This window comes from Rhodothalassium salexigens DSM 2132, from assembly GCF_004341375.1.
GTDB classification, from domain to species: domain Bacteria; phylum Pseudomonadota; class Alphaproteobacteria; order Sphingomonadales; family Rhodothalassiaceae; genus Rhodothalassium; species Rhodothalassium salexigens.
Window position 1 is genome coordinate 1 of sequence record NZ_SLXO01000001.1, and the last position, 113,167, is coordinate 113,167.

Annotated in this window: 98 protein-coding genes, 2 tRNA genes, 6 pseudogenes and 2 riboswitches (1 of these 108 cut by a window edge); of the genes and pseudogenes, 48 read left to right on the plus strand and 58 right to left on the minus strand. The window is 68.3% G+C overall.

The window, feature by feature from the left end; translation table 11 throughout:
- Nucleotides 1-801 (minus strand): annotated as a pseudogene (locus tag EV659_RS15175) (IS3 family transposase); the annotation flags it as partial.
- Between the two features lie 75 nt (nt 802-876).
- Nucleotides 877-1,089, minus strand: a pseudogene (locus EV659_RS00010) (transposase); the annotation flags it as partial.
- Between the two features lie 97 nt (nt 1,090-1,186).
- On the opposite strand from EV659_RS00010, the gene EV659_RS00015 reads away from it, so the two are divergent.
- The 5 genes and pseudogenes from EV659_RS00015 to EV659_RS00030 all read left to right on the plus strand — a co-directional run.
- Nucleotides 1,187-1,579 carry an MFS transporter gene (locus EV659_RS00015; protein ID WP_132706324.1) on the plus strand — a complete coding sequence of 131 codons (393 nt, stop codon included), beginning with the start codon at nt 1,187-1,189 and terminating at the stop codon, nt 1,577-1,579.
- 26 nt (nt 1,580-1,605) lie between these two features.
- A pseudogene (locus tag EV659_RS15180) lies at nt 1,606-1,791 on the plus strand (NAD(P)-binding domain-containing protein); the annotation flags it as partial.
- A gap of 193 nt (nt 1,792-1,984) precedes the next feature.
- A complete protein-coding gene (locus EV659_RS14945; protein ID WP_242463694.1) occupies nt 1,985-2,233 on the plus strand; it encodes an NAD(P)-binding domain-containing protein in 249 nt (82 codons plus the stop codon).
- Nucleotides 2,234-2,334: 101 nt separating this feature from the next.
- A protein-coding gene (locus EV659_RS00025) for an IS3 family transposase (RefSeq protein WP_132706336.1) occupies nt 2,335-3,464 on the plus strand; the annotation gives its coding sequence in 2 pieces (ribosomal slippage) (nt 2,335-2,578 and nt 2,578-3,464; 1,131 coding nt in all).
- Between the two features lie 706 nt (nt 3,465-4,170).
- Nucleotides 4,171-4,739 (plus strand): annotated as a pseudogene (locus EV659_RS00030) (transposase); the annotation flags it as partial.
- Nucleotides 4,740-4,856: 117 nt separating this feature from the next.
- On the opposite strand, the pseudogene EV659_RS00035 reads toward EV659_RS00030, so the two are convergent.
- A pseudogene (locus EV659_RS00035) lies at nt 4,857-4,965 on the minus strand (IS630 family transposase); the annotation flags it as partial.
- A gap of 244 nt (nt 4,966-5,209) precedes the next feature.
- On the opposite strand from EV659_RS00035, the pseudogene EV659_RS00040 reads away from it, so the two are divergent.
- Nucleotides 5,210-6,152: pseudogene (locus EV659_RS00040) on the plus strand (IS110 family RNA-guided transposase).
- Between the two features lie 14 nt (nt 6,153-6,166).
- On the opposite strand, the gene EV659_RS00045 reads toward EV659_RS00040, so the two are convergent.
- The 6 genes from EV659_RS00045 to EV659_RS00070 form a co-directional block, all read right to left on the minus strand.
- On the minus strand, nt 6,167-6,943 hold the full coding sequence (locus tag EV659_RS00045) for an SDR family NAD(P)-dependent oxidoreductase (protein ID WP_132706339.1): 777 nt from the start codon (nt 6,941-6,943) through the stop codon (nt 6,167-6,169).
- 156 nt (nt 6,944-7,099) lie between these two features.
- Nucleotides 7,100-7,345, minus strand: coding sequence for a DUF4170 domain-containing protein (locus tag EV659_RS00050; protein ID WP_132706341.1), 246 nt, complete (start codon nt 7,343-7,345; stop codon nt 7,100-7,102).
- A 163-nt stretch (nt 7,346-7,508) separates the two neighbouring features.
- Complete coding sequence (locus EV659_RS00055; RefSeq protein WP_132706343.1) at nt 7,509-8,501, minus strand: enolase C-terminal domain-like protein; 993 nt, start codon at nt 8,499-8,501, stop codon at nt 7,509-7,511.
- Nucleotides 8,502-8,520: 19 nt separating this feature from the next.
- Complete coding sequence (locus tag EV659_RS00060) at nt 8,521-9,180, minus strand: MlaC/ttg2D family ABC transporter substrate-binding protein (RefSeq protein WP_132706345.1); 660 nt, start codon at nt 9,178-9,180, stop codon at nt 8,521-8,523.
- A 53-nt stretch (nt 9,181-9,233) separates the two neighbouring features.
- Nucleotides 9,234-9,692: a c-type cytochrome gene (locus EV659_RS00065; RefSeq protein WP_132706347.1), complete on the minus strand. Its 459-nt coding sequence runs from the start codon at nt 9,690-9,692 to the stop codon at nt 9,234-9,236.
- A 191-nt stretch (nt 9,693-9,883) separates the two neighbouring features.
- A complete protein-coding gene (locus EV659_RS00070; protein WP_200287355.1) occupies nt 9,884-11,857 on the minus strand; it encodes an alanine/glycine:cation symporter family protein in 1,974 nt (657 codons plus the stop codon).
- Nucleotides 11,858-12,083: 226 nt separating this feature from the next.
- Between EV659_RS00070 and spbR the strand changes: the two genes are divergently transcribed.
- Nucleotides 12,084-13,238 (plus strand): SpbR family protein, encoded by a 1,155-nt coding sequence (spbR, locus tag EV659_RS00075; protein WP_132706349.1) that lies wholly within the window; start codon nt 12,084-12,086, stop codon nt 13,236-13,238.
- A 396-nt stretch (nt 13,239-13,634) separates the two neighbouring features.
- On the opposite strand, the gene lexA is transcribed toward spbR, so the two are convergent.
- Genes lexA through EV659_RS00105 form a run of 6 tightly spaced genes read right to left on the minus strand, consistent with a single transcriptional unit; the run spans nt 13,635 to nt 18,778 of the window.
- On the minus strand, nt 13,635-14,339 hold the full coding sequence (gene lexA / locus EV659_RS00080; protein WP_132706351.1) for a transcriptional repressor LexA: 705 nt from the start codon (nt 14,337-14,339) through the stop codon (nt 13,635-13,637).
- Nucleotides 14,340-14,398: 59 nt separating this feature from the next.
- Complete coding sequence (locus EV659_RS00085) at nt 14,399-15,688, minus strand: molybdopterin molybdotransferase MoeA (protein ID WP_132706352.1); 1,290 nt, start codon at nt 15,686-15,688, stop codon at nt 14,399-14,401.
- Entirely contained in the window at nt 15,675-16,301 is a 627-nt protein-coding gene (moaC, locus tag EV659_RS00090; RefSeq protein WP_132706354.1) for a cyclic pyranopterin monophosphate synthase MoaC, read from the minus strand. The genes EV659_RS00085 and moaC overlap by 14 nt, the downstream gene beginning before the upstream one ends.
- Nucleotides 16,302-16,315: 14 nt before the next feature.
- On the minus strand, nt 16,316-17,161 hold the full coding sequence (gene trpC, locus EV659_RS00095) for an indole-3-glycerol phosphate synthase TrpC (RefSeq protein ID WP_132706356.1): 846 nt from the start codon (nt 17,159-17,161) through the stop codon (nt 16,316-16,318).
- Nucleotides 17,158-18,189 (minus strand): anthranilate phosphoribosyltransferase, encoded by a 1,032-nt coding sequence (gene trpD / locus EV659_RS00100; RefSeq protein ID WP_132706358.1) that lies wholly within the window; start codon nt 18,187-18,189, stop codon nt 17,158-17,160. Before trpD ends, trpC begins: the two co-directional genes overlap by 4 nt.
- Before the next feature lie 4 nt (nt 18,190-18,193).
- The gene (locus EV659_RS00105) at nt 18,194-18,778 is read right to left on the minus strand and encodes an anthranilate synthase component II (RefSeq protein ID WP_132706360.1); all 585 of its coding nucleotides are present in this window, start codon (nt 18,776-18,778) and stop codon (nt 18,194-18,196) included.
- Between the two features lie 224 nt (nt 18,779-19,002).
- On the opposite strand from EV659_RS00105, the gene EV659_RS00110 reads away from it, so the two are divergent.
- Nucleotides 19,003-21,246 carry a P-type ATPase actuator domain-containing protein gene (locus EV659_RS00110; protein ID WP_165878621.1) on the plus strand — a complete coding sequence of 748 codons (2,244 nt, stop codon included), beginning with the start codon at nt 19,003-19,005 and terminating at the stop codon, nt 21,244-21,246.
- Between the two features lie 124 nt (nt 21,247-21,370).
- Here EV659_RS00110 and trpE read toward each other — a convergent pair whose 3' ends face one another.
- Both trpE and EV659_RS00120 read right to left on the minus strand, forming a co-directional pair.
- The gene (gene trpE, locus EV659_RS00115) at nt 21,371-22,939 is read right to left on the minus strand and encodes an anthranilate synthase component I (protein ID WP_132706364.1); all 1,569 of its coding nucleotides are present in this window, start codon (nt 22,937-22,939) and stop codon (nt 21,371-21,373) included.
- Between the two features lie 13 nt (nt 22,940-22,952).
- Nucleotides 22,953-24,872, minus strand: coding sequence for a peptidylprolyl isomerase (locus EV659_RS00120; protein WP_165878622.1), 1,920 nt, complete (start codon nt 24,870-24,872; stop codon nt 22,953-22,955).
- Nucleotides 24,873-25,022: 150 nt separating this feature from the next.
- Between EV659_RS00120 and tpiA the strand changes: the two genes are divergently transcribed.
- The 8 genes from tpiA to EV659_RS00160 all read left to right on the plus strand — a co-directional run bounded on the left by tpiA (nt 25,023) and on the right by EV659_RS00160 (nt 33,353).
- A complete protein-coding gene (gene tpiA, locus EV659_RS00125) occupies nt 25,023-25,799 on the plus strand; it encodes a triose-phosphate isomerase (RefSeq protein WP_132706368.1) in 777 nt (258 codons plus the stop codon).
- 119 nt (nt 25,800-25,918) lie between these two features.
- Nucleotides 25,919-26,218: a preprotein translocase subunit SecG gene (gene secG, locus EV659_RS00130; RefSeq protein WP_132706370.1), complete on the plus strand. Its 300-nt coding sequence runs from the start codon at nt 25,919-25,921 to the stop codon at nt 26,216-26,218.
- Nucleotides 26,219-26,304: 86 nt separating this feature from the next.
- The gene (locus EV659_RS00135) at nt 26,305-27,936 is read left to right on the plus strand and encodes a CTP synthase (RefSeq protein ID WP_132706372.1); all 1,632 of its coding nucleotides are present in this window, start codon (nt 26,305-26,307) and stop codon (nt 27,934-27,936) included.
- 448 nt (nt 27,937-28,384) lie between these two features.
- The gene (gene dynA / locus EV659_RS00140; RefSeq protein WP_132706374.1) at nt 28,385-29,536 is read left to right on the plus strand and encodes a dynobactin maturation radical SAM/SPASM protein DynA; all 1,152 of its coding nucleotides are present in this window, start codon (nt 28,385-28,387) and stop codon (nt 29,534-29,536) included.
- 98 nt (nt 29,537-29,634) lie between these two features.
- Nucleotides 29,635-29,946 carry a hypothetical protein gene (locus EV659_RS00145; protein WP_132706375.1) on the plus strand — a complete coding sequence of 104 codons (312 nt, stop codon included), beginning with the start codon at nt 29,635-29,637 and terminating at the stop codon, nt 29,944-29,946.
- A 220-nt stretch (nt 29,947-30,166) separates the two neighbouring features.
- Nucleotides 30,167-31,681, plus strand: a complete 1,515-nt coding sequence (gene gatB / locus EV659_RS00150) for an Asp-tRNA(Asn)/Glu-tRNA(Gln) amidotransferase subunit GatB (protein WP_132706376.1) — start codon at nt 30,167-30,169, stop codon at nt 31,679-31,681.
- 288 nt (nt 31,682-31,969) lie between these two features.
- Nucleotides 31,970-33,148, plus strand: a complete 1,179-nt coding sequence (locus EV659_RS00155; protein ID WP_132706378.1) for a sensor histidine kinase — start codon at nt 31,970-31,972, stop codon at nt 33,146-33,148.
- 114 nt (nt 33,149-33,262) lie between these two features.
- Nucleotides 33,263-33,353, plus strand: a tRNA-Ser gene (locus EV659_RS00160).
- Between the two features lie 983 nt (nt 33,354-34,336).
- Here EV659_RS00160 and EV659_RS00165 read toward each other — a convergent pair.
- The 7 genes from EV659_RS00165 to EV659_RS00195 form a co-directional block, all read right to left on the minus strand.
- Nucleotides 34,337-34,413 (minus strand) — tRNA-Pro (locus EV659_RS00165).
- A 75-nt stretch (nt 34,414-34,488) separates the two neighbouring features.
- Entirely contained in the window at nt 34,489-35,223 is a 735-nt protein-coding gene (locus tag EV659_RS00170; protein ID WP_132706379.1) for a MerR family transcriptional regulator, read from the minus strand.
- Between the two features lie 15 nt (nt 35,224-35,238).
- A complete protein-coding gene (locus EV659_RS00175) occupies nt 35,239-35,586 on the minus strand; it encodes an integration host factor subunit alpha (protein ID WP_132706380.1) in 348 nt (115 codons plus the stop codon).
- Nucleotides 35,587-35,826: 240 nt separating this feature from the next.
- Entirely contained in the window at nt 35,827-36,807 is a 981-nt protein-coding gene (locus tag EV659_RS00180) for a beta-ketoacyl-ACP synthase III (RefSeq protein ID WP_132706381.1), read from the minus strand.
- Nucleotides 36,804-37,853, minus strand: a complete 1,050-nt coding sequence (plsX, locus tag EV659_RS00185) for a phosphate acyltransferase PlsX (protein WP_132706383.1) — start codon at nt 37,851-37,853, stop codon at nt 36,804-36,806. Before plsX ends, EV659_RS00180 begins: the two co-directional genes overlap by 4 nt.
- A gap of 109 nt (nt 37,854-37,962) precedes the next feature.
- A complete protein-coding gene (locus tag EV659_RS00190) occupies nt 37,963-38,556 on the minus strand; it encodes a YceD family protein (protein WP_132706384.1) in 594 nt (197 codons plus the stop codon).
- Nucleotides 38,553-39,101, minus strand: coding sequence for a ubiquinol-cytochrome C chaperone family protein (locus tag EV659_RS00195; RefSeq protein WP_165878623.1), 549 nt, complete (start codon nt 39,099-39,101; stop codon nt 38,553-38,555). The genes EV659_RS00190 and EV659_RS00195 overlap by 4 nt, the downstream gene beginning before the upstream one ends.
- A 163-nt stretch (nt 39,102-39,264) precedes the next feature.
- Here EV659_RS00195 and EV659_RS00200 point away from each other — a divergent pair, with 163 nt between their 5' ends.
- A complete protein-coding gene (locus EV659_RS00200; RefSeq protein WP_165878624.1) occupies nt 39,265-39,738 on the plus strand; it encodes an outer membrane protein assembly factor BamE in 474 nt (157 codons plus the stop codon).
- Nucleotides 39,739-39,887: 149 nt separating this feature from the next.
- Here the strand turns inward: EV659_RS00200 and EV659_RS00205 are convergent, their stop codons facing one another.
- The 11 genes from EV659_RS00205 to rpiB all read right to left on the minus strand — a co-directional run bounded on the left by EV659_RS00205 (nt 39,888) and on the right by rpiB (nt 50,169).
- On the minus strand, nt 39,888-41,981 hold the full coding sequence (locus EV659_RS00205; protein WP_132706389.1) for a sodium-translocating pyrophosphatase: 2,094 nt from the start codon (nt 41,979-41,981) through the stop codon (nt 39,888-39,890).
- A 377-nt stretch (nt 41,982-42,358) separates the two neighbouring features.
- Nucleotides 42,359-42,862, minus strand: a complete 504-nt coding sequence (locus EV659_RS00210; protein WP_132706390.1) for a hypothetical protein — start codon at nt 42,860-42,862, stop codon at nt 42,359-42,361.
- Entirely contained in the window at nt 42,859-43,893 is a 1,035-nt protein-coding gene (thiL, locus tag EV659_RS00215; RefSeq protein ID WP_200287354.1) for a thiamine-phosphate kinase, read from the minus strand. Before thiL ends, EV659_RS00210 begins: the two co-directional genes overlap by 4 nt.
- A complete protein-coding gene (nusB, locus tag EV659_RS00220) occupies nt 43,886-44,377 on the minus strand; it encodes a transcription antitermination factor NusB (RefSeq protein ID WP_132706394.1) in 492 nt (163 codons plus the stop codon). Before nusB ends, thiL begins: the two co-directional genes overlap by 8 nt.
- Nucleotides 44,378-44,381: 4 nt before the next feature.
- Nucleotides 44,382-44,825 carry a 6,7-dimethyl-8-ribityllumazine synthase gene (locus EV659_RS00225; RefSeq protein ID WP_132706395.1) on the minus strand — a complete coding sequence of 148 codons (444 nt, stop codon included), beginning with the start codon at nt 44,823-44,825 and terminating at the stop codon, nt 44,382-44,384.
- A gap of 2 nt (nt 44,826-44,827) precedes the next feature.
- A complete protein-coding gene (gene ribB / locus EV659_RS00230) occupies nt 44,828-45,982 on the minus strand; it encodes a 3,4-dihydroxy-2-butanone-4-phosphate synthase (RefSeq protein WP_132706397.1) in 1,155 nt (384 codons plus the stop codon).
- On the minus strand, nt 45,979-46,581 hold the full coding sequence (locus EV659_RS00235; protein ID WP_132706398.1) for a riboflavin synthase: 603 nt from the start codon (nt 46,579-46,581) through the stop codon (nt 45,979-45,981). The genes ribB and EV659_RS00235 overlap by 4 nt, the downstream gene beginning before the upstream one ends.
- 6 nt (nt 46,582-46,587) lie before the next feature.
- Nucleotides 46,588-47,706, minus strand: a complete 1,119-nt coding sequence (gene ribD / locus EV659_RS00240) for a bifunctional diaminohydroxyphosphoribosylaminopyrimidine deaminase/5-amino-6-(5-phosphoribosylamino)uracil reductase RibD (protein WP_200287352.1) — start codon at nt 47,704-47,706, stop codon at nt 46,588-46,590.
- Nucleotides 47,703-48,176 (minus strand): transcriptional regulator NrdR, encoded by a 474-nt coding sequence (gene nrdR, locus EV659_RS00245; protein ID WP_132706400.1) that lies wholly within the window; start codon nt 48,174-48,176, stop codon nt 47,703-47,705. Before nrdR ends, ribD begins: the two co-directional genes overlap by 4 nt.
- Before the next feature lie 147 nt (nt 48,177-48,323).
- Complete coding sequence (gene glyA, locus EV659_RS00250) at nt 48,324-49,637, minus strand: serine hydroxymethyltransferase (protein ID WP_132706401.1); 1,314 nt, start codon at nt 49,635-49,637, stop codon at nt 48,324-48,326.
- Between the two features lie 88 nt (nt 49,638-49,725).
- Nucleotides 49,726-50,169: a ribose 5-phosphate isomerase B gene (gene rpiB, locus EV659_RS00255; RefSeq protein WP_132706402.1), complete on the minus strand. Its 444-nt coding sequence runs from the start codon at nt 50,167-50,169 to the stop codon at nt 49,726-49,728.
- A 423-nt stretch (nt 50,170-50,592) separates the two neighbouring features.
- Here rpiB and EV659_RS00260 point away from each other — a divergent pair, with 423 nt between their 5' ends.
- Nucleotides 50,593-51,036, plus strand: a complete 444-nt coding sequence (locus EV659_RS00260; protein ID WP_132706404.1) for a Ros/MucR family transcriptional regulator — start codon at nt 50,593-50,595, stop codon at nt 51,034-51,036.
- A 308-nt stretch (nt 51,037-51,344) separates the two neighbouring features.
- Here EV659_RS00260 and EV659_RS00265 read toward each other — a convergent pair whose 3' ends face one another.
- The 5 genes from EV659_RS00265 to EV659_RS00285 form a co-directional block, all read right to left on the minus strand.
- On the minus strand, nt 51,345-51,557 hold the full coding sequence (locus EV659_RS00265) for a DUF6898 family protein (protein WP_132706405.1): 213 nt from the start codon (nt 51,555-51,557) through the stop codon (nt 51,345-51,347).
- Nucleotides 51,558-51,833: 276 nt separating this feature from the next.
- Nucleotides 51,834-53,072 carry a 5-aminolevulinate synthase gene (hemA, locus tag EV659_RS00270; protein ID WP_132707131.1) on the minus strand — a complete coding sequence of 413 codons (1,239 nt, stop codon included), beginning with the start codon at nt 53,070-53,072 and terminating at the stop codon, nt 51,834-51,836.
- A 172-nt stretch (nt 53,073-53,244) separates the two neighbouring features.
- The gene (locus tag EV659_RS00275) at nt 53,245-53,760 is read right to left on the minus strand and encodes a MarR family winged helix-turn-helix transcriptional regulator (protein WP_132706407.1); all 516 of its coding nucleotides are present in this window, start codon (nt 53,758-53,760) and stop codon (nt 53,245-53,247) included.
- Between the two features lie 130 nt (nt 53,761-53,890).
- Nucleotides 53,891-54,790, minus strand: coding sequence for a 3-hydroxyisobutyrate dehydrogenase (gene mmsB, locus EV659_RS00280; RefSeq protein WP_132706409.1), 900 nt, complete (start codon nt 54,788-54,790; stop codon nt 53,891-53,893).
- 69 nt (nt 54,791-54,859) lie between these two features.
- Nucleotides 54,860-55,951 carry an enoyl-CoA hydratase/isomerase family protein gene (locus EV659_RS00285; RefSeq protein WP_132706410.1) on the minus strand — a complete coding sequence of 364 codons (1,092 nt, stop codon included), beginning with the start codon at nt 55,949-55,951 and terminating at the stop codon, nt 54,860-54,862.
- A gap of 509 nt (nt 55,952-56,460) precedes the next feature.
- Here EV659_RS00285 and EV659_RS00290 point away from each other — a divergent pair.
- Both EV659_RS00290 and meaB read left to right on the plus strand, forming a co-directional pair.
- Nucleotides 56,461-56,919 carry a YHS domain-containing (seleno)protein gene (locus EV659_RS00290; RefSeq protein WP_132706412.1) on the plus strand — a complete coding sequence of 153 codons (459 nt, stop codon included), beginning with the start codon at nt 56,461-56,463 and terminating at the stop codon, nt 56,917-56,919.
- 195 nt (nt 56,920-57,114) lie between these two features.
- On the plus strand, nt 57,115-58,116 hold the full coding sequence (meaB, locus tag EV659_RS00295) for a methylmalonyl Co-A mutase-associated GTPase MeaB (protein WP_132706414.1): 1,002 nt from the start codon (nt 57,115-57,117) through the stop codon (nt 58,114-58,116).
- 64 nt (nt 58,117-58,180) lie between these two features.
- Here meaB and EV659_RS00300 read toward each other — a convergent pair whose 3' ends face one another.
- The 3 genes from EV659_RS00300 to EV659_RS00310 all read right to left on the minus strand — a co-directional run bounded on the left by EV659_RS00300 (nt 58,181) and on the right by EV659_RS00310 (nt 63,553).
- Nucleotides 58,181-58,804 carry a class I SAM-dependent methyltransferase gene (locus EV659_RS00300; RefSeq protein WP_132706416.1) on the minus strand — a complete coding sequence of 208 codons (624 nt, stop codon included), beginning with the start codon at nt 58,802-58,804 and terminating at the stop codon, nt 58,181-58,183.
- 103 nt (nt 58,805-58,907) lie between these two features.
- A complete protein-coding gene (locus EV659_RS00305; RefSeq protein ID WP_132706418.1) occupies nt 58,908-60,026 on the minus strand; it encodes a Leu/Phe/Val dehydrogenase in 1,119 nt (372 codons plus the stop codon).
- A 53-nt stretch (nt 60,027-60,079) separates the two neighbouring features.
- A complete protein-coding gene (locus tag EV659_RS00310) occupies nt 60,080-63,553 on the minus strand; it encodes an indolepyruvate ferredoxin oxidoreductase family protein (RefSeq protein ID WP_132706420.1) in 3,474 nt (1,157 codons plus the stop codon).
- 284 nt (nt 63,554-63,837) lie between these two features.
- Between EV659_RS00310 and msrA the strand changes: the two genes are divergently transcribed.
- Nucleotides 63,838-64,377, plus strand: coding sequence for a peptide-methionine (S)-S-oxide reductase MsrA (msrA, locus tag EV659_RS00315; RefSeq protein WP_132706421.1), 540 nt, complete (start codon nt 63,838-63,840; stop codon nt 64,375-64,377).
- Nucleotides 64,378-64,644: 267 nt separating this feature from the next.
- Here the strand turns inward: msrA and EV659_RS00320 are convergent, their stop codons facing one another.
- Nucleotides 64,645-65,064 carry a hypothetical protein gene (locus EV659_RS00320; RefSeq protein ID WP_132706423.1) on the minus strand — a complete coding sequence of 140 codons (420 nt, stop codon included), beginning with the start codon at nt 65,062-65,064 and terminating at the stop codon, nt 64,645-64,647.
- A gap of 765 nt (nt 65,065-65,829) precedes the next feature.
- On the opposite strand from EV659_RS00320, the gene EV659_RS00325 reads away from it, so the two are divergent.
- The gene (locus EV659_RS00325) at nt 65,830-67,152 is read left to right on the plus strand and encodes a Coenzyme F420 hydrogenase/dehydrogenase, beta subunit C-terminal domain (protein ID WP_132706425.1); all 1,323 of its coding nucleotides are present in this window, start codon (nt 65,830-65,832) and stop codon (nt 67,150-67,152) included.
- Nucleotides 67,153-67,308: 156 nt separating this feature from the next.
- On the opposite strand, the gene EV659_RS00330 is transcribed toward EV659_RS00325, so the two are convergent.
- From EV659_RS00330 to EV659_RS00365, 8 genes are all read right to left on the minus strand, one after another.
- Nucleotides 67,309-68,847 carry a methyl-accepting chemotaxis protein gene (locus EV659_RS00330; RefSeq protein WP_132706427.1) on the minus strand — a complete coding sequence of 513 codons (1,539 nt, stop codon included), beginning with the start codon at nt 68,845-68,847 and terminating at the stop codon, nt 67,309-67,311.
- Nucleotides 68,835-69,161 (minus strand): hypothetical protein, encoded by a 327-nt coding sequence (locus tag EV659_RS00335; protein WP_132706429.1) that lies wholly within the window; start codon nt 69,159-69,161, stop codon nt 68,835-68,837. Before EV659_RS00335 ends, EV659_RS00330 begins: the two co-directional genes overlap by 13 nt.
- Nucleotides 69,162-69,389: 228 nt before the next feature.
- Nucleotides 69,390-69,926, minus strand: coding sequence for a PAS domain-containing protein (locus EV659_RS00340; protein ID WP_132706431.1), 537 nt, complete (start codon nt 69,924-69,926; stop codon nt 69,390-69,392).
- A gap of 113 nt (nt 69,927-70,039) precedes the next feature.
- Nucleotides 70,040-71,821, minus strand: coding sequence for an N-acyl-D-amino-acid deacylase family protein (locus tag EV659_RS00345; protein WP_132706433.1), 1,782 nt, complete (start codon nt 71,819-71,821; stop codon nt 70,040-70,042).
- A gap of 183 nt (nt 71,822-72,004) precedes the next feature.
- Nucleotides 72,005-74,656, minus strand: coding sequence for a methionine synthase (gene metH, locus EV659_RS00350; protein ID WP_132706435.1), 2,652 nt, complete (start codon nt 74,654-74,656; stop codon nt 72,005-72,007).
- A 137-nt stretch (nt 74,657-74,793) separates the two neighbouring features.
- Complete coding sequence (locus EV659_RS00355) at nt 74,794-75,849, minus strand: homocysteine S-methyltransferase family protein (RefSeq protein ID WP_132706437.1); 1,056 nt, start codon at nt 75,847-75,849, stop codon at nt 74,794-74,796.
- A gap of 142 nt (nt 75,850-75,991) precedes the next feature.
- Nucleotides 75,992-76,927, minus strand: coding sequence for a methylenetetrahydrofolate reductase (gene metF / locus EV659_RS00360; RefSeq protein ID WP_132706439.1), 936 nt, complete (start codon nt 76,925-76,927; stop codon nt 75,992-75,994).
- Nucleotides 76,924-77,886 (minus strand): ArsR/SmtB family transcription factor, encoded by a 963-nt coding sequence (locus tag EV659_RS00365; RefSeq protein WP_132706440.1) that lies wholly within the window; start codon nt 77,884-77,886, stop codon nt 76,924-76,926. Before EV659_RS00365 ends, metF begins: the two co-directional genes overlap by 4 nt.
- A 470-nt stretch (nt 77,887-78,356) precedes the next feature.
- On the opposite strand from EV659_RS00365, the gene EV659_RS00370 reads away from it, so the two are divergent.
- The 13 genes from EV659_RS00370 to EV659_RS00430 all read left to right on the plus strand — a co-directional run bounded on the left by EV659_RS00370 (nt 78,357) and on the right by EV659_RS00430 (nt 93,216).
- Nucleotides 78,357-79,100, plus strand: coding sequence for a TerB family tellurite resistance protein (locus EV659_RS00370; RefSeq protein WP_132706442.1), 744 nt, complete (start codon nt 78,357-78,359; stop codon nt 79,098-79,100).
- On the plus strand, nt 79,100-80,044 hold the full coding sequence (locus tag EV659_RS00375) for a DMT family transporter (RefSeq protein ID WP_132706444.1): 945 nt from the start codon (nt 79,100-79,102) through the stop codon (nt 80,042-80,044). The genes EV659_RS00370 and EV659_RS00375 overlap by 1 nt, the downstream gene beginning before the upstream one ends.
- 1 nt (nt 80,045) lies before the next feature.
- Nucleotides 80,046-80,852, plus strand: a complete 807-nt coding sequence (locus EV659_RS00380) for an N-acetylmuramoyl-L-alanine amidase (protein WP_132706446.1) — start codon at nt 80,046-80,048, stop codon at nt 80,850-80,852.
- A gap of 157 nt (nt 80,853-81,009) precedes the next feature.
- Complete coding sequence (locus tag EV659_RS00385) at nt 81,010-82,269, plus strand: hypothetical protein (protein ID WP_132706448.1); 1,260 nt, start codon at nt 81,010-81,012, stop codon at nt 82,267-82,269.
- 61 nt (nt 82,270-82,330) lie between these two features.
- Nucleotides 82,331-83,617 carry a PQQ-dependent sugar dehydrogenase gene (locus tag EV659_RS00390; protein ID WP_132706449.1) on the plus strand — a complete coding sequence of 429 codons (1,287 nt, stop codon included), beginning with the start codon at nt 82,331-82,333 and terminating at the stop codon, nt 83,615-83,617.
- Nucleotides 83,607-84,059 carry a c-type cytochrome gene (locus tag EV659_RS00395; protein WP_132706451.1) on the plus strand — a complete coding sequence of 151 codons (453 nt, stop codon included), beginning with the start codon at nt 83,607-83,609 and terminating at the stop codon, nt 84,057-84,059. The genes EV659_RS00390 and EV659_RS00395 overlap by 11 nt, the downstream gene beginning before the upstream one ends.
- Before the next feature lie 163 nt (nt 84,060-84,222).
- Nucleotides 84,223-86,268 (plus strand): TonB-dependent receptor, encoded by a 2,046-nt coding sequence (locus tag EV659_RS00400; RefSeq protein ID WP_165878625.1) that lies wholly within the window; start codon nt 84,223-84,225, stop codon nt 86,266-86,268.
- Nucleotides 86,269-86,403: 135 nt separating this feature from the next.
- Entirely contained in the window at nt 86,404-86,937 is a 534-nt protein-coding gene (locus EV659_RS00405; protein ID WP_132706455.1) for a hypothetical protein, read from the plus strand.
- Between the two features lie 102 nt (nt 86,938-87,039).
- A riboswitch (glycine riboswitch) is annotated at nt 87,040-87,141 on the plus strand.
- 1 nt (nt 87,142) lies between these two features.
- A riboswitch (glycine riboswitch) is annotated at nt 87,143-87,248 on the plus strand.
- A gap of 53 nt (nt 87,249-87,301) precedes the next feature.
- On the plus strand, nt 87,302-88,417 hold the full coding sequence (gene gcvT / locus EV659_RS00410) for a glycine cleavage system aminomethyltransferase GcvT (protein ID WP_132706457.1): 1,116 nt from the start codon (nt 87,302-87,304) through the stop codon (nt 88,415-88,417).
- Between the two features lie 61 nt (nt 88,418-88,478).
- Nucleotides 88,479-88,850 (plus strand): glycine cleavage system protein GcvH, encoded by a 372-nt coding sequence (gene gcvH / locus EV659_RS00415; protein WP_132706459.1) that lies wholly within the window; start codon nt 88,479-88,481, stop codon nt 88,848-88,850.
- 9 nt (nt 88,851-88,859) lie between these two features.
- On the plus strand, nt 88,860-90,215 hold the full coding sequence (gene gcvPA, locus EV659_RS00420; protein WP_132706461.1) for an aminomethyl-transferring glycine dehydrogenase subunit GcvPA: 1,356 nt from the start codon (nt 88,860-88,862) through the stop codon (nt 90,213-90,215).
- Entirely contained in the window at nt 90,212-91,789 is a 1,578-nt protein-coding gene (gene gcvPB / locus EV659_RS00425) for an aminomethyl-transferring glycine dehydrogenase subunit GcvPB (protein WP_132706463.1), read from the plus strand. The genes gcvPA and gcvPB overlap by 4 nt, the downstream gene beginning before the upstream one ends.
- Nucleotides 91,790-91,962: 173 nt before the next feature.
- On the plus strand, nt 91,963-93,216 hold the full coding sequence (locus tag EV659_RS00430; protein WP_165878626.1) for a DUF2336 domain-containing protein: 1,254 nt from the start codon (nt 91,963-91,965) through the stop codon (nt 93,214-93,216).
- Between the two features lie 121 nt (nt 93,217-93,337).
- On the opposite strand, the gene EV659_RS00435 is transcribed toward EV659_RS00430, so the two are convergent.
- Nucleotides 93,338-95,038 (minus strand): AMP-binding protein, encoded by a 1,701-nt coding sequence (locus tag EV659_RS00435; RefSeq protein WP_132706466.1) that lies wholly within the window; start codon nt 95,036-95,038, stop codon nt 93,338-93,340.
- Between the two features lie 836 nt (nt 95,039-95,874).
- Here EV659_RS00435 and EV659_RS00440 point away from each other — a divergent pair.
- The 3 genes from EV659_RS00440 to EV659_RS00450 all read left to right on the plus strand — a co-directional run bounded on the left by EV659_RS00440 (nt 95,875) and on the right by EV659_RS00450 (nt 99,271).
- Entirely contained in the window at nt 95,875-97,464 is a 1,590-nt protein-coding gene (locus EV659_RS00440; protein ID WP_132706468.1) for a peptide chain release factor 3, read from the plus strand.
- Between the two features lie 25 nt (nt 97,465-97,489).
- Nucleotides 97,490-98,536 carry a glutathione S-transferase N-terminal domain-containing protein gene (locus EV659_RS00445; RefSeq protein ID WP_132706469.1) on the plus strand — a complete coding sequence of 349 codons (1,047 nt, stop codon included), beginning with the start codon at nt 97,490-97,492 and terminating at the stop codon, nt 98,534-98,536.
- A gap of 96 nt (nt 98,537-98,632) precedes the next feature.
- The gene (locus EV659_RS00450) at nt 98,633-99,271 is read left to right on the plus strand and encodes a PAS domain-containing protein (protein ID WP_132706470.1); all 639 of its coding nucleotides are present in this window, start codon (nt 98,633-98,635) and stop codon (nt 99,269-99,271) included.
- Between the two features lie 118 nt (nt 99,272-99,389).
- Here the strand turns inward: EV659_RS00450 and queE are convergent, their stop codons facing one another.
- From queE to EV659_RS00465, 3 genes are all read right to left on the minus strand, one after another.
- Nucleotides 99,390-100,019 (minus strand): 7-carboxy-7-deazaguanine synthase, encoded by a 630-nt coding sequence (gene queE / locus EV659_RS00455; protein ID WP_132706472.1) that lies wholly within the window; start codon nt 100,017-100,019, stop codon nt 99,390-99,392.
- 4 nt (nt 100,020-100,023) lie between these two features.
- Entirely contained in the window at nt 100,024-100,746 is a 723-nt protein-coding gene (queC, locus tag EV659_RS00460) for a 7-cyano-7-deazaguanine synthase QueC (protein ID WP_132707133.1), read from the minus strand.
- Between the two features lie 100 nt (nt 100,747-100,846).
- Complete coding sequence (locus tag EV659_RS00465; protein ID WP_132706474.1) at nt 100,847-102,262, minus strand: dicarboxylate/amino acid:cation symporter; 1,416 nt, start codon at nt 102,260-102,262, stop codon at nt 100,847-100,849.
- 134 nt (nt 102,263-102,396) lie between these two features.
- Between EV659_RS00465 and EV659_RS00470 the strand changes: the two genes are divergently transcribed.
- The 9 genes from EV659_RS00470 to ccoS all read left to right on the plus strand — a co-directional run bounded on the left by EV659_RS00470 (nt 102,397) and on the right by ccoS (nt 111,722).
- Nucleotides 102,397-102,678, plus strand: a complete 282-nt coding sequence (locus EV659_RS00470; RefSeq protein ID WP_132706476.1) for an SEL1-like repeat protein — start codon at nt 102,397-102,399, stop codon at nt 102,676-102,678.
- 412 nt (nt 102,679-103,090) lie between these two features.
- Nucleotides 103,091-104,728 (plus strand): cytochrome-c oxidase, cbb3-type subunit I, encoded by a 1,638-nt coding sequence (ccoN, locus tag EV659_RS00475; protein ID WP_132706478.1) that lies wholly within the window; start codon nt 103,091-103,093, stop codon nt 104,726-104,728.
- A gap of 13 nt (nt 104,729-104,741) precedes the next feature.
- Entirely contained in the window at nt 104,742-105,479 is a 738-nt protein-coding gene (gene ccoO, locus EV659_RS00480; RefSeq protein ID WP_132706480.1) for a cytochrome-c oxidase, cbb3-type subunit II, read from the plus strand.
- 13 nt (nt 105,480-105,492) lie between these two features.
- On the plus strand, nt 105,493-105,711 hold the full coding sequence (locus tag EV659_RS00485) for a cbb3-type cytochrome c oxidase subunit 3 (RefSeq protein ID WP_132706482.1): 219 nt from the start codon (nt 105,493-105,495) through the stop codon (nt 105,709-105,711).
- Nucleotides 105,708-106,676 (plus strand): cytochrome-c oxidase, cbb3-type subunit III, encoded by a 969-nt coding sequence (gene ccoP / locus EV659_RS00490; RefSeq protein ID WP_132706484.1) that lies wholly within the window; start codon nt 105,708-105,710, stop codon nt 106,674-106,676. Before EV659_RS00485 ends, ccoP begins: the two co-directional genes overlap by 4 nt.
- A gap of 180 nt (nt 106,677-106,856) precedes the next feature.
- Entirely contained in the window at nt 106,857-108,401 is a 1,545-nt protein-coding gene (gene ccoG, locus EV659_RS00495) for a cytochrome c oxidase accessory protein CcoG (RefSeq protein ID WP_132706486.1), read from the plus strand.
- A gap of 290 nt (nt 108,402-108,691) precedes the next feature.
- Nucleotides 108,692-109,201, plus strand: a complete 510-nt coding sequence (locus EV659_RS00500; RefSeq protein WP_132706488.1) for a FixH family protein — start codon at nt 108,692-108,694, stop codon at nt 109,199-109,201.
- The gene (locus EV659_RS00505; protein WP_132706489.1) at nt 109,198-111,501 is read left to right on the plus strand and encodes a heavy metal translocating P-type ATPase; all 2,304 of its coding nucleotides are present in this window, start codon (nt 109,198-109,200) and stop codon (nt 111,499-111,501) included. Before EV659_RS00500 ends, EV659_RS00505 begins: the two co-directional genes overlap by 4 nt.
- Complete coding sequence (gene ccoS / locus EV659_RS00510; protein WP_132706491.1) at nt 111,498-111,722, plus strand: cbb3-type cytochrome oxidase assembly protein CcoS; 225 nt, start codon at nt 111,498-111,500, stop codon at nt 111,720-111,722. Before EV659_RS00505 ends, ccoS begins: the two co-directional genes overlap by 4 nt.
- On the opposite strand, the gene EV659_RS00515 is transcribed toward ccoS, so the two are convergent.
- Nucleotides 111,693-111,941: a hypothetical protein gene (locus tag EV659_RS00515; RefSeq protein ID WP_132706493.1), complete on the minus strand. Its 249-nt coding sequence runs from the start codon at nt 111,939-111,941 to the stop codon at nt 111,693-111,695. The genes ccoS and EV659_RS00515 overlap by 30 nt on opposite strands.
- Nucleotides 111,942-111,981: 40 nt before the next feature.
- The gene (locus EV659_RS00520; RefSeq protein WP_132706494.1) at nt 111,982-112,227 is read right to left on the minus strand and encodes a hypothetical protein; all 246 of its coding nucleotides are present in this window, start codon (nt 112,225-112,227) and stop codon (nt 111,982-111,984) included.
- Nucleotides 112,228-112,489: 262 nt separating this feature from the next.
- Here EV659_RS00520 and gcvA point away from each other — a divergent pair, with 262 nt between their 5' ends.
- Nucleotides 112,490-113,167: the 5' portion of a transcriptional regulator GcvA gene (gene gcvA / locus EV659_RS00525; protein ID WP_242463475.1), read on the plus strand. Its footprint extends 183 nt past the window's final position; only the first 678 of its 861 coding nucleotides appear in the window; the start codon lies at nt 112,490-112,492; its stop codon lies off the right edge, out of view.

A 113,167-nucleotide genomic window follows, 5' to 3' on the forward strand; every position in this document is an offset into this window, starting at 1 on the left:
CGATCTCCTCGGGCAGGCCGTGGAACTCGGCCAGCCGGTCGAGGAACCGCGCCATGCGGTCGCCGGAAATCGACACGTCGATGAGTTGGCCGGGGCTCTCGCGGCTGAAGTCATCGACGATGTTGAGGACGCGGAACCGGCGCCCCCAGCACAGGCTGTCGCTGACGAAGTCCAGGGACCAGCGCTGGTTCCGCCGCTCTGGTGCCGCCAGTGGCACACGCTCGCGCCCCGGTAATCGGCGGCGCTTCTTGGTTCGCACGGTCAAGCCTTCCTCCTTGTACAGGCGGTAGGTGCGTTTGGCGTTGATGACGAGATCCTCCCGCCGCAGCAGGACGTGCAGGCGCAGATAGCCATAGCGCTTGTGCTGCCCGGCCAGTTCCCGCAGCCGATGGCGCAGGGCGGTATCAGGCGGGCGGCGGGATGCGTATCGTGCCACGGCGCGGCTCAGACCCACGAGGCGACAGGCGCGGCGCTGGCTGAGGCCCTTCTCTGACATCAGCCACACGCTCGCCGACCGTCGCTGCGCGGGCCTCAGAACTTTTTTGTCAGAAGTGCCTTCAGCGCCGAGTTGTCCAGGGTCAGGTCGGCGACCAGCGTCTTCAGGCGCCGGTTCTCGTCCTCCATCGCCTTCAGCCGCTTGGCGTCGGAAACCTCCATGCCCCCGAACTTGGCTTTCCAGCGGTAGAACGTCTGCTCGCTGATGCCGTGCTTCCGGCAGACCGCGTTGGCAGGCATCTCCCCGGCCTCCGCCTCCTTCAGGATGGCGATGATCTGCTCTTCAGTGAACCTGGTGCGCTTCATGATGAGTTCCCCCTTTTCTGGGATGCTACGGGAAACTCACCTTCCAGATGGAGCGGTTTTCGGGGAGAAGGTCAGTTCGGCCCAGCGCCGGAACCGGACATAGACCGAGTTCCACTTGCCGTATCGCTCGTGCATGTCGCGCCAGGGACAGCCGATCCGCAGCACGTGAAGCATGCCATTGAGAAAGCGTCGGTTATCGTCAGCGGGACGCGCCCAGCGACCCCGCTCAGGCGGCAGCAGCGGCCCGATCAGTTCCCATTCCGCATCCGACAAATCCCCGCACCCCATGACTGCTCATCAAAAAGCAGTCTTGAATCAGAACCAAGCCGGCTTGGGAATCCCTTTTGTCAACACGGCCTAGGTCGGCGACCTGTTCGGCGGCCTGGTGACCTGCGTGCCCGCGCAGGGGCTGTTGCTGAACCTGGCGCCCGAGGGCGCCGTGCCGCGCATCGTTGTGGCCCTGTTCATCGCCGGGACCGCCAACGGACTCCTCAACGCGGCCCTTGGGCGGCAGGCCGGGGCGACCGTGCCGGCGGACTGGGTGGCCGTGGGCAGCGGCGCCAACAACACGGCCCGCTATCTCGGGTCGGCGATTGGGATAACCCTGGGCGCGGTCCTGATCGCGCACGGCGACGACGTCGAAAGCGCGTCAGGCCTTGTCACGGGGTGGAACCAAGCCGTGCTGCTGACCACCGGGTTCTCGGTCCTCGGCGCGGCGGTCGTCGCTCTGGCGCGGGGCTCCCAAGACTTTGCACCGCATGAAAAGGATAGGGCATGAAAATCGGAATCATCGGGTCCGGCTTGATGGGCGGCAAACTGGGTCTGTTGTTTGCCCAGGTGGGCCATGCCGTGATGTTCAGTTATGCCCGCAGCAACAGAAAGCTGGAGGATCTGGCACGCCGCGCCGGGAACGGTGCGGCCCCCGGGACGGTCGCGGACGCCGTGCGCGATGCGGACGCAATCCTGCTCGCGGTGCACTGGTCCCGCATAGACGATGTTCTGTTCCAGGCCGGTGACCTGACCGGCAAAACCATCGTCACCTGCTGCGTGCCGCTGCGCGCCTCGAACAGCGAATTGGTGGTCGGCCTGACGGACTCCGGCGCCGAGCAGATCGCGCGGAAGGCGCCGGGTGCCCGGGTCGCCGCCGCCTTCCAACCCCCCCCCCAGCGAGGTGTTTGCCGATGTGTTCGAGGGACGCGACACGCCGCCCCGGCCAAGCTGCGTGGTATGCGGCGACGATCCGCACGCCAAGAGTGTCGCCGCCCGGCTGATCGCCGACGTTGGGTTCGACCCGGTGGACGCCGGCCCGTTGCGGATCGCTCGCTACACGGAACCCTTCGCCATGCTGACGGCCCAACTGGCCTACGGAACCGACCAGGGACCGAACTGGGCCTACCGGTTCAGGCGAGTCGATCAGCTGTTTGGGACCTGACGGGGGGACGGGGGTCCCGGTCGAGTAGCTCAGCCATTTGGACCTGTCACGGATTTGTGCCGCTCCTTTGACCACGTATCGTGTCGCACAGGAGAACACAGATGGCATCACGACCGACCAAGGAATTCCGCGCCGAAGCAGTACGTGTGGCGTTGACGAGCGGCTTGCCGCGTAAGCAGGTAGCGTCCGACTTCGGGATCGGTTTCTCAACGCTGAACCGCTGGATCCAGCAGGATCGGCGCAGCCCTGAGAAACCGACGATCCAATCCGATCTCGAACGCGAGATCGCGGAGTTGCGGAAGGAGAACCGCATGCTCCGGGAGGAGAGGGATGTGCTAAAAAAGGCCACGGTGTTCTTCGCGGAGAGAAGCAAATGAGGTTTGCCTTCGTCGAAGAACACCGGCCCGACATCCCGGTGAACCGGCTGTGTCAGATCATGGACGTCAGCCCGCGCGGCTATCGGGCCTGGCGAAACCGTCCCGTCGGCGCCAGCCAGCGCAAGGACCTGGTCGTACTGGCCCACATCCGGGATCAGTTCGAGCAGTCGCTTGGCAGTTATGGTCGCCCACGCATGACCGAGGAATTGAAGGAGTTGGGACTGGCCGTGGGCCACCGCCGCGTTGGCCGTCTGATGAAGGAAAATGGCATAAAGTTCAGGCGGAACAAGAAGGTCAAGGCGACCACGGACAGCAACCACAGCTTCAACATCGCGCCGAACCTGCTGGATCGCGACGTCTCGGCCGATCGCCCGAACCAAAAGTGGGCGGGCGACATCAGCTATGTCTGGACCCAAGAGGGTTGGCTGTATTTGGCGGTCATTCTTGACCTGCATTCCCGGCGGGTGATCGGCTGGGCTGTCAGCAATCGGATGAAGCGTGACCTGGCGATCCGGGCGCTGAACATGGCCATGGCGTTGCGCCAACCACCGAAGGGCTGCATCCATCACACGGACCGCGGCAGCCAATACTGCTCTCACGATTACCAGAAGATCCTGCGCGAGCACGGCTTCAAGGTGTCGATGAGCGGGACGGGAAATTGCTACGACAATGCGGCCGTCGAGACCTTCTTCAAGACGATCAAGGCCGAGTTGCTGTGGCAGCAGTCGTGGCCGACGCGCCGAGCGGCAGAGTTGGCGATCTTTGAATACATCAACGGCTTCTACAATCCGTGCCGCAGACACTCAGCCCTGGGCTGGAAAAGCCCCTTGGTCTTCGAGGCTCAGGCCGCGTAAATGAGAACCCGGAGCGGCACCACAGCGTGACAGGTCCAGGGCGTTTCGGCAGAAATTGCAGGCGTCAGGAAAACCGGTGAAAGCCGCTTTGACCGCAACGGCGAGGAAGCTGCTCTGCGTGCTCAACAGCATGGTTGCGGACGGGACCTACTTCCGAGAGATTCAGCCAACCTGAATACAGTTGCCGGCAAACCCGGCGCGGTTCACGCCTCCGTGCACTGGTCCTTTTTTCAGTTTGTGATTAGCGTGGGCTCGAAGACATTGATACGCGTTCCTCGCTCGGTGAGGGCGCCGCGCCTTTTTTCGGTCGATCCTGGGCGCGGCGAGCTTCCGATCGGCGGAGAAAACAGGCCATCGCGGGCATCAGCAGGACGTTGTCCGTGGTGATTGCCCGGTCAGAAAGGTGCCGCATGCTTGATACGCTCCTCTTGTTGATCGCCTGTGTGGGCGTTTGGCTGGTCATTCTCTGGAGCCTGCGAAACGACAATGCCATGAGCATCAGCGACCAGCGCGGTCTGTTTCGAATTCGGGCGGGTGGCACGGATAGTAAGTCGCAAAAGGGGCTGGCTGCGCCGAAACGGGGGCGATTTCCCAGTCAGCGACAGCCACGGGGCCGGCAGGGCAAAGCACTGCGTCGGTGCTGACCTGAGACCCGAAAACTCCTTCAATCTGATCCTGGGGCCCGGCTCAACGAGAGGGCCGGACCATGAAGCGATCGAAGGTCACCGAGGAACAGGTCATTGGCATCCTGCGGGAGCAGGAAGCGGGTGCGAAGACGGTGGAACTCTGCCGCAGGCACGGGATCAGCAAGGCCACGTTCTACGCCTGGAAGGCCAAGTTCGGCGGGGTTGAAGCGGCTGCTGGCGGAGCCGCTTCTGGACCAAGCTGCGCTGAAAGACCTCCTGTCGCGAAAGTGGTGATGCCCGCCGCCAGGCGTGAAGCCGTCGCGATCCCCGTGGAGCGCCACGAGATGAGTGAGCGGCGGGGTCGGAAGAAGGCGTCCGGCACGTGGGCGCCGGCTGCTAACGGTGGCTGCGCCGAACGCGCGCTGCTCGGTCGATTCCGTCCACGACCGGTTCGCCAAAGGCAAGCGATTCCGGATCGTCAATGTGATCGACGATGTCACGAAGGCGTGCCTGGCCGCCGTGCGCCGTGGTCGACACCTCAATCTCGGGCTGCCGTGTCGCACGGGAACTGACGGCGCTCACCGCCCGGTGCGGGAAGCCTGCCCTGATCGTCAGTGACCAATGGGACCGAGCCACCTCGAATGCGATCAGGCGATAGCTTGATATGGAGCGGATTCGACTTGTTCCGGGTCGATTCTGGACGCCTCAAGGTCGTGCTGCCATTCATCGGCGGTGAAAGCGGACAGGCAGTCGGTAACGACGGACCAGAGTTCGTCAACTGTTTTGGCTGCGGCCTTTCTGAGGCGCGCCTTGAGCTTGGAGGAGGCCATCTCGATCGGGTTGATGAGGTCTGGCGAGGATGGCAGCAGGAACAGGCGCGTTGCTCTGACTGAACCGCGCCGGGTTTGCCGGAGGCTAATTTTCGTTAGCTACGTGGCCATGGCTTTAGTTTCGAGAGCGGCATAGAAGTTGGCCACTCCCCGCGTACCGGCAGGGTCGGACCAGGAAAATGCTGGCCGCACAGGGCCGAGCTAGAGTGGGGTCGCCCCGTCTTTTCCAACAGACCTGAACGGATACCTGGGCCGCACGGCCCGTATGGCAAGCACAGGATTGGAAAACATGATCGAGATTAGCATCGGGATCGACATCCCAAAAGACCATCTGGATGCCTATCGCAGCCACGATGGTGCGGAAAAGCGCTTCACCAATGACCGTTCCGGTTGCCGGCGGCCGGCGGCCGGTGGCCTGGATCGGCGCCGAAGCAGAGCGCATCGTTTATGAGCCGACCGGACGCTATCACAGGCTCGTGGAAGACATCCTGAGCAAAGCGGGACTTCCGCTGGCAAAGGTAAACCCGCGGCAAGCCAAGCGTTTCACGGAAGCCATCGGCGTGCTCGCCAAGAGCGACCGCGTCGATGTCAGGGTTCTTGCCCGAATGGGAAGGGTGCTGGATCTGCCTTGCCACCAATCGGCCAGTGCCGAAATGGACGCGCTCAAGGAATTATGCGTCATGCGCCGGGCCCTGCTGAAGGACAGGACTGCCGCCAAGAATCGCGAAAAGGGCGCCCGCCTTCCCTTGATCAAGCGACAGCTCGCCGCCCGTCTCCGCCACATCGACCGTCAGGTCACGGCCATCGATGCGGCCATCCGCGAACGCATCAAGGCCGATGCCGCTCTCACGGAGCGGGTCGATATCCTGGTTTCCATCCCCGGCATATCCGAGATCACGGCCGCCGTCCTGTTGGTCGAAATGCCTGAGCTCGGAACCCTCGATGGAAAGCAGGTCGCCAGCCTCGCCGGCCTGGCGCCCGTCTCCCGCCAATCCGGCAAATGGCAGGGGAAAGCCTTCATTCGGGGCGGACGACGTGGCCCACGCGAAGCCCTCTATATGCCCGCTCTCGTCGCCATGCGCTTCAATCCGGACTTGAAGCGCATGTACGAGGCGCTGCGAGCACGCGGTAAACCGCCAAAGGTCGCCATCACCGCCGTCATGCGCAAGCGGGTGATCATCGCCAATGCCTTGCTGCGGGATCACCGACCTTGGGCACCTCATCTGGCTTGACCATCACGGATACTCTAGAACGGGTCGCCGATGGTCATGCCGCCGTCGACCGTGATGGTCTGGCCGCTGATGTAGCGCGCCGCCGGCGAGGCCAGGAATACCGCCACGCCCGCGATGTCGTCGGGCTCGCCCATGCGGCCCAGCGGCGTCAGATGCTCCACATAAGACAGCGCTTTGGGGTTTTCCCACAGCGCGCGGGCGAAGTCGGTCTTGATCAGCCCGGGGGCGATGCAGTTGGCGCGGATACCCTTGGGCGACCATTCCACCGCCAGGTTGCGCGCGATCTGGAAATCCGCCGCCTTGGAAATCGCATAGACGCCCAGCGACTTGGAGCCCGAATAGCCGGCGATCGACGACACGATGATCACCGCGCCGTCGCCCGTCGCCGCCATGTCCGGCAGGCACAGATGGGCCAGCTTGACGTTTTGCTTGACGTTGTTGTGCAAGACCTTGTCGAACGCTGCGTCGTCCACGTCCGTCATCGGCCCATAGACCGGGTTCGCGGCTGCGTTGCAGACCAGAATATCCACCGGGCCGAACACGTCATGGGTCTGGGCCACCAACGCCTCAAGCGCCGCGTCTTCGGCGATGTTGCACGGGATCGCCGCCGCCTCGCCCCCCTGGGCGCGGATCGCGTCGGCGACGGCGGCGCATGCTTCGCCCTTGCGCGACGAGATCACCACCCGGGCGCCGGCCTCGGCCATGCGCTCGGCGACCGCCCGGCCGATGCCCCGGCTCGAGCCCGTGATGATCGCCACCTTGTCCTTGAGCGAAAACAGATCCGCCGTCATGGCCGCCCCTCCCCGAAAAGCCTGGTTTTGCGTTCGCCGCGGCCGGCGCCAATGTGCACCGACCAGGCCGACCAACCATTGCGGGTTAGAGGCGCTCCATCAAGCCCGATTGTCGGGGCCGGAGGCCGACGCGTGGCGCTGCCGGGCGGGGCGGGATCAGGATTGGCCGGATTGCGGCGCCTCGGGTTCCAGCAGACGGTGCAGGTGGACCACCACATATTTGGTCATGGCGTCGTCCACATGTTGCTGGCTTTTGGCGCGCCAAGCCTTCTCGGCTTCGGCATAATTGGGATAGAGCCCGACCAGGTCGACCTGATCGAGGTCTTCGAACTCCAGTCCCTGGGGATCGGTGACCCGTCCGCCGAACACCAGGTGCAAAAGGGTCGGTTTTTGATCGGCCATTACGGGGTCCTTCCAACCGGTCGTTGCTCTGCGCGGACCTATCACACCGCGCTCGCCGGCGGAAGAGGCTAGCCGGTCGGGCGCCCCGCTGCGCCGCTTGGTGTCGGCACCGGCTCGGCCGGGCGATGCAGGGCAGGGGCGCCGGGACCCAGCCGCCCGTCGGTCAGCCGTCGCCCCACAGGCCGGGCGCGGCCGGCGCCACCACCGAGCCGCTGTAGCGCAGGCCGGGGGCGCGGTCGCGGCTGAGCAGCCAGGCGCCGTCCAGGTCGACCCAGCGCGCCCGGTGGGCCAGCAATAGCGCCGGCGCGAGCGCCAACGAGGTGGCCACCATGCAGCCCAAAAACAGGTCGAGCCCGCGCGCCGCGGCGGCGTCGGCCAGCGTCAGCGCGCGGGTCAGACCGCCGGCCTTGTCCAGCTTCAGATTGACCGCGCCATAGCCCGGCGGCAGGGCGTCGAACGGGTCGTGGCCATGGAGGCTTTCATCGGCGCACAACGGCACCGGCGCGGCGATCCTGGCGTCGGCGCCGGCCGGCAGCGGCTGTTCCAGCAATTCCAGCCCCACCTCGGCGCACACCGGGCCCAGCCGCGCCAGATCGGCAGCCTGCCAGCCTTCGTTGACGTCGGCGACCAGACGCGCGCCGGGGGCGGCGGCGCGCACCGCCCGCAGCCGATCGGCATCGTCGGCCGGGCGGCCCAGTTTGAGCTTGACCAGTGGCGCGCCGTCGCGGGCCAGGGCACGCGCCGCTGCCGCCATGGCGTCCGGCGTGTCCAGCGACACCGTGCGCGCGGTCGCCACCGGTTGCGGCTCGGGCACACTGGCCAGAGACCAGACCGGCCGGCCGGTCCGGTGCGCTTCCAGGTCCCAAAGCGCCGCGTCGGCGGCGGCGCGTGCGGCGCCGGCGGGCATCAGGCTCATCAACGCATCGCGGCCGGCACCCTCGGCCAGGGCCGGTGTGACGGCGTCGAGGGCGGCCAGGACGCTGGCAGGGGTCTCGCCATAGCGCCCATAGGGCACCGCCTCGCCGCGGCCGCTATTGCCCGCGGCGTCGCGCAGCGTGACCACCACCGTTTCGGCCACCGCGCGGCGGCCGCGGGCGATGGTGAAGCTGCCGCGGATCGGCCAGCGTTCGACGGCGCGGTGGACCTTCAAGGCCACGGGGTCGGCCGATCGGCGCTTAGTTGCTCGCCTGGCTGGTCTTCTGGGCGCCGTTGCCGTCCGCAGCTTCGGTGACGCCCGCCTGGTCGGACAGATAGTCGATCAGGCCGTCGATACCGTCCTGCGAGATCTTTTGCTGGAAGTCCTCGCGTTGGGTGCGCACCATGGAGATGCCTTCGAGCTTGACGTCGATGATCTTGAATTCGTCGCCCACCTTGCGCACCCGCCAGTCGGCCAGCACGTCCTCGGCATCGGGGCGCACGATGGTGCTGCGGATGTAGAGATCGCCGCGCGGGCCGGCCGGCGCGGTCTCGTTGATCGTCACCTTCTCGTTGCCGTACTCGCCGAGCCGGTTGGAGATCACCGTTACCGTGTATTGAGGAAACACGTCGAGATAGCGGCGAAACTGTTCGTCGCTGGCTTGGCGGGTGTAGCGGCCGAGCACCAGCCGGGCGATATAGTCGACGTGGAAGCCCTCAAGCAGCAGCGACTGGAACTTCTTTTCGCGCTCGGCCTCGGTCAATGACGGGTCCTGCCAGACCGAAAAGGCATTGTCGGCGAGTGCGCTCAGGAATTGCTTGGCCTTTTCTGGCTCGTCCGCCGCCGATTGGGCGGATGCCGGCGCCAGGCTTGCGGTGATCAGGCTGAGGCCCAGGAGGAAGGTCAGAACGATGCGCATCGATTTGGTCTCGCTGTCTGGGGGCCAGGCGGTGGCATCCGCGGCCCCGGTGGTCACTCGCTTGCCGTCTTCAGAAAAGCGATAAGGTCGGCGCGATCTTCGGCGTCGCGCAGACCGGCGAAATTCATCCGGTTGCCCGGCAAAAAGCTGTTCGGCCGGGTCAGCCAGGCGTCGAGCCTCTCGGCGGTCCAGACGAAATCGGCCCGGGTCAGGGCGTTCGAATAGAGCCCGTAGCCCCTTGCCGTACCGACCCGGCGCCCGAACAGGGCGTGCAGGCTGGGGCCGATGCCGTGATCGCCGGGGCTGAGGCCGTGACAGGCGCGGCAGGTGTTGAACACCGTGCGACCCGCCTCGGCATTGCCGGGGCCGAGGGCCGCCGCCGTCGGGGCGGCGTCGTCCTCAGCGTCCGGCGACCGCCGGTCGGCGGCGGTGGCGGTGCCGGCAATCAGCACCGCCAGCGCCGCCGCGCCGCCCGCCCGGGCGATCGGTCGGCTGTGACGCCGTTCGGTCATCTTACACTCCGCCTCGCTGTATCGCGTCGGCCGGAGGGCGAACCCTCCGCCGGACCTGCGCCCGAGACATAGGCGTTCGACGGCGGTTCGCCAAGACGCCAGATGTCGCCGATGTGGATCAAGCTGCCGGGCGGCGGCTGAACCGCGGGTGAAGCGTCGCTCGCCGCCGCCCGTCGCAACGAGGCCGGCGGTCACTCGGCCGGTTGGCTTTCTGCCGACCGGCGCTGCTTTTCCTCCAACAACTCGCCGGTGCGGACCCGGCGCATATAGTCGTCGAGCATTCGCTTGACCTCTCCCGACATCCAATAAAGCCCGATCAGATTCGGGAATGCCATGGCGAGCAGCGTGGCGTCGGCAAAATCGACCACCGCGGAAAGCTGCATCGACGAGCCGACCACCAGCACCAGCACATAGACCAGCTTGAAGCCCAATTCCGCGGCCCGATTGTCCGATCCCATCAGATAGAGGAACGCCCGCTCGCCGTAATAGAACCAGGTCAGCGACGTGGAGAAGGCGAACAGCAGTACCGCCACCGACAGGATGTAGGGGAACCAGCCGATCACCGTGCCGAAGGCTTCCGAGGTCAGGGTGATGCCGTCAATCTCGCCGGTGGAGACATGCTGGTTGGTGATGATGATCACCAGCGCGGTCAGCGTGCACACCACCACCGTGTCGATAAAGGGCTCGACCAGGGCGACTAGCCCCTCGGCGATCGGCTCGGTGGTCTTGGCCGCCGAGTGGGCGATCGGCGCTGAGCCGACGCCGCCCTCGTTGGAGAAGGTGGCCCGGCGCATGCCCTGGATCAGGACGCCGATGAAGCCGCCGGTCACGCCTTCGGGGCTGAACGCGCCGGCCAGAATGGTGTTGAAGGCGGCCGGTACCTGGTCGAGATTGCCGAAGATGACCACCAGCGCGGCGGTCACATAGATCGCCGCCATCAGCGGCACCAGGCGCGAGGTAACCTTGGCGATCGAGCGGATGCCACCGATCACCACCAGGCCCAACAGGGCGGCATAGATCAGGCCGATCACCCAGTTCATGCCGTTGAGCGCGCTGTCGGGGCCGAACAGGGCGGGCACGACAACGTCCATCATCTGGCTGGTCGCCTGGTTGACCTGGAACATGTTGCCGGCGCCGAACGACGCCGAGACGCACAACACCGCGAAGATCGCCGCCAGCGCCTGGCCGGTGCGGCCGAATCCGCGTCGTTCGAGCCCATAACGCAGATAGTACATCGGCCCGCCCGAAACCACGCCGTCGTCGTCGATCTTGCGGTACTTGATGCCCAGGGTGCACTCGGTGAACTTGGAACTCATGGCCAGCAGGCCGACCAGGATCATCCAGAAGGTGGCGCCCGGCCCACCCACCGAGATCGCCACGGCCACGCCGGCGATGTTGCCGAGCCCGACGGTGCCCGACAGCGCCGCGGTCAGCGCTTGAAAGTGGGTCACCTGACCTGGGTCGTCGGGATTGTCGTACTTGCCCGAGACGATGCGCAGCGATTGCTTGAAGCCGCGGGCGCTGATGAAGTTCATCCGCAAGGTGAAGAACAGGGCGCCGACGAACAGCCAGACGACGATAAACGGCAGGCGCACCGAGCCGTCGTCCAATTGTTCCACCGTGAAGCCGTTGCCCTCGGTGGACAGGGTCGGTCGGTTGGCGGTCGGCGCGCTCAGCGTCAGTTGCCGGGCCTCGCGGCGAACCACGAGATCAGCCGTTGCCGTGCGGTCGCCCAGGGCGGCGGCCAGATTGGCGGCCGTCGCCTCGGCATCGGCGCCCATGGCAATGGCCACGGAGCCGGGGCAGACCGCGCCGTCACGGTCGATCTCGAAGGTCGTCGTCCGGTCATCCCAGGCAAGCGTCAGCGCGTCGCCTTCGCGCAACCGGTCGGGTTCGATCCACAACCGACCGCTGGCGGTGTCGCGGCCTTGGCGAACCGTCGGGCCCCAGAAAACCAGGTTGTAGACCGCATCGGTGAACGGCGAGACATTGGCGTTGATGCGGTCGGAGACGGTCGGGTCGGTCGGGCAGGGCGCCGTGACCGGTTCGGTGCTTGTGGTGCGGGTGGCGGTGTTGGCGGGGGAAGGGGTCGTCGTATCCTGCGCGCTGGCCTGCCACCCCACGGCAAGCGCCAACAGCGCAGCGGAAACGATGCGTAAAACCATTCGAATATTGCCTCTCTTTTTTGGCGGGCGTCACTACATTATATCTTGTTTCATGCCCAGCAGCGTCGCATGCTAGCCCGTGCTTGGGGCGATCACAATGCGATGGTCGCCGCGGTCGGTGGATTTGCTGTCAAACCCTCGCACCGGTGATGCGAATATGGTATGATGCAATGTTGATTTTTTCGTAGCGTGAGCCGTGGTTTTCCGTGGACGAGGGGTGAGAGTGGTGTCGCAGCGTGACGAATCGCATAACGAAAAATTGACCGAACAGGATGTGAGCCGCCTGCTCACCGATCCGTCCGTCGACAATCGGGCGGGCACGGCCGAGAAACTCGGCCGGGTCCTTGAGAACACGCGCTTGAGCGACAGCGAGCGCCGCATCGCCGAGGACATTTTCCGCACCCTGGCCCGGGACATGGAAGTGCGCGTGCGCCAGGCGTTGAGCGAGAGCATCCGCCACAATCCCGACGTGCCGCACGATATCGCCGAGGGGCTGGCGCGCGACGTGGCCGAGGTGGCGGCCCCGGTTCTGGAGAGTTCGGCGGTGCTGACCGATGCCGACTTGATGGACATCGTTCAGTCCAAACCGGTCGAATACAGTGCCGCGATCGCGCGGCGGTCGGCCGTGTCGGAGGCGGTCTCCGACGCCCTGGCCGAAACCGGCGATGTGGACGTGATCGCCACCTTGATGGGCAATGACGGGGCGCAAATCGCCGACGCCACCTTCGACAAGGTGGTCGACCGGCATGGCGACGACCCGCGCGTGAACGACCCCATGATCGACCGCCGTCACCTGCCGCTACGCACCGCCGAGCGGCTGGTCGCCCTGGTCAGCGACCAGTTGCGTCAACGCCTGTTGACCCGTCACGAACTGCCGGCCGACGTGGCCGCCGACATTCTGACCACCGGGCGCGAGCGGGCAACCATGGGGTTGGTGGGGCCGTTGGCGGGCCAGACCGACGTGATGGCGCTGGTCGACGCGCTGCACGCCAATGGGCGCCTGACCGATACGATCGTCATTCGCGCGCTGTGCATGGGCGACACGGTGTTCTTCGAAACCGCCCTCGCCAAGCGCGCCGGTATCCCGGTCAGCAATGCTTTCAAGTTGATCCACGATAAGGGCGATCTGGCCATGGAACGCTTGTTCGAAAGTGCCGAGATTCCTGAAGACCTGCTGCCGGTGGCGCGTGTCGGCGTCGAGGTCGCCGACGAACTGGCCGACACCGCCGGCGACGACCGCGCGCAGATCCGCAAGAAGACCATCGAGCGGGTGTTGACCCAACTGGACGAGACCATCGATCCGGATAACTTCGACTATCTGATCAACCGCCTGGGCCGTCGCAGCCGGACGGCGGTGGACGCCGACAGCCCGCGGCGCTAAGGGGGCGGCGCAGGCCAGCCCGAGTGCGGGGCGGCCGGCCCGACTGTCGCCGTGCTTGCCGCTGTCGATCCCGGCGGGGCGCCCGTCCGGCCTCCATGTCCGACGGTCCGCGCGGTGTTGCACCAGGCGGCCCAACTCGGCGCCCGGTGGTGGCCGTAAGTGAGCCGCTGCCATGGCTCCCGGGCGTGCGAAGCCTGAGCCAATCACAATTGCCCCGACGTCCGTCGGCGGCGCTGGCGCGCGGCAGGCGACGGGGGCGCGCGGCTTCGCCCGATCACCAGGCGCTGTGCGATCCGATCGCCCATGGCTCAGGCTTCCGATCCGTCCAGGTTCCAGCCCCCAAGCCCAGCCACGCTCTCAGCTCCGGACCCACCGGGGCCCGGCGGTCGCGCACGATCAGTAGCGGCGCAGCAGGCCCACCAGGCGACCTTGGACGCGGACCCGGTCCGATTCATAGACCTGGGGTTCATAGTCGCGATTGGCCGGGATCAGCATGATATGCCGGTCGCGGCGCTTGAGCGTCTTGAGCGTCGCCTCGCTCTCGTCCACCAGGGCGACCACCACGGTGCCGTCCTCGGCGGTTTCGCACCGCTCGATCAGCACCGTGTCGCCGTCCATGATGCCCAGATCGACCATGGAATCCCCGTCCACCTCCAGCGCGAAGGTGGGGCCTCGGCCCATCATCGCCGGCGGCACGTCCACATGGACGTCGGCGTGTTCGAGCGCTTCAATCGGCGTGCCGGCGGCGATCCGCCCGTGCAGCGGCACCGACATCGCCTCGGCCAGCGCCGCCGCGGTGTGGGCCGAAGGCGCGTCGGCGCCGACCGACCGGCGACGGGGGGCGTCGACATTGGCCGCGTCGGTCGCGGGGCCTGCCACCGGCGTGCCGTCGGGCCGGCGCAGCACTTCAAGCGCGCGGGCGCGGTTGGGCAGCCGACGGATGAAGCCGCGTTCTTCGAGCGCGGTGATCAGCCGGTGCACGCCCGACTTGGATTTGAGCGCCAGCGCTTCCTTCATCTCGTCGAACGAGGGGCTGACGCCGCCGTCCTGCAGCCGGGTGTGGATGAACTGCAGGAGCTGCATCTGTTTGGCGGTCAGCATCGGCCGTTGCCCTCTCGTTTGTGCTCTGTTCTTCTTTTATTCGGCGCCCTTGGCGACTGTCAAGGAAACAGGGGCAAAACGGGAACGGCGGTGCCGGTGGCGGCCGCCGGGGCGCCGGCCGGGCGCACCAGCAGGGCGTCGGCGGCGGCCAGGGTGGTCAGCATGGCGCTGTCCTGGGGGCTGAGCGGGCGCACCCAGCGCTGGCCCAAGGCGTCGGTCGTCAAGGCGGCGCGCTGATAGTCCTGGCGCGCGCCGCCCGCGGGCAGGTCGTGCGCCGCCAGGGCCTGGACGGGGCGCGGCGGCCGGCCGTCGCCACCGGCCAGACGGTCGACCGCCGGCAACACGAACAACTGCGCGCACACCAGCGCCGACACCGGGTTGCCGGGCAGCCCGATCAGCGGCGTGCCCGAGGCGAAGCGGCCGAACAACAGCGGCTTGCCCGGCCGCATGGCGATGGTCCAGAAATCGAGGGCGAGACCGGCACGCCCGAGTGCCGAGCGGATCAGGTCGCGCGCGCCCACCGACGCGCCGCCGACGGTCAACGCCAGATCGGCGCGCGCCAGCGCACCGGCGTAAGCGGCAAGCTCGGCCTCGCGGTCGCGGGCGATGCCCAACGCCACCACCTCAGCGCCGGCGGCGCGGAGCTGGGCGGCGAGCGCCGGCGTCACCGTGTCGACGATGGCGTGGGCGCCGAGCGGCTCGCCCGCGCGCACCAACTCGTCGCCGGTGGCCAGCAAGGCGACCCGCGGCCGGGCGTGGACCGCCAGCCACGGCACCTGGCCGGCGGCTGCCAGCGCGATATGGCGCGCCCCCAACCGCGTGCCGGGCGCCAGCAGGGGCTGGCCGGCGGCGAAATCCTGGCCCCGGGGCCGCACATGGGCGCCGGGGTCGACGCCCCGGTCGACGCGGATGCGGCCGCCGTCCTGGCCGTCGTCATCGCGCCCCCCATCCCCGAGCCTGTCCCCGAGCCTGTCATCGCCGCCTTCGCCGTCGACATCGTCACGGCCGCCCGCCGGGCTGGCATGTTCCTGGATCAGCACCGCGTCGGCGCCCTTGGGCAGGGCCGCGCCGGTGTAGATGCGCCGGGCGGTCTGGGGCGCCAGCGGGGCGCCGGGGTCGTCGCCTGCGGCGGTTTCGCCGGCGACCCGCAGCACCGCCCCATCGCCCGCCTCGGCGGCGCGCACGGCGTAGCCGTCCATGGCCGACAGGGCGGCCGGCGGCTGGGTGCGCCGGGCCACCACCGGCTCGGCCAGCACCCGGCCGTGGGCCGCGTCGAGCGTCACCCACTCGGCCGGCAAGGGCGCCAGGGTCGCCTGGATCGCGGTGTGGGCGTCGTCAACGCTGCGCATGGTCGCCGCCGGCATCGTCCTGCCCCTGGTTCCCAACCGCGCCGCCCCGGTCGTCACCCCGGTCTGCGCCGGGCGCGCGATAGGGGCCGGATTTGCCGCCGTCCTTGGCGGTCAGGCGGATGTCGGTCAGGGTCAGCGCCCGGTCCACCGACTTGATCATGTCATAGAGGGTCAGCCCGGCCACCGACACGGCGGTCAGCGCCTCCATCTCGACGCCGGTGCGCGCGTCGGTGGTGACGGTGGCGACGATGTCGATCGTGTCGGGTGGCCGGATCGCGAACTCCACCGTCACCGCCGACAGGGCGAGGCCGTGGCACAGCGGGATCAGGTGGTCGGTGCGCTTGGCCGCCTGGATGCCGGCGATGCGCGCGGTGGCGAAGGCGTCGCCCTTGGGCAGCCCGCCGGCCTCGACCCGCGCCAGCGTTGCCGGCGCCATGACCAGCCGACCGCGCGCTTCGGCACGCCGGCGGCTGACCGGCTTATCGCCCACATCGACCATGGCGGCGCGCCCGGCGGCGTCCAGATGGCTGAACCCGACCGCCGGTGCGCCCGGTGTCGGGGCGCCGGGTGTGGGGGCGTTGGACGGCGGGTCCCCTGGCGGCGCGCCGGTCATGGCCCGGGCGCCGCTCAGACCGCCGGCGCCAGGAGCGCGGCGGTGGCGGCGGTCACATCGTCTTGGGCCATCAGCGCTTCGCCGACCAGGAAGCTGGTCACGCCCCCGTCGCGGCAGCGTTGCAGGTCGCCCGGCGTCTTGAGCCCGCTCTCGGCCACCAGATGCGCGGTTGCCGGCGCATGGGGCACCAGGGCGAGGGTGGTCGCCAGGTCGACGGTCAGGCTTTTAAGGTCGCGGTTGTTGATGCCGATCAGGTCGGCACCGAGGCCGGCCGCGCGGTCCAGTTCGGCGCGGTCGTGGACCTCGACCAGCACGTCCATGCCCCAGTGGCGCGCCAGGTCGGCCAGGGTCCGGGCCTCGGCGTCGTCGAGGGCGGCCAGGATCAGCAGGATCGCGTCGGCGCCGATGGCCCGCGCCTCGACCACCTGATACGGGGTCAGCGTGAAATCCTTGCGCAGCACCGGCAAGCGACAGGCGTCGCGCGCGGCGGCCAGATAATGGTCGTGGCCCTGGAAATAGGGTGTGTCGGTCAGCACCGACAGGCAGGTGGCGCCGCCGGCGGCATAGGCGCGGGCAAGGGCGGCGGGGTTGAAATCGTCGCGGATGCGGCCCTTGCTGGGGCTGGCGCGCTTGATCTCGGCGATCAGCCCGGTGCCGCCGGCCGCGCGCGCCGCCACGAGCGCCGCCTTGAAGCCGCGCGGGGGCGCCTGGTCGCGGGCCTGGGCCTCGCGTTCGGCAAGCGGCACCTCGGCCGCCATGGTGCGCACATGGTGGCGCTTGTCGGCGCAGATGCGTGCCAGAACGTCCGGGCGGTCGGCGGGGCGGTCGGCGCCGCCCCTGTCTTCGGGGGTGTCGGTCATGCGGGCTGGGTCTCCTGGGTCAGCGCGGCCCAGCGGGCCAACAGGTCGGCCGCGCGGCCGTCGTCGATGGCGGCGGCGGCTTGGGTCGCGCCCTGGGCCAGATCGGCGGCTTGACCCGCGATCACCAGGGCGGCGGCAGCGTTCAGCAGCGTAATGTCGCGATAGGCGCCGGGCTGACCGGCCAGCACGGCGGCGAGCGCCTGGGCGTTCTCGGCCGGGGTGCCGCCGACCAGCGCCTCGGCGGGATGGGTGGCGAGCCCGGCGTCTTCGGGGTGCACGGTGAACGCGCGCAAGGCGCCGTTTTCCCAGGCCACGGCGTCGCTCGGTCCGGTAACGGTCAACTCGTCCATGCCGTCGCGCCCGTGCACCACCCAGACCCGGTCGGCGCCGAGCCGCGCCAGGGTGCGCGCCACCGGGTCGAGCCATTTGGCGTCATAGACCCCGACCAATTGGCGGCGCGTGCCGGCGGGGTTGGCCAGCGGGCCCAGCAGATTGAAGATGGTGCGCAGGCCGAGCGCCTTGCGCACCGGCGCCACCGCCTTCATCGCCCGGTGGTGGGCCGGCGCCATCAGGAAGGTGATATTGACCTGGTCGAGGCAGCGCGCGCCGAGCTCGGGCGTCACGGTGGGGCGCACGCCGAGCGCGTCGAGCACGTCGGCCGAGCCCGAGCGCGACGACACCGACACATTGCCGTGCTTGGCGATCGGCACGCCGGCAGCCGCCGCCACCAACGCCGCGGCGGTCGACACATTGACCGTGCTGAGCCCGTCGCCGCCGGTGCCGCAGGTATCGACCGCGCCGTCGGGGGCGGTGATCGTGTGGGCCTTGGCGCGCATGGCCTCGGCCGCGCCGGTGATCTCGTCCACCGTCTCGCCCTTGACCCTGAGGCCCATGAGCAGCGCGGCGGTCTCGGCCGGGTCGGCCTGGCCGGCAAGCAGGATATCGAAGGCGCGCGCGGCCTCGTCGCGGCTCAGATCGTGGCCGTCGGCGAGGCGGGCGAGCAGCGGGTGCAGCGCGGACCGGGCCATCGGCTCAGGCCGCCCGGGCCGGCCGGGTGGTGGCCAGGAAGTTGGCGAGCAGGTCGTGGCCGTGGGCCGACGCGATGCTCTCGGGGTGGAACTGCACGCCGTGGAGCGGCAGGCTCCGATGTTCGATGCCCATGACGATACCGTCGGCGGTTTCGGCGGTGATCCGCAGCGTCTCGGGGATGGTCGCCCGGTCGAGCACCAGCGAATGATAGCGCGCCGCCTCGAACGGGTTGGCGAGGCCGTGGAACACCCCCGACCCGTCATGGTGCACCGGGCTGGTCTTGCCGTGCATGGCCTCGGCGCGCACCACCGTCGCCCCCGCCCACTGACCGATCGCCTGGTGGCCGAGGCAGACGCCGAGCAGCGGCAGGCGCGCTTCAGCGGCGGCGGCGACCAGGGCCAGGGTAATGCCGGCGTCGTCGGGCGTGCCCGGCCCCGGCGAGATCACCACGCCGGCGGGCCGCGCGGCCAGCACCGCGTCGGGGGTGATCTGGTCGTTGCGATGCACGGCCACTTCGACCCCCAAATCACGCAGATAGTGATAGAGGTTGTAGGTGAAGCTGTCGTAGTTATCGATGAGGATGTACATCGCGTCCCGGGATCGTTTGCGTCGCCACAAAGCCCCGACCCCTGTCATCAGACGCCGGGCATCTTCAGCAGGCATTAACCGCTTCTGCGCTTCGATGAAAGGGCCTTATAAACACGCCCGATGGGGCGGGCCCAGAAGCAGCGCGGCAAACCGCCGGGCGACCACGCCGCGCCAACCGGGACGCCATGATACAGACGCCACGCAAGACAAGCCAAGGGGTGGGGATGGACAGCGGCAGGCAAAGCCAAGACGCGGCGGGCGCGCACCCGCCGCCGGCCGGGCCGGTGACCGGTGGCGGATCGTACGACGCCGGGGCCGACGGCACCCGCGCGCCGGCTCTCAGCCGCGCCGAGCCGCGCCCCGCCGCCGATGCGGCGCCAGAAACGGTAAGAGACGCGGCGCCAGACGCGGCGACCGACATGCTGTCCGACGACGCCGATTTCGAGCTTGCCGACGCCCCGGAGGCGCCGAGCGTCTGGGCCGAGCCGTCGGGGCCGACGCCCGGCGAACTGGCGGTGGGCGGGTTCGACCTGGGCCGGCGCGGCGCGGCCGACGGCCGCATGCTGACCCTGCCGCTGATCGTCGCGGCGCTGGGCACGGCGGTGTTGCTGGCGATGATCGGCCTGCGCGACGCCGGCGGGGCGCCGGTGTTGCCGCCGGTGTTGCTGCTGGTGATCGCCAGTGCGGTGCAGTGGGGCGCCGGCTGGCCGTTGCACCGCGCGGCGGTGGACGAAGCGCGGCGGCTGCGCGTCGGGCCGTTGGTGGTGTTGACCCTGGCGAGCACGGCGGGCTGGACCCACAGCGCCTGGCGCTGGGTCGCCGAGGGCGAGGCGGCGGGGGTCGGTCTGGCGCCGTTGGCGGCGTTGTTGGTGACGCTGGCGCTGCTCGGCCGGTCGCTCAGGGTCAGCGCCGACCCGCGCCCGGGCGCCCATGTGGACGGACCGCCGCTCGACCCGCCGGCGATGGCGCGGCGGCGCGGCGGCCCGGACGCTGCCGGCGACCTAGTGCCGGTGGCCGATCTGGGCGCCGGTGCGACGATCCTGCTGCGCGCTGGCGAGGTGGTGCCGGTGGACGCGACCGTGATCGCCGGCGTGGTCGAGATCCTGACCCGGCCGGTCACCGGCGACCCGGTGCCGCGTACCTGCCGACAGGGTGCCAAGGTGTTCGCCGGCAGCCCGGTATTGAGCGGCGCGGCCGAAGCGCGGGTCGAGGAGGTCGGCGTGCAGTCATTGCTCGGCGAGGCCGGGGCGCTGGCGCGCGCGGTGCCGGCGCGCCAGGGCCAGGGCGGCCAGGGCGAGGTGCGGTTGGCACGCTGGTCGCTGGCGGTGGCGCTGGTGCTGGCGCCGGTGTTCGGTCTCGCCGCCGGGCTCGGCGAGCCGGCGCGCGGGGTCCAGGCGGCGCTGGCGGTGTTCGCGCTCGCCTACCCCGCCGGGCTGGCGCTCTACCGGCCGATGAGCCACGCCATCGCGGCGCGGCTGGCGCATGCCCAAGGGGTGCGTCTGCACGATCTGGACGCGTCGCTGGGCGCCCGGCGGATCGCCCATCTGTGTTTCGGCTGGCGCGGGCTGATGACGCCCGGGCGCTATGCGGTCGGCCCGGTGAGCACGGAAGACGATGTGACCGAGGCCGAGGCGCTGAGCTTGGCGCGCGCGGTGGTCGGCCGCATCGAGCACCCGCTGGCCGAGGCGCTGGCGGTCGCCGCCGACCGGGCCGGCAGCGACCTGCGCCAGGCCAGCGAACGGCGCGGCGACCCCGACCGGGGCTATGTGGGCGAGGTGGCCGGGCGCACGATCCTGCTCGGCACGCCGGCGCTGTTGTCGGCGCACCGGGTCGGCTATCGGCGGTTTTCCGATCAGGCGGCGGTGTGGGCCAATGAGGGCTATCAGGTGCTGTGGCTGGCCGAGGCCGGTGCGCGGCGTCGGGCGCTGGCGCTGATCGGGCTCGGCGACCGGCCGCGCGCGCCATTTCTCTACAGCCTCGAAGCGCTCAAGGCCGAGGGCATACAGGCCACCGTGCTGATGCCCCAGCCCGAGGCGCTCGAAGCCGATTGGGTCGGCGACAACAGCTCGCTCGGCGCGCTCGGCGGCCGGCCGGGCCGGCGGCTCGAAGAAATGGAAGGGCTGCGCCGTCAATACGGCCCGACGGCGGCGATGGTGTCGTCGGTGTCGGACCTGGCGCTGATGCGCACCGCCGACCTGGCGATCGCGGCGGCGGACGCGCCGGCACCGGTGCGCCGCGCCGCCGACCTGACCGTCGGCCCGGGCACGCCCGAACATCTGCTGGCGACGCTGACCTGGGCCAAGCGGTTCGGCGCGCGCGGCACCCAGGTGTTGTGGGCGCTGCTGGTGATCAACGGTATGGCCATGTTCCTGGTGCCGGCGGGCCTGTTCGCGCCGGCGGTGGGCGTCGCCGCGGCGCTGCTCTCGGTGCTCGCCCCGCTGGCCGGCCTGCTGCTCGCCCGCCCCTGACGCGGGCGCCGGACGCCGGGCGGCGAGCGGGGCGCCGGCCCTCTACGCCCGTCGGTCATCGAGACCCGCCAGGTGTGGCGGCGCCCCAGGGCCGCTCAGCGGCGTCCAGGGGCGATTAGGGCCCTTAGCCGCCGGCGAAGCGGACCGCCTCTTCTGCCGCGCGGAACAGGGCGCGGGCCTTGTTGACGCATTCCTGCTGCTCGGACGCGGGGTCGCTGTCGGCGACGATGCCGGCGCCGGCTTGGACGTGCATCATGCCGTCCTTGACCACCGCGGTGCGCAACACGATGCAACTGTCCATCGACCCGTCGGCGGCGAAATAGCCCACCGCGCCGGCATAGAGCCCACGCGCTTCGGCCTCCAGGGTGTCGATGATCTCCATGGCGCGGATCTTCGGCGCGCCCGACACCGTGCCGGCGGGGAAGGTGGCCTTGAGCGCGTCGATGGCGTCGCGGTCGGGGGCGATGCGGCCTTCCACGTTGGAGACGATGTGCATCACATGGCTGTAGCGCTCGATCACGTTGCGCGCGGTGACCGTGACGCTGCCCGGATCGGCGACCCGGCCCACATCGTTGCGGCCCAGATCCACCAGCATCAGATGTTCGGCCAGTTCCTTGGGGTCGGCCAGCAGGTCCTCGGCCAGGGCCGTATCGGCCTGCGGGTCGGGCCCGCGCGGCCTTGTCCCGGCGATCGGGCGCACGGTCACCGTGCCGTCGCGCAGCCGCACCAGGATCTCCGGGCTCGACCCCACCACCGCGCCGTCGGGCAGGTCGAGAAAGAACATGAACGGCGAGGGGTTGGTGCGCCGCACCGCCCGATAGAGCGCGAACGGCGGCAAGGTGAAGGGCGCCGAAAAGCGCTGCGACAACACGGTCTGGAAGATATCGCCGGCGCGGATATGTTCGCGCGCCGCCTCGACCATGGCGTGGTAGCGCTCGGGCCCGGTGTTCGAGACGATGCGGTCGGTGACGGTCTGTGCGGCGGGGGCGGTCTGCTGCGCGCCGTCTTGGCCGCCGGTGCGCCGGGCGTCGGGCAGGCGGCCGCGCAGCCGGTCGAGGGCGGCGTGCAGGGCGGCGCAGGCGGCGTCATAGGCGTCGTCGGCGGACAGCCCGGGCGTCGGGCGCACCGGCGCGACCAGGGTCAGCCAGTCGGTCACCGTGTCGAACACGGCGGTCAGGCGCGGGCGCATGAAGAAACTGGTGGCGAGCCCCAGCGGGTCGGGCTTGACCGGCCCCAGCCGCTCCATCCAGCGCACCGTGTCATAGCCCAGATAGCCCACCAGCCCGCCGGCCATGGGCGGCAGCCCCTGCGGCAGGTCGAGCCGCGAGCGGTCGACCAGGCGGCGCAGCGAGGCCAGCGGCGCCGCCTCGCGCTCGGTGGCCGGCGTGTCGTCGGCCTCGAAGTGGTCGAGATCGTCGCCCGGCTGGCGGTTGACCTCGGCGCGGTCGCCCCGCACCCGCCACAACAGGTCAGGCGCGGTGCCGATGATCGAATAGCGCCCGCGCACCCGGCCGCCTTCGACCGATTCCAGCAGAAAGCCCGGCTGTCCCGGTACCGCCAGCTTGAGATAGGCCGACACCGGGGTTTCCAGGTCGCCGACCAGGCGCAGGTGCAAGGCGGTCGCCTGGCCGCGCGCGTAGCGGTCGACCACCGTGGCGCGGTCGGGCGCCACGGCCGTGGGGTTGACGGGCATGGGCGGTGCCTTTCTAGCCGCGACCCTGGGTGTCGAGCACGCGCTGGATCACCTCGGGGTAGGTTTCGATCTCGATCCGTTCGCGCACCGCGTCGCGGATCAGGACGATCTGTTCGTTGGTCATTTGCGCGGCCATCTGCTGGCGCAGGGCGGCATAGCTGTCGGCTTGGGCGGCCGGGTCGCCGGGCGTCACGTCGAGCGTGCGCACGATCACATAGCCGTCGCCGTTGGACGCCCGGGCCAGATCGGCCTGGCCGGCGTCGAGCGCGAACAGCAACTCGGCGATTGCCGGCGTCATGGCGTCGCCGCCGCGTTCGGCGCGGGTCACCGGGCGCGGCTCCACCAGGCTGCCGCCGGCTTCCTCGGCGAGGCTCTGCGGGTCGGCGCCGTCGCGCAGCCGGGCCAGCAGGTCGTCGGCCTTGAGCCCGGCGAGGCGCTGGCGCTCCTCGGCCCGCCAGCGGTCTTCCACCTGGCCGCGCACCGCCTCGAACGGCTTGGGTGCGGGCTCGGTGATGCTGTCGGTGCGCACGAAGGCATAGCCGCCGTCGGCATAGTCGATCAATTCGGGGTCGTCCGACGGGAACAGGGCGAAGGCGTTGTCGAGCACCGGCAACAGCGACGGCTGGGTCGACACCAGCTTGCCATCGGCGCCCAGGCCTTGCCCGGAGATCCGCTCGGCCGTCGACAGCGGCAGGTCCAGGTCGGCGGCGATGGTCTCCAGGGTCTCGCCGGCCGCCAGCCGGTCTTCCACGTCCATGGACAGGTCATAGGCCCGCTCGCGCGCCGCATCCATGGCGAGGTCTTGGGCCAGTTCGTCCTGCACCTTCTCGAAGCTGCGGGTGCGGCCGGGCTCGATGGCGGTGACCTGGAACAGGTGCCAGCCGAAGGCGCTTTGCAGCGGTTCGGTCACGCCCTGGTCGTCGAGCGCGAACACGGCCTGGGCGATCGCCGGGCCGTAGGTGTCTTCCAGCTCGGCCTGGCTTTGGCGGCCGATCGCCAGTTCTTCCTCGGAGAAATCGGTCAAGGCGGTGGCCACGGCGGCGAAGTCCTCGCCCGCGCCGATGCGCGCATAGGCGCTTTGGGCGCTACTCTCGGCGGCGCTGTCCAGGGTCAGGATGCGCACGGTCCGGGTTTCGGGCTGGTTATACTCGCGCTCGCGCTGTTGATAGGCGTCGCGCAGTGCCGCCTCGTCGAGCGCTTCGGGGTCGGCGAGCAGGCCGGGGTCGAGGAACAGGGCCGTGACGCCGCGATACTCGGGGGTCATGTAGGCGCCCTGGTTGGCCTTGTAGCGATCCTTGAGCGTCGCGTCGTCGGGCAGGGTGTCGAGCGTGACCGCGCTTGCCGGGACGCTGATCACCTGGCCCGTGCGGGTTTCGTAGCGATAGCGGAACAGGGCGCGGGACAGCGGCTCCGGCACCACGCGCCCGGCGCTCACCGCGTCGATCAACTGGGTGCGGGCGACATCCTCGGCGATCAGGGTCTCGAACTCGGGGATCGTGTAGCCGGCGCGCTGCAACTGCGCTTCGTAGAGCGGCAGGGCGAAGTTGCCGGTGGCGTCCTTGAGACCCTCGAAGCTGCGGATGGTCTCGCGCACCTGGGCGTCGCTGGCGCGCAAGCCCAGATCGTCGGCCTTGTTGTCCAGAATGGCCCGGTCGACCAGTTGCGACAGCACCCGGATGTGCAGCCCGAACTGGATCGCCTGTTCGCGGTCGATGGCCTGGTCGGCCTGGGTCTGGATCTGGCGCAGCGTGCGCTGGAATTCGGCATAGAAATCCTGTGCGCTGATCTCCTTGGTGCCGACGCGGGCCACGGTGCGCCCGGCGCCGCCGCCGAACACGTCGCCGATCCCCCAGACGGCGAAGCTGGCGATCAACACCGCCAACAAAAGCGTCGCGAAGAAGGATTTCAGGTTCTTGCCGATCTTTTCAAACATGAGGCCGTCCCATTCCGCCGCCGGCGGCTTGAGCAGCGCCGCCGGTGTTTGCGTTCGGTTGTTCTGGTAGACCCAACGTCGCTTTCGTGCAAGGTGTGGCCCGGTCTCGGGCATATCGCCATTGGTTCACTGCTTTTGGGAGGTTGAGATATGGTGTCCCCGCGCCGTCGGCTGGTTGCCGGCAACTGGAAGATGAACGGGTCGTTCGCGCATCTGGGCGCGTATATGGATGCCCTGGTGCAGCGTCTGACCGGCGCCGAGGCCGCTTGCGACGTGATGATCTGCCCGCCGCACCCGCTGGTGTCGCTGGCGGTGACCGCGACCGAGGCGTGCGCCGAGCGTTGTCAGCCGATCGCCGTCGCCGGCCAGGATTGCCACGGCCAGGACCAGGGCGCCCATACCGGCGACGTGGCCGCCGGGCTGCTGGCCGAACTGGGGGCCAAGGCGGTGATCGTCGGCCATTCCGAACGCCGCACCGACCATGGCGAGGACGACGCCACCGTCGCCGCCAAGGCCGCCGCCGCCCACCGCGCCGGCCTGACCGCCATCGTTTGCGTGGGCGAGGCGCTGGCGGTGCGCGAGGCCGGCGATCACGAAGCGACCGTGTGCGCGCAACTGGCCGCCTCGCTGCCCGACGGCGCGACGCCGGCCAACACGGTGGTCGCCTATGAGCCGATCTGGGCCATCGGCACCGGCCGGGTCGCCGAGGTCGGCGATATCGCGCCCATGCACCAGGCCCTGCGGCGGACGCTGGAGGCGCGCCTGGGCGCTGGTGCTGCGGCGCTGCGGTTGCTCTATGGCGGCTCGGTCAAGCCGGGCAATGCTGCCGAGATCGCGGCCGTCGACGGTGTCGATGGCTTGCTGGTCGGCGGTGCGAGCTTGAAGGCGGACGATTTCGACGCCATCTTGGATGCATACCGCCGTTAGCGGAAAATTCACGGCCCGCCGGATAGAAAAGGGTTTCGCCGGCGGGGTTTTTGCATTATCGACCCGCCTTTCGGCTGCCCCGGCGATGGTGGCGGGGCAACGGGCGGTGAGGACGCGTCATGGAAACCATTCTTCTGGTCGTTCATTTGATCCTGGCGCTGGCATTGGTCGGCGTGATTTTGATGCAGCGGTCCGAGGGCGGCGCGCTGGGTATTGGCGGTGGCGGCGGCGGGCTGGTCTCGGCCCGGGGCGCTGCGACCCTGTTTACCCGGCTGACGGTCTGGCTCGCGGTCGGCTTTCTGGCCACCAGCATGGGGCTGGCGCTGATTGCCCGTCAGAACACCGGGCCGAGCTCGGTGATGGAGCAGGTCGAAGACCAGCCCGCCGCCGACAAGCCCGAAGTGCCGGTGCGCAACTAACTCCACCCCATGGTTCATCGATATCGCGGCCGGGTCAGGGGCGTTTCTCCTGGCCAACGGCCGGATATGGCGTATAAGAGGCGTCCATGACGCGGTATGTCTTCATCACCGGCGGTGTGGTTTCCTCGCTCGGCAAGGGTCTTCTGTCGGCAGCCTTAGGCGCTCTGTTGCAGGCCCGAGGCTATAGCGTGCGGCTGCGCAAGCTCGACCCCTATCTCAATGTCGACCCGGGCACCATGAGCCCCTATCAGCACGGCGAGGTCTACGTCACCGACGACGGCGCCGAGACCGACCTGGACCTGGGTCACTATGAGCGCTTCACCGGCGTCTCGGCCCGGCGCAGCGACAATGTCACCTCGGGTCAGGTCTATTGGGACATCATCAACAAGGAACGCCGCGGCGACTTCCTCGGCGGCACGGTGCAGGTGATCCCGCATGTCACCGACGCCATCAAGGCGTTCGCGCTGGCCGAATCCGACGGCATCGACTTTATGTTGTGCGAGATCGGCGGCACGGTGGGCGATATCGAGGCGCTGCCGTTCTTCGAGGCGATCCGCCAGATGGATGTGGATCTGGGCCGCGGCCGGGCGATCTTCGTACACCTGACGCTGGTGCCGTATGTGGCCGCGGCGGGCGAGCTCAAGACCAAGCCGACCCAGCATTCGGTCAAGGAACTGCGCAGCATCGGCATCCAGCCCGACGTGCTGGTCTGCCGCTCGGAGCGCGAGATCCCCGAGAGCGAACGGCGCAAAATCGCGCTGTTCTGCAATGTGCCGCAATCGGCGGTGGTGCCGGCGCTCGACGTGTCGAGCATCTATGAGGTGCCGATTTCCTACCACCATCGCGGCCTCGACGCCGAGGTGCTGCGCGCCTTCGAGATCGACGACGCGCCGGCGCCCGATCTGGGCGTCTGGACCGACATTCTCGAACGCCTGCACAATCCCGAAGGCCAGGTGACCATCGCGGTGGTCGGCAAGTATACCGAGCTTCAGGACGCCTACAAGTCGCTCAACGAGGCGCTGGCCCATGGCGGCATCGCCAACCGGGTCAAGCTCAACCTGGTGTGGATCGAGTCGGAGGTGTTCGAGGCCGAGGACGCCGCCCAGCGGCTCGAAGACGTGCACGGCATCCTGATCCCGGGCGGCTTCGGCCAGCGCGGTGCCGAAGGCAAGATCGCCGCCGCCCGCTTCGCCCGCGAACGCAATGTGCCCTATTTCGGCATTTGCTTCGGGATGCAGATGGCGGTGGTCGAGGCGGCGCGCCACCTGGCCGGCATCGACGGCGCCACGTCGAGCGAGTTCGGCGACAGCGACCAGGCGGTGGTCGGCCTGCTCACCGAATGGGCCACCGACGCCGGCGTCGAGCTGCGCTCGGAAGACACCGACAAGGGCGGCACCATGCGCCTCGGCGCCTATCCGTGCGCGCTCAAGGTGGGCAGCCGGGTGCACGCCATCTACGACCAGGCCGACACCATCTGGGAGCGCCACCGCCACCGCTTTGAGGTCAATGTGCGCTACCGCGAGGCGCTGGAACAGGCGGGGCTGGTGTTCTCCGGCATGTCGCCCGACGGCCGGCTGCCCGAGATCGTCGAGATCAGCGACCACCCCTGGTTCATCGGCGTGCAGTTCCACCCTGAACTGAAATCCAAGCCGTTCGACCCGCACCCGCTATTCGCAAGCTTCGTCAAGGCCTGCCTGGAACAAAGCCGGCTGGTCTGACCTCCGGTCGCCCGCTTTCGCGTCCAACCCGCCCGTCATGGCAAGCCACGGCACAGTGGCGCGGCAAGTTGGCGGTGTTGGCGGCCGAGCCGATGCCCGGCTGGCTCCGGGCGCCCATGACCGGCGGCGGCTGGATTGCGTCGCGGCGTTCGGACCATGACGGGCAGGGCGGTTTGGCGGCGCGACCGCGGGCCGAGTCGGGACGGCCCGGGCGTGCCGCGCGCGCTGAGGCTACCGCCGACCGTGAGGCGGCGGCGTCAGCGCTTATAGCCCCTTTCCCTTGTCCCCAAAGGCACTTGGCCGACGCGCCGAGATGCATCTGTGTCGCATTTGCGTGCGGTTGCGGCATCGTTTGACCATACACGCATAACATGCATTACTTGTGTAATGTGGTGATCGAGCGCGTTGTCCGTCCGAGCCGGGTCTCTTCAAGACAGGGGCGAGCGCCATGATCTTCACCGCCGTCATCAAGCCCACCCATATCTGCAATCTGGCCTGCACCTACTGTTACAATGACGATGTGCGCGACCCGGTGATGCGCGACGAGACGCTGGAACGCACCATCGCCGAAACCTTCGCCTATGCGCGCGCCCACGCCCCCGGCCGGCGGGTCAGCTTCATCTGGCACGGCGGCGAGCCGATGGTCGCCGGGCGGGCGTTCTACGAGCAGGCGTGCGACCTGCAACGCCACTATGCCGGCGACCTGACCTACGCCAATTCGATCCAGACCAATGGCGTGTTGATCAATGACGCCTGGCTCGATCTGTTCGCGCGCGAGCGGTTCAGCCTGTCGGTGTCGATCGACGGGCCGAAGCCGGTGCACGACGCCTATCGCCTCGACAAGCGCGGCCGTGGCTCGTTCGACCGGGTGATGGCGGCGGTCGAGAGCGTGCAGGCCGCCGGCCTGCCGCTTGGGGTGTGCGTGGTGATCAGCCGCGCCAATCGCGACCGGGTCGACGAGCTTTACGACCTGCTGGCGGCGCGCGGGCTGCCGTTCAACGTCATCCCGATCAACAAGTCGGGCGGTGCGCGCGAGGCCTATGACGATGTGGGGCTCGGCCGCGAAGACTATGCCGAGCCGTGGATCAGGCTCTACGATCGCTGGTTCGACGCCGACGAGGATTATGTCTATTGCTCGGACTTCGTGTTCAAGACCCGCGCCATCGCCGCCGGCCGGCCGGCCGACTGTGTGGGCCTTGCGCGCTGCGCCGACACCAATATCTCCATCGATCCGGTGGGCGACGTCTATCCCTGCGCGTCGCTGTCGGGGCACGCCGACACCCGCTACGGCAATATTCTGGACGCCGATCTGGCGACGCTGATGGCCGGGCCGGTGGCGCGCGCCTATCGCGACCGCGCGGTCGACCCGCAATGCGCGCGCTGTCGCTGGCAGCATGTGTGCCATGGCGGCTGCCAGGCCCGCTCGTACAAGTTTTTCGGTGATATCGACGCGCGCGACTATTACTGCCCCAGCCTGTTCCGCGTGTATGAGCATATCGCCCGGCGTCTGGACGAGCGCGGCGTGCCCCGCGCCGACCGGCCCCCGGTTCCCGCCGTTTCGTGCGACCGCACCAATGCCGCCCCGGTCTATACCGCTTGACCGCTTGAGCGGCGGTGGCTCGCGTCCGCCGGTGTTCCCGCCGCGCCCCGTGTCCGTTGCGTTCGCGTTCGTCTCACTCCCTAGAAAGGAACGATCCGATGAAGACACCGAAGGCTCCGGGCGAGCCGATCACCCCGTGCACGCAAGCGCCGGCGCTGCGCGCCATCGACCCCGACGCCAAGCCGTTTCGGCCGACCGAAAAATCCGAAGGCTATACCGCGCCCGGCCATGTGAAGCACTTTCTGCCTGACCGCGAGGTCAATCTGGCCCAATTGACCAAGTCCTTGGCCGATGTGTTCGGCGAGCCGGCGCTGCGCATTCGCGACCTGCACCTGGAGATCGACGAGGGGTATTGGACCCAGATCTGCGAGGACCCGTGGAGCGGCAATATCTATCGCTACTCGTTCTGAGCCCGCTCCCGGTCCGGGGCAGGCGGCGCTAAGGGGCAGGGTACCCACCGGGGCACGCATCGGGCCGGGTGCGCTAAGGAGCCGGGCGCCAACACCGGCGGCTGCCCCCTAGCGCCGGGGCGGTTGGCTTGCTACACAGGCGACCGATTGAGGGACCGTCCGCGACCTGGCGTCGGGGCGGTTCCGTCTCCTGTTTTCAGCCCAGTCAGAGAAGCCGCCGATGACCGAGACCAGCACCGCCGAAGCCCCCGTCTACACCCTGGAAGGCGCCACCGGCCCGTGGGAAATCGTCGTGGGCATGGAGGTTCACGCCCAGGTGATCTCGCGCTCCAAGCTGTTCTCGGGCGCGTCGACCGAATATGGCGCCGAGCCCAACAGCCATGTGTCGCTGGTCGACGCGGCGATGCCCGGCATGTTGCCGGTGATCAACGCCGAGGTGGTGGCCCAGGCGGTGCGCACCGGTCTGGCGCTCGACGCCCGGATCAACAAATGGTCGCGCTTCGACCGCAAGAACTATTTCTACGCCGACCTGCCGCAGGGCTATCAGATCAGCCAGTTCCAGTACCCGATCGTCGGCGAGGGTGAGATCCACCTGGACCTGGGCGACGGCCGCACCAAGACCGTCGGCGTCGAGCGCATCCATCTGGAGCAGGACGCCGGCAAGTCCATGCACGACCAGCACCCGCGCTATACCTTCGTCGACCTCAACCGGTCGGGCGTGGCGCTGATGGAAATCGTCTCCAAGCCCGACATCCGCAGCCCCGAAGAGGCCGGCGCCTATCTGAAGAAGCTGCGCACCATCCTGCGCTATATCGGCACCTGCGACGGCAATATGGAGCAGGGGTCGATGCGCGCCGACGTCAATGTCTCGGTGCGCAAGGCGGGCGCGCCCTATGGCACGCGCTGCGAGATCAAGAACGTCAACTCGGTGCGCTTCGTGATGATGGCCATCGAGGTGGAGGCCCGGCGCCAGATCGACATTCTCGAAGCCGGCGGCACCATCGACCAGGAAACCCGCCTGTTCGATCCGACGCGCATGGAAACCCGGTCCATGCGCAACAAGGAAGAGGCGCACGACTATCGCTATTTCCCCGACCCCGACCTGTTGCCGCTGGAATTCGACGACGCGTTCGTCGACCGTTGCCGGGCCGACCTGCCGGAATTGCCGGACCAGAAGAAGCAGCGCCTGATCGCCGAGTTGGGTCTGCCGGACTATAACGCCGGCGTGCTGGTGGCCGAGAAGGAAAGTGCGGCCTATTTCGACACCCTGCTGGCCGCCCTGGTGGCGCGCACCGGCAAGCAGCCCGCCGAGGTGGCGCTCAAGGCGTCCAACTTCGTCATCGGTGAACTGTTCGCCCATCTCAACAAGGCCGGGCTCGACATCGCCCACAGCCCGGTGTCGGCCGACGCCGGCGCTGAGTTGCTGGCGCTGCAGGAGGACGGCACCATCTCGGGCCGCATCGCCAAGGACGTGTTCGAGAAGATGGTCGAGACCGGCAAGCCCGCCGGCCAGATCGTCGAGGAGGAGGGGCTCAAACAGATCGCCGACACCGGCGCGTTGGAGGCCATCTGCGACCAGGTGATCGCCGACAATCCCAAGCAACTCGAACAGTATAAGGCGGGCAAGGAGAAGCTGTTGGGCTTCTTCGTCGGCCAGGCGATGAAAGCCACCGGCGGCAAGGCCAACCCCCAGGCGGTTAACGAGATCCTCAAGGCCAAGCTGGCCCAGGCCTGAAGCGTTTCGCGATCCGACCGCTGAGCCTTGGGCGGTCCATCCGGCCGCTCTGTGCTTTGCACAACCCACGGGCGGTAAAGTCGATTGGATCGAGATCGGCCGGTGTCTCGTGCGCCGGCCGTTTCTTTGAGTTTCAAGCACTTTGTCCGGGCCGGGGCGCCTGCTTCCGTCATCGGTCCGGACATCATGGTTGACGGTCGACTAACGTCATCCGACAATGCGTCACATTGAGTTAACATAATCCCGCTAGCGTCGGGCGGTGTTCGCTCAGGGTGAAGTACAGTGGCCATGATCCAGATCGGCAGTCTTGCCCAGGCGGCCCCCGTTGTGTCGCCGGCGGATACATGCGGGGCCGTCTACGAAATCTTCCGCAGCGAGCGTGACCTTCTCGCCGTGCCGGTGGTGGCCGATGGCGTGCCGCGTGGCTTGGTCAACCGCCAGCATCTGCTGGTCGAGATGGCGGGCCAGTTCGGCCGGCCGTTGTTCGAGCGCAAGCCGATCACGGTGTTGATGGACGCCCAGCCGCTGATCGTCGAGGCTGACATTTCGCTCGACACGCTCAACCAGGTGCTCGCCGCCGACCGTCCCGCGGCGTTGACCGAAGGGTTCATCATCACCCGCCGGGGTCGATATGAGGGGCTCGGCACGGCGCTGTCGGTATTGCAAGCCAACATGGCCGAGGCGCGCAAGACCGCTGACCAACTGGAGACCGCGCGCTTCCAGGCGGAGGCTGCGGTGCGCTCCAAGTCGCTGTTCCTGGCCAACATGAGCCATGAGTTGCGTACGCCCCTGAACGCCATCATCGGCTTTACCGACGTGGTTTGCCAGGAGCAATTGGGGCCGATCCGGCCAGCCAAGTATGGCGAATACATCGAGGACGTGAATGCCAGTGGCAAGCATCTTCTCAACGTCATCAACGCGATTCTGGACATGTCCAAGATCGAGGCCGGACGTCTCGACCTCGACGAGGACTATCACGATCCGCACGAACTGATCGTGATGGTCGTTCGGATCATGCGCGGCATGGCCGAGCGTGCGTCGGTATTGGTGCGCGAGACGGCCGGTGCTGGCCTGCCGCTGGTCCGTATGGATATGCAGTTGTACCGGCAGATGCTGATGAATCTGTTGTCGAATGCCATCAAGTTCTCCGACCCGGGCAGTGAAGTGCGGGTGGAGGCGGAGGTTCTGGCCGACGGCCGGTTCGCGACCCGGGTGGTCGACGAGGGGTGCGGTATTGCGCCGGGCGATCTGGCGCGGGTGATGGAGCCGTTCGGGCAGGGCAGTGTGTCGCGCGTGCGCCGCCAAGCGGGCACCGGGCTGGGTTTGCCGCTGGTCAAGGCTCTGGCCGAAGCCCATGGCGGGGCGCTCGACCTCGATAGCCTGCCGGGTTTGGGCACCACGGTCACCGTGACCTTGCCCGCCGAGCGGGTCGCCAGCGCCGACGCGATGCCCAATCTGATCGCCTGATCCCGACGCCGGCTTTGGTGGGTGGCCGACGGCATGGGATGGGTTCAGGGGTGTGGACAAAAACCCGGTCGCGTTTTGTTGACACCTGGCGGCGCCGCTGATATCCCCGCCCGTGGAGAGGTGGCCGAGTGGCTTAAGGCGCTCGCCTGCTAAGCGAGTTGGGGTTAATCACCCCTCGCGGGTTCGAATCCCGTCCTCTCCGCCACCCCCTCCCGACAGTGTTCCGTAGCGGCCTCTCAGGCGCCGTTTTATGCGCTTCTCCGGCTTGACCGGTCTTCGCATCCACCCGCATTCTTCGCCCAAGACCGCTGCACTTGGGTGGAGCAAAAAGGGCGGGGTGCACAATCGACTGACCGCCAAACAGCTCAAGTCGCTGCCGCTCTGCTCCCGCCCAATGGAAAGACGATCTGGAATATATGTTGCTGCGTCGGTCGGGTGCGCCATCCTCCGGCCTTGATCTGGCCCGAGACGGCGGCGTTCATGGCGCCGCGGCCGCGGGGCGTGGCGGGTATGCCCCCGACATCGACCTGGCGGCCGATATCTGGCCGGGGCCGGGCCGAGCGGCTGAAGGCCGGCAAGGCGCACCGGGTGGCGCCGGCTTCCCCAAGATCGGCCACGATTATCACCAGCGGTCCGATCCGGCTTCCCGGCGATCAGGTCGAGGATGAACTGCGTGTGGGCTGCAATTGGATTCGCGTGGCGGTCGCCGCCCATGGACCAGGTTTCAGCTGCTCTTCAAGACGACACCGGGCCGTCCATTTGACGGCGGTGGGAGGGAGGATGCCGAACCTCCTCGCCGCTGCCCGACGGAGGGACTGGCCGCCTTTTCCCGCCCCTATCCTGCCTCACACACCGACCGACCGGCTGGGAGGGCTCCCGGCGCTTCCGTCAACACGCGGCCTGCTCTCGCCGGCTTTCGCGCGCCGGTGGCCGGTGGCCGGTGGCTGGATCGTGCCCCGTGTCAGCCAAAATCTGGACGGATCGGGCTTTCGAACGACGGCGAGGACCGAAGCAGCATCGAATCGACAGAGAAGGTTTGGCTGGCGGGGGCAACGATCTGTCGTAGGACGGGCAACCGGCAACAGCCTTGGGGGCACCACCCGGCACCCGCCGACCCGGTACAGAAAAGACCGAGGTCCGAGCGTCCCGGCCGTCGCTGTGCGTCTGTTATCGACTTGCTTGATTGAATGGTCGGGGAGAGAGGATTCGAACCTCCGGCCCCTGCGCCCCCAGCACAGTGCTCTACCAGGCTGAGCTACTCCCCGACGATGTGAGCCGCGTTCTAATGGGTTCGTGAGCAAAGGACAAGGAGAAAATACCCGTCCCGCCGCACCGAGCCATCAACCTCGCAACAGGCCGCGGATGGCGCGGAGTTCCGTCAGAAGACCCTGCGCATCGCTGGGCGTTTGAAGGCCCGATAGTGGCGCCGAGCCCGGGCGCGCACGGTCGCGTGTCGGCGCAGATCGCGCCGGATCGGACGATGCCAGATCAGCAGTCGAAGCCGGGGCCGACGATGCCGGCTCGCCTCGTGGCGCCGGTTCCCCCGGCGCCAGTGCAGAGGAGGGCGTGGGCGATGTGGGGCTCGTTTGGCTTGGCGAAGACGTGGCCGCCGGCTGTTGATCGCGGGGCGCACCGATCAAGGACGCCAAGCCCGCGTCCGACGCCAGGCGATCGTGAACTGTGGCGCGCAATCCTTTGTCGCGAAACAGCTTTTGAACGCCCTTGATGGTCACGCCATCGGTGTATAGGAGCGCCTTGATGGCGCGCAGCACCTCCACGTCCTGCGGCCGGTAATAGCGGCGGTTGCCGCCGCGCTTGAGCGGCCGGACCTGGCTGAACTTGGTTTCCCAAAAGCGCAGCACATGGGCCGGCAGGTCCAACTCGGCGGAGACTTCGCTGATCGTGCGATAGGCTCCGGCGGCCTTGTCCGTCGCGCGTGTGGGCGGTTGGCCGGTATCGGTGGCATCGGGCGCGGTCCGACCCGGCCCGTCGGCGGAGCCAAAGGCTTGAGGCGTGTCTTGCGACGCGGCCTCGGCGTCGATGATGGCGGGGGGAAGCGACGACTCGCCGGTCATGGGAGACGCCGCGGCCTATTCCGCCGCCGCCTGATCCGTCTTCAACGCCGACAGGCCGCCGCGCGCCTTGATGCCCTGGTCGATATCGTCCTTCATGATCTGACTCGGACGGAACACCAGCACCCGGCGCGGCTCGATCGGCACCTCTTCGCCGGTCTTGGGATTGCGACCGACCCGGCCGCCCTTGTGGCGCACCACAAAGCTGCCGAACGACGAAATCTTGACGGTCTCACCGTGGACCAACCGGTCGGTCATGGTCTCGAGCACGGACTCGACCAGATCCGCCGTTTCGTTGCGCGACAGCCCGACCTGCTTGTAGACCGCTTCGGCCAGATCGGCTCGCGTCAAGGTTTTGTGCGACATCCGGCTACCCCCTGACCCTCTGACATGTTCTTGACTCGAACAGCTTAAGGCGAAAAGGCGCCCAATTCAATGTAGTTACCAACTTGCGCGGCAATCGGTCGACAGCCCAGAGGCCGGCCTGGCGCGGATCTGACACGGGTCCGAGGCCGGACGGACCGGGCAGCGGCAATTCACAGCCGGGCCGGGCACATGCGGCTTGGTTCGGTTGGCCCCGGGTCTCGCCCAACCGGAAGCCGCGCGCTACCAGCGCAGCAGGCAGGCGCCCCAGGTGAAGCCGCCGCCCATGGCTTCGAGCATCACCAGATCGCCCGACTGGATGCGGCCGTCGCCGACCGCGGTCGCCAGCGCCAGCGGCACCGAGGCGGCCGAGGTGTTGGCGTGGCGGTCGACGGTGCTGACCACCTTGTCGGGCGCGATGCCCAGCTTCTTAGCCGTGCCGTCGAGAATCCGCTTGTTGGCCTGGTGCGGCACCACCCAGTCGATGTCGGCCACACTCAGCCCGGCGCGCTCGGCAGTCTTCTCCACCGCCTCGGTCAGGTTGACCACCGCGTGGCGGAACACCTCGCGCCCCTTCATGCGCAGATGGCCGACGGTCTTGGTCGACGACGGCCCGCCGTCCACATAAAGCAGGTCATGGTGGCGACCGTCGGAGCGCAGATGGCTGGCCAGGATGCCCCGGTCGCGGCCGGTGTCGCCCGGCTGGTCGCGGGCTTCGAGCACCACCGCGCCGGCGCCGTCGCCGAACAGCACGCAGGTGGCGCGGTCCTGCCAGTCGAGGATGCGGCTGAAGGTCTCGGCGCCGATCACCAGCGCGCGCTCGGCCTTGCCGGCCTGGATGAAGGCGTCGGCGGTGGTCAGCGCATAAATAAAGCCCGAGCACACCGCTTGAACGTCGAAGGCCGCGCCGTGGGTCATGCCAAGGGCGGCCTGGATGCGGGTCGCGGTGGCGGGGAAGGTCTCGTCGGGCGTTGCGGTGGCGACGACGATCAGGTCGATGGCGTCGATGGTAAGCCCGGCATGGTCGAGCGCCCGGCGCGCCGCCGCAATCCCCAGGTCGCTGGTCAGTTCGCCTTCGGCCGCGATGTGGCGTTGGCGGATGCCGGTGCGTTCGACGATCCACTCGTCGGAGGTATCCACGGATTGGGCGAGGTCGTGATTGGTCAGGCAGCGCTCAGGCAGATAGGCGCCGCAGCCGACGGCCACGGAACGGCGAAGGGTCACTGGGTTTGCAACGCGGTGTCCGCGCCCTCTTTGGTTTTGAAACGGGCCACGTCGTCGGCGATCAGGCGGCACAGATCAGCGCGCGCCATGTCGACGGCGACGCCGATGGCGGCGGCATAGCCCGCGGCGTTGGCACCGCCGTGGCTTTTGACCACCAGGCCGTTGAGGCCGAGGAACACGGCGCCATTATGGTTGTTGGGGTCGAGATGATCCTTGAGCGCGCCGAGGCTGCGCGCGGCGAGCGCATAGGCGAGCTTGGCCAGCAGCGTGGCCCGGAACGCGTCGGCGAGCAGGCGCGAGATCAGCCGGGCGGTGCCTTCGGCGGTCTTGAGCGCCACATTGCCGGTGAAGCCGTCGGTGACCACCACGTCGCACTGGCCCTGGCCGATGCCGTCGCCTTCCACGAACCCGGCGAAGTCGAACGCCATGTCGTCGCGGCGCAGCCGTTCGGCGGCGCGGCGGATGGTGTCATTGCCCTTGAGCTCTTCCTCGCCGATGTTGAGCAGGCCGACGCTCGGGGTGTTCAGGCCCAACACGGTGCGCGCGAAGGCGGCGCCCATGACCGCGAACTGGACCAGATTTTCGCTGTCGCAGTCCACATTGGCGCCCAGGTCGAGCATGATGCTGTCGCCGCGATAGGTGGGCAGAAACGACGCCAACGCCGGGCGGTCGATGCCCGGCAGGGTCTTGAGCATCACCTTGGCCATGGCCATCAGCGCGCCGGTGTTGCCGGCCGACAGGGCAGCGTGTGCCTCGCCCTGGCGGACCGCTTCGAGCGCCAGGCCCATGCTCGACTTGCGCCCGCGTCGCACCGCCGTACTCGGCCGGTCGTCGGGCGACACCACGTCGTCGGTGTGGCGGATTTCGGCATTGGCGGCGAGCGTCGGGCGCTTCGCCAGCAGCGGTTCCAGCGCCGCCCGACGGCCAAAAAACAAGAAACCCGCGTCGGGGTACACTTCGCGCGCGCGCTCCGCCCCCGCCACCACGATGTCGGGGGCGGCGTCTCCGCCCATGGCGTCCAGCGCGATGGTCAGTCGATCGCTCAACGAAACTCTCTCAATACAGGACGATCCGAAAATGCCGATCGCCGCCCCGGCGGGTCCGCAGGGTCGGGACAGCGCGGAAGCCGGCACAATACTGCAAATGCCGACCCCATCAAGAGCCGTCTTTGAGTTTTTTCAGCACCGCAAAGGGATTGGGCCGTTTGGTTTCGCTCTCGGCGTCACCGTCCGCGTTGCCGCCGAGGCTCGTGGCGGCGGCGGGGATTTCCGCTGCCGGGTCGCGTGGATAGGGGTTGAGCGCCAGTGCCAGCGACTGCGCGACGATCTCGGCCAGGTCGACCCGGTCGCCGTCGAGCACGTCCACTTCGTCGGCGTCGGGGTCCATCACCATCTCTTCTTCGACCTCTTCGACCCGGGCGGCGGGCAGCAATTGCAGCGTGAAGTCGTCAACCACCCGCTCGGTGACCGGCCGGTGGCTGACCACGCAAGGCTGCACCACGGTGGCGTCGATATGGCCCTTGATGCGCACGCCGGGGCCGTCGATGGCGGTCAGCGTCACCTGCGCGGTCATTGCGTCCACCGCCGACAGCTCGAAGCGGTCGGCCAGGGCTTTGCACTGATCCGCGTCGGCAGTCACATGAACGGTGCGCGGCCCGTTTTCCGCCAGGTCGGCGCGGCTGACCGCGTCGGCCAGCGGCTTGGACAGGCGGTCGGTGGGTTGCGGGTTGATGTCCTGGCGGTCGGTCATGCGGCAGTCTCGGCACGGGGGCTGGGGAAGGTGATGCGGTCGGCCTCGAAGCGCTCCACGGGCTCGGCGGCCAGATGGTCGATCGCCTGGCACAGATAGTCGGCCATCGCCTTGGCGTGCGGGGCGTCGTCGATGGTCTCGACGCCGAACAGGTTGCGTGCCACGGCTTCGGCCAGGTCCCGGTCGCCGATCAGCGCGGCGCGATAGCCTTCGAACCGGCCACCGAACGCCTGGGCCATCGACTTGATCTTCTTGCCGACGCTCAAATCGCCCACGCCGGCCTCGCGCAAGGAGCGGTCGAAGTCGACCACCATGCACTCCTGGACGCGCTGCTGCAACTCGGCCGCCGCCGGCTCGTCACGGCCGTCGAGGCTGTGAATGAGGGCGAACACGTGCAAAATCAGCGCGTCGAACCGCCCGTCGACCGTGTCGGGCACGCCGAAGACGTCATAAAAGACCGGCCGGCGCGCCGCGGCGACGGCGCGGTCGTAAAGCCGCTTCGCCTGCTCCCGGCGGGTGCGGTTTTGCCTCCATCGGCTGAACATGGGCTTCCTCATACAAACTGGGCGGCGCCACTCTTGACGCCTCGCTTCAAACTTGGCTCTATCACCCGCGCGCCGCAAGGTTCGGTCCGTCGTTTGCAACCGATCGACGCGCAGCGCGCGGCGTCGTAGCCGGCCCGCCGGCGAGGATATAGAGGATTCGCCCTTGACCCGAAAGATTGTGTCCACCGCCCTTGTCACTGCCGCAGCGCTGAGCCTTGGCGGCTGCCTGGAATTGCAGCGCGCCAGCACCCACGGCTATGTGATCGACCGCGAAGTGGTCGACGAACTGCGCCCCGGCGTCGACAACAAGCAGTCGGTGGCCTCGGCGCTGGGCAATCCCACAGCGGCCAGCACGTTCCGCGACAATGTCTGGTACTACATCCAGCAGCGCCAGGAAAAGATTGCCTTCCTGCCCGAAGAGACCACGCGCCAGCGGGTGCTCCAATTCACCTTCGACAATGAAGGCTATTTCGAGGGCCTGGAGCGCTATACCCTGGCCGATGCCCAAGCCGTCGCCCCGCGTGGCGACAAGACCGCGTCGCGCGGTCGCGAGATGGGCTTTTTCGAACAAATCTTCAGCAATATCGGCCGCTTCGGTGCCGCCGGCCCCGGCGGCATGGCGGGGTCGGGGCGCTAACGCCTCGGGCAGCGGGCACGGCTCATCGGTGCGCCCCGTCGGCCCGGTCCGGCAGCGGGCCGACCGCCACGGCACCGGGCTTGAGACAAAAAGGCCCCGGCGAGGCAGGCTCGCCGGGGCTTTCGCGTCTGTCGGGGCGGGCTGCGGCGTCAGTGGCCGCCGGCGAGGCCCGCGAGCAACAACAGCGCCACGATGTTGGTGATCTTGATCATCGGGTTGACCGCCGGGCCGGCGGTGTCCTTGTAGGGGTCGCCCACCGTGTCGCCGGTGATCGCCGCCTTGTGGGCTTCCGAGCCCTTGCCGCCATGGTTGCCGTCTTCGATATACTTCTTGGCATTGTCCCAGGCGCCGCCGCCGGCGGTCATGGAGATCGCCACATACAGCCCCGACACGATCACGCCGAGCAACAGCGCGCCCAGAGCCGCGAACGCCTGGCCTTGGCCGGCGACGCCATAGATGGCGAAGTACAGCGCCAGGGGGGCGAGCACCGGCAACAGGCTCGGCACCACCATCTCGCGGATCGCGGTGCGGGTCAGCAGGTCCACCGACTTGGCATAGTCGGGCTTTTCGGTTCCCTTCATGATGCCCGGTTTGTCGCGGAACTGTTGGCGCACCTCTTCGACCACCGCACCGCCGGCGCGGCCGACCGCGGTCATGCCCATGGCGCCGAACAGATAGGGCAGCAGCGCGCCGATGAACAGCCCGACCACCACATAGGGGTTGGTCAACTCGAAGCTCACCGCCAGATCGGCGAAATAGAGGTCGAGGTCGGCCTTGTAGGCGCCGAACAGCACCAGAGCGGCAAGCCCGGCCGAGCCGATGGCATAGCCCTTGGTGACCGCCTTGGTGGTGTTGCCGACCGCGTCGAGGGCGTCGGTGCGCTCGCGCACATCGGCTTCAAGCTCGGCCATCTCGGCGATGCCGCCGGCATTGTCGGTCACCGGCCCATAGGCGTCGAGCGCGACCACCATGCCCGCCAGCGCCAGCATGGTGGTGGCGGCGAAGCCGAGCCCGATCACCCCGGCCAGTTCATAGGCGCCGATGATGCCGGCGCAGATCACCAGGGCGGGCAGGGCGGTGGATTCGAGCGAGATCGCCAGGCCCTGGATGATGTTGGTGGCGTGGCCGGTCTCGGACGCCTTGGCGATCGACGACACCGGGCGCTTGCCGGTGCCGGTATAGTATTCGGTGATCCAGATGATCAGCCCGGTGACCACCAGTCCGATCAGGCCGCAGAAGAACAGCGAAAAGCCGGTATAGGTCTCGGTGCCGACGGTGAATTCATAGGCATAGCCGCCGGGCAGGGCGATCCAGATCGCCGCCACCAGCCCGAACACCGACACACAGGCGCTGATCAAGAAGCCGCGATAGAGCGCGCCCATGATGTTGGCGTCGCGGGTCAGTTTGACGAAGAAGGTGCCGATGATCGATGCCACCAGGCACACCCCGCCGATGGCCAGCGGCAGCACCATCAGCGCTTCCGCCTCAGCGCCGACGAACAGCGCCGACAGCACCATGGTGGCGCCCATGGTCACCACATAGGTCTCGAACAGGTCGGCGGCCATGCCGGCGCAGTCGCCCACATTGTCACCCACATTGTCGGCGATCACCGCCGGGTTGCGCGGGTCGTCCTCGGGGATGCCGGCTTCGATCTTGCCGACCAGGTCGGCGCCCACATCGGCACCCTTGGTGAAGATACCACCGCCCAGGCGCGCGAAGATCGAGATCAGCGAGCCGCCGAAGCCCAATGACACCAAGGCGTTGATCACCGTGCGGTCGTTCGCGGCATAGCCCAGCGGGCCGGTCAGCAACCAGTAGTAGACGGCGACCGACAGCAGTGCCAGGCCGGCGACCAGCAAGCCGGTCATGGCGCCGGCGCGAAACGCGATGTCGAGGCCGCGTTGCAGGCTCGACCGCGCGGCCTCGGTGGTGCGCACATTGGCGCGCACCGAGACCAGCATGCCGATATAGCCGGCCAGGCCCGACAACAGAGCACCGATGACGAAGCCGATGGCGGCATAGAGCCCCAGGGTCGGTGCCAGCACCGCAGCGACGATCACGCCGACGATGGCGATGGTTCGGTACTGCCGGTTGAGGTAGGCGGACGCGCCTTCCTGGATGGCGCCGGCGATCTCCTGCATGCGCGGGGTGCCGGGCGAGGCGCCGAGGATCGAACCGCGGGCCCAGGCGCCATAGATTAGCGCCAAGCCACCGCACGCAATGGCAACGTACAAAGCAAGCATGGAAGCGTGTCCCCCTAATTGGCCGCAGGACATGGGGCCGTGAGAAGTGCGCGGCCGCGTCCCCTGAGCCGGGGACGAGCCGCCGGTGGCGCCATTAAGGCAGAAGGCAGACGACGAAGCAAGCCAAGCGCACAGGGCTGTTTCGCGTTCAAAAGGGAGCGGTTAGCCGGTCGGCTGCGGAGCGGGGACCAGCACCTCGGCGCCCCGGCCATCGGCCGGCGCCGCCCCGTCCGGGCGCCGCCGAGCGCAGTGCCAGCGCGCGCCTTGGCGGCCGAAGGCGCGGCGGTCCGGGGGCATGACGCGGTTGCGCGGCGCCGCGATCGGGGCGCGGGCCTTCCGACCGGAGAGGACGCCCGCTCCGGTGCGGTCCGGGCCCGTCAGGTGGGCGCGCGTTGGACGTTGGTGATGTACATCTGGTAGATGACGCCGTCGCCGGCGGCGGCCTTGGCGGCGGCACGCATCCGGGCTTCGACGCCCTTGACGTCGAGCGCGCCGGGGCGTTCGGGCGAGGCGGTGGGGGCGCTGTGCAGCGCCTTGAGCATGGCGTTCTTGACCCGCGGCAGGCGCGCGCTCAACAGCGACTGGTTGGTCGGACCGTCGACGACGAAGTCCACGTCGATCCACACATAGCCCAGCGTGGTGCCGCGCTGGCTGATCAGCGGCGCCGAGAAGCGCCGCACATTGACGTGCAGAATGTCGCTGGCCTCGTCGACCTCGGCCGCCTTGTCCTCGGCGGTGTCGGTCGCGGCGGCGGTTTCGGGCGCCTTGGCCGGCATCAGAAAATAGACCGCCGCGCCGCCGCCGCCGAGCCCGATCAACAGGGCTACCAGCGCGAAGACAATCGGGCTCGGGCCGCTCTTGCCGGTATCCTCGTTGCTCATGGGCGCTCTCTCCTGGTTTGCTGGCTTGGGGTTGATCGCGCGTCGTCGGGCGGTGTCGGGACCGCCGGTCCCAAGCCGTGAGTGTAGCCAGCCCGGTCGATCACCAGGGTGTGGCCTTGGGCGTCGGTCACGCGGACGGCCGGGCCCCGGCGGCCCGGATGTGCACGGCCGATGCGGGTCACCGGCGTTTCCGCGTCGGCCGCCGCCCGGGCGATGGCGTCGGCCGCGTCCGGCGGGGCGGTGAACACCAATTCATAATCGTCGCCGCCGGTCAACAAAGCCCTAAGACGGTCGGGGTCGCCGGCGACCGACGCCCGGCCCGCCGGCGACAGCGGCACCGCCGCCGCGTCCAGGTCCAGTGCTACGCCGCTGGCGCGGGCGATGTGGCCGGCGTCGGCGACCAGGCCGTCGGAGACGTCGGCACAGGCGCTCGCCACGCCGCGCAGGGCTTGACCCAGCGCCAGGCGCGGTTCCGGGCGCCGATAGCGCGCCGCCGGGCCGGTGTCGGCGGTGCGGTCGGCGCGCAGGGCGTCGAGGCCGAGCAGGCCGTCGCCGATCCAGCCCGAGACATAGACATGGTCGCCGGCGCGCGCACCGCCGCGGCGCAGCGCCTGGCCCCGGGGCACCCGGCCGATGGCGGTCAGGGTCAGCACGGCGCGCGCGGCGCCGCTGGTGGTGTCGCCGCCCCACAAGCGCCAGCCGAAGCGGTCCTGATCGGCGGCCAGGCCGGCGGCGAAGCCGCGCAGCCAGTCCGTTTCCACCGACCGGGGCAGGGCGATGGCCAGCAGATAGCCTTCGGGCTCGGCGCCCATGGCGGCCAGATCGGACAGATTGACGCGGGCCAGCTTGGCGGCCACCTCGTCGGCCGGCTGGTCGGCCAGGAAGTGGGTGCTGGCGATCATGGTGTCGGTGGTGTAGACGCGGTCATGGCGCGCCGACGACGGCACCACGGCGGCATCGTCCAGCAAGTGCGCGCCACAACGGTCGGTGAGCGGCGCGAACAGCTCGGCGATCAGCGCGAACTCATCCATCCCCGCCGCGCACCGCATCGGCCACGGTTTCCAGCACGCCGTTGATGAACCGGGGCTCCTTGTCGCTGTAAAAGGCGTGGGCGACGTTGAGATATTCGTTGATCACCACCTTGCGCGGCACGTCGGCGCGGATCGCCAGTTCATAGGTGGCGGCGCGCAGGATGCAGGCCATCAGCCGTTCGAGCCGATGCAACGGCCAGCGCTTGTCGAGCGCCGGGGCAATATGGGCGTCGATTTCCGCGCGCCGCTCATGGGCGCCTTCCACCAGGTCGCCGAAGAAGTCCTCGTCGGCGCGGGCATAGACCTGGCCGTCGACCTCGCGGCCCAACCGGTGGGCCTTGAACTCGGTGACGATCTGGCGCGCCCGGGCGGTGGGGTCCATGTCCAGCTGATAAAGCGCCTGCACGGCCGCCAAGCGGGCCGCACTGCGAGGGTTCACGGCCTTTCGGGCAGGGCCGCGCGGGGTCGTTACCGGATCGGTCATAAGGTCAGCTCCGCCCGAATTCCCGGGCCAGGTCAATCATGGACAGGCAGGCACGCGCGGCGTCGCCGCCCTTGTTGCCGCGTTTGCGGTCGGCGCGCGCCCACGCCTGTTCCTGGTTTTCTACGGTGAGAATGCCATAGCCGATGGCCACACGGTCGCGCACCGCCATGTCTTGCAGCGCGCGGGCACTCTCGCCGCACACATAATCATAGTGGGTGGTCTCGCCCCGGATCACGCAGCCGAGCGCCACATAGCCGTCATAGTGCACCGACGAGATCGTCTCGGCCATGGCGATGGCGCCCGGGATCTCGAAGGCGCCGGGCACGGTCACGCGGCGCACCTCGGCATTGGCTTCGGCCAGCACCGCCTCGGCGCCGGCAACCAGTTCGTCGGCCAGCTCGTCATAGAACCGAGCCTCGACAATCATCACGCGGGAGTTGGGCGCCATACCTATTCCTGACAAACCGGGATCGGCCGTTGTTCTACGATATTCAGCCCATACCCCTCAAGCCCGACGATGTTGTGCTGGGTGTTGGACAACAAAACCAACTCGCTCAGCCCCAGGTCGAGCAGGATCTGCGCGCCGATGCCATAGTCGCGCAGGGTCTCTTCGCCGCTGCCGGCGGCCTGGCCCTGGCGGCGTTTGATGGTCTCGGTCAGCCGCTTGGGCGAAACGTCGCGGATCACCACGACGACGCCGCGGCCCTCGGCGCCGATCATGTCCATGGCGTTGGCCAGTTGGCCGGGGCGGCCGGCGGCGTCGCCCAGCAGGTCGTCGAACAGGTTGACCGCGTGCATGCGCACCAGCACCGGTTCGTCGCCCGAGATATCGCCCTTCACCAGCGCCATATGCTCGGCATATTCGGCGGTGTTCACATAGGCCTTGACCGTCCAGTCGCCGCCCCAGCACGAGGTCAGCGGCGTTTCGGCCACGCACTCGACCAGGCTGTCATGCTTCAGGCGATAGGCGATCAGGTCCCGGATCGACGCCACCTTGAGGCCGTGCTGCTCGGCGAACGCCAACAGGTCGGGCAGGCGCGCCATGGTGCCGTCGTCCTTCATCACCTCGCAGATCGCCGCCGACGGGTTGAGCCCGGCAAGCCGCGCGATGTCCACCGAGCCCTCGGTATGGCCGGCGCGCACCAGCACGCCGCCGTCGCGGGCGACCAGCGGGAACACATGGCCCGGCGAGACCACGTCGTCGGCGGTCTTGGCGCCGTCGATGGCGACCGCGATGGTGCGCGCCCGGTCGCCCGCCGAAATGCCGGTGGAGATGCCGTCGCGCGCCTCGATCGACACGGTGAAGGCGGTCTGGTGGCGGGCCCGGTTGTTGCGGCTCATCAGTTCCAGGCCCAACTCCTCGACCCGGTCGCGGGTCAGGCTCAGGCACACCAGGCCGCGGCCGTACTTGGCCATGAAGTTGATCGCCTCGGGCGTGGCCATCTGGGCCGGGATCACCAGATCGCCCTCGTTCTCGCGGTCCTCGTCGTCGACCAGGATGAACATGCGGCCGTTGCGCGCGTCGTCGATCACGTCTTCGATCGGCGACAGCTGGCTGGGGCGGCCGTCTTGCGCCGGGCGGCTCGGGGTCAGGGTGGCAGTCATGCGTTAAGGTCCTTCAGGCGCGCCACATAGCGGGCCAGAATGTCGATTTCCAGATTGATCGGGTCGCCGACCCGGGTGCCGCCCAGCGTCGTCTCGGCCTGGGTGTGGGGCACGATATTGACCCCGAAGCGGCAGCCGTCGCCGGTGTCTTCCACCTCGTTGACGGTCAGCGACACGCCGTCCCAGGTGATCGACCCCTTGCGCGCAATATAGGGCGCCAGCGTCTTCGGGGCCAGGGCGGTGAGGCGCACCGAATCACCTTCGGGCGCGCGGCCGACCACCTCGCCGACGCCGTCCACATGGCCGGTGACGATGTGACCGCCCAGTTCGTCGCCCACTTTGAGCGCGCGTTCCAGATTGACCGCCTGGCCCGCGTCCCAGTGTCCGAGCGCGGTCGCGCCCAGGGTTTCGGCCGAGGCGTCGACGGCGAACCAGCCCGCGCCCTTGTCCACGACGGTCAGGCAGACCCCCGAACAGGCCACCGAGGCGCCGACCTCCAGGTGGTCGGTGTCGAAGCGGGTTTCGATCACAAGGCGCGTGTCGCCGCGCCGCTCGACCGACCGGACGCGGCCCACGTCGGTGACGATGCCGGTAAACATGGGGTCTCAAGCCTCCGCTTTTACATAAGTTTCCAGGGTATCGCCGCCCAGGTCCAGGCGCTCAATGCACGCGAAACGCGGCATATCCGCCAGGGCGTCGAGGCCGAGCGCGGCAATGCCGGCCAGGCCGTCGCCGCCGATCAGTCCCGCAGCGCGGAACCAGACGATGCGGTCGACCAGGCCGGCGCGGGCGAAGCCGGCGTGGATGGTGCCGCCGCCTTCGACCAACAGCCGTGTGATGCCCCGTGCCGCCAGTTGGCGCAAGACATCGTGCAGATCGCCGGGGTCGCAGACGTCGAGCCGCGCCACGCCCTTTGGCAGCGCCGGCCGGTCCGACTCGGTGACGACCAGCGTCGGCGCGGTGCCGTCGAACAGCCGCGCACCGGCGCCCAAGGGGCCGGGGAACCGGCCGCGCCGGTCGAGCAGCACGCGCACCGGCGCGCGGTCTTCGAGGCCGGCCAGGCGCACGGTGAGGGCGGGGTCGTCGGCGAGGGCGGTGCCCGAGCCGACCAGGATCGCGTCGTGTTGAGCGCGCAGCAGATGGCCGCGCCGGCGCGCCTGGGGCCCGGTGATCCATTGGCTTTGACCGTTCGCCAGCGCGATCCGCCCGTCGAGGCTGGTCGCCAGCTTGAGCGTCACCAGGGGCCGCCCGCAGGTCACCCGGGTCAAAAAGCCGGCGCCGACCGCGCGCGCCGCCTGAGCGCCCACGCCCAGCGTCAGTGCCACCCCGGCGGCGGCGAGCCGCGCCAGGCCGCGCCCGGCGGTGCGCGGGTCGGGGTCTTCAATGGCGACCACCGCGCGCGCGATGCCGGCGGCGACCAGCGCGTCGGCGCAGGGTGGGGTGCGGCCATGGTGGGCGCAGGGTTCCAGCGTCACATAGGCGGTGGCGCCGCGGGCGGCGCTGCCGGCCTGGTCGAGTGCTATGCGTTCGGCGTGCGGTCGGCCGCCGGGCCGGGTCCAGCCGCGGCCGACCACCGCGCCGTCGCGGATCAGCACGCAGCCGACCGCCGGGTTGGGCGCGGTGCGACCCAGCCCGCGCCGGGCCAGCGCCAGGGCGTGGGCCATGTGGCGGCTGTCGTCGGGGCGGGCGGGGACGAACGTCGGCGGGTCGGCGTCGGCGTTCACGCGTCGTCCGCCCGGTCGTCGCCGCCGGCCATGGTGTCGAGGAACTTTTCGAAATCGTCGACCTGGCGGAAATTGCGATAGACCGAGGCGTAGCGCACATAGGCCACCTGATCGAGGCCGGCGAGCGCCTGCATGATCTGTTCGCCGATGGTCTCGGACGGGATATCGCTTTCGCCCATGGATTCGAGTCGCCGGACCAGTTTGTTCAGCGCGCGTTCGACCAGATCCGGGTCGACCGGCCGCTTGCGCAGCGCGATGTCGATGGAGCGTTGCAATTTGTCGCGGTCGAACGGCACCCGCCGGCCGTTGCGCTTGACCACATAGAGTTCCCGCAGTTGCACGCGCTCGAAGGTGGTGAACCGGCCGCCGCATTCGGGACAATAGCGCCGCCGTCGCACCGCCGCCCGGTCGTCGGTGGGCCGCGAATCCTTCACTTGCGTGTCGTCGTGCTGACAGAACGGGCAGCGCATCGGAAACCTCTCCAGGGGGCGGGTCCAGGGCGGGGATGGCGCACCACGCGCGCGGGCGCTCGCACGCAGGCCGGTCCCGAAACGACACCAGGGCGCACCCCCATATATAGGGGGTACGCCCTGGCGGTCACCCACGTCCAGCCCTGTTTAGGCGAGGTCGGGGTAGATCGGGAAGCGCTTGCACAAGCTTTCCACCTTGGCGCGGACGCTGGCTTCGGCCGCGGCATTGTCTTCCGGATTGTCGCGCAGACCGTCGAGCGCCTCGGTGATCAGGTCGGCGATGTCGCGGAATTCGGCGATGCCGAAGCCGCGCGTGGTGCCCGCCGGGGTGCCGAGCCGGATGCCGGAGGTGATGAACGGCTTTTCCGGGTCGAACGGCACGCCGTTCTTGTTGCAGGTGATGTGCGCGCGTTCCAGCGCCTCGTCGGCGGCCTTGCCGGTGATGCCCTTGGGCCGCAGGTCGACCAGCACGATATGGTTGTCGGTGCCGCCGGTGACCACATCGAAGCCGTTTTCCTTCAGCCGCCCGGCCAACGCGCGGGCGTTCTCGACCACCGCCTTGGCATAGGTCTTGAACTCGGGTTGCAGGGCCTCGCCGAACGCCACCGCCTTGCCGGCGATGGCGTGCATCAAGGGGCCGCCCTGATTGCCCGGGAACACCGCCGAGTTGATCTTCTTGGCCAGCTTGGCGTCGTCGGTCAGGATCATGCCGCCGCGCGGACCGCGCAGGGTCTTGTGGGTGGTGGTGGTGGCCACATGGGCGTGCGGGAACGGGCTCGGATGCTGGCCGCCGGCGACCAGGCCGGCGAAGTGTGCCATGTCGACCATGAACCAGGCGCCGACCTCGTCGGCCAGCTTGCGAAACCGGGCGAAGTCCCAGGTCCGGGCATAGGCACTGCCGCCGGCGATGATCAGCTTGGGCTTGTGTTCGCGCGCCAGGGCCTCGACCTGGTCATAATCGATCAGGCCGTCATCTTTGCGCACGCCGTATTGCACGGCATTGAACCATTTACCCGAGATATTGGGGGCCGCGCCGTGGGTCAGGTGGCCACCGGCGTCGAGCGACATGCCGAGGATGGTGTCGCCCGGTTGCAGCAGCGCCAGCGTCACCGCGCCATTGGCCTGGGCGCCCGAATGGGGCTGGACGTTGGCATGGGCGCAGCCGAACAGCTGGCAGGCGCGGTCCTGGGCCAGTTGTTCGGCGATGTCGACGAACTGGCAGCCCTGATAATAGCGCTTGCCGGGATAGCCCTCGGCATATTTGTTGGTCAGCACCGAGCCCTGGGCTTCCAGAACCGCGCGGCTGACGATGTTTTCCGAGGCGATCAGTTCGATCTGCGTCTGTTGACGCGTCAATTCCTTGTCGAGGGCATCCTTCACGGCCGGGTCCGCGTCGGCCAGGCCCTTGGTGAAGAAGCCGCTGGCCTGAGGGTCGGGGGTGTTGCTCTCGGCGAGGCTCATACGTGTCTCCTGCGTTGGGTCTATCGGGGCGGCCGCGGGGGTGATCCGGCGCGGCCGGTCGGCGCGGGCTGGCCCGCGCCGGTCTGGATCAGGGGGTGCCGGTCAGCTTGTCCACCCGGCGGGCGTGGCGACCGCCTTCGAAGGCGGTGGCCAGGAAGCGGTCCAGGCAGGCCCGCGCCGTCTCGGAGTCGATCAGGCGGGCGCCCAGGGCGAGGATGTTGGCGTCGTTGTGCTGGCGGGCCAGTTCGGCCGCTTCGGCGGTCGACACCAGAGCCGCCCGCACCGCCGGGTTGCGGTTGGCGGCGATCGAAATACCGATGCCCGACCCGCAAACGGCAACGCCGAACTGCGCCTTGCCGGTGGCCACATGGTCGGCCAGCGCCCGGCCGTAGTCGGGATAGTCCACCGACTCGCCGTCATGGGTGCCCAGGTCTTCGACCGGATAGCCGGCATGGCGCAGATGGTCGGCCAGCATGTTCTTCAAAGTCACGCCCGCATGATCGGCGGCCATGGCGATCGATGGCTTGGTCATCGACGAAAATGTCCTTCTGGTCCTTCGCGTTTCATGGCCCGCAGCGGACGATCCATTCGATGCGATCGACCCGGCGTGCCGGCCGGCGGCAAACACAGATGAAGTGGTTGCGTCAGCGCACGGCCGCGACCGCAAGCGCTCAATCGTTGCGGCCCCGCGTCGCCCCGGTGGTGCATAGAGGTAGCACAGCTTTCGCCAAAAGGCCAAACCGCGTTGCCCGACCGCGTCGAGCGCGGCGAAACTGGGTTATGGGAACGAAAACAAAGCCGGAAACCTTAAAAAATTTGTCCAGACCCCGTGTAGATCCGATGAATTACCCTAGTGATCGTCGCGACCAACTAGCTGATGATTTTAGCTTGAAAACAGACACGATGCGCATATACTTCAGTCAAGATTGTTCGCCGTCCGATGAACGTGGGTGCCATGACAGACAGTAAGAAAACGTCGCTTGCCAGTGAAAACACGCTTCAATACGCAACTGATATCGTCACCGCGTATGTGAGCAACAATCCGTTGCCGCCGAGCGAACTGCCTGCCATCATTCAAAGTACGCACGACATGCTGTCCAAGCTGGCGGCAGGGCAGGCGACGGTCGAGGAAGAAGCGCCCAAGCCGGCGGTGCCGATCAAGAAGTCGATCACCAACGACTATCTGATCTGTCTCGAAGACGGCAAAAAGCTCAAGATGCTCAAGCGTTACTTGCGGTCACGCTACAATATGTCGCCGGAAGAGTATCGCGCCAAGTGGAACCTGCCGCCCGACTACCCGATGGTCGCGCCGAGCTACGCCGCCAAACGCAGCGAGTTCGCCAAGGAAATCGGCCTGGGTCGCGGCGGGCGCGGCAAGTCCAAGCGCGACACCGCCTGAGCCACCGGCACCCGATCTCCCGGCGCTTGGCCCCGTCTGGACGGGACGCCCGCGCGGGCCCCATAGCGCAACGCCCTGGCACCGGTAAGCCGTGTCGTCCCGCCTAACCTGGGGGGCTTGGCGACCGGGCTATCGGCGTGGGGTGGTTGGCGCTTGTGGCTGCACCGCACGCGTTCGCGGCGCTTTCGGTCGGCGAGCGTCGCCAAGCGGAGGCGGGGTCGATCACGTGCCGGGCCGCCGAGCCGGGCGGGAGCCGTCGGGCCGGACGTAGATGATATGGCCCCGAAACGATGCCCGCGCCGGCTGGCTCAGGAGCGAGGCTTGAGCCGCCCCGCTTCGCGTTCCTTGGCGATCCGGTATTCCAGCTTGCGCACCGCCACGTTGGTCATGTGGCGTTCGGAATGGTGCACCGAGCCCACAGTGGAGACCTCGATATTGGTCACCGGGTCGATCGCCGAGACCTTTACCGCCGTGCCCATCTGCACGAATTCAATGATGTAGCCTTGCTGGTTCTTGCCCATGCCGGGTTCACTTCCAGGCTCATGACCGCCGACCGCCGAGCCCTGGGTTACCGGGCGCCGCGCCGCGACACCACCCCTTTCACCCGCAAGATGACCCGGCCGGGTGGGCCGGGCAAGCCTTGAAACACGGCTGATCGACCTTAACGCCGCCAGGGAAGCTGGCGGCAAAGACGGAGCGTCGCCAAGGGCGCACCCGTCGCTTGACCGATCCCGCGACGGCGTGGCGGCCGTTGTCGGGCGGGGCAGCGGCGTTACCGGTGCGCCGGGCGGCGGGGTTCAAGCGGCGCGACGTTGCAGCCCCAGCTCGTGCCACGCCTGCTTCAAGGCGCCGATCAGATGGTCGATCATGGCGTCGCTGTGGCACGGCCCCGGGGTCAGGCGCAACCGCTCGGTGCCCTTGGGCACGGTGGGATAGTTGATCGGCTGCACGTAGATGCGGTGTTCGTGCAGCAGAAGGTCGGTCAGCCGTTTGCACTTCACCGGATCGCCCACCAGCAGCGGCACGATGTGGCTTTCGGAATCCATGACCGGAAAGCCTTCGTCGCGCAGGCGCTGTTTCAGCGTCGCGGCGCGTTCCTGGTGCTGGTCTCGCTCGACGCCGCTTTCCTTCAGGTGACGGATCGAGGCCAGCGCGCCGGCGGCAAGCGCCGGGGCCAGCGCGGTGGTGAAGATGAAGCTCGACGCATAGCTGCGGATCACGTCCACCAGATTGGTCGACGCGGTGATGTAGCCGCCCATGATGCCGAACGCCTTGCCAAGCGTGCCCTCGATCACGTCGAGCCGGTGCATCAGCCCGTCGCGGTCGGCGATACCGCCGCCGCGCGGGCCGTAAAGCCCCACGGCGTGAACTTCGTCCAGATAGGTGATCGCGCCATAGGCGTCGGCCAGATCGCAGATCTCGGCGATCGGCGCGATGTCGCCGTCCATGGAATAGACCGATTCGAAGGCGATGATCTTGGGCGCGTCGGCGGGTGCATCGGCCAGCAGGGCTTCCAGGTGCGCCGTGTCATTGTGGCGGAAGATGCGCTTTTCCGCCCGGCTGTGACGGATGCCCTGGATCATCGAGGCGTGGTTCAACTCGTCGGAAAAGACGATGCAGCCGGGCATCACAGACGCCAGCGTCGACAGCGTCGCCTCGTTGGAAATGTAGCCCGAGGTGAAAATGAGAGCGGCTTCCTTGCCGTGCAGATCCGCCAGCTCGCGTTCCAACAGCACATGATAGTGGTTGGTGCCGGCGATGTTGCGGGTGCCGCCGGCGCCGGCACCGCATTCGTCGAGCGCTTCGTGCATGGCGGCCAGCACCTTCGAGTGTTCGCCCATGCCCAGATAGTCGTTTGAGCACCAGACGGCGACGGTACGATTGTCGGCAGCACGCTCGCCGCCTGCCGTTCGGCCGTCATAATGCGTCGCCATGGGGAAATTGCCCCGGCGCCGCTTGATGTCGGCGAACTGGCGGTACCGGCCCTCATCCTGAAGGGCCTTGATCGCGTCGTTGAAGACCTTGTCGTAATCCATCGCCATGTTTGACGCTCCACTTACACCCCGCTGATATAGAGCGACGGGGCGCGCCGGTCCATCCCACCCGCTAAGGGGCACATTGGCGCAGTCTAGAAGCGCCGGTGCGGCCCGCTTTGATCGAGCTCAAATACGTGATCGGCGGGAAACCGGATCGACTCCGACCCGGCGGTCACAGCGAGAACCGCAGCTTGTCCGACCAATAGCGTTCGATATTGCGCAGGTTGCGGCGCAGCCCGCGCAGATCCTCCACCGAGATCAACTGGTCGCTGAGCAATTCCTCAAGGTCCTGCTCATACAGCGTGTCGATCACCCGGCACACCTGTTTGCCCTGGTCGGTCACCGAGATGCGCACGGCGCGGCGGTCGTGTTCGGCCCGCTCGTGCGACAGATAGCCCAGTTCGACCAGCTTTTTGAGGTTGTAGGAGACGTTCGAGCCCAGATAATAGCCGCGGGTCTTGAGCTCGCCGGCGGTCGTTTCGCTGTCGCCGATGTTATAGATCAGCAGCGCCTGGACGGCGTTGAGCTCGGACAGCCCCTCACGGTCGAGCGTCTCCTTGATCACGTCGAGCATCCGGCGGTGCAACCGTTCGACCAGCAGCAGGCAGTCGAGGAACAGCACCTTGCTGCGGTCTTCCGGCAACTCCTCCCCGACGAGATTGGCCGAGGGCGCCTGAGGTTTGGTCATCGTCTCGCTCCAGCATCGTTCTTGGCGGGCCCGTTCGGTCGCAAATTAGGTCGTTTTCTCTAATAGTCTTTTAAGGCAATCGGAAAACGTCGCCGAAGATATCGCGTCTGGGAAGTAGGGCGGGGCCGGACTACAAGTCCTTGCTGAGCTTTTTGAAGATCGCCGAGAAGTCCAGTCCGCCATGACCCTCGTCGCGCATCTGATCGTAAAGCCCGCGCGCCGCCGACCCCAGCGGCGTTTCGGCGCCGGTCCGATCGGCGGCATCGAGGGCCAGATGCAGGTCCTTGCTCATCAGGTCGATGGCGAAGCCGGGCGCATAGTCGCGGTTGGCGGGGCTTGCCGGCACTGGCCCGGGCACCGGGCAGTAGCTGGTCAGCGACCAGCACTGGCCCGAGGCGGTCGAGGCGATGTCGAACAGGCGCTGGCGGTCGAGGCCGAGCTTGTCGGCGAGCGCGAATGCCTCGGCCGTGCCGATCATCGAGATCGCCAGCAGCATATTGTTGCACATCTTGGCCGCCTGGCCGGTGCCCGCGGCGCCGGCGTGGACCACGTTGCGACCCATGCTCTCCAACAGCGGCTTGGCGCGGGAGAATGCCAGGTCGGTGCCGCCGACCATGAAGGTGAGCGTGCCGGCCTCGGCACCGCCGACGCCGCCCGACACCGGCGCATCGACGAAATCGAAGCCCCGGGCCGTGGTCTGGGCGGCCACGTCGGCAGCGGTTTCCACGTCGATGGTCGAACAATCGATGAACTGGGTCCGCTCGGCGGCGTGGTGGATGACACCGTCACCGTCGTCCGCGCCCAGATAGACGGCGCGCACATGAGATCCCTGTGGCAACATGGTGACGACCGCCTCGGCGTCGCGCACCGCCTCGGCCAGGTCCCGCACGGGCTGGCCGCCGGCGGCCTCGAACCGGGCCAGCGCATCGGCCGACAGATCAAGCCCGCGCACCCGGTGCCCGGCCTTGATCAGATTGCGTGCCATGGGCAGCCCCATGCGACCGAGCCCGATGAATGCGATGGTGGTCATGGCCTTGTCTTCCCCCAAATGGATCGTTGGCGGCGGCCGCTTATTCGGCCGCTCGTTGTGATCGCTCGATCAGTCGAGCGACAGGTCGCCCGGGGCGGCCGGGCCGAACACCGCGGCGACCTGTTCGGGCGTGACGGCGTCCAGGCGATCGGGGCGCCAGCGCGGATTTTTGTCCTTGTCGATCAACAGCGCGCGCACGCCTTCGCGGAAATCGGGTTCGCCGGCCACCATGTTGCATGCGACGCGAAACTCCATCGCCAGCACCTCGGCCAGCGTCTCCAGGCTGGCGCCGCGGCGCTGATGCTCGAACGTCACCGCCAGGGCCAGCGGCGACATGGTCCGCAGATGCGCGGCTTGGTCGCGCGCCCAATCGCTGCCGTCGGCGTCGAGCGCGGCCAGGATCTCGGCCACCGAGGTGTGGTTGAACAGCCGGTCGATGGCCGGCCGGTGATCGGCCAAGGGCGCCGGGCCGGGGTCGCTGGCGTGGGCGGCCAGGATCGTGTCCGGGTCGCCGGCGCCGGCGGACAGCGCCTCGATCAGCGCGGGCAGGGCGGCGCTCGGCAGATGGTGGGTGGCGTAGCCGCAATAGAGACTGTCGGCGGGTCCGCAGCGATAGCCGGTCAGGCCGAGGAACAGGCCGAGCTTACCCGGCATGCGCGGCAGCACCCGTCCGCTGCCCACGTCGGGGATCAGCCCGAGACCGGTTTCGGGCATGGCGAACAGGGTCTTCGGTGTGGCGATCCGATAGCGCCCATGCACCGAGATGCCGAACCCGCCGCCCATGGTGATGCCGTCGAGCCAGGCGATGAACGGCTTGGGGAATTGCGCGATGGCATGGTTCATCCGGTATTCGGCATGGAAGAAGCGCCACCAGTCGTCGTCGGTCCGGGCGGCGGCACTCTTGGCCACCCGCACCACGTCGCCGCCGGCGCAGAACGCCCGCTCGCCGGCGCCGGTGATCAGCACCGCCGAGATGGCGTCATCCTCAGCCCAGGCGGCCAGTTGCGCTTCGACCGCTCGGCACATGCTCTCGGTCAGCGCATTGAGCGCCTTGGGCCGGTCGAGCACGATCCGACCCAGCGCGCCGGTGCGTTCCAGGCGCACGCCGTCGGTTTGGCTGGCGGTGGCGTCGGGCGATTGCGGGCGGCTGCCGTCGGTCATGGATTGCCTTTCGGGGAGTGCTTTTCGGGGACTGCCTTTTGAGTTGCCAGGCGAGGATCTGAACGCCGCCCAGGATTAGGCGTCCCCATGGCCAAGCGCAAGGCGTTTGCAGGCCCCCCGTGGCGGCCGCCCCGCCCAGTGGCGGTTGCCGCCACGGGGGATCCGACCGCCAGGCGGCGGCGCTCCTGCATCGACAATGTTACAGCCCAGAATGCGTCTGGATCGCACCGGACCGAGGCGCCGAGTCGGTCACGATCGCGAAAGACATCCGAAAAATATTGTAAGTCAACGAGATGACCAAAAAGCAATTGGCGTCAACGGGCTGCGGGCTGCTTCGCGAAATATGACAGTGACCGCGAATAGCGTCATTTTACTGTAACATATCTGTCATGATAGGCTGTCCGTCGAGGGCCGGCGTTGGCGGTTGCTCTTGCGCCCCGGGTGGCGCTGGGCAGGTGGCCAACCACACGGCAGTCAGTGGGAACAATGACAAGAAAGGAGACAGACCCATGGTCAACAGCAACGGTTTTCGGATTGCCACGATGCTGGCGGCGCTGACGCTGACGCTGGGGTTCGCGCTTGGCGCGGCGGCGTCGGCGCAGGATCGGGTCTATGCGCCCGACGGTGTGGCGCTCGACGGTTACGATCCAGTGGCCTATTTCACCCACGGCGTTGCGCGTGAGGGCTCCAAGGACCATGCGCTGACCTGGAACGGCGTCGACTGGCATTTCAGCTCCGCCGAGCATCGCCGGTTGTTCGAGCAGAATCCGGAAAAATACATGCCGCGCTATGGCGGTTTCGACGCCTTCATGATGGCGCAGGACACGCTGATGCGCACCGACGCGGAAGACTTCCTGGTCGCCGGCGGCCACCTCTATCTGTTCTCGAACAAGGCGTTGAAGCGCAAGTTCGCCGACGACCTGCGGCGCAAGACCGCCTATGCCGACCATTATTGGAAGCGCCAGTAAGCCCGGCGATCGCCAGACCCCGGGGGCTCGGTTCGCCCTGGCCTGAGCCTTGCCCCCGGTGGAGCCGCGCCGGGGCCAGGGGCGGGTGCGGGCCTCACCAGGGTTGCGGCCGGGTCGGGGTGGAGGTCTGGTCTGGGGGCGCGGAATGGGCTAGGCCTTGGCGCGATTGCGTCCCAGACGGAGCCCGCCCCCACAATGGCCGTAGCCCGACCCAGCCTCGACGATCTCGACGCCGGCATCCGCGCCGGCGACCGCGCCATGCTCGCGCGCGCCATCACCTTGGTGGAAAGCACCAAACCGGCCCATTTCGAGCAGGCGCAGGCGTTGCTCGAACGGCTGTTGCCCGACACCGGCGGCGCCCAGCGCCTGGGCATTTCGGGCGTGCCGGGCGTCGGCAAGAGCACCTTCATCGAAAGCCTGGGCGGTCATCTCACCGGGCGCGGTCACAAGGTGGCGGTGCTGGCGGTCGACCCGTCGTCGGGCCGGTCGGGCGGCGCCATCCTCGGCGACAAGACCCGCATGGCGACGCTGGCCACCGACCCCAACGCCTTCATCCGCCCGTCGCCGGCCGCCGGCGTGCTCGGCGGCGTGGCGCGCGCCAGCCGCGAGACGCTGCTGCTCTGCGAGGCGGCGGGCTATGACGTGGTGATCGTCGAGACCGTGGGCACCGGCCAGTCGGAAACCGAGGTCGCCGACATGGTCGACTTCTTCCTGGTCTTGATGCTGCCCGGCGCCGGCGACGAATTGCAGGGCATCAAGAAGGGCATTCTGGAACTGGCCGACATGATCGCGGTCAACAAGGCCGACATGGACGCCCGGGCGGCCGAGCGCGCGGCGCGCGACTATCGCTCGGCCCTGCATATCCTGACGCCCGAATCCGCCAACTGGTCGCCGCCGGTGGTGACCTGCGCCGGCCTCAGCGGCGACGGCCTCGCCGCTTTGTGGGACGAGGTCGAGCGCCACCGGCAGGTGATGACCGCGTCGGGCGAGCGCGACCGGCGGCGCCGCGAGCAACGGCGCATCTGGCTGTGGCGGATGGTCGAGGGCCGGTTGCTGGCCGCGCTCAAGCGTCATGGCGGCGTGCGCGAGACGGTGACGGCGGTCGAAGCCCGGGTTGCCGAGGGCCGGCTGCCGGCGGCCAAGGCGTGCGAGGAGATCCTGGCGGCCTTCCTGGGCCAGGCCGCCGTCGACGCCTGATCGGCTGTCCGGACCCCGGGGGCTGACCTGGGGGCTGACCTGGGGCCAGAACCGGGGGCCGGGCTCAGCGCGGTCGGGCGACGCCGGTGAAGTAATGGCCGACGACCCGCGGTGTCTTGCGCATATAGCCGGTGTCGAGCCGGTCGAGCGCGAACCCGCCGTCGACCAGCAAGCGGTCGATGGGGCGGTTGAGATTGCAGCCGCCGGCGAGCGCGCGCCACGGCCGGTTCAGGCGCTCCTGCCAACGGCGCACATGGGCGTCGGGGCTCGCCCCATGCTCGGCGAACAACAGCCGGCCGTGGGGTTTGAGCACCCGGCGCATCTCGTCGAGGGCGGCGTGCGGGTCGGCGATCGTGCACAGCGAAAAGGTGCAGACCACGGTGTCGACGGTGCCGCTTTCCAGGGGCAGCCGCTCGGCCGATAACGGCCGGATCTCCACCGCCAGCGGCGTCGCCTCCAGACGCGGGCGCGCCTTGGCCAGCACGCCCGGCTCAGGGTCGATGCCGATCAGGCGCTCGACCCGGTTGGGGGTGTAATAGGCCAGGTTGCGCCCGGTGCCGAAGCCGATCTCGACCACCAGGCCCTGCGCTTCGGGCACCAGCCCGCGCCGCAGCCAGCGAATGGCGCCGACGCCGCAGGCATGGTCGACCAGATGGGGCAGGATGTGGCGCTCATAGAAGGCGTTCATGGCCGCCACTGTGGCCCGCCCGCCGGCCCGCGTCGAGGGGCTTGAGCCGAAGCCGCGGACCTTTTGAGGTCGGGCTTCGGCGCCGTTGACCGCTCGCGTCGGCCTATTCGGCGGCTTCGACGCGCGACTGGCGGGCGTCGGCGATGCGCCGTTCGGCGATTTCGTTGGCGACCAGGCCGGTGGGGCGGTCCTCGGCGTCGGCCTTCTGGAACACCTCGCGCAGGGTGTTGGCGATGTTGGTCACCTTGGCGTGGCGCGCCGCCTCGTCGAGCGGTTCCTTGAGCGCCTCGGTCTCCACCGAGATGATGCCGCCGGCGTTGATCACATAGTCGGGCGCGTAGAGGATGCCGCGCCGGCGCAGCGCCTCGCCATGGACGCGCTCGTTCTCCAACTGGTTGTTGGCCGCCCCGGCGATCACCTGGGCCTTGATCTGCGGGATCGTCCGATCGTTGATGCCGCCGCCGAGCGCGCAGGGCGCGAACACCTCGGCGTCCACCGTATGGATCGCCTGCGGGCTGACCACGTCGGCCGGCACGTCGGCGGTCAGGCGCCCGATATTGCGTTGGTTGACGTCGGCGACGATCAGCGTGGCGCCGGCTTCGTGCAGGTGGCGTGCGACGCCGCCGCCCACATGGCCGACGCCCTGGATCGCCACCCGCACCCCGGCCAGGTCCGAGCGGCCGAGCTTGTAGCCGACCGCCGCCTTGATGCCGTGGAAGACGCCGATGGCGGTCTGGGGCGAGGGGTCGCCGGTGGCGAACTCGCCGTCCTCAAGGCCGGTGACATAGTCGGTGGTCTTGGCGATCTCGGTCATGAAGGCGGGCGAGGTGCCGACATCCTCGGCGGTCAGATAGGTGCCCGACAGGCGCTGGATGTGGCGGCCGAAGGCGTGGAACAGCGCCGGGCTGGCCAGGTGCGCGGGGTCGCCCATGATCACCGCCTTGCCGCCGCCGAGGCGCAGGCCGGCCATGGCGTTCTTGTAGCTCATGCCGCGCGACAGGCGCAGCACGTCGAAGATCGCGTCTTCGTCGGCGCGCGCCTCGGCCACGTCGGCGGGCGCGTGGGCGTGGGCGCTCAGATAGTCCCAGAACCGGCAGCCGCCGACCGCCGGGCCAAGCGCTGTGGAATGCACCGCAATGATCGCCCGCAGGCCGGTGTCGGGGTCGTTACAGAACACCACCTGTTCGTGTTTGTCGAAAGCGCGGGACGAAAAGACGGTCATTGCATGGTTCCTCTACTCAAGGGTGAGACGGTGACGCGCTCGGCGATCGGGAGCTATTCGGCGGCGCGGGCCAGGGGCTGGTCGGCGTCGTCGCAGCGCCAACGCGCCATGAGCTCCCGCTCGCGCGTCTTGGCCTGGGTGACGCTGGCCTCCTTGACCGGGCCATAGCCACGGATCTGGTCGGGGATGTGCGCCAGTTCGACCGCCAGGGGCAGGCGTTCGGCGGTCAAGCCGGACAGCAACTCATCCACCAACTCCTCATACTCGCCGATCAACTGGCGTTCCATTCGACGTTCGGCGGTCCGCCCGAACGGGTCGAAGGCGCTGCCGCGCAGGCCGCGCATGGCCGCCAGGATCTTGAATACCGGAAAGATCCACGGCCCGAAGGTCAATTTGCGCGGCCGGCCGGTGGCCGGATCGGTGCGCGACAGAAGCGGCGGCGCCATGTGCACCTTGACCCGGCGATAGTCGGCGAAGACGGCGTTGAGCTTGTCGGCGAACTCGCCGTCCACATAAAGCCGCGCCACCTCATATTCGTCTTTGTAGGCCAGGAGCTTGAAGTAGAAGCGCGCGACCGCGTCGGTCAGCGCCTCGGACTTGGGCGCTGCGGCGCGTTCGGCGGCGCGCACCCGGTCGACCAGGGCGTGATAGCGCTCGGCCAGGGCATTGTTCTGATAGCCGACCAGGAACGCCGCCCGGCGCTCGATGCGTTCGTCGAGGGTCTCGGCGATCGGCCGGCGGGTGGTGGTGCGCTCGGCCTCGACCACCGCTTCCACGGCGGCCATGTCATGGGCGGCGACCCGGCCCCAGTGGAAGGTGCGCTGGTTCATCTCCACCGCCACGCCGTTCAATTCGATGGCGCGGTTGATGGCGTCGAGCGACACCGGCACATAGCCCTGCTGCCAGGCATAGCCGAGCATGAACAGATTGGTGGCGATGCTGTCGCCGAACAACAGCGTGGCGATCTCGGCCGCCGGCAGGCGGTGGCGGTCGGCCTCGGCGGTGCGCTCGTCGAGCGCGCGCTGCACGCTCATCTCCTGGAAGTCGATGTCGCGGTTGAGCACGAAGCCGGCGGTTGGCGCCACATTGCTGTTGATCACCGCGCGGCTGCGCTTGGGGCTCAGCGTGGTGGCGGCGTCCTTGCCCGCGGCGACCACGCTGTCGCAGGCGAGCAGCAGGTCGGTGGCGCCGGTCAGGATGCGCGGGCTGCGCTCGAACCGGGGCTTGGCCGACAGCCGCACATGGCTCAACACCGCGCCGTTCTTCTGCGCCAGGCCGGACATGTCGAGGATCTGGCAGGAATGGCCGTCCAGATGGGTCGCCATGCCGAGGATCGCGCCGACGGTGAGCACGCCGGTGCCGCCGATGCCGGTGACCAGCAGATTGTGTTCGTCGCCCAGCGCCGGCACGGCGGGCAGCGGCACGTCGGGCAGGGCGGCGGTGGCGCCGGCGCGCGACTTGGCCGGCTTGGCGCCTTCGACGGTGACGAAGCTGGGGCAGAAGCCCTTGATGCAGGAGAAATCCTTGTTGCAGCTCGACTGATTGATGCGGCGCTTGCGCCCGAACTCGGTCTCCTGCGGTTCGATCGACACGCAGTTGGATTGCACCGAACAGTCGCCGCAGCCCTCGCAGACCAGGTCGTTGATGAAGATGCGCTGGTCGGGGTCTTCCATCTTGCCGCGCTTGCGCCGGCGGCGCTTCTCGGCGGCACAGGTCTGATCGTAGATGATCGCGGTGACGCCCGGGGTCGCGCGCACCTCGCGCTGCACCTGGTCGAGATACTTGCGGTCCTGGGCGGCGACGCCGCCGGGCAGGCTGCCGGCGGTGTAGATCTCCGGCCGCTCGGACAGCACATGGACCTTTTCGACCCCCTCGGCCAGCAATTGCCGGGCGATGTCGGGCACGCCCAACTGGCCTTCGGTGGGCTGGCCGCCGGTCATGGCCACGGCGTCGTTGAACAGGATCTTGTAGGTCACATTGACCTTGGCGGCGACCGCAGCCCGGATCGCCAACAGGCCCGAATGGGTGTAGGTGCCGTCGCCCAGATTGACGAACACATGGGCCTCGTCGGTGAACGGCGCCTGGCCGATCCACGGCACGCCCTCGCCGCCCATCTGGGTATAGGCGTCGGTGTTGCGGTCCATGTTGATGGCCAGGATATGGCAGCCGATGCCGGCGAGCGCGCGGCTGCCCTCGGGCACCTTGGTGGACGTGTTGTGCGGGCAGCCCGAACAGAAATAGGCCGGCCGGTCGGCGGGCGCCTGATAGCGCTCGTTGGCCGTCTCGCGGTCGCGGAAATAGGCCAGCTTGGCGCGCAGTTCGGGGGTGTCATAGTGGTGGACCAGGCGGCTGGCGATCACCTCGGCCACCAGGGTCACGTCCAGTTCGTTGTCGGGCGACAGCAGCCACTGGCCGTTTTGGTCATGTTTGCCGACGATGCGCGGCCGGCGGCGTTCGTGGACATTATAGAGCTGTTGCATGAGCTGATACTCGATCAGCTCGCGCTTTTCCTCGACCACCAGGATCTCGTCGAGCCCCTCGGCGAACGCCTTGGCGCCCTCGGGCTCCAGCGGCCAGATCATGCCGACCTTGTACAGCCGCAGGCCGATCTCGGCGGCGCGGGTCTCGTCGATGCCCATTTCGGCCAGCGCCTGGCGCACGTCCAGATAGGCCTTGCCGGTGGTGATGATGCCGATGCGGTCGTTGGGGCTCGACCAGATGGTGCGGTCGATATTGTTGGCGCGCGCGAAGGCGTGGGCGGCGAAGCCCTTGTAGCGTTGCAGGCGGGTGTCCTGGCCGCGCCACGGGTCGGGCCAGCGGATGTGCAGGCCGTCGGCGGGCATCTCGAAGTCGGTGGGGATGACGATGCGCCGGCGCTCGCCGCTCAAATCGACGGTGGCCGAGGTGTCGGCGGTGTCGCCGACCGCCTTGAACGCCACCCAGGCGCCGGTGTAGCGCGACATCTCCAGACCCAGAATGCCATATTCCACATACTCGGCGACCCCGGCGGGGTAGAGCACCGGCATCATGGCGGCCATGAAGTTGTGCTCGGTCTGGTGGGGCAGGGTGGAGGACTTGGCGCCATGGTCGTCGCCGGCGATCGCCAGCACGCCGCCATGGGGGCTGGTGCCGGCGGCGTTGGCGTGTTTGAACACGTCCATGGACCGGTCGACGCCGGGGCCCTTGCCGTACCAGATGCCGAACACGCCGTCATAGCGCGCCTGGTCCGACAGATTGACCTGCTGGCTGCCCCACACGGCGGTGGCGGCCAGATCCTCGTTCAGACCCGGTTGAAAGACGATGGACTCGGCGTCCAGATACTTCCTTGCGCGCGACAACTCCAGGTCGTAGCCACCGAGCGGCGAGCCGCGATAGCCCGAGATGAAGCCGGCGGTATTGAGTCCGGCTTCGGCGTCGCGCCAGCGCATCACCAGCGGCAGGCGGGTCAGGGCCTGCATGCCGTTCAGATACACCCGTCCGGTCCGCAAGGTGTACTTATCGTCCAGCGTCACCTTTTGCATGAACATCGCCGGAGCCTCCCTTCCCCAAGAAAATGCACCGTATTAGTCCGACTAATAGCAGCATCGTTGCGCAATGTGCTTTCTTTGTTTCAAGGCTCTGGACACATCTGCCGCGAAACTTAGATGCAAAGTTAAAACATTGCGCATTGCAGGATGGGGGCGGCGCCCCGGCGCGGCCGGTACGGGCGGTCCATGCCGTGCTGTATTGCGGCAAAACGGCCGCCCCGGGGGTCTTGGCGTGCGCCGCTCGCGACCCTACCTTCCCTCGATCAGGATATGGGAGGCACGACATGGCACAACAAGCCAAAGCGACGCTGGCCGGCGGCTGCTTCTGGTGCATCGAGGCGGTCATGAACGACCTGGTCGGGGTGCGCGACGCGGTATCGGGCTATATGGGCGGCGCGGTGGACAACCCCACCTACCGCCAGGTGTGCACGGGGCAGACCGGACATGCCGAGGTGGTGCAGGTGACGTTCGACCCCGAGGTCATCGGGCTCGATCAGATCCTCGACGTCTTCTTCACCGTGCACGACCCGACCCAGTTGAACCGTCAGGGCGCGGATGTGGGCACCCAGTACCGCTCGGCGATCTTCACCCATGGCGACGATCAGGCCGACGCCGCGCGCCGGGCCATCGACCGGGCGGCGGAGATCTGGGGTGACGGTATCGTTACCGAGGTGACGCCGGCGGCGACCTTCTGGCCGGCAGAGGCCTACCATCAGCGCTATTTCGCGACCAATCCCGAGCAGCCGTTCTGCCAGGCGGTGATCGGGCCCAAGGTTGCCAAGGCGCGGGCCAAGTATCGCCACCTGCTCAAATCGGCGGCTTAACGGCCTCGGGCGGCGTGGTGTCGGATGCCACGCCGCCGCGATGAACCGGCCAGTGTTGCGGGCCTTGGGGGGGGCGGCCCTGGCCATCGGTCGTGACGACATCGGTCGTAACAGGGCCCGGAGCGGCGGCCGCCGCGGCCGGTGGGTGGCCGGCGCGGCGGTGTCGCCAAACGGAGCCCGTGTCGATCCGGCGGCGCGGCGTCGAACCCGTCCGGCGCGATCGACGGCCCCGGCCTGATCGCTCAGGCTTGGCTTTGGTGGCTCACCTCAGGCGGGGTTCATCAGGCCGTCCGCCGCGCCTGCCTCCAGATGCCGGGTCGCCGCGCCGATCACGTCACTGGCATAGCGCACGTCGGCGCCGGCCTCGATCACGCATTCGGGCAATTCGCGCATCATGAAGTCGAGACCGATCCGCTCCTCGGCCGCGGCGATCGCGCCGGACAGCAGGGTCTCGCCGGTGTTGCGCAGGACGCTCACCGCCTCCCGGTATTGGTCAACCAGCGGCAGCAGATGACCCAGGGCATCGGCCAGAAACACCAGCGTGTCGCTGGCGCGGTTCAGCGGCTCTGCCGCATCGCCGAGCGCCCGGACGCCGAGTAACTGGCTGAGTTGTTCACCGCCATCGGTGCCGTGGTCGAGCAGGCTCGGGATCGGCAGGGTGTCGCGCGCTGCAGGGGTGATCGGCATGACGTTTGTCTCCGCAGAAAAAAGAACGGTGCCGGTTCTGTCGACCGGTTCAAACACGTGTTTAGCACAGTCCATGCCAGCTTGTTATAGCCCTCAAATTTTGCCGGATTTGGTGGCAGTGGGCGGGCGACCCACACCTGTCCCGTGGCAATCGTCGCGGAATGACACGCTTCCGCCGTTCCAAAATGAGACATTCGGCGGGTTTGTTTTGTTTTGGGGCGCTTCGGCCTATAAACCGGAACGAGTAGTGTTTCCCACAAAGTGCGACCGTATGGTGTGTTTGCGTGGCCGCGACGCGCCGGGCTTGGACACGGGCGGGTGGTGACTGCGCCTGGCCCGAGAGAGACGGATGGCGCTTGTAACCCTCTCATTTCCGTGATCTGTGGCCCGTGATCGGATCGGTGCCGAGCAGTAAAACCACCACTAACCTATTGAGGCGGAATTGTTTTGCACTGCACCAGACCGGCTGGTCGGTTGGCGGGGCGCGGCCATAGGCGGCCGGTCCGCGCCCAGCGCGGCGTCGGCGCGGTGGCGGCGGTGGCCGACCCCGTCGGGCAGCCATCGTCCAGTCCCGATGTACTGATACAATCCGTCGCGGCAGAGCCGGGGGCGGGGCGGCTGGGTGTCAACATATCTTGACGGAATCGGGCGGGAAATGGGACCCTTTTCGGGCGAACCGGCGGTGCGACTCGGTCATTTGGGCGTCGGTCGGGGTCGCATGCCAAGCGGGGATACCCTGTCCCCGACCCGATCGGAGAGACGCTGATGAGCCCGACCACCGCCACCGCCCCATCGTCCGCCGAAACGCCTGCCCCACCGGCGCCCGAGGGGGGGGCGGTCCCGGCCGCCGTGTCGGGCGCGGACCCGGCCAGCGCCGACACGGGCGCGCGGGGCTTGTGGGTGCCGGCGCTGGCCGAGCCGGCGCCGCGCGATCTGTGCACCGATTGCGGCGTGTCGCGGATGGTCGACCACAAGGCGTGTGGGTCGGCCTGTCAGTTCATCCGCCCCGATTACACGACCATGGAGTTGCGCGCCCACGGCCAGGCCCGCGACCCGAAGGTGCCGGATGAGCTTTATTTCGGCCCGCACCGGCGCATGGTGCGCGCGCGGTTGAAGGCACCGCGTGAGGGCGCGCAATGGACCGGCATCACCACGCGGATCGCCGAACGGTTGCTCGAAGAGGGCGCGGTGGACGCGGTGCTGGCGGTCAAGCCGCACCCCGACGATGTGTGGAAGCCTGAGCCGGTGATCGTGACCGAGCCCGAGGCGATGGCCGAGTGCCGCGGCATGCGCATGGGCTATGCGCCGCTTCTGGCCTTGTTGGAGCCGGCGGCGGCCAAGGGCTATAAGCGGCTCGCCGTGGTCGGTATCCCGTGTCAGGTCTATGCCCTGCGCGCCCTCGAAGAACGGCTCGGCCTTGAGCGATTGTATGTCATCGGCACGCCCTGTTCGGACAACACCACCACCGAGAATTTCCACACCTTCCTGGGGCTGTTGTCGGACAAGCCCGAGACCATCACCTATCTGGAGTTTCGCGCCGATTATCATGTGGAACTGCGCTTCACCGACGGGCGCCGCCGCGAGATCCCGTTCCTGAAGCTGCCGATCTCGCAACTGCCGGGCGACTTCTTCCCGCTCACCTGCCGGACCTGTGTGGACTATACCAATGCGCTCGCCGACATCACCGTCGGCTATATGGGCGGCGAGGGCGAGCAGTGGCTGCTGATCCGCAATGAGCGCGGCGAAGAACTGGTCGAGCTGCTGGGTGACGAGGTGGCGCTGTCGACCCCGGGCGACAAGGGCAACCGGGCCGCGGCGGTGAAAGGCTTTATCACCAACACCGAACGCGCGGTGGGCGGCCTGCCGGTGCGCGCCATGCCCGATTGGGTGCGCCCCATCGTGGCTTGGCTGCAACCGCGCATCGGCCCGCGCGGGGTAGAGTTCGCCCGCGCGCGGCTGGAGATGAAGGCGGCCGAGACGGTGCTGCACCTGCGCCGCTATCGCCCGGCGCGGATGAAGAACATGATCCCCGACCATGTCTGGCGCCTGGTCGAGCCCTATGGCCTGACCCGGCGCGACGACGAATAGGTCCGACCGCCCCGATGGCGTCCGGCCCCATACGCGCCGCCCCGGACGAGATGATCCGGCCCAGATGGCTGGCCCAGATCGCCGGCCCAGATACCGCGCCCCCATTGGCCGGCGCCAAGGCGCCCCGGCTGAGGCGCCCGGCCTCGCGGTGCTGGGTCAGCGGATGGCGGCGACGAAGGCGTGGCACTTGGCGGCCATGTCTTCGGCCTTTTGTTCCAGGTCTTGGGCGGTTTGGTTGGCCTGATTGGCCGACAGGGACACGGTTTCGGTGACGTGACGGACCTGGGTGACCTGGCTTGCCGCTTGCCGGGTTTCGGCGCTGGCGTTCTGGGCCGACCGGGCGATTTCCCGGGTCGCGGCGTCCTGTTGTTCGACCGCCGACGAAATCGACACCGTATTGTCGGTGATCTGGCGGATCGTTCCGGCGATTGCATCGACCGCCTGGACCGCTTCGCTGGTCACGGCGCGCATGCCGGCGACCTGATCGGCGATCTGCTGGGTGGCCTTGGCGGACTGATTGGCCAGCGACTTGACCTCGCCGGCGACCACCGCGAAGCCCTTGCCGGCCTCGCCGGCGCGCGCCGCCTCGATGGTGGCGTTGAGGGCGAGCAGGTTTGTTTGTTCGGCGATGTCGTTGATCAGGTCGACGATGCCGGTGATGCTTTCGGCGCGCTCGGCCACCGATTTGATGGTCTCGGTGCTGCGGTTGATGCCGGCAAGCGCGTTGTCCGCCGTATCTCGACTGCTGGTCACCTGACGGGTGATCTCGCCGATCGACTTGGTCATTTCCTCCGCACTCGACGCCACGGCGGTGACGTTTTCGCTGACCTGATCGGTGGCTGTGTTGGCGGCGGTCAACATGGTCTGGGCATCGGCGACGATCCGGCCCAGTTTCTCGCTATCGGTGCCCATGGCGTGGGCAGCCGCACGAATGTCTTCGGCGATGGTGCCGAGCGACTGTTGAAACTCGCGCGCCAGCCGCTCGCGCTCGGCCGCGGCGTCGCGGCTCATGGTCTCGCGCTCGGCGGCCTGCTGCGCTTCCAGGCGCTGGCGCTCGGCGCGCGCCGCCTCGGCGTCGGCAAGCGCCTTGTCGGACCGGGTCTTCGCGGCGTCCGATTGTGCGGCCGCTTGGCGTGCTTGCCCCGCGGCGTCTTCGGCGTCCCGACGGGCTTGATCGGCCGACGCGAACGCCTGATCCAGTTTGGCGGTCAGCCACACCAGAGCGGCGGTTTCCAGCACCACGATGACCGCGTGCAGCATCACGCGCGTCAGGTCGGCACCGTCGGGGAACACCCAGGCCGGCACGGTCAGGTTGAACACCAGATGGTGCACGGCGGTGACGCCCGCCGCGGCCAACAGACTGCGCCAGTCGAACATGGCGGTGGTGACCGCCAGCGCAGCGAAGAAATACATGTGCATGTCGATCTGCCAGGCATGGCCGCGAAACACCATCACCAGGATGGCCGCTTGCAGCACATAGGCGCAGGCGATCAAGTGGCGCGTCGCTGCGGCGTTGCGCGCCCGGACGGCCGCCAGACCGACGACGACACAGATCAGGGTCGACAACAGCCCCGGCGCCCACAAACCGGGCGAGCCGATGAGCCAGCCAAGCGCCAGGACCACCGGCACGTGCAGCCACTGAAGTGCGGCCAGCATGCCGGTGGAGGTCGATCGAAGCTCGGTCAGCGACGCCATGCGCGATCCCCTCGTGCGGCTTGGACGGTGACAAACGCATTGGTCGCCGGACGGCCAGACCGCGCGCCGCCACATCCGGCCGCGGCCAGTGGGTTGAGCACCCAGCGCGCACCGGCAGCGCGCAGGCGCCGGGGCAGACCCGGCCGGTCGCTCCACACCACGGCCAGTCCAGGCCGTTGGCCGAACGCGACCAGACGCGCGTCGGCCGCGGCGATGCGGGCGACGATGGCGCCGCGGTCCAGATGGGCCGGGAACCACGCCACCATCTGGCCGGTGGCGGGCGGTTGAGCCTGGATCAACAACAGCGCGACCATGACGGCGCCGGTCAATCCGATGGCAGGCCAAAAGGATGTCACGATTTGATCGCTCCCCGAGGCACGGCGCGCCGCGCCCGGATCGACCGGTTCCGGCGCTCGATCCGGCAGCCGCGACACGCTCGACTGACATAGGCGAGCCCCGGGACCCTAGCCTCGTTCGGTCGGGTCGACGCGCGCGGCCCGACGCGCGATGGCGCCTCGGTCATCCGCGTCGCCGGCGGACGGTCAGGCGGGCGGTGGCTCCGTCTCACCGTGCGCCAAAGCTATGGCGCCAAAAACCTGATCGACGGTGGTCCCGTCGGGGCTCAAGGGGACGTAAAGCACATAAAGATTAACAAAAAACTGCTTCTTTGTGATACCATGAACGAGGTAAGCAAAAACCTGTTTGGTTTCGCTAACCTTTCGGCAAGAGGTAATGGCGCGTTCGGCCACTTCCGGCGCGATGTAATCGCTCCATCGTTGGCCGGTGATTTCGCCGTAGAAATGGCTCATTTCGGTGCCGGTCAGGCGGGCGCGCGCGTCGACCACCCGGCCCGTTTGATCGCGAATCAGGTCCCAGATAAACACATTGGGCAGTTCGGCCTTGAAATCGGCCGGGCGAATGTCCTGGCGGCTTGCCAGGCGCGTGCCGCCGGTGCGCCGCTCAATCGCCCGCAGCAGCGTGTCGAAGCGTGGCACCGCGCGGATTTCGTCCGCCGTCAGGCTGCGGTAGCGACCGAATTGGATGTCTTCCCGGGTCGGGAGGGCGAGAAACGATACCATACACTAGCCATCCTGGAGCGTTTTCGGCACGACACCGCCAACATGGCAGGCTGGCTTGGTCGCGAAACGGCAAGTTTTTGTCAAGCCCAGCGTAGCGGCCTTTTCAACCGGTGTCATCCGTCATGATCGTCTGGCGATGGCGCCGGTCGACCGCGCCAACCGGGTCCGCGCACCACGCGGCCGGGCAGGGCGCCGGTGGGCAGGCCGTCGCGGAACGCCACCGTGCCGTTGACCAGCACGTGCAGCACGCCGGTGGCCAGGCGGTGCGGGTTGGCGAAGCTGGCCCGGTCGATCACCCGGTCGGGGTCGAACACCACCACATCGGCGTAGGCGCCCGGCGCCAGCCGACCGCGGTCGGCGATCTTGAGGTTCGCCGCCGGCATCGAGGTCAGCCGCCGGATCGCCTCTTCAAGCGGGATCAGGCCGCGCTCGCGCACATAGCGACCGAGCAGGCGCGCCACATTGCCATAGGCGCGCGGGTGGGTTGCCGATCGCAGGAACACGCCCTCGGGCGCCGGCGCGCCGGCATCCGAGCCGAACGCCACCCAGGGCAGGGCGATCTTCTTGTCCAGATTGTCGGGCGACATCATGAAATAGATCGTGGAGACGCGGCTGTCGTCTTCGATCACCAGGTCGATCATGGTGTCTTCGGCGCTGGTGCCGCGCGCCGCCATCACCTCGGCCAGGGTCTTACCGGTCAGCGGTTTGAGATCGGGGTTCTTGAAGCCCGCGAACAGCACTTTCTCCGGGTCGCCGGTGGCGCGATAGAGGTTTTCCCAATCCTCGGACGGGGTGCGCATGTGGGCGATCACCCGGGCGCGGGTCTCGGGGTCCTTGAGCCGCGCCACCCAGGCGTCGTGGCCGCCTTCCTGAACCCAGGGCGGCATGGCCGCGTCGAGCCCGGTGGCCCCGGCGGAATAGGTGTAGATGTTGGCGCGGATATCGAGCCCGCGGGCGCGCGCCGCCTCGATCCGCGCGATCGCCTGGTCGAGCTTGGGCCAGTTGGCGCGCCCGGCGGCCTTCAGGTGATAGACCTCGGCGCCCGCGCCGGTGGCCTCGGCGATGGCGATCAACTCGTCGAGCGCTTCGAGCAGTCGGTCGCCCTCGCTGCGCAGATGGCTTATATAACTGCCGCCGTGGCGTGCCGCCACCTCGACCAGGGCGATCAACTCGTCGGTGTCGGCGTAGAAGGCCGGCGCATAGATCAGCGACGCGCCGACGCCCATGGCGCCCTCGCGCATCGCCTGGTCGACCAGCGCGCGCATGGCGTCCAACTCGGCCGGCGTGGGCGCACGGTCGGCGTCGCCGATCACATGGCGGCGCACCGTGGTGGCACCGACGAACGAGGCCACATTGGGGGCGACGCCGCGGCGTTCCAGCATCTCTAGATAGCCGCCGAGGCTGTCCCAGGTGACGTCGAAGCGGATGTCGCCCTGGCGCGCGACGATCGATGCCTTGAGCCGGTCGTTGAGCGGCCCCATGGACCAGCCCTCGCCGAACACTTCAAGGGTGATACCCTGGGCCAGGTCGCTGAGGGCGCGGCCGTCTTGGATCAGCGACCGGGTCGCCCAACTGAGCATGTTGATGAAGCCGGGGGCGACCGCCAAGCCCTCGGCGTCGATGGTGTGGGCGGCGTCGCGCGGGTCGAGATCGCCGATGGCGGCGATGCGGTCGCCCCGGATCGCCAGGTCGGCGGCGCGCGGGCGGGTGCCGAGCCCGTCATAGACCAGCCCGTCGACGATCATCAGGTCGTAGCGCGGCCCGCCATCCTGCGCTGCCGCCGCGACGCCGACGGCCAAGGCCGCCAGAACGGCCCACAGCGCATGGCGAGCCCGGCGGCGCCAGCCCGCCCGCTCCGATGATGCGTCGCGACGCGCTCGCGATACCGACCCCATGGGTTGCCTCCCTGACGCTATCTGCTTGTTTGTCGCAGTAGGCCGAAGCGCCCGACGGGTGTCAAGCGCCCGGCCGGCAACGCCAAAGACGCCGCCGACGGGTGGGTCGGCGGCGCCTCGGACGCGTCCGCGGGATCGGGAAGCCGGTGGCGGGCGGGACCCTATCCCCGCCCGCATGCCGGCTCAGGCGTCGGCGTCTGGATCGTAGGCCAGGTTGGGGCTCAGCCAGGTTTCGGCCTGGGCCACGCTGACCCCCCGGCGCTTGGCATAGTCTTCCACCTGGTCGCGGCGGATGTCGCCGACGCCGAAATAGCGCGCGTCGGGATGGCCGAAGTAAAAGCCCGACACCGCCGCCGTCGGCGTCATGGCGAAGCTGTCGGTGAGGTGGACGCCGGCGGTCTGGCGGGCCGACAACAGCCGGAACAATTCCGACTTGGCCGAATGGTCGGGGCAGGCGGGGTAGCCCGGCGCCGGGCGGATGCCCGCATACTGCTCCTTGATCAGGCCGCTATTGTCCAGGTCCTCGTCGGGCGCATAGCCCCAGAACTCCTTGCGCACCCGTTCGTGCAGACGCTCGGCGAACGCCTCGGCCAGCCGATCGGCCAGGGCCTTCAACAAGATGTCGTTATAGTCGTCGTGCGCGGCCTTGTATTCGGCCAGCTTGGCGTCGATGCCGTGGCCGGTGGTGACCACGAACCCGCCGAGCCAGTCGGGCTTGCTGCCCACCGGCGCCACATAGTCGGCGAGCGACTGGTTGTAGCGGCCTTCGCGCTTCTGCACCTGCTGGCGCAGGCAATGGATGCGCGAGGCTTCCCGGGTGCGCTCGGCGTCTTCGTAGATGATGATGTCGTCGCCGTCGGCATTGGCCGGCCAGAAGGTGAACGCCGCCTTGGCGGTCAACCACTTCTCCGCGACGATCTGGTCGAGCATGGCGCGCGCGTCTTTATACAGGCTGGTGGCGGTTTCGCCGACCACCTCGTCGTCGAGGATATCGGGGAAGCGCCCGGCCAGTTCCCAGGTGCGGAAGAACGGCGTCCAGTCGATGCGCGCCACCAGGTCGTCCAGGGGATAGTCCTCGAACACCGTCAACTCGTCCACCTTGGGCTTCATGGGCGTGTAACCGTCGAAGTCCACCGGTTGGGCGTTGGCGCGGGCCTTGGCGATCGGGATCAGCCGGTCGGCCTTGGACTTGCCCTCGCGCTTCTTGCGGGTCTTTTCATATTCATCGGCGATCGATTTGGCATAGTCGGCGCGCGCCGTCTGCGACAACAGCTTGCCGGCGACGCCCACCGCCCGGCTGGCATCCAGCACATGCACCACCGGCGCGTCGTACTTGGTGTCGATCTTGACCGCCGTGTGCACGCGGCTGGTGGTCGCGCCGCCGATCAGCAGCGGCATATCCATGCCGGCGCGCTGCATCTCGGTGGCGACCGTCACCATCTCGTCGAGCGACGGGGTGATCAGGCCGCTCAAGCCGATCATGTCGGCCTTGTTCTCGTTGGCGGCCTTCAAGATGTCCTGCCAGGGTACCATGACGCCCAGGTCGATGACGTCGAAATTGTTACACTGCAACACCACGCCGACGATGTTCTTGCCGATGTCGTGGACATCGCCTTTCACCGTCGCCATGATGATCCGGCCCTTGCTTTCCTTGCCGCCCTGTTTCTCGGCCTCGATATAGGGCATCAGATGGGCGACCGCCTGTTTCATGACCCGCGCCGACTTGACCACCTGGGGCAGGAACATCTTGCCCTCGCCGAACAGGTCGCCGACCACGTTCATGCCGTCCATCAGCGGCCCCTCGATCACGTCGAGCGGCTTTTCGGCGCGCTGGCGGGCCTCTTCGGTGTCCTCGACCACATAGGTGGCGATGCCCTTGACCAGCGCGTGTTCCAGGCGCTTTTCCACCGGCTGTTCGCGCCACGCGGTGTCTTCTTCTTGCTTCTTGCCCTTGCCCTTGTAGCGGTCGGCGATCTCCAGCAGCCGGTCGGTGGCGTCGTCGCGGCGGTTGAGGATCACGTCCTCGACCCGTTCGCGCAGTTCGGGGTCGATCTGGTCGTAGACCTCCAACTGCCCGGCATTGACGATGCCCATGTCCATGCCCGCCTTGATGGCGTGGTAGAGAAACACCGAGTGCATGGCTTCGCGCACCGGATTGTTGCCGCGGAAGCTGAACGAGATGTTCGACACGCCGCCGGAAATCTTGGCACCGGGGCAGCGTTTCTTGATCTCGGCGGTGGCTTCGATGAAGTCGACGCCATAGTTGTTGTGTTCGTCGATGCCGGTGGCGACGGCGAAGATATTCGGGTCGAAGATGATGTCGCCGGCCGGGAAGTCGAGCTTTTCGCGCAGCAGGTCGTAGGCGCGCGCGCAGATCTCGATGCGTCGTTCCTTGTTATCGGCCTGGCCGTCCTCGTCGAACGCCATCACCACGGTGGCCGCGCCATAGCGGCGGATCAGCCGCGCCTGGTGCAGGAACCGTTCCTCGCCCTCCTTGAGCGAGATGGAATTGACGATCGCCTTGCCGGCGACGCACTTCAGGCCGGCCTCGATCACCTCCCATTTGGAGCTGTCGATCATGATCGGCACGCGCGCGATGTCGGGTTCGGCGGCGATCAGATTGAGGAAGGTGACCATGGCCTCTTTCGAGTCCAGCATCCCTTCGTCCATGTTCACGTCGATGATCTGCGCGCCGTTTTCCACCTGTTGGCGGGCCACCGAAAGCGCCTCGTCGAAGTCACCTTCCTTGATCAGGCGCAGGAACTTGGCGGACCCGGTGACATTGGTTCGTTCGCCGATATTGACGAATTGGGCCGTGGATTGCTGGTCGGTCATGGGTCTTTTGCTCTTTGAAACTGTTTACGTGTCCGGTCGTCCATCTTGTGCCGTGGCGTGGGCCCGGTCGCTCGGTTGGGCCGGTTGCGACCCGTGCCTGGCGGTCGGGGCGCCCGCGCCAGGTCGGTCGGGCGCGCTTAGATCGTCACCGCTTCCAGGCCGCTCAGCCGAAGCTTGTGGTCGTCGCCGCGGTCGGGCCGCGCGCGCGGGCTGCCCTTGGCCGCCACCTCGGCGATGGCGCGGATATGGTCGGGCGTGGTGCCGCAGCAGCCGCCGAGGATGTTCACCAGCCCCTGGTCGACCCATTCCTTCAAAAAGCCGGCGGTCTTCTCCGGCGTTTCGTCATACTCGCCCATCTCGTTGGGCAGGCCGGCATTGGGGTAGGCCGACACCAGGCACGGCGCGCGCTCGGCCAGCATGGCGATGTGCGGGCGCAATTCCTCGGCCCCGAACGAGCAGTTGAGCCCGATCGAGAAGGGCTGGGAATGCTCCACCGAATGCAGGAACGCCTCCATGGTCTGGCCCGACAGGTTGCGCCCCGACAGGTCGGTGACCGTGCCGGAGATCATCACCGGGCGGTCTTCGCCGGTCTCCTCGGCGACCTCGGCGATGGCGACCAGGGCGGCCTTGGCGTTGAGCGTGTCGAAGATGGTCTCGACCAGCAGCAGGTCGACGCCGCCTTCGACCAGCTTGCGCACCTGCTGCTTATAGGCATCGCGCACCTCGTCGAAGGTGACTTCGCGATAGCCCGGCCGGTTGACGTCGGGCGACACCGACAGCGTCCGGTTGGTCGGCCCGATGGCGCCGGCGACGAAGCGCGGCTTGTCGGGCGTTTTCTCGGTGTAGGCGTCGGCGGCCTGGCGGGCCAGGCGCGCGCCGTCCAGATTGATCGCGTCGACCGCGTCTTCGAGCGCATAATCGGCCTGCGCGATGGTGGTGCCCGAGAAGGTGTTGGTCTCGATGATGTCCGACCCGGCGTCGAGGAACGCTTCGTGGATCTCGCGGATGATCTTGGGCTGGGTGACGTTCAACAGGTCGTTATTGCCCTTCACGTCGTCGGAATGATCCTTGAATTGCTGGCCGCGATAGTCGGCTTCGCCCAGACCGTATTGCTGGATCATGGTGCCCATGGCGCCATCCAGGATCAGGATGCGCTCGGCGCACAGGGCTTGGAGTTGGTCACGGCGTGGCATTGCTCGGCATCCTTTCGCCCCGCCCGGGCCGGTATTGGGGCCGGCGGGCGGGATCTGTCGTGTCGTCGAAGGCGCGGCGCCGGGCCCCGTCGGCCGGCGCACTGGAAGCGTCGGGCCGGCGGCCGGTGGCGCCGGCGCGTGGTTATTCGGCCGCCTCGATCATCGCCGCCTGACCCTGCGGGCGGATGCCCAAGAGGTGGCAGATGGCGTAGGTCAATTCGGCCCGGTTCAGCGTGTAGAAGTGGAATTCCCGCACCCCGCCGGCGTAGAGCCGCTTGACCATCTCGCCGGCGACCGTGGCCGAGACCAGATTGCGGGTCATCGGCTGGTCGTCGAGGCCCTCGAACAACTCCACCATCCAGTCCGGCACGGTGGCGCCGCAGCCGGCGGCGAAGCGCTTCAGCGTCTTCATGTTCGAGACCGGCAGGATGCCCGGCACGATCGGCACGTCGATACCGTGGCTCTGGGCATGGTCCAGATAGCGCCAGTACATGTCGGTTTCGAAAAAGAACTGGGTGATCGCCCGGTTGGCACCGGCGTCCACCTTGCGCTTCAGATTGTCCAGATCGCCGGCCAGATTGGGGCTGTCGGGATGCACCTCGGGGTAGGCGCCGACGGAAATGTCGAAGTCGCCCACCTCGCGCAGGCCGGCCACCAGCTCGGCGCCGTTCTTGTAGCCTTCGGCCCACGGGTCGCCCTTATAGTCGGCGCCCGGCGCGTCGCCGCGCAGCGCCACGATGTGGCGCACGCCCATATCCCAATACTCCTGGGCGATGCGCTTGACCTCGTCCTTGGTGTGACACACGCAGGTCAGGTGGGCGGCCGGCGTCAGGTCGGTCTCTTCCAGAATGCGCTTGACGGTGGCGTGGGTCCGCTCGCGCGTCGACCCGCCGGCGCCATAGGTCACCGACACGAAGCGCGGCCCCAAAGGTTCCAGCGTCTTGACCGACTGCCACAGGGTTTGCTCCATCGCATCGGTCTTCGGCGGGAAGAACTCGAACGAGATCTTCAGCGGTTCCCCGAAGTCGGCGTAGAGCGACGGCTGCAAGCCAGGCGCGTGGGCGTCGATATGGGTCATTCTGCTGCCTCCAAAAGGGTTTTGTTGTCGACGCCCGGTTGGTCCAGGCGCCAGATTGTGACGGTCAGTTCGCCGCCATCGAGATGTTCGACCGCGGTCGGGGCGAGCCCCGCCGCTTCGCCCAGGCCGTTGATCTCCTCGTCCGAGAAGCCCAGACGGCGGTGGGCGTGTTCCTCGCGCAGGAATTCCTTCTCATGCGGCGCGAAATCGACGATCAGGCAGGTGCCGCCGGGGCGCAGCACCCGCGCCGCCTCGCGGATCGCCAGGCTCGGGTCGTCGGCGAAGTGCAGCACCTGATGCAGCACCACCGTGTCCTGGCTGGCCCGGTCGGCGGGGATGTCGTACATGTCGCCAAGGCGCACCTGGCAATGGCCCAACCGTTTCTGGGCCAGATTGTTGCGCGCCACGGTCAGCATCTCGGCCGACAGGTCGATGCCGAGGCCACGACGGATATGCGGCGAAAACACCTCCAGGATGCGGCCGGTGCCGGTGCCGATATCAAGAAGCCGCTGCGGGCGTTGTTGCTTGGCCAGCGACAACAGCGTCGCCTCGACCTGCTCCTCGGGCACGTAGAGCGACCGCATGCGATCCCATTCGGGCGCGTGGCGCGAGAAATAGTCGGCGGCCTCAGCGGCGCGTCGGGCCCGCACCTCGGCCAGCCGCTCCAGGTCGCGGCTGAATTCGGGATCTTCCTCGGGGATCAACTCGGCGATGGTGGTGACCAACGCCTGGGCGTCATCGCGGTCCGACAGGCGGTAAAACACCCACGCGCCTTCGCGAAACCGATCCAGCAGATCGGCGTCGCACAGCAGGCGCAGGTGACGCGACACCCGCGGCTGGCTTTGGCGCAGAATGTGCGTCAACTCCGTCACGGTCAGTTCGCCTTGGTTTAACAGCCCGAGAATCCGCAGCCGGGTCGGTTCTCCGGCCGCACGTAAGGCCCCCAGCAACCGGTCCATCGCGCTACGCTCTCCAAACAGCTCTATCCATCGATCGGCGACAACATATAAAGATATCTTTATATGTGCACAAGCCTTCATTTTTCGCCCGGCCGAAAGCCGCCGCTTGCGCCGGTGTGGGCGTCTCTGGCACCAGCAGTCGCCGCGCGGTCGACGCCGCTTTGGGTCACGCTCTGAACCGGGCGTTATGGGCGGTCGGTGGCTGGGATCGGCGCGGCGGCGCCCGGGATCGGCGATGCGGCGAGCGGGCTTATGCTGCGCCGCGTGCCCCGTCGGTGGCGTGACCCGGCCGTCACCGTTCCTTAAACGTGGTTTTCTAGGCTGCCGGGCCGATGGTTCCGGGCGGGCGGTTGGTGGCGGTGTCGGACGGATGGGCGACGGCTGGCCGGGGCACCCCCAAGGCCCGCGCGAGCCAAACGGGGCGGGCGAAAAGGTTATGCACATGCTGGACTTATGCTAAGGACAAGCGCATGTCGGTTTGGGGAAAAATCGTCGGCAGCGCAGCCGGGCTGATCCTGGGCGGTCCGTTGGGCGGTCTGGCCGGGCTGGTTGTCGGCCATGTGTTCGACGCCGGCGCGCGCGCCACCATGGGCGAGGCCGACGCCGGCGACGAGAGCGCCACGCGCAAGATCTCGTTCACCATCGGCGTGATCGCGTTGGCGGCCAAGATGGCCAAGGCCGACGGCGAGGTGACCGAGGACGAAACCGCCGCGTTCCAGCAATTGTTCCAGGTGCCGCCCCACGAAGTGCGCAACGTCCAGCGGGTGTACAATCTGGCGCGTCAGGATACCGCCGGGTTCGAAGCCTATGCGGGCCAGGTGGCCAGCCTGTTCGAGGGCAATTCGGTGGTGCTGGAAGACCTGCTGGACGCCCTGTTCATGATCGCCACGGCCGACGGGGTCTTGCATCCGAGTGAAATGGACTATCTGAGCACCGTGGCCGGAATTTTCGGCTTCGACCAGGCGGATTTCGATCGCATCGTCGCGCGCCATACGGGCCGCGAACGCAGCAACCCTTATGTGATCCTGGGTCTGTCGCCCGATCTCAGCGACGACGAGATCAAGCGGGCCTATCGCCGTCTGGTCAAGGAGAACCACCCCGACCGTCTGGTCGCCCAAGGCGTGCCCAAGGAGTTCACCACCGTGGCCACCCAGCGTCTCGCCGCCATCAACGAGGCTTACGACCGGATCCGAACCCAGCGCGGGCTGGCCTGATGCGGCCGGTCCACTTGGCCCTGGTGATCCTGATCGCCATTGTGTGGGGGCTCAATTTCGTCGTCGTGCTTCAGGTGGTGGCCGACCTGCCGCCGGTGTTCGCCAACGCCATCCGCTTTGCCATCGTGCTGGTGCTGCTGGCGCCGTTTCTGCGTCCGGTGCCGGGGCGCATGGCGCGGCTGATCGGCGTGGCGCTGGTGCTTGGCGTGGTGCATTTCGGGTTGGTCTTCGTGGCCATGAGCCGCACCGTGGATCTGGCGCCGGTGATCGTCGCCGCCCAGACCAATGTGCCGTTCGCCACGCTGCTGGCGGTGTTGGCGTTCGGCGAGCGCATCGGTCTGTGGCGCACGCTGGGCATCGCTTTGTCGTTCGCCGGCGTGCTGCTGATCGGCCTCGACCCCGCCGGCTTCGACAATGTGGTCGCCATGGGGCTGATCCTGGGGTCGGCCTTCGCCTATGGGCTGTCGGCCAATCTGTTGCGCAAGCTGGTCGGCGTGTCGGCGATGACCGTGCAGGCATGGGTGGCGGCGATGGCGGTGCCGGGGTCGCTGCTGGTGTCCTGGGTCGCCGAGACCGGTCAGATCGCCGCCGTGCAGAACGCCGGCTGGGCGGCCTGGGGCGGGCTGCTCTACGGCGCGGTGGCGGCGACCATCGTCGGCCATGTGGGCATGACCTATCTGTTCCAGCGCTACGCGGTGACCACGGTGTCGCCCTATATGCTGATGATGCCGGTGTTCGCCACCGCCTTCGCCGTCTGGCTGGCCGACGAAGCGTTGACCTGGCGCGCGGTGGTTGGCGGGCTGGTGACCATCTCGGGCGTCGGGCTGATCACCCTGCGCAATCGCCTTCGCTATCGCCAGCAACGCCAGGCGCGACGGGCCGCGGCGGCGGCGGCCGCCGTCGCCCCGCCCGGCGGTCGCCGGCTCGGCCAAGACGAGACCTGACATGGGCGCCGATCCGCTGCCGTCGCGATTGCCGCTGCCTGCCATCGTCGATCATCCGTCGCCCAACCACGGGCCGCGCCGGGGGGGAACCGCCCCCGACATGATCGTGCTGCATTATACCGGCATGGCCAGCGCGGCGGCGGCGCTCGACCGGCTATGCGACCCGGCGGCCCAGGTCTCGGCGCACTATCTGGTCGACGAAGACGGTGCCATCCGCCGGCTGGTCGACGAACAGCGCCGCGCCTGGCACGCGGGCCATGCCCATTGGGCCGGCGAAGCGGACATCAATAGCCGATCCATTGGCATCGAGATCGTCAATGGCGGCCACGACTTTGGTCTGCCGACCTATCCCGCGGTCCAGGTCGACGCGGTGGTCGCACTGGTCGGCGACATTTGCGCGCGCCGGGCGATCCCGCCGGCGCGCGTGGTCGGCCATGCCGACGTGGCGCCGGCGCGCAAGGCCGACCCGGGCGAGCACTTTCCCTGGTGGCGGCTGGCCGCCGCTGGTCTGGCCCTGGCGGGGCCGGCCGAGGGGGCGGGGCCGGCCGAGGCCACGGGGCCAGCGGTCGACAAGGCCGCGGCTGCGTGCCTGGGGGCGGGCTGCGGCGGGTCGGCGGTGCGGGCGCTTCAGGGCGACTTGGCGGCGATCGGCTATGCGCTGTCGGTCGACGGGCGCTATGGGGCGCAGACCGTGGCGGTGGTGACCGCGTTCCAGCGCCGGTTTCGCCCCGATCGGCTCGACGGCGTGGCCGACGGCGAGACCCGGGCGCTCGTGCGGGGGGTGGCCAAGGCGTGCCGCAAAGCGTAGAAGAACAGCTATGATTCGCAACAAATTGACCCTCGGTCTCACCTTCGGCGTCGCATGGGCGGTGCTGGGGGTCCCGCCGGCCGCGTCGCTCGACGCCCGATCTGCGACCCCCTCTGCGGGGGCGTTTGCGTCTGCGTCAGCGCCCAGGGCGGCTGTCGTGGTCGGCTCTGCGGCGGCCATGACGGCGGCCGGCATTCCGGCGGCCGGCGCGGCCGAGGCGGCGACCGAGGACCGCCGCGATCCGCGCGCGGTGATGCGCGAGCGCACCCGCCAGAGCATGGCGGCGCTGCGCCAGTGTCTCGACCGGCCGAGCCAGGCCTGCGCCCTGCGCGCCGCCTTGATGGTCACGGCGGCCGAGACCTTGTCCATCGACCGCTCCAAGGTGCTGCTGTCGGTGGCCGACACGCTGCACGCGGTGGGCGACCAGGCCCGTGCCGAGCGCACCGTGTCGGTGGCCAAGTCCGAGGCGCGCGACATCGGCATCGGCTTCGCCGTCGACACCCGGCTGGTCGACGTGGCCGAGATCGAGGCCAAGATCGGCGCCGCCGAGGCCGCCGCCGACACCGCCGCCGCCATCGAAGACCAGGTTCTGCGCGCGCGCGCCTTCGGGCGCATCGCCGTGGCGTTGGTGGAGGCCGGCCGCGCCGACCGCGCCGCCGCCATGCTCGACCGGATCGAGGTCGGCGCGGTGGCGCAGGAGTACGCGCTCCAGGTGGCCGAAATCCTCACCGCGGCCGAGGCCGGCGGCGCCGGCGCCCGCGCGGCGCTCGACACCGCCGCGCGGCTGGTCGACGCGGCGCCCATGAGCCGGTTCCGCCTCGCCGGGCGCATCCGGCTCGCCGCCGCCCGGGCCCGCTTCGGCGAGGCCGAGGCGGCCCGCGCGCTCGCCGCCGAGGTGGAACAGGATCTGGGCCGGTCGATGCCGAGCCATGCGCGCGCCCGGCTGCTGGCCGACTTAGCGGTGCTCGACCTGGCGCTCGACGACCGGGCGGCCCACGAGACCCATATGACGGCGGCGCGGCGGGCGCTCGACAAGGTGCGCAGCGACTATGAGCGCGATTATGCGCTGAGCGACGTGGCCATCGCGGCGGCGCGCGGCGGCGCTTATGACGCCGCCCTCGACCTGGCCGAACAAATCGACAGCGTCGACGTGCGCACCCGCTTCGCCCGACGCCTAGCCCGGCTGGACCGCAGCGCGGCGGCGCGGCGCGCGCTCGCCACCTATGCCGACCGCACCGCGCGCGACCATCTGGACAAGCTCGACCAGCCCTACACCCGCGACGAGGCGCGCTTCGCCCTGGTCATGGCGCTGGTCGAGGCCGGCTCGGCGCAGCCTGCGGTGTCGGTGGTCGAGACCATGGAGGACGACGACGCCCGGGCGCGCGGCCTGGCGTTCGTGGCCCGCCTGCTGGACTAGAGGTCGTGCGTTGATCTAGGGCAGGGCGGGCCGGCACACCCGATCGTTAAGGGAGGATCGCATGACCGGCTTTACCCGCTTGACCGCCGCCTTGGGCGCGGCGACGGCGCTGTTGTGCGCCGCACCGGCGCTGGCACAGGCGCCGGACCAGACCGCCGACGGCGTCGAGGTCTCGGTGCCCGAGGGCTTCACCATCACGCCCGTGGCCCAGGGGCTCGGCTGCGTGCGCCACATCGCCGTGCACGAGGACGGCACCATCTATGGCGCCATGATGCGGCGGTCGTGCGCGGCGGGCGACGGCGGGCTGGTGGTCCTGCGCGACCCTGACGGCGACGGCACCCGCGAGGCGACGTTCACCGGTGCCGACCTGCAGGGCACCGGCATCGCGCTTTATCGGGGCCGGCTTTATTACGGCACCGATACGGCGATCCGGCGCTACACGCTCGACCCGGAAACCGGCTTGCCGGCGGGCGCGGGCGAGGTGATCGTCGGCGGCTTCGACGAACAAAGCCAGCACGCGGTCAAGCCCATCGCCTTCGACGCCCAAGGCCATCTCTATGTCAGCGTCGGTGCGCCGTCCAATGCCTGTCAGGAGCGCATGCGCACGCCGGGCAGCCCCGGGCTCGACCCGTGCCCGCAGCTCGACCGCGCCGGCGGCATCTGGCGCTATGACGCCGAGGCCACCGGCCAGCGCCACACCACCGACCGGCGCTTCGCCACCGGCACCCGCAACGCCATGGGGCTCGCCTATCACCCCGGCGCCGACCGGCTTTTCTTCGCCTCGCACGGGCGCGACGACCTGCACCGGCTGTTCCCCGACCTCTATACGGTGGAACAGAATGCCGAATTGCCGTCGGAGGAGGTCCACCGCCTGGTCGAAGGCGGCGACTATGGCTGGCCCTACACCTATTACGACCATGAAAAGGGCCGGCGCATGGTGGCGCCCGAATATGGCGGCGACGGCGAAACGACCGCCGAGCCCGGCCGCTATGCCGAGCCGGTGGCGACGATCCCGGGCCATTGGGCGCCCAACGACCTGATCGTCTACACCGCCCAAGCGTTCCCCGAGCGCTACCGGGGCGGGCTGTTCATCGCCTATCACGGCTCGTGGAACCGGGCGCCCTTGCCCCAGCGCGGCTATAACGTGGTGTTCGTACCGGTGTCGGCCGACGGCGAGCGCGTGGGCGCGCCGGAAGTGTTCGCCGACGGTTTCAAGGGCCGCGAGCCGCTGCGCTCGCCGCGCAACGCCGCCCACCGGCCGACCGGGCTAGCCATCGGCCCCGACGGCGCGCTCTACGTGGCCGACGACCAGGGCGGCACGATCTGGAAGATCGCTTATGACCGCTGAGGGCGCCCGCGGCGCCGCGCTCGGTGCTGGTTTGGCGCTGGCGGCCGGGCTGGGCGTGGCCGGGTTGGGCTTGGCGGGGTTGAGCGTGGCCGGGCCGGCGCAAGCCGACGCCGCCGCCTCGGGCCGTGCGCTTTATGAAACCCACTGCCAGTCCTGCCACCAGTTCGACGGTGGCGGCGTGCCGAATTTCCAGCCGTCGCTGCTGGACTCGGTCCTGGTGGCGGCCGAGCCGCGAACGCTTGCCGCCTATGTGTTGCAGGGCACCGCCGACCTGCCGGACACCGCGCGCGCCTATAACAATGTGATGCCGTCGTTTCGCCACTTGTCCGACGCCGAGGTCGCGCGGCTGCTGCGCTATGTGCGCGGCGATCTGGCCGGGGTCGACGACGCCGAACCGGTGACGCCCGAGGCGGTCGCCGAGGCGCGCGCCGGGCTGGACTGAGCGCCCGGCCATGCCCGCAGCGATGGCCGATCTTGACCGTTCTGGCGGTCGCCGGCGGCGGGCGCGAGAAGGCGGCGCCGCGCTGGTCGCCGTGGCGCTTGGGGCTGTGACGCTCGGGGCCCCGCCGACCCGGGCGGCCGCCCCGGACAGTGCGCCCCACAGCGTGCCCGACAGTTTGCCCGCCGGGCCCGACCAGCCGGTCGAGACGCTGGAGGTGACAGCACCCCGCCTCGACCGGCCGGCCGGCGCGCGCGCCTTTCCCCTGACCCGCCTCGCCGGTGACGCGCTCGCCCGGTCGCCGTCGCTGCGCCTCGACGACATTCTGAGCCAGGCGGTGGCCGGCTTCTCGTTGTTCCGGCGCCAGTCGTCGCTGGTCGCCAACCCCACCACCCAGGGCGTCAGCCTGCGCGGCATCGGGCCCAATGGCGCCGGGCGCACCCTGGTGCTGCTCGACGGCGTGCCGCTCAACGACCCGTTCGGCGGCTGGGTCTATTGGTCGGCGCTCGACCCGCAGGCGCTCGGCGCGGTCGAGGTGGTGCGCGGCGGCGGCGCCGGGGGCTATGGCAATCAGGCGCTGGCCGGCACCATCCGGCTCGCCTCGCGCGCGCCCGAGCCCGGCACCGGCGCCATCGAGGCGCGCGGCGGCGGTTTCGCCACCGTCGACGTCTCGGCGCGCTCGACGCTGGGGCTCGGGCGCGCCGCCCTGACCGTCTCGGGGCGCTATTTCGACAGCGCCGGTTATCACCAGTTGCGCGGCGCCGACCGCAGCCCCGCCGACCGGCCCGCCGCCAGCCGCATCGGCGTGGTCGACGCCCGGCTCGCCGTGCCGTTCGGCCCCGACACCGAGCTGTCGGCGGGCCTGCGCTGGTACGACGAGGCGCGCAACAACGGCTTTCGCGCCGAGGTCAACGACACCCGCGCGCTCGACGCCTCGCTGCGCCTGGTCCACGCGCCCACGGCCGGGCCGCGCGCTGAAGTCACCGCCTATTACCGCACCCGCGATTTCGCCCAGACCTTCGCGATCGCCACCGGCTCGGGCGTGCGTCAGGTGCTCGACCAGTTCGACGTGCCGGGCCGCGGCGCGGGGCTCTTGGCCAAGGCGCGCTGGCCGCTCGGCGACGCTTTGTTGGGCGGCGACACCATGGAATGGGGCGTCGACCTGCGCTACCAGGACGGCGAGACCAACGAGCGGTTCCGCAATCTGGGCGACGGCTTCACCCGCCGGCGGCTGGCCGGGGGCGAGCAATTGTTCGTCGGCACCTGGGCGGAATATGGCGCCGCGCCCGGCGAGCGCCTGGACCTGACCGCCGGCGTCCGGCTCGACCACTGGCGGGTGTTCGACGGTGTGCGCCGCGAGACCGACCTAGCCACCGCCCTGGTGCTGCGCGACGACGCCATCGCCGCGCGCGACGCGGTGACGCTGAACGGCCGCGTCGGCGCGGTCTATGGGCTCACCCCGGCGCTCGACCTGCGCGCCGGCGCCTATACGGGCTTCCGGGTGCCGACGATCAACGAATATTTTCGCCCGTTCCGGGTCGGCAACGACATCACCGAGGCCAATCCGGGCCTCGACGCCGAGCGGCTCTACGGCGCCGAGGCGGGCGTCGACTGGCAGCCCTTGCCGACGCTGCGGCTGGAGGCGGGCTATTTCCGCAACCGGCTCGACGGCGCGGTCGGCAATGTGACGATCGCCCAAGGGCCCGGCGTGTTCCCGCCCACCGGCTTCGTGCCGGCGGGCGGCAGCCTGAGCCAGCGCCGCAACATCGACCGCATCGTGGCCGACGGTGTCGAGACCGCGGCCCGGGTCGCGCTGTCGGCGGTGCTCGATGTCCGGCTCGGCTACCAGTTCGTCCACGCCCGCATCGCCGCCTTTCAGGTCCGCCCGGAGTTGGTCGGCAACCGGGTCGCCCAGTCGCCCCGCCACACGCTGACCGGGGCGGTGGACTGGCGGCCCTGGACGCCGCTGCGGCTCAACCTGACCGCGCGCCACGAGACCGCGCGCTTCGACGACGACCGCAACACCCGGCGGCTGGCGCCGGCGACCCTGGTCGACCTGCGCGGCGACTATCGCGTGGCGCCGGGGCTGGATCTGTTCGTGGCGGTGGAAAACCTGTTCGACGCCGCGATCGAGACGCGCCGCGCCGGCGACGGCACGGTGACGTTCGGCCAGCCCCGGCTGGTCAGCGGCGGCGTGCGGCTGCGTTTCTGATCGGCGCGGTTGCCGCGCCCGGTTCGACCCACTAGGGTTGCCGGCGTCGCGCGCCGGCGGGGTTCGCCCGCCGGGTGCTCAAGCCCTTTCCCGCGCCGGACCCACGCGGTCCCGACCGGAGTGACGAACCAAGTGATGCCGACCATTTTTGCGCCGCGGCGCCTGCTTCTTCTGTCGATCCTCACCGCCGTGCTGGCCGGATGCGGGGCCAACCGCAACCCGCTGGAGGTGACCATCCAGCGCTGTCCGGCGGCGGCCTTCGTGGACGAGACCGCCAACTGGGTCGAGTTCGCCGGCGACGACCTGACCGCCGACCAGGTGGTGTTCGACGCCATGCTGTCCAACCTGGAACTGACCTGCAACCAGGACACCCAGGTGGAAAGCGTGGTCAGCTTCGACGTCTCGGTGCGCGGCGGGCCGGCGCTTGACGGCCCGGTGGAGGTGACGCTGCCCTATTATGTGGTGCTGCTGCGCGACAACAGCGTCATCGCCGCCAAAAAAACCTATGAGGTGACCTTCATCCTCGACCCCGACGCGCCGCGCGCCGGCAGCCGCGAAACCGTGCGCCAGGTGATCGACGATATCGAGCGCACCCGGCGCTACGATTATGAATTGCTGATCGGCTTCCAAATGGACCCGGCGGCGGTCGCCTATAATGAACTGCGCTAAGACGGGGACGTTTTTGGCGCGGCGGCGTTCGTGCGATTGACTCACAATTTGTAGCATCTATACTTGCGCCTATTGCTTCGCCCGTCGGCAGATCAGACGGGCGCTCGGTTGGTGGGAGAGATCGGGGGTGGCGCCATGCCATGCCTCGGCGCCGAAGGAGCAACCTCCCCGGAAACTCTCAGGCGGAAGGACCGCCGACCGAGGGCACTCTGGAAAGCGGATGTCGGGACACCCGGCATCCCACCGAAGGGGTAAGCGGCCGGTCCGATCAGGGGCGGGCTGCGCAATCTCTCAGGTCCCATGACAGAGGGGGAACCGGCATTGCGAAACGACCGGTACGAACCCTTCTGGCGATGGGACCCTTATGACCCAGAGTGCGCTTAAGACGACCCAACTTCACAGTTTGCATGAGCGCCTCGGCGCCAAGATGGTGCCGTTCGCCGGCTATCACATGCCGGTCCAGTATGACGGCGTGTTGGGCGAACACACCCACACCCGCAAGGCCGCCGGCCTGTTCGACGTGGGCCATATGGGCCAGGCGACGCTGACCGGCCTTGACGGTCGCGACCCCGGCGCGGCGCTCGAAGCGCTGGTGCCCGGTGCGATGGCGACGCTCAAGCCCGGGCGGACCCGCTACACCCTGCTGCTCAACGACGAGGGCGGCATTCGCGACGACCTGATGGTGACCCGGCTCGACGCCGAGACGCTCTATCTGGTGGTCAACGCGGCGTGCAAGGACACCGACTTCGCCCATATCGCCGCCGCGCTCGACGGTCAGGCGCGGCTCGACCCGCTGACCGATCGCGGCCTGGTGGCGCTTCAGGGGCCGCGCGCGGCCGAGGCGCTGGCGGGCCAGGTCGCGGGTATCGAGGACCTGACCTTCATGCAGGCGAGCCGCGCCGAATGGCGCGAACACGACCTGTTGCTGACCCGTTCGGGCTACACCGGCGAAGACGGCTTCGAAATTTCGGTCCCCAACGCCGCCATCGAGGCGTTCGTCGAGGCGCTGTTGGCGCATGATTCCGTCAAGCCCGTGGGGCTTGGCGCGCGCGACAGCCTGCGCCTGGAAGCCGGACTATGCCTCTATGGCCACGATCTCGACGAGGCGACCACGCCGGTCGAGGCCGACCTGGTCTGGGCGATCGGCAAGAAGCGCCGCGAAACCGGCGGCTTTCCGGGCTTCACGGTGATCCGCCGGCAGATGGAAGAGGGCATCACCCGGCGCCGCGTGGGGCTGCGGCCCGAGGGGCGGACGATCGCGCGCGAGGGCAGCGAAATCGTCGACGACCAGGGCCAGACCATCGGTCGGGTGACCAGCGGCAGCTTCGCGCCCAGCGTCGGCGGGCCGGTGGCCATGGGCTATGTGCGGCCCGACTTCGCCGCCGTGGATACGCCGGTGGGGCTGAAGGTGCGCGGCAAGGTGCACCCTGCGCGGGTGGCTGCGACGCCGTTTGTCGCACACCGCTATGTGCGCGGCTAAATTGCTGTAACGGCAGACAATTTTTCTTTTGAACGCAACGGTCGGAATAGGGGAGGCCCAGGTGACCGAAATCTATTTTTCCAAAGATCACGAATGGATCAAGGTCGACGGTGACGAAGGCACGGTGGGGATCACCACCCACGCCCAGGAACAACTCGGCGACGTGGTCTTTGTCGAACTGCCCGAGGTGGACGCCGAATTCGCCAAGGGCGACGAGGTGGCCGTGGTGGAATCGGTCAAGGCGGCGAGCGAGATCTACGCCCCGGTGAGCGGCACCATTATCGCCGTCAACGAGGTTTTGGGGGAAGAGCCGGGCAAGGTGAACGCGTCGCCCGAAGACGACGGTTGGTTCTTCAAGATCAAGATCAACGACAAGGGCGATCTGTCGGACCTGATGGGCGAAGACGCCTACAAGGACCTGACCAGCGACTAGGAGCGTTTCATGCGATATCTGCCCCATACGCAGGAAGACCGGCGCGAGATGCTGGCGGCCCTCGGCGTTGACCATGTGGACGCCTTGTTCGAGGATGTGCCGGCCAACGCGCTCAATGCCGATATCGACCTGCCGGACCACCAGTCGGAAATGCAGGTCGAGCGCGCCATGGCGCGGCTGGCGGCGAAGAATGTGGACGCCGGCTCGGTGCCGTTCTTCTGCGGCGCTGGGGCCTATCGCCACCATGTGCCGGCAACCGTCGACTATGTAATCCAGCGCGGCGAGTTCCTCACCGCCTACACGCCCTATCAGCCGGAAATCAGCCAGGGCACGCTGCAATATCTGTTCGAGTTTCAGACCCAGGTGGCGACGCTTTTGGGCACCGAGGTGGCCAATGCCTCCATGTGGGACGGCTCGACGGCGACCGCCGAAGCGGTGCTGATGGCCCGGCGCATCACCCGGCGCAAGAAGGCGGTGATGGCCGGCGGGCTGCACGGCCACTATGCCGATGTGGTCGGCACGGTGACCCGGTTCACCGACGACGCGGTGACCTATCTGGAGCCCGAACCGGCCGACCCCGACGCCGAAACCCAGGCGATCATCGACCAGATCGACGACGAGACGTCGTGTGTGGTGGTGCAGAGCCCGAATATGTTCGGCCATCTGCTCGACCTCAAGCGCATCGCCGAGGCGGCGCACGCCAAGAAGGCGCTGTTGATCGCCGTGGTCACCGAGGTGGTCAGCCTGGGCGCGATCACGCCGCCGGGCGACCAGGGCGCCGACATCGTCGTCGCCGAGGGCCAGTCGCTCGGCAACGGGCTCAATTTCGGCGGCCCCTATCTGGGCCTGTTCGGCACCCGGCAGAAATATGTTCGCCAGATGCCCGGCCGGGTCGCCGGCGAGGCGCGCGACGCCGACGGCCGGCGCGGTTTCGTGCTGACGCTGTCGACCCGCGAACAGCATATCCGGCGCGAAAAGGCCACGTCCAACATCTGCACCAATTCCGGGCTCTGTGCGCTCGCCTTCACCACCCATCTGTCGCTGCTCGGCGAGGTGGGCTTGCGCAAGCTGGCCATGCTCAACCACCGCAAGGCGGTCGAGTTGCGCGACCTGCTGGCCGGCGTGCCCGGCGTCGAGGTGTTGAACGAGACCTTCTTCAACGAGTTCACCCTGCGCCTGCGCCGCGACGCCGCCTACATCGTCGAGGCACTGGTGGAGCGTGACGTGCTCGGCGGCGTGCCGGTGTCGCGCCTGCTGACCAAGCGCGATGATGTGGACGAGCTGTTGCTGGTGGCGGTGACCGAGACCGTGACCCGCGACGATATGGAGACCCTGGCCCGCGAACTGAGGGAGGCGCTGGCATGACCATGAACCGACAAGGACGCCCCACCGGCGTGCCCGAGGCGGCGACCGGCGGCGATACGGCTGCCGGCCCCGCCACCTTCACCGGCCACAAGGCGCTGGAACGCGACGAGGGGCTGATCTTCGAGATCGGCTCGCCGGCGGTCACCGGCGTCGACCTTGAAGACCCCGGCGACTTCGAGACCGCGCTCGGCGGCTTCGAGCGCACCGAGCCCATGGGGCTTACCGGCCTGTCCGAGCCCCATGTGGTGCGCCACTACACCCGGCTGAGCCAGAAGAATTATGGCATCGACACCGGGCTGTTCCCGCTCGGCTCGTGCACCATGAAGCACAATCCGCGGCTCAACGAAAAGATCGCCCGGCTGCCCGGTTTCGCCGACATTCACCCGATGCAGCCCGAGCGCACCGTGCAGGGCGCGCTCGAAGTGATCGACACGCTGGCCGATTGGCTGTGCAAGCTGACCAACATGGCGGCGATCGCCATGAGCCCCAAGGCCGGCGCGCATGGCGAATTGTGCGGCATGATGGCGATCCGGGCCGCGCTTGAGCACCGCGGCGAGCAACGCCGGACCGTGCTGGTGCCGGAATCGGCCCATGGCACCAACCCCGCGACCGCGGTGTTCTGCGGGTTCCAGGTCAAGACCCTGGCGAGCACCGAGGATGGCCGGGTCGATGTGGCGGCGCTCAAGGCGCAGCTTGGCCCGGACGTGGCGGCGATCATGCTGACCAACCCCAACACCTGCGGGCTGTTCGAGAAGGATATCCAGGAGATCGCCGCGGCGGTCCACGAAGCGGGCGGCTATTTCTACTGCGACGGCGCCAACTTCAACGCCTTGATCGGCAAGGTCCGACCGGGCGACCTGGGCATCGACGCCATGCACTTCAATCTGCACAAGACCTGCTCGACGCCCCATGGCGGCGGCGGGCCGGGCTCGGGGCCGACGGTGCTGTCCGAGGCCCTGGCGCCGTTCGCGCCGGTGCCGTGGGTGGAAAAGGCGGTCGGCGGCGGCTTGCGCCTCAAGGCGACGGTGCGCGACGGCAACACCGCCTTCGGGCGCATGACCGCGTTCCACGGCCAGATGGGCATGTTCACCCGCGCGCTCGCCTATCTGATGAGCCACGGCCGCGACGGCCTGCGCCTGGTCGCCGAGGATGCGGTGTTGAACGCCAACTATGTGGCCGCCGGGCTCGACAAGGCGATGACCCGCACCTACAAGGCGCGGCCCATGCACGAGGTGCTGTTCGACGACCGGTTCCTCAAGGGCACCGGCGTCGACACGCTGGGCTTTGCCAAGGCGCTGATCGACGAGGGCTTCCACCCGATGACCATGTACTTCCCGCTGGTCGCGTCGGGGGCGATGCTGATCGAGCCCACCGAGACCGAGTCGCGCCGCTCTCTCGACGAGTTCGTGTTCGCCATGACCAAGCTCGCCGAGGCTGCCAAGGCGGGCGAGACCGAGCGGTTCGACCAGGCGCCGCGCTTTGCGCCCTTGAAGCGGCTGGACGAGACGGCGGCGGCACGCAAGCCGGTGCTGCGCTACGAACCGCCGGCACCCTACGCTCAGGCGGCCGAATAGGCGCTTCGCGTCGCCAGCACGCAAGCGGCCGGGCCCGGCGACGGGTCCGGCCGTTCGCGTTTTAGGGAAGGGTTAACGCCGCTGCCGCTAGAGTCGTATTAGAAAGATGTAGCGCAATCCTGGGTCGATATGGCGATGCCACCGTGGCCTGGGCCGGAAGTGTGGGGCGCGGTTTGGTTCAGCGTGACGACGACAAGCCGGGCGGTGCGGGCAATGACGCGGTCGTGGCCTTGTTGGCCCAATCGCTGGGCGCCGACGCGATCACCGACAAGGCGCGCGGCAAGTTGGAGGGCCTGGCCTATTGGCTGATCGAATCCCTGCCCGAGGCGGCGCGCGGGTCGCTTGCGGACGAACTGGGACGATTGCCGTCGCTGTCGCCCGATCTGGCCCGGCGGCTGGCGCTCGACGACAGCCCGCGGGTGGCCGCGCGGTTCATCCTCGAAACCGGCGCCCTTAGCGACGACGATTGGATCGGGCTGCTCGACCGCGTGCAGGGCGCGGCCCAAGTGGCCATAGCCCGGCGAGAAAGCGTGTCGGCGGCACTCGCCGAGGCGCTGGCTACCGGCGGGTCGCGCCGGGCGGTGGCGGCGCTGGTCGACAATGCGGGGGCGGCGCTGTCGAGCCGGGCGGCGCGCAGCGTGCTCGACCGCTACGGCGACGATGTGGAGATGGTCAAGGGTCTGGCGTTGCGCGACGACCTGTCCCGGGCCACGGTCGAACGGGTGACCGCCGCCCGACGCAAACTCAAGGCCCGGTTTGAGCGCCTGCCCGATGCGCCGTCGCCGCCGTCTGACGATGCCGTGGCGCCCGACACCGTGCCGCACAACGCCGCCGCCGTGGACACCGCCAAGGAAGAGGCGCTGCTGGCCCGGCTCGATCAGTTTGCCCCGGAGACGCTGCCCGATTTCGTCCAGCGCATGTTCGCCGGCGGGCGCATCACCGATCGTTTTCTTCTGGCCGCGGTCAAGCGCGGGGCGGAGCGGGTGCTGGCACTGGCGCTGTCGGCGCGGATGCGGGTCAACCTGCCGCTTGTGCGCGCCCGGCTGGATAGCGGCGATCGCGACGCCTTGGCCGATCTGTTCGACCGGGCCGGGGTGGCGGCGACGCTCGCGCCGCTGTTGGTGGACATGCTGGCGCCGGCTCCGGAAGGCTCGACATCGGACGAGACGGATGTTGCGGACCCCGGCGGCGGTTCAGCCGGCGGCCGCGGGGAAGGCGCGGATGGGGCGCCATCGGATCCCTCCGCCTCGACCGGGGGGGCGGCGGTCGACGACGGCGCGACACCGACGCTCGGGCGCCGCGGTCACGACACCCCGGACCTGTGGGCATCTGGCGCCGCCGGCGATGCGGTTGAAGATAGCGATGGGCCGGCGGGCCGCGGCCTGGGCGGTGCTGGCCGGCGGGCCGCCGGAACGTCTTTCGGCTGACCGCCCCGCCGGCCGTCGGGTGCGCCGGCATGTTGGTTCTGGCACGGCGCTTGTGGCGCTTCGGATCGGACAGGGCGGCTCGGGCCCGATCGCTCGGACAGGGCGGCTTGGGTGCGAGCGGTCAGGCGGGGCTGCGCTCGGCGCCCGCTTGGTCGCGCAATTGGCGCCGCAGGATCTTGCCCACCGGCGATTTCGGCAGGTCGGCCACGAAATGCACCCGGCGCGGTCGCTTGTAGTTGGTCAGATGCGCTGTGCAATGGCGCAACACGGCGGCCTCGTCGAGCGCGGGGTCGGCCTTGACCACGAAGGCCTCGACCGCTTCGCCGGTGGCCTCGGACGGCACCCCGATCACCGCCGCCTGGGCAACGCCGGGCAGTTGGGCGAGCACATCCTCCACCTCGGCGGGGTAGACGTTGAAGCCCGAGACGATGATCATGTCTTTCTTGCGGTCGACGATACGCAGGGCGCCGTCTTCGTCGATCACGCCGATGTCGCCGGTATGGAGCCAACCGTCGCGGATCGTCTCGCCGGTCGCGTCGGGCTGGTTGAGATAGCCGAGCACCACCTGAGGGCCGCGCACCACCACCTCGCCGGGTCGGCCGCGCGGCACCACCTGGCCGGTATCGTCGACCAGCTTGATCTCGGTGCCGGGCAGGGGATGGCCAACGGTGCCGTGGCGTTGCGGTTCGCCGAGCTTGGGGAAGGTGACCACGCAGGTTCCCTCGGTCAGGCCATAGCCTTCGTAGATCGGGCAGCCGGTCATCGTCTCCCAGCGCTCACGCGTGCTCTTCTGCAAGGGTGCCGCGCCCGATAGGCACAGCTTCAGCCGATCGGGCGGCCGGTCGGCAAACCAGGGTTCGGTCATCAGTGCCTGAAAGAGCGTGTTGATGCCCGGCAGCACGGTGATGTCGAAGCGCTCGAACGCCGGGCGCAGATTGCTGAGCGGGCGCGGCTGCGGCGCCAGAACGCAGTGCATGGCGGTGCGCGGCGCTTGGATCAAGGCGAAGGTCAACGCCATCACGTGATAGAGCGGCATGACCACCAGCCCGGTCTCGACGCCGGGTTCGTACAGCTCGCCATTGTGGTGGTGGGTTTGGCTGGCGTTGGCGATCACATTGCGTTCCGACATGGCCGCCCCCTTGGAGCGTCCGGTCGTCCCGCTGGTGTACTGGTAGAGCAGCGGCTCATCCACCGGCCGATCGGCGAACAGGGCGGCGACGCCCGCAGGCTCGTCGGCCGCCGCCCGGCGACCCTCGCGCACCAGGGTGTCGAGCGGGATGGTGCGCCGGTCGGGCTTGGGCGCCAAGCCCTTGAGGCGCAGCGCGGTGCGCACGAGCACCGCCTTGGCGACCGGCATCAGGTCGGCGAGCGACAACCGAACCACGCGGGTCACGGCGGTGTCGGCCAGGATTTGGTCGAGCGCGCCGCCGAACAGGTCGATGATGAACAGCACCCGCGCCCGGCTGTCCGCCAGTTGGTGTTGTGCCTCGCGCGGGGTGTAGAGCGGATTGATGCCGGTGAAGATCAGTCCGGCCTTGATGATGCCCTTGGCGACCACCGGAAAGGCCAGGCAGTTGGGCGCCATCACCGCTACCGCCGTGCCCGGCGGCAGGCCTGCGACCCGGCGCAGGTAAAAGGCGATGGCGTCGGAATAGGCTTTCACCTCGGCGAAGCTCAAGGTGGCGTGGGCGCCGTTCGGCAGCACGACGGAATAGGCCGGCCGATCCGGAAACACCTCGGCGCCCAGGTCGAGCAAAGGGCCGAGGCGGTCGGCCAGATGGTCCGACGCATCCAAAGCCGGCCCGGCGACATGCGAGACCATGATTGCGATCCTCCCCCCATGAGGGTAGCGCGAGGATGGCTCCAACGCCAAGGCAAAACAGCCGCAGATCAGGGTGTGCTTGGCTGCCCCCAAGCCGCTCGAAGGTGCTCCGGGGCAGGCGGCTGCGGAGTCGCTGTCGCCAAAGCGCCATGGGGCGCGCGCGGCATGTCCGGGGCGATGCCGACCCGATGGCCGATCTCATGGCGGATGCTGGGGGCCGGTCGTGCGTGCGGCATCAGCCAAGCTCGGGTGCGGGTAGACCGGCGGCGACTCGCCGTCTCGATCCCCCATGTGGGGCGGGGGCATGGATCGGGCGTCGGGCAAAAAAACGGCCCGTAAACAAGGTTACGGGCCGTTAAAGGGGCTCATCTTGTCTTCGCAGGCTCATCCGGTTGGATATGCGTCGCTCGTAAGACCAACACAAAAGGACCCTAGATATCTAGAAGATTGCCCCGCATAACACAAGGGTAAATATTCCGTTGCCTCGGCGGCCTTTGGTCCTGGCATTGAAATTGCAGGTTAGATTGAGCCGGCCTTATGATGGATCAGACCTTGAAACCGCGTGGGTTTGTGAGGACTTGAGCGCCGGCGTGCCGCGTCGCGGTTCTGCGCCGGCGCGGCTGGCGCCGCTCAACGGCAACCCTCAGGGTGCTATTGTCGCAGGCGTGCCGCCCGCCGCCGGCCCAAACAGGTCGGGGCCGGTTCGTTACCTTGCGTTCGCGCCGGTCGACCGCCATAAACGCGGGTCCACCGTTCGGTTCCGTCGGCCAGCCCCTTTGGGCAGACCCTTTGGAACAGGCCGGTTCGGCCCCGCTTTTTTTACTGACCGAGTCCGCATGGAAGCCCTGACCGACGCCATCAACGCCCGCCGCACCTTTGCGATCATCTCGCACCCGGATGCCGGCAAGACCACTCTGACCGAGAAGCTGCTGCTGTTCGGCGGCGCCATCGAGACAGCCGGCGCCGTCAAGGCGCGCGGCGAGCGGCGCCGGGCGCGCTCGGACTGGATGAAGGTGGAGCAGGAGCGCGGCATCTCGGTGGCCAGCTCGGTGATGACCTACGAGTATGACGGCCGCACCTTCAACCTGCTCGACACGCCGGGCCACGAGGATTTTTCGGAAGACACCTACCGCGTGCTGACCGCGGTCGACAGCGCGGTGATGGTGCTCGACGTGGCCAAGGGCATCGAAAGCCAGACCCGCAAGCTGTTCGAGGTCTGCCGGCTGCGTGACATGCCGATCACCACCTTCGTCAACAAGCTCGACCGCGAGGGCCAGGACCCGTTCGCGCTGCTCCAGGAGATCGAGGAAACGCTGCAACTGGACGTGACGCCGGCCAGTTGGCCGATCGGCATGGGCCGCGATTTCCACGGCTGCTACGACCTGTTTCAGGACCAGTTGATCCTGTTCGACAAGGGCGGCAACGACACCCGCAGCGAGGGCGTGGCGCTGCACGGGCTCGACGACCCCAAGCTCGACGCGATGCTGCCCGACCATCTGGTCGCCAAGCTGCGCGAGGATGTGGAGATGGTGCGCGGCCTGTGCCCGCCGTTCGACGCCGAGGCGTATCTGGCCGGCAATCTGACGCCGGTCTATTTCGGCTCGGCGGTCAATAATTTCGGTGTCCGCGAGTTGCTGGAGGGGCTGTCGCGTCAGGCGCCGTCGCCGCGCCCGCAGACCGCGCTTGAACGCGCGGTGGCGCCCGACGAGGCCAAATGTTCGGGCTTCGTCTTCAAGATCCAGGCCAATATGGACCCCAAGCACCGCGACCGCATGGCGTTCCTGCGCCTGGTGTCGGGCCAGTTCAAGAAGGGCATGAAGCTCAAGCATGTGCGCTCGGGCAAGACCATGGCGGTGCACAATGCGCAACTGTTCCTCGCCCGTGACCGCGAGGTGGCCGAGACGGCGGTTGCCGGCGACATCATCGGCCTGCCCAACCATGGCGGCCTGCGCATCGGCGACACGCTGACCGAGGGCGAATTGGTGCGCTTCACCGGCGTGCCGAGCTTCGCACCCGAGCTGTTGCAGCGCGTCCGCCCGGAAGACCCGATGAAGGCCAAGCATCTGGGCCGGGCGCTCGAACAATTGGCCGAGGAGGGCGCGGCGCGGGTGTTCAAGCCCTATCTGGGCGCCGATTGGGTGGTCGGCGTGGTCGGCGCCTTGCAGTTCGACGTGCTGGCCGACCGTATCCGCACCGAGTTCAACGTGCCGGTGCGTTTCGAGCCCACCGAGTTGATGACCGCGCGCTGGGTCGAGGCCGACGATCCGCACCTGCTCAAGCAGTTCGTCGACAAGAACAAGGCCAGCCTGGCCGAGGACCATACCGGCGCGCCGGTCTATATGGCCCGCAATGCCTGGCACCTGAACAAGCCCATGGAGGACTTCCCGGGCTTGCGGTTCCTGAAAACCAAGGAAGAGTCGGTCTGACGCCGGGCCGGCCCAGGGGGAGGCGATGAGCGAGCGCTATACCGTCTACGGCATGGATGCCAGCTACTTCACCCAGAAGTTGCTGACCCTGATGGCCTATAAGTGCCTGGACGTGGACTATCGCCACAAGACCCTGGCCACCCGCGACCATGTGGAGGCCGCGGCCAAGACCCATCTGATCCCGGTGCTGGTGACGCCGTCGGGGCAGTGGCTGCACGACAGCACGCCGCTCGCCTTCATGCTCGACGACGAGCACCCGGCCAGCGCCGTGGTGCCGCCAGCCGACCCGGCGCACGCGCTCGACCGGATGCTGTGTCGGATGCTCGAAGACTATTTCGACGAGTGGCTGACCCGGCCGGCGATGCACTTTCGCTGGTTCCATGAGGCCGACCGGCAGACCAGCGGGGTGTCGCTGGCGCGAGACCTGGCCGGGCTCGACCCCGCCACGCCGCTCGACGCCGCCACCCAGCCCCTGGTCGACAATGTGCTCGATTTTCTGACCCGCTGGGGCCGCTCGACGGCGCCCAAGATCGCCGCCGGGCCCGACCATGCGGGCGCCATCGCCGGCGATTTCGCCCGCCTGGTCAGTCTGCTCGACCAGCATTTCCGCGCCCATGCCTTTCTGCTCGGCGACCGGCCCTGTCTGGCCGATTTCGCGCTTTATGGGCCGCTCAAGGCGCATTTCCTGGCCGACCCGACGCCGCACGCGGTGATCGAGGCGCAGGGGCCGGCGGTGCGCGACTATGCCGGGCGCATGGCCGCCGCGCGCGCCGCCGCCGCGCCCGAATGGCCGGCCCATGGGGGCGTGCCTGAGACCCTGGCCCCGGTGCTCCAGCATGTGGGCCAGGACTTCCACGCCTATCTGGTCGCCAACCGGGCAGCCCTCCAGGCGCGCCGCGACAGCGTCGAGATCGACACCGCCTATGGTCCGCTGACCCTGGCGACGCGCCCCTATACCGAGCGCACCCGCGCCGACACCGCCGCCGACCTGGCCGGCTACGAGCCGGCGGTGCGGGCACGTCTTGAGGCCGAGTTGGCGCCGCTCGGGCTGTGGCGCGCCTACACGCTGTAAGCGAGCCTGCCACGGTCGGGCGGTGATGGTGTTGCAGCCGCAAAATTGCTACAATGCGGCCGTACCAGAGACGCTCGACGAGTGGAGGTGGCGTCGATGGAGCGCGTTGGGCTGATCGAGACCGAGGTTGCCGGCCAGCTTTGGGATTATTGGGAGGAGTTGCGGCCTGCGGGCGATGCCATGCCGGCGCGCGCGGCGTTCTTGCCCCAACGGGTGCCCGAGAGCCTGCCCTATACCATGCTGACCGAGGCGCAGAGCGCCGCCTGGGAGACGGTCCGCCTGATGGGGACCGCCATCGATGCCTTGATGCCGACCCGCGACCGGACCTTCGACAGCGCCAGCCGGATCGACGCGGCGCTGCGCGGCTTGTATCAGGGCCTGTGCGCGGTGCGCGCCGAACGCCCGGTGGTCACGCTGCGCAAGAGCCGCCTGCTGATGAACGATGGCTGCCGGCTGGGCTTCGAGATTTTGCACCTGCCGTTGCGCGCCCCGGCCCCGGGCACGACGCCGGTGCTGGCCTGTCTCGCCCCCTACCGGACGCCGCCGCCCGGGCTGCGCTTCGACCACGGCCCGGACTATGAACGGGTCGACGCACTGTGGCTCCACGGCCTTGACCATCCGCTCGGCTGGAGCGATCTGCCGGCGCCGATGGTCGCCTATCTGGTCGACGCGCGGGTGCCCGTGCACTTCGCCCGCGTCGACACGGCGGTCGACCCGGCGGCCCTCCCGGTCTGACCGGGCAGCGCCCTGGCACGCTCGGCGTGACGGCCGGACGCGCGATAAGCCAGAGGCGGGCAGGGCCAGACGCGGGATAGAGCGGACGGCAACCGGGTGGCGGGATCGGGCGCGGCGGTCAGTCGATGCCCAGCACCTTGTGGGTTTGCACGCTCAGCCGCCAGCGTGGGTTGGCCAGGCAGTAGGCGATCGCCTGGCGGGTATTGTCGGCCAGCGCCGGGCCGTCCATGGGCTGGAGGAAGCGGTGGGCGAAGTCCAGATCGGCGAAGCGCTCGGGCTCGGCGCCGGGTTGCGGGTAGACCAGCTTGAGTTCCTGGCCCCGGGTCTGGACCAGCGGCGCGCCGGCCTTGGGGCTGACGCACAGCCAGTCGATGCCGGCGGGTGCCGCGACCGTGCCGTTGCTCTCCACCGCCACCTCGAAGCCGGCGTCGTGGAACCGCGCGATCAGGGCGGCGTCCAGTTGCAACAGCGGCTCGCCGCCGGTGCACACCACCAGCCGCCGGTCCCGACCCGCCGGCCACAGCGCCGCGGCGGCGGCGACCAGGTCCGGGCCCGCGTAGCGGCCACCGTTCTGGCCGTCGGTGCCGACGAAATCGGTGTCGCAGAACCGGCAGACGGCGCCGGCGCGGTCGGCCTCGCGCCCCGACCACAGATTGCAGCCGGCGAAGCGGCAGAACACCGCCGGCCGGCCGGCCTGACCGCCTTCGCCCTGCAGGGTCAGAAACAGTTCCTTGACCGCATAGGCCATCGCCTCAGTCCGTCTGATAGACGGTCGGGTCGGCAAGCCCCGCGTCGACGAAGCCCTGGCGGCGCAGGTGGCAACTGTCGCAAGCACCGCAGGCGCGGCCCTGCGCGTCGGGGTCGTAGCAACTGATGGTTTGGCCATAGTCGACGCCGAGTTCGGTGCCCCAGGCGACGATCGCCGCCTTGCTCAGGCCGATCAGCGGCGTGTGCAGGCGCAACGGCCGATCGCCGGCGACGCCGGCGCGGGTCGCCAGATTGGCCATCGCCTCGAACGCGCCGATGAAGCCCGGCCGGCAGTCGGGATAGCCCGAATAGTCGACCGCATTGACGCCGATGAACAGATCGTCGGCGCCGCGCACTTCGGCCAGCCCCATGGCGTAGGACAAAAAGATCGTGTTGCGCGCCGGCACATAGGTGATCGGCACCTGATCGTCGGCGGCGATGGCGTCGGCGTCGCGGTCCTTGGGCACGTCGATGTCGGCGGTCAGCGCGCTGCCGCCGAAGGCGCGCAGATCCATGTCGAGCACCTGGTGTTCGTCGACGCCCACATGGGCCGCGACCCGGGCGGCGGCCTCCAACTCGACCGCGTGGCGCTGGCCGTAGCGGAACGACAGCGCGATCACGCGATAGCCCGCCGCCTTGGCGGCCGCCGCCACGGTCGCCGAATCGAGCCCGCCCGACAGCAGCACCACGGCCCGGTCGCCGGGGCGGCGTGGCGTCTCGTCGGGCATCCGGGCGTCGGGGTCTTCTGCACCGGCCGTCTCGGCACCGGCGGCCGCGTCGGACTCGGACGACGCGACGATGCCGCCCCGCAGGATATCGGTTCGCGGCCTATTGCTGGCCATGCCGCTGCATCGTCATGGTGGATGAGGTGTCCGTCTCCGGGGAGGGGTCGGTTGGCGCATCGGGGGCGTTTTCCGCCGCCGCTTCGATGTCCTCATGCTTGAAGCCGAGCAGCCGGTCAAGCGTTGCCGAGGCCACCATGTCGCCGGTGACATTGACCATGGTCCGGCACATGTCGAGGATTCGGTCGACGGCGAAGACCAGCCCCAGATAGTATTCCGGTACGCCCACTTGCGTCAGGATCGCCGCCAGCAGCACGATGCCCACGCCGGGGATCGCCGCCGTGCCGATCGACGCGCCGATCGCCAGGGTCAGCACCAGCAGCGTTTCGGTCAGGCCGAAATCCACCTGGCCGTAGACCTGGACCAGAAACACCGTGGCCACCGCCTGGTAGAGCGCGGTGCCGTCCATATTGATGGTGGCACCCAGCGGCACCACCAGGCGCCCGACCGTGGGATTGACGCCGTGGCGTTCGTTTACGGTGCGCAAGGTCAGCGGCATGGTGGCGCCCGACGAGGAACTGGAAAAGGCAAACAGCAGCACCTCGCGCGAGCGTGACAGAAAGCGCCACGGCGAGCGCCGCGCCAACACCGCAAGGATGATCATATAGACCACCATCATGACCGCCAGCGCGCCGACCACGGTTAGCACATAGGCGCTCACCCCGGTCAGCACCTCAAGCCCGTTGTCCATGGTCACATCGGCGATCAGCCCGAACACCGCGATCGGCGCGAACTTCATGATCCAGTTGACGATGTTGAGGCAGACCGCCTGCGTCGAGCGCATCAGGTCGATCAGCGGTCGGGACTCGGTGCGCGGCAGCGCCAGCAGGGCGACCCCGAAGATTGCCGACGCGATCACGATCGCCAGCATATCGCCCTGAGCCAGCGACGCGACCGGGTTGGTCGGCAGCAAATTGGCGATCTGGTCGGGGATCGAACTGTCGTTCCCCACCAGCGCGTCGGTGGGGCTTTGGATGTTGACGTCGCCCTGCACCTGGGCGGAGGCGACCTGATCCTCGGCGATGTAATGCCCCGGCTTGAAAATCTGCGCCATGCTGACGCCGATGGCCACGGCGATGGTGGTCGTGGTGAGGAAATAGAGCACCACCGACAGGCCGAGCGCCTTGATTCGGTCGACCTCGTCGGAGTCGGCGACGCCCAGCGCCACCGACGACAGCACCAGCGGCACCACCACGAAGCGCAAAACGGACAGGAACAATTCGCCGGGCAGGGCGATCCATTCGCCCAGCAACTGCATCGCGCCGTCCTCGAACAACCCCAGATCGGGACCCAGCAAAACGCCCACGAGAAGCCCCAGCACCAGACCCGCAACCACTTGGGCCCAAAGCTGTTCTTTCATGATTGCGGCGAATTTCGAGGGCGGCTGATATTGGCTTTCCATAGGCAAATCCTCGACCAGACAGGGGCTCTTTCTGTCACCGTTTGTCGCAATTGTTCAAGGGACTTAATGGGCCGTTAACAAGCGTCCATCACAGTGGCAGCCACCATTGAAGCGGTCAGGTCTGGATGGACGCAATGGAAAACAATATCGATCAGGCAAATGAAAAGGCCCTGTTGGTCATAGCGGGTCTGTCGGTGGGCGAGCGGCAGGCGTTGGCCGAGACGCAATACCAACTGGGGCGTTTGTACGAAGCCGAGGGCGATCTGCCCACCAATCGCCAAGTCGCTCGGCGCTGGTATGAGTCGGCGGCGAATTGGGGCTATCGACCCGCCGCGGCGGCCCTCCATGCGATGTCCAACCGGTCGAAACGGCGGCCGCTGGCGACGCTTTTCGGCGCGCAGAATCGACGCGCCTGACCGACCGGGCCGGCGGCCGCCGCTGGCGCTTTTCCACCATCCCTGCGCGGCTTGGGTGCGTTCCGAAAGGGGCGGGCGAATATGCTTGCGTTCGCCCAGGTATTTTGGGTAAAGAATTTCTTGGTTTGAAATGGTTACGTCATAAGCGTTCGTTTAGATCATCGGGTCGGGCGGCGAGCCCTCGTCCTATTGTCGTTGAACCCCAAAATTCCCTTTATTTGTAACTGTTTGGGCTCATTTCGGGCTGCGACACAGTGCTGCGAACGGTTGCTTTTTCCCCGCGAACGGGTGCACCCCTCTGTCTGTTGATGTACATCAACGTGACCGGTCCCGGGCCGGTCATAGCGTCCGCCGGCGTCTGTTGCGCGCCTGCGCGGCGGGCCTGACTTACGCGCGATGTGGAGCTTGAACGATGGCGCACTCCCTTGTCTCGGCCCCGAATCTGTCCCGGTTCGCCAGCTATCTCGTGTTCGGTGCTGGCGCGCTGATGAGCCTGGTTTTGTGGGCGTTCGCCGAAGACCAGACCATGACGGTTCACGCCATGCTGTTTTTGGCCTTCTTTCTGGCGGCCATCTACTGGGTCGCTGGACGGCAGGGGCGGCCGCCGGTGGCTCAGGAAGTGGACGGTAAGCCCAATTACAACGAGGCCGTGGTAAAGGCCGGCGTCATCGCCACCGTGGTCTGGGGCCTGGTGGGCTTTTCCGTGGGCGTGGTGATCGCCTGGCAGTTGGCATTCCCGGCGCTCAACTTCGACACCTCGTTCATCAATTTCGGGCGCCTGCGGCCGGTGCACACGTCCGCCGTCATCTTTGCCTTCGGCGGCAACGCGCTGATCGCCACCTCGCTCTATTGCGTGCAGCGGACCAACCGGACCCGGCTGTTCGGCGACGGCCTGGCCTGGTTCGTGTTCTGGGGCTATCAGCTGTTTATCGTGCTGGCGGCCACCAGCTATCTGATGGGCGCCACCCAGGGCCGGGAATACGCCGAGCCCGAATGGCATGTGGACCTGTGGCTGACGCTGGTCTGGGTCTGTTATCTGCTGGTGTTCCTGGGCACGCTGATCAAGCGCAAGGAAAGCCACATCTATGTGGCCAACTGGTTCTACCTGGCGTTCATCGTCACCATCGCCATGCTGCATCTGGGCAATAACATGGCGGTGCCGGTGTCGCTGTTCTCGTCCAAGTCGGTGTCGCTGTTCTCGGGCGTTCAGGATGCCATGATCCAGTGGTGGTACGGCCACAACGCGGTCGGCTTTTTCCTGACCGCCGGCTTCCTGGGCATGATGTACTATTTCGTGCCCAAGCGTGCCGAGCGGCCGGTCTATTCCTATCGGCTGTCGATCATCCACTTCTGGGCGCTGATCTTCCTCTATATCTGGGCCGGTCCGCACCATCTGCACTATACCGCGCTGCCCGACTGGGCGCAGACGCTGGGCATGTTCTTCTCGATCATGCTGTGGATGCCGAGCTGGGGCGGCATGATCAACGGCCTGATGACCCTGGCCGGCGCCTGGGACAAGCTGCGCACCGATCCGGTGATCCGGATGTTGATCGTCTCGGTGGCGTTCTACGGCATGTCGACGTTCGAAGGCCCGGTGATGTCGATCAAGCAGGTCAATTCGCTCAGCCACTACACCGACTGGACCGTGGGCCATGTGCATTCGGGCGCGCTCGGCTGGGTCGGCTTTGTCAGCTTCGGTGCCGTCTATTGCCTGGTCCCGTGGCTGTGGAAGCGCCGCGAGATGTTTTCCAAGCGCCTGATCGAATGGCACTTCTGGATCGCGACCGCGGGTATCCTTTTGTACATCACGGCGATGTGGGTGTCGGGGATCATGCAGGGCCTGATGTGGCGCGCCCATGATGAGCTGGGCTTCCTGCAATACAGCTTCGTCGAAACCGTCGAGGCCATGCACCCCTATTACGTGATCCGGGCGCTTGGCGGCGTGCTCTATCTCACCGGTGCCGGGATCATGGCCTACAATGTCTACATGACGATCCGCGGGCGCGAAGCGGCGACGCAGGCCGCGCCCAAGGCCGTCCCGGCCGAGTAAGGAGATTCTGGCCATGGCATCGACACCCAAACTCTCCCACGAGCCGTTCGAGAAGCGCTCGATCCTGCTGCTGGTCGGTATTCTGATCGTGGTGGCGATCGGCGGCATCGTGGAAATCGTGCCCCTGTTTCTGGTCCAGAGCACGATCGAAAAGGTGCAGGGGATGCGCCCCTACACGCCGCTTGAGCTGGCCGGGCGCAACATCTATCTGCGCGAGGGCTGTTACAACTGCCACAGCCAGATGGTTCGGTCGCTGCGTTCCGAAGTGGAGCGCTACGGCCACTATTCGCTGGCGGCGGAAAGCATGTATGACCACCCGTTTCAGTGGGGGTCCAAGCGCACCGGCCCGGATCTGGCCCGGCTCGGCGGCAAGTATTCCGACGACTGGCACCGCATCCACATGGCCAACCCGCGCGCCATCGTGCCCGAGAGCATCATGCCGGGTTATCCGTTCCTGGTCGAAACCAAGCTCGATTACGACAATATCGACAAGGTGATGATCGCCAACCGGCGCGCCGGCGTGCCCTATACCGACGCCCAGATCGCCAATGCCCATGCCGATCTGCGCGCCCAGGCGAGCGCCGACGGCGGCGATCTGGCCGAGCGGTACAACAAGGCCACGGCGCGCGACTGGGACGGCAAGCCCGACCAGATCACCGAGTTGGACGCCTTGATCGCTTACATGCAGATGCTCGGCACGCTGGTCGACTTCGAGAGCTACGACGTCGACGCGTCGGACAACCGGCGCTGAGCGGGGGTGGGTGATGGTCAGCTATGAAGCTTTCTCACGCTTTGCCGGCACATGGGGACTGGTGTTGTTGGTGGTGATGTTCGTCATCGCGCTGGCTTACGCCCTGTGGCCCAGCAATCAGGACAAGTTCAACCGGGCGGCGCGCAATCCGCTGGACGACGAGCGTGGCCCGGATGCTTACGAGGACGCCGACCGGCAGCCCGGGAACGGCGACGCAGGGAGCGGTCGATGAGCACGCGAGAAACCGACGAACCCACCGGCAAGGAAACCACCGGCCACGAGTGGGACGGCATCAAGGAACTGGACACGCCCCTGCCGGCCTGGTGGCTGTATACCTTCTATGCCTGCATCGCCTTGAGCATGGTGTTCTTCGTGCTGTGGCCGTCCTGGCCGATCCCGACCGCCGACGGCTGGACCTATACCAAGGGGATCGTTGGCTATTCCCAGCGCCAGCGGGTCGAGCAATTGACCGCCGAGGCGCGCGCCGACCTGGAACAGGAGATGGAGGCCATGCGCGATCTGTCGCTGGCCGAAATCCGCACCGACAAGGCGTTGATGCCGATTGCGCTCAAGGCCGGCGAGGCCGCGTTCGGCGACAATTGTGCCGGCTGTCACGGCTCGGGCGCACAGGGGTTTGAGGGCTTCCCCAATCTCAATGACGACGCTTGGATCTGGGGCGGCAGCCTGGAAGCGATCCACCAGACCATCGAAAACGGCATTCGGTGGGACGACAATCCCGATACGCGCTACAATGTCATGCCGTCGTTCCTGTCCGACGGCATCCTGACCCGCGAGCAGGTCGGCCAGGTGGTCCAGTATGTGCGCCGCATCTCGGACCAGGAGCACGACGCGGCGAAGGCCGAACAGGGCGCGGCCATCTATGATCAGCAATGCGGCTTCTGCCACGGCGCGCAAGGCAAGGGCATGACCGATCTGGGGGCGCCCAACCTGACCGACGCCATCTGGCTTTATGGCGGCGACGTGGCGTCGCTGACCGAGACCGTGTCCTACAGTCGCTACGGGGTTATGCCGGCCTGGGAAGACCGGCTCGATCCGCTGACCATCAAGCAACTGGCGGTCTATGTGCATGCGCTCGGCGGCGGCGAGCCGGTGGCCACCGCCGATGCCGGCTCGGCGACCACTCCGGCGACGGACGACGGCGGCTCGGCCAGCGGTGAAACGCGCGGCGGTCTGTGACCGGCACCAAGACGGTCGCGTCCGGCGGCGGTTGCGATGGCGTCGGCCGGCGGAGCGCGGCTCTACGGCCGGCCGGCACGACCAAGGGTCGCAGTCGGGTTGATCGGGCTGACAGCCCGGCGCAGTCGGCACTAGTTTAAGGGGCGATCATCGGGTCGCGCCGGGAAGCGAGTAGAAACGATGGCGACATCTGCCCCAGACACGGTGGCCGACGGCAAGGCCCACGGGCTCCAGGCCCTGAGCGAGACCGTCGCCGCCGACACCGAGGCCCTGGCGGACGACCGGGCCGAAGCGGTCAACGCCAAGCACAACCGGCCGCTCTATGAGTCGCCGCCGAAGATCCACCCCAAGCAGGCCAAGGGCCGGTTTCGGCGCATCAAGTGGATCGTGCTGTTCGTCACCCTGGGCATCTATTATCTGGCGCCCTGGGTGCGCTGGCCGCGCGGCGAGGGCATCCCCGACCAGGCCATTCTGGTGGATTTCTCCGACCGCAAATTCTACTTCTTCTTCATCGAGATCTGGCCGCAGGAATTCTATTACATCACCGGTCTGCTGATCCTGGCCGCGTTGGGGCTGTTTCTGGTCACCAGCGTGTTCGGCCGGGTCTGGTGTGGCTATACCTGCCCGCAGACCGTGTGGACCGACCTGTTCGTGCAGATCGAGCGCTGGATCGAGGGCGACCGCAACAAACGCATTCGTCTCGACCAGGCGAGATGGACGCTGGCCAAGCTGGCCAAGCGCACCGCCAAGCATGGGCTGTGGCTCTTGGTGGCGGTGTCCACCGGCGGCGCCTGGGTGTTCTATTTCAACGACGCGCCGCAGCTTTTGGGCGATCTGTTCGCCGGTACCGCGCCGACGCCGGCCTATGTGTCCATGGGTGTGCTGACCGCGACCACCTACCTGCTTGGCGGCCATGCGCGCGAACAGGTGTGCACCTATATGTGCCCGTGGCCGCGCATCCAGGGCGCCATGTTCGACGAGAACACGCTGTTGGTCAGCTATCGTTGGGATCGTGGCGAGCCGCGCGGTCGCCACAAGAAGGGCGACAGTTGGGAAGGCCGCGGCGACTGCATCGATTGCAACCAGTGCGTGGCGGTCTGCCCCGTGGGCATCGATATCCGCGACGGCGCGCAGATGGAGTGCATCCAGTGCGCGCTGTGCATCGACGCCTGCAACGATGTGATGGCCAAGGTCGGCCGACCGCCCAACCTGATCGCCTATGAGACCATCAACGCGCCCGAGCGGCGCGCCCAGGGCGATTATTCGGGCATCCGGTTGTTGCGGCCGCGCACGCTGCTCTATTCGGCCTTGATCGCGGTGGTTGCCGGCATCATGGTCGCCGGCCTGTCGACGCGCGCGACCACCGACGTCAACGTGCTGCGCGACCGCAATCCGGTGTTCGTGCGCCTGGCCGACGGTGGCATCCGCAACGGCTATGAACTCAAGGTGTTGAACAAGCTGCACCAAGACCGCACCTTCGAGATCAGCGTCGCGGGCCTGCCGGGAGTGCGCTTGTTCAACCCGGTAACCCGCGAAGAAGGAACCGTGGCCCTGACCGTGCCCGCCGACAGCGTCGGCAGCGTCAAGCTCTACGTGTCGCTGCCTAAGGGTCATGTGACCGACGGGACGCTTGAGGACGGGTCGGCGGCGGTGGATTTCGTGATCCGCCACGATGCCACCGACACCCGGGTGGTCGAGACCATGCCGTTTCGCGGCCCGAACTGACCGGCCGGAGCGCGCCGCGCCAGGGCACGCACCGTCGCCGCGCGCCCTGGAGCCGGGTTTAGGAAACGGTCCCACGAGCCGGGCAAGGGAAGGTTCCTTTGGCGCGAGTGTCGGTGTCGGTGCTGCGGCCGCGGGCGGGACATCATCGACGGGGCGGTGGATGCAGCGGGGGGCGCGTCCTCAAGCGGACGTCGGTTCGGCTTTTCCCGTCGCGGGTCCATGCGCTAGACTGACACGCTGCGGGGGGGTAGGCCCCGGGCAACCAACTCTCCCAGGCGAGAGGGACGACCGTGATCAAGAGTTTTTTCCAAGGCCCCTGGACCGGTAAGCATATCTGGACGCTGATCCTGGCGTTTTTCGGGGCGGTGATCGTCGCCAACATGGTGATGATCTATTTTGCCGTGAACACCTTCCACGGCGTCGAGGATCGTGACGCCTACGCCAAGGGGCGTGACTATAACCAAGTGATCGCTGCCGGCGCGGCCCAGCGCAGGCTCGGCCTGGACGCGGTCTTGGCGCATCGGCTGGTCGAGCAGGGCGGGGGCGACGCCGTGGCGGTGTCGCTGACGCTCGCCGATGCCAAGGGGGCAGCGGTGCCGAGCCTCAAGCCCGTGCTGACGCTGCGCCGGCCATCGGAAGCGACGCTCGATCGCACGGCGGCGATGGTCGAACCGATGCCGGGGCGCTACACTGCCACGCTTGACTTGCCGAAGCCCGGCAAGTGGGAAATCCGCATCACCGCCAAGCATCCCGACGGCACCGCACTGCGCTGGGACAAACCGGTGGTGCTGGCGCCATGACCCCGACGGCCCGCGACGAGGATAACACCCAAGGCAACGCGTCTGGCGGTGTGCCGGTGACGCTCGGGCCGGCCGACCCCGCCGCCGCCCTCGACCGGGCGCTCGGGCTGGAGCGCTATGTGCGCCGCGACGGCGACAGCGCGTCGATCAGCCTGGTGGTGCCGGGCATGCACTGCGCCGGCTGCATGGCCAAGGTGGAGCGGGCCTTGAACGGCGACGAGGCGGTCACCGGGGCGCGCGCCAACCTGTCCACCAAGCGCGTGTCGGTGTCGTGGACGCCGGGGCGGACCACGCCCGAGGCGCTGATCGCGCGGCTGGACGCCATCGGCTTCGACGCCGCGCCGTTCGACCCCAAGCTGGTCGGCAGCGACCAGCACACCCGCGAGGGCGAACTGCTGCGCGCCATGGGCGTCTCGGGCTTTGCCGCCGCCAATGTGATGCTGTTGTCGGTGTCGGTGTGGGCGGGGCTGTGGTCGGAGGACATGGCACCGGCGACCCGGCAGCTGTTTCACTGGATCTCGGCGCTGATCGCGATCCCGGCGGTCGCCTATGCCGGCCGGCCGTTCTTTCGCTCGGCGCTCGGCGCGTTGCGGCGCCGGACCATGAACATGGACGTGCCGATCTCGCTTGCCGTGGTGCTGGCGCTCGCCGCCAGCATGATCGAGGCGGCGCGCGGCGGCGAGCATGTCTATTTCGACGCCAGCGTGTCGCTGCTGTTTTTCCTGCTGATCGGGCGCTATCTGGACGTGCGGATGCGCGGCCGGGCGACCGAGGCGGCGCAGAACCTGCTGGGCCTGAAAGCGGTCGCCGCCACGGTGGTGCGCCCCGACGGCAGCCGCGCCCAGGTGCCGGTCGACGCGCTCGACCCGGGCATGCGGGTGTTGGTGCCCGCCGGCATGCGGGTGCCCGCCGACGGCGTGGTGCGCGCGGGCGCGTCGAGCATCGATGCCGGCCTGATCACCGGCGAGGCGGTGCCCGAAGATGTGGGCGAGGGCTGCCGGGTGTTCGCCGGCACGCTCAACCTGTCGGCGCCGATCACGGTAACGGTGACCAAGCGCGACGAGGACAGCCTGCTGGCCGAGATCGTGCGGCTGATGGAAGCCGCCGAACAGGGCCGCGCCGACTTCGTGCAACTGGCCGACAAGCTGGTGCGCTTCTATGCGCCGGCGGTGCACATCCTGGCCGCCGGCACGTTCGGCGGCTGGATGCTTGCCGGCGCCACCTGGCACGACGCCTTGTTGAAGGCGGTGGCGGTGTTGATCATCACCTGCCCGTGCGCCTTGGGGCTGGCCGTGCCGGTGGTCCAGGTGGCCGCCACCGGTCGGTTGATGCGCCGCGGCGTGCTGGTCAAGACCGGTGACGCGCTCGAACGCCTGTCGCGCGCCGACACGGTGGTGTTCGACAAGACGGGCACGCTGACCGCCGGCGACCTGACGCTGGTGGCGGGGCAGGACCACGACCCGGCCGACCTGCGCCTGGCCGCCACCCTGGCACAGAACAGCCGTCACCCGCTGTCGCAGGCGATCGTGCGCGCCGCTGGCGCTGTCGGTGCTGCCGGCGGCGCCTTGCCGTCAGCGGACGAGGTTAAAGAAGTGCCGGGCTGCGGGCTGACCGGCCGGGTCGACGGCCGCACCGTGCGGCTGGGCAATGCCGCCTGGCTCGGGCATGGTGGCGAGGCAGGCACCGCGCGGGCCGAGGCGGCGGGGCCCGAGATGTGGCTCGACCGGGGCGACGGCGGCGCGCCGCTGCGCTTCGCCTTTCTCGACCATCCGCGCGCCGACGCCGCTGAAACGGTGGCCGCGCTCAAGCGGCTCGGGATGCGGGTCGAATTGCTGTCCGGCGACCGTGCGCCGGCGGTGCGCGCGGCGGCCGAGGCGGCGGGCATCGACCATTGGCACGGGCAGAAGTCGCCAGCCGACAAGATCGCCCATCTCAAGGCGCTGGCCGACCAGGGCCACACCGTCGCCATGGTCGGCGACGGTCTCAACGATGCGCCGGCATTGGCCACGGCGCACGTTTCGGTGTCGCCGGCAAGTGCGGCGGACGTGTCGCTGACCGCCGCCGACGTGGTGTTCCAAGGCGAGCAACTGGGGCCGGTGGCCGGCCTGTTCATCCTGGCGCGCCGGTCGCAGCGGCGCATCGTCGAGAATTTCGGCCTGGCGCTGACCTATAACGCCATCGCCGTGCCGCTGGCCGTGGCCGGCTTCGTGACCCCGTTGGTGGCCGCCATCGCCATGTCGTCGTCGTCGATCCTGGTCACCGCCAACGCGCTGCGCCTGCGCCTGAAGGAGAGCCCATGAGTGTGTTGCTGGTGTTGATCCCGATTGCGCTGTTTCTGGGCGCGCTGGGGCTGGCGGGGTTTCTGTGGTCGCTCAAGGCCGGTCAGTATGAGGATTTGGACGGCGCGGCCGGGCGCATCCTGCTCGACGACGACCTGCCCGAGAGCGACCAGCGCCCGGCCGCCGGTGTGGAGCCGACCAACCCGCCCGCCTCAACTGGTGGTCGCCACGGTCAGCGCTAGCGTGCCGGTATTGTGCACGTCGATGCTCGGGAACGCGGTGACGTCGTAGCTGTCTGTATAGCCGGGCCCGAGCGCGTGCGGGCGGGCATTGGGGGCGTCCACCGACAGTCGGTAATGGGCTTGACCGGCCTCGGCGGGGTTGGTCACGGTCAGGGTGTCGTGCGCGGGCCCCGTGGGCACGGTGCGGCGTTCGCCGCCGGCCAGCTTGTAAACGGGCATGGGCTGGGCTCCTTCTTGCGCTCGCCCCTTGGGCTGGGCGTTATTCGAAATCCACTTCGATGGTCAGGTCGCCGGTGTTAGTGAGCGCCGCCGTCTCATGGTCGGCCAGGTCGTAATTGGCGCTGGTGCCGGGGGCGAGCGTGTGGTTGGTCGGGGTCTGTTGGTCGAAGGCGATGGCATAGCGCGCCTCGCCGTCTTCGTGGTTGTTGGTCAGGCTGAGCGTGTCGCCGCCTTCGCGGGTGTCGACGGTCCGGCTGTCACCGGGGTTGAGGATGAAACTGGCCATTGGGTGCCTCCTGGTTGCGGTGCGGTCATGCTAGGCGCTGGCGCTGCGCGTGGGCATGGGGGAAGCGTGCCCCGGTGGGCGCCGGCCGGCCAGGGCGGGGCGGTTGCCGGCTTGCCCGGCCACCCCGTCGCTGAACCGCCCGGCCGTGCGCTGATCCGATAGGGGGTTTACCCCGGCCGCCGGGCAGCCAAATATAGCGGCCATGAAACGCGCCCAACTCCCCCTCAATGCGCTGCGGGCCTTTGATGCTGCGGCCCGGCACATGAGTTTCAAGAAGGCGGCGGACGAACTGGCGGTGACGCCGGCGGCCGTCAGCCAGCAAATCCGCAGCCTGGAAGACCTGTTGGGGGTGGAGTTGTTCCGTCGCACCAGCCGGTCGCTGATCCTGACCGACCGCGCACAGATGGCGCTCGCCTCGCTGCGCCAGGGCTTCGAGGCGATCGAGGACGCGGTGTCGACGCTGGAGGCGGCGCGCGACGACGGCACGCTGCACCTGTCGGTGTCGCCGTCCTTCGCCTCCAAATGGCTGGTGCCCCGGCTCGAACGCTATTACCAGCAAAATCCCAATGCGGTGGTCAAGATCGACGCGTCGATGGAGGTGACCGACTTCGCCGAGACCGAGATGGACCTGGCGATCCGCTATGGCGCCGGCCAGTATCCGGGCCTGCACGCCGAAGAACTGATGCGCGAGGAAGTGTTTCCGGTCTGTTCGCCAGCCCTTCAGGACGGCGAGACGCCGGTGCGCACGCCGGGCGATCTGGTCAATGTGCCGTTGATCCACGACGACAGTTCGCTTGACGACGAAAGCTGTCCCAGTTGGGCCATGTGGCTCAAGGCGGCCGGCGTGACGGTGCGCGAGGGCCAACCGGCGCTGCACTTCAACCAGACCAGCCTGGCGATCGAGGCGGCGATCGCCGGGCGCGGCGTGGTGCTGGCCAAG

What these genes read in the sequence shown, in the direction of transcription:
- EV659_RS00045 (WP_132706339.1), bottom strand. Translation starts at nt 6,943, where the DNA reads ATGACGGCGGATCTGTTTTCGCTCAAGGACAAGGTGGCGATCATCACG.
- EV659_RS00050 (WP_132706341.1), bottom strand. Translation starts at nt 7,345, where the DNA reads ATGGCCGATCAAAAACCGACCCTTTTGCACCTGGTGTTCGGCGGACGG.
- EV659_RS00060 (WP_132706345.1), bottom strand. Translation starts at nt 9,180, where the DNA reads ATGCGCATCGTTCTGACCTTCCTCCTGGGCCTCAGCCTGATCACCGCA.
- EV659_RS00065 (WP_132706347.1), bottom strand. Translation starts at nt 9,692, where the DNA reads ATGACCGAACGGCGTCACAGCCGACCGATCGCCCGGGCGGGCGGCGCG.
- EV659_RS00070 (WP_200287355.1), bottom strand. Translation starts at nt 11,857, where the DNA reads ATGGTTTTACGCATCGTTTCCGCTGCGCTGTTGGCGCTTGCCGTGGGG.
- lexA (WP_132706351.1), bottom strand. Translation starts at nt 14,339, where the DNA reads ATGCTGACCGCCAAACAGATGCAGCTCCTGCAGTTCATCCACACCCGG.
- EV659_RS00085 (WP_132706352.1), bottom strand. Translation starts at nt 15,688, where the DNA reads ATGCGCAGCGTTGACGACGCCCACACCGCGATCCAGGCGACCCTGGCG.
- moaC (WP_132706354.1), bottom strand. Translation starts at nt 16,301, where the DNA reads ATGACCGGCGCGCCGCCAGGGGACCCGCCGTCCAACGCCCCCACACCC.
- trpC (WP_132706356.1), bottom strand. Translation starts at nt 17,161, where the DNA reads ATGACCGACACCCCCGAAGACAGGGGCGGCGCCGACCGCCCCGCCGAC.
- trpD (WP_132706358.1), bottom strand. Translation starts at nt 18,189, where the DNA reads ATGGCCCGGTCCGCGCTGCACCCGCTGCTCGCCCGCCTCGCCGACGGC.
- EV659_RS00105 (WP_132706360.1), bottom strand. Translation starts at nt 18,778, where the DNA reads ATGTACATCCTCATCGATAACTACGACAGCTTCACCTACAACCTCTAT.
- EV659_RS00110 (WP_165878621.1), top strand. Translation starts at nt 19,003, where the DNA reads ATGGACAGCGGCAGGCAAAGCCAAGACGCGGCGGGCGCGCACCCGCCG.
- trpE (WP_132706364.1), bottom strand. Translation starts at nt 22,939, where the DNA reads ATGCCCGTCAACCCCACGGCCGTGGCGCCCGACCGCGCCACGGTGGTC.
- EV659_RS00120 (WP_165878622.1), bottom strand. Translation starts at nt 24,872, where the DNA reads ATGTTTGAAAAGATCGGCAAGAACCTGAAATCCTTCTTCGCGACGCTT.
- tpiA (WP_132706368.1), top strand. Translation starts at nt 25,023, where the DNA reads ATGGTGTCCCCGCGCCGTCGGCTGGTTGCCGGCAACTGGAAGATGAAC.
- secG (WP_132706370.1), top strand. Translation starts at nt 25,919, where the DNA reads ATGGAAACCATTCTTCTGGTCGTTCATTTGATCCTGGCGCTGGCATTG.
- EV659_RS00135 (WP_132706372.1), top strand. Translation starts at nt 26,305, where the DNA reads ATGACGCGGTATGTCTTCATCACCGGCGGTGTGGTTTCCTCGCTCGGC.
- dynA (WP_132706374.1), top strand. Translation starts at nt 28,385, where the DNA reads ATGATCTTCACCGCCGTCATCAAGCCCACCCATATCTGCAATCTGGCC.
- EV659_RS00145 (WP_132706375.1), top strand. Translation starts at nt 29,635, where the DNA reads ATGAAGACACCGAAGGCTCCGGGCGAGCCGATCACCCCGTGCACGCAA.
- gatB (WP_132706376.1), top strand. Translation starts at nt 30,167, where the DNA reads ATGACCGAGACCAGCACCGCCGAAGCCCCCGTCTACACCCTGGAAGGC.
- EV659_RS00155 (WP_132706378.1), top strand. Translation starts at nt 31,970, where the DNA reads ATGATCCAGATCGGCAGTCTTGCCCAGGCGGCCCCCGTTGTGTCGCCG.
- EV659_RS00170 (WP_132706379.1), bottom strand. Translation starts at nt 35,223, where the DNA reads ATGACCGGCGAGTCGTCGCTTCCCCCCGCCATCATCGACGCCGAGGCC.
- EV659_RS00175 (WP_132706380.1), bottom strand. Translation starts at nt 35,586, where the DNA reads ATGTCGCACAAAACCTTGACGCGAGCCGATCTGGCCGAAGCGGTCTAC.
- EV659_RS00190 (WP_132706384.1), bottom strand. Translation starts at nt 38,556, where the DNA reads ATGACCGACCGCCAGGACATCAACCCGCAACCCACCGACCGCCTGTCC.
- EV659_RS00195 (WP_165878623.1), bottom strand. Translation starts at nt 39,101, where the DNA reads ATGTTCAGCCGATGGAGGCAAAACCGCACCCGCCGGGAGCAGGCGAAG.
- EV659_RS00205 (WP_132706389.1), bottom strand. Translation starts at nt 41,981, where the DNA reads ATGCTTGCTTTGTACGTTGCCATTGCGTGCGGTGGCTTGGCGCTAATC.
- EV659_RS00210 (WP_132706390.1), bottom strand. Translation starts at nt 42,862, where the DNA reads ATGAGCAACGAGGATACCGGCAAGAGCGGCCCGAGCCCGATTGTCTTC.
- thiL (WP_200287354.1), bottom strand. Translation starts at nt 43,893, where the DNA reads ATGGATGAGTTCGCGCTGATCGCCGAGCTGTTCGCGCCGCTCACCGAC.
- nusB (WP_132706394.1), bottom strand. Translation starts at nt 44,377, where the DNA reads ATGACCGATCCGGTAACGACCCCGCGCGGCCCTGCCCGAAAGGCCGTG.
- EV659_RS00225 (WP_132706395.1), bottom strand. Translation starts at nt 44,825, where the DNA reads ATGGCGCCCAACTCCCGCGTGATGATTGTCGAGGCTCGGTTCTATGAC.
- ribB (WP_132706397.1), bottom strand. Translation starts at nt 45,982, where the DNA reads ATGACTGCCACCCTGACCCCGAGCCGCCCGGCGCAAGACGGCCGCCCC.
- EV659_RS00235 (WP_132706398.1), bottom strand. Translation starts at nt 46,581, where the DNA reads ATGTTTACCGGCATCGTCACCGACGTGGGCCGCGTCCGGTCGGTCGAG.
- nrdR (WP_132706400.1), bottom strand. Translation starts at nt 48,176, where the DNA reads ATGCGCTGCCCGTTCTGTCAGCACGACGACACGCAAGTGAAGGATTCG.
- glyA (WP_132706401.1), bottom strand. Translation starts at nt 49,637, where the DNA reads ATGAGCCTCGCCGAGAGCAACACCCCCGACCCTCAGGCCAGCGGCTTC.
- rpiB (WP_132706402.1), bottom strand. Translation starts at nt 50,169, where the DNA reads ATGACCAAGCCATCGATCGCCATGGCCGCCGATCATGCGGGCGTGACT.
- EV659_RS00260 (WP_132706404.1), top strand. Translation starts at nt 50,593, where the DNA reads ATGACAGACAGTAAGAAAACGTCGCTTGCCAGTGAAAACACGCTTCAA.
- EV659_RS00265 (WP_132706405.1), bottom strand. Translation starts at nt 51,557, where the DNA reads ATGGGCAAGAACCAGCAAGGCTACATCATTGAATTCGTGCAGATGGGC.
- hemA (WP_132707131.1), bottom strand. Translation starts at nt 53,072, where the DNA reads ATGGATTACGACAAGGTCTTCAACGACGCGATCAAGGCCCTTCAGGAT.
- EV659_RS00275 (WP_132706407.1), bottom strand. Translation starts at nt 53,760, where the DNA reads ATGACCAAACCTCAGGCGCCCTCGGCCAATCTCGTCGGGGAGGAGTTG.
- mmsB (WP_132706409.1), bottom strand. Translation starts at nt 54,790, where the DNA reads ATGACCACCATCGCATTCATCGGGCTCGGTCGCATGGGGCTGCCCATG.
- EV659_RS00285 (WP_132706410.1), bottom strand. Translation starts at nt 55,951, where the DNA reads ATGACCGACGGCAGCCGCCCGCAATCGCCCGACGCCACCGCCAGCCAA.
- EV659_RS00290 (WP_132706412.1), top strand. Translation starts at nt 56,461, where the DNA reads ATGGTCAACAGCAACGGTTTTCGGATTGCCACGATGCTGGCGGCGCTG.
- meaB (WP_132706414.1), top strand. Translation starts at nt 57,115, where the DNA reads ATGGCCGTAGCCCGACCCAGCCTCGACGATCTCGACGCCGGCATCCGC.
- EV659_RS00300 (WP_132706416.1), bottom strand. Translation starts at nt 58,804, where the DNA reads ATGAACGCCTTCTATGAGCGCCACATCCTGCCCCATCTGGTCGACCAT.
- EV659_RS00305 (WP_132706418.1), bottom strand. Translation starts at nt 60,026, where the DNA reads ATGACCGTCTTTTCGTCCCGCGCTTTCGACAAACACGAACAGGTGGTG.
- EV659_RS00310 (WP_132706420.1), bottom strand. Translation starts at nt 63,553, where the DNA reads ATGTTCATGCAAAAGGTGACGCTGGACGATAAGTACACCTTGCGGACC.
- msrA (WP_132706421.1), top strand. Translation starts at nt 63,838, where the DNA reads ATGGCACAACAAGCCAAAGCGACGCTGGCCGGCGGCTGCTTCTGGTGC.
- EV659_RS00320 (WP_132706423.1), bottom strand. Translation starts at nt 65,064, where the DNA reads ATGCCGATCACCCCTGCAGCGCGCGACACCCTGCCGATCCCGAGCCTG.
- EV659_RS00325 (WP_132706425.1), top strand. Translation starts at nt 65,830, where the DNA reads ATGAGCCCGACCACCGCCACCGCCCCATCGTCCGCCGAAACGCCTGCC.
- EV659_RS00330 (WP_132706427.1), bottom strand. Translation starts at nt 68,847, where the DNA reads ATGGCGTCGCTGACCGAGCTTCGATCGACCTCCACCGGCATGCTGGCC.
- EV659_RS00335 (WP_132706429.1), bottom strand. Translation starts at nt 69,161, where the DNA reads ATGGTCGCGCTGTTGTTGATCCAGGCTCAACCGCCCGCCACCGGCCAG.
- EV659_RS00340 (WP_132706431.1), bottom strand. Translation starts at nt 69,926, where the DNA reads ATGGTATCGTTTCTCGCCCTCCCGACCCGGGAAGACATCCAATTCGGT.
- EV659_RS00345 (WP_132706433.1), bottom strand. Translation starts at nt 71,821, where the DNA reads ATGGGGTCGGTATCGCGAGCGCGTCGCGACGCATCATCGGAGCGGGCG.
- metH (WP_132706435.1), bottom strand. Translation starts at nt 74,656, where the DNA reads ATGACCGACCAGCAATCCACGGCCCAATTCGTCAATATCGGCGAACGA.
- EV659_RS00355 (WP_132706437.1), bottom strand. Translation starts at nt 75,849, where the DNA reads ATGCCACGCCGTGACCAACTCCAAGCCCTGTGCGCCGAGCGCATCCTG.
- metF (WP_132706439.1), bottom strand. Translation starts at nt 76,927, where the DNA reads ATGACCCATATCGACGCCCACGCGCCTGGCTTGCAGCCGTCGCTCTAC.
- EV659_RS00365 (WP_132706440.1), bottom strand. Translation starts at nt 77,886, where the DNA reads ATGGACCGGTTGCTGGGGGCCTTACGTGCGGCCGGAGAACCGACCCGG.
- EV659_RS00370 (WP_132706442.1), top strand. Translation starts at nt 78,357, where the DNA reads ATGTCGGTTTGGGGAAAAATCGTCGGCAGCGCAGCCGGGCTGATCCTG.
- EV659_RS00375 (WP_132706444.1), top strand. Translation starts at nt 79,100, where the DNA reads ATGCGGCCGGTCCACTTGGCCCTGGTGATCCTGATCGCCATTGTGTGG.
- EV659_RS00380 (WP_132706446.1), top strand. Translation starts at nt 80,046, where the DNA reads ATGGGCGCCGATCCGCTGCCGTCGCGATTGCCGCTGCCTGCCATCGTC.
- EV659_RS00390 (WP_132706449.1), top strand. Translation starts at nt 82,331, where the DNA reads ATGACCGGCTTTACCCGCTTGACCGCCGCCTTGGGCGCGGCGACGGCG.
- EV659_RS00395 (WP_132706451.1), top strand. Translation starts at nt 83,607, where the DNA reads ATGACCGCTGAGGGCGCCCGCGGCGCCGCGCTCGGTGCTGGTTTGGCG.
- EV659_RS00405 (WP_132706455.1), top strand. Translation starts at nt 86,404, where the DNA reads ATGCCGACCATTTTTGCGCCGCGGCGCCTGCTTCTTCTGTCGATCCTC.
- gcvT (WP_132706457.1), top strand. Translation starts at nt 87,302, where the DNA reads ATGACCCAGAGTGCGCTTAAGACGACCCAACTTCACAGTTTGCATGAG.
- gcvPA (WP_132706461.1), top strand. Translation starts at nt 88,860, where the DNA reads ATGCGATATCTGCCCCATACGCAGGAAGACCGGCGCGAGATGCTGGCG.
- gcvPB (WP_132706463.1), top strand. Translation starts at nt 90,212, where the DNA reads ATGACCATGAACCGACAAGGACGCCCCACCGGCGTGCCCGAGGCGGCG.
- EV659_RS00435 (WP_132706466.1), bottom strand. Translation starts at nt 95,038, where the DNA reads ATGGTCTCGCATGTCGCCGGGCCGGCTTTGGATGCGTCGGACCATCTG.
- EV659_RS00440 (WP_132706468.1), top strand. Translation starts at nt 95,875, where the DNA reads ATGGAAGCCCTGACCGACGCCATCAACGCCCGCCGCACCTTTGCGATC.
- EV659_RS00445 (WP_132706469.1), top strand. Translation starts at nt 97,490, where the DNA reads ATGAGCGAGCGCTATACCGTCTACGGCATGGATGCCAGCTACTTCACC.
- EV659_RS00450 (WP_132706470.1), top strand. Translation starts at nt 98,633, where the DNA reads ATGGAGCGCGTTGGGCTGATCGAGACCGAGGTTGCCGGCCAGCTTTGG.
- queE (WP_132706472.1), bottom strand. Translation starts at nt 100,019, where the DNA reads ATGGCCTATGCGGTCAAGGAACTGTTTCTGACCCTGCAGGGCGAAGGC.
- queC (WP_132707133.1), bottom strand. Translation starts at nt 100,746, where the DNA reads ATGCCCGACGAGACGCCACGCCGCCCCGGCGACCGGGCCGTGGTGCTG.
- EV659_RS00465 (WP_132706474.1), bottom strand. Translation starts at nt 102,262, where the DNA reads ATGGAAAGCCAATATCAGCCGCCCTCGAAATTCGCCGCAATCATGAAA.
- EV659_RS00470 (WP_132706476.1), top strand. Translation starts at nt 102,397, where the DNA reads ATGGAAAACAATATCGATCAGGCAAATGAAAAGGCCCTGTTGGTCATA.
- ccoN (WP_132706478.1), top strand. Translation starts at nt 103,091, where the DNA reads ATGGCGCACTCCCTTGTCTCGGCCCCGAATCTGTCCCGGTTCGCCAGC.
- ccoO (WP_132706480.1), top strand. Translation starts at nt 104,742, where the DNA reads ATGGCATCGACACCCAAACTCTCCCACGAGCCGTTCGAGAAGCGCTCG.
- EV659_RS00485 (WP_132706482.1), top strand. Translation starts at nt 105,493, where the DNA reads ATGGTCAGCTATGAAGCTTTCTCACGCTTTGCCGGCACATGGGGACTG.
- ccoP (WP_132706484.1), top strand. Translation starts at nt 105,708, where the DNA reads ATGAGCACGCGAGAAACCGACGAACCCACCGGCAAGGAAACCACCGGC.
- ccoG (WP_132706486.1), top strand. Translation starts at nt 106,857, where the DNA reads ATGGCGACATCTGCCCCAGACACGGTGGCCGACGGCAAGGCCCACGGG.
- EV659_RS00505 (WP_132706489.1), top strand. Translation starts at nt 109,198, where the DNA reads ATGACCCCGACGGCCCGCGACGAGGATAACACCCAAGGCAACGCGTCT.
- ccoS (WP_132706491.1), top strand. Translation starts at nt 111,498, where the DNA reads ATGAGTGTGTTGCTGGTGTTGATCCCGATTGCGCTGTTTCTGGGCGCG.
- EV659_RS00515 (WP_132706493.1), bottom strand. Translation starts at nt 111,941, where the DNA reads ATGCCCGTTTACAAGCTGGCCGGCGGCGAACGCCGCACCGTGCCCACG.
- EV659_RS00520 (WP_132706494.1), bottom strand. Translation starts at nt 112,227, where the DNA reads ATGGCCAGTTTCATCCTCAACCCCGGTGACAGCCGGACCGTCGACACC.